This window comes from Rhodococcus sp. WS1 (assembly GCF_003797745.1).
GTDB classification, from domain to species: Bacteria; Actinomycetota; Actinomycetes; order Mycobacteriales; family Mycobacteriaceae; genus Rhodococcus_F; species Rhodococcus_F erythropolis.
Window position 1 is genome coordinate 1 of the sequence record NZ_RKLZ01000005.1, and the last position, 114,294, is coordinate 114,294.

The window sequence follows — 114,294 nt, forward strand, 5'->3', positions numbered from 1 at the left end:
GAAGCTAAGCCCTTCAGCGCCGATGGTACTGCACTCGACAGGGTGTGGGAGAGTAGGACACCGCCGAACACAAATTACGAGAAGCCCCCCAACCAGTGATGGTTGGGGGGCTTTCTCGTACCCAAAACACCCAACCAAAACACCCCCCGAAAGCACCCCCGCCGGCACCCCCGACTTCGAGCGAACGGTACTTTCGTCGCCTCAGACCGACCCAGCGTACCGTTCGCACGATCAAGGGGCGGGCACGCCGCCGACTGACCACCGCGTCCGGGATCGAGCGAACGACACTTTCGTCGCCTCAGATCGACCGAACGTACCGTTCGCACGATCAGGGCACGATCAGGGCAGGAATTGGGTGAGGAAGATGCCAGCGCCGACGCACGTAGCGACTGGTTAGCCAAGGTACAGATTGTGAACCCTCTCATAGGTGCGAAGTACTCTCCGATTTTGTGCCTTTGTCCCTAGTACTTTGGCCTAGGCTGAGTGTCATGGTGGGGTTGAGCAGCTCGCGGGTGTCGCATTTGCGACTCGTTCCGACGGAACCTGAAGAACTGCAAAGGTTTGTACAAGAAGCTGGCGGAGTGCGTGGGGGCATTCAGATTGCGCGATCGTTACGTTCGAAGAGGCGCGCGGTACCGGCGCAATACGCGATACGTATCAGCGTCGACAATGTTTCCACTCAGATCTGGCGACGAATCCTCGTCGCGTCGGATCTGAATCTGGATGACCTGCATTCGGTCGTTCAACGGGCAATGGGGTGGAGTGACCGTCATTCGCACGCGTGGTCCAAGTCAGGAACCCGATTTCCCGGCGAGGTCGAAGAGTATGTAGCTTCCGGAAGCAACGCCGAGCAGCGCCTCGCCGGACGAGTGGCGATCGTAGAGTCTGCGGTACGTCTGGACGAGGTCATGGCCTCGCCCGGCGATGAACTTAGATATCGCTATGGACGCTTCGGAAACTGGAGTCACACGCTGACACTGGAATCTTCGGAAGTACTGCCCGACGGATTCCAAATTGTGTGTGCCGCGGGTCGCGGTGCGTGTCCGCCGGAGGAATGCGTCGGGCCTGACGAGTACGAGCAGCTCCTCGGTGTCCTCGCTTCGGAGAAGTTGCGCTCCCACGAATGGACCCTCGAATGGCCGCAAACCGAATTCGAGCCGACACGATTCGAGATCGCTGAGGTCAACAATCGGCTTCATATACCTCGACCGGACGAGATCGTTGCGCCGTACGACACCGCAATGCTCGTCGAATGCCTGGAACCGTCGCGAGTCCCGGAACTGCGCGCGGTCCTCGCCCGAGCCGGCATTGACGATGAGTCGGCAATCGGAGAGTTGGTCCACGTCGAGGCGGGCCAACGCCTTCAATCGGTCCTGGCGCTGATCGGTGTCGAAGGGGTCGACGCTGATGACTTCTTCACGACGGTCGACGCAATGCTCGACGAACCCGAACTAGGACCTGTCAACCTTCCCAAGGGGCGATCACTCTTCGCAGTACTCAAGAGGTTTGGCCTGGTGCGAAAGCACAAAGGGCAGATTGTGCTGACGAAGCGGGGACAGTCAGCGCAGCGGGACGCATCAATCATGTGGTCGGTGATCGTCGACAGCGTTCCGGTTGCGCCGGGAGGCTCGCAGAGAGCAGTGGAACTTCTTGTCCTCCTCGCCGTAGCCGCTGGTTTGTCGCCGGCAGATCGTCATCGCTTCGTCGCGGGAGCACTGGAGTCGATTCGGTCGTCAAGCATCCTCATGTCCGGCGCTCAGACTTCCAAACGTGACACGTCCGGGAGCACCGTAGAGGTGCTCGGCCTGATCGGCGCTACGGGGTACGAGCTGGGGAAGTTCGGCACCAAAGAGGACTCTCCCTGGGCTGTTCACCTCGCGAGGGCGATCCTGCAGCGTTAACTCGCGCGTTCGATGCAGACAACCGAAACGGGGTTCGATCCGGCAATGCCGAATCGAACCCCGTTTCGTGTCCTGGTTAGAGATCAGATGTTGACGCCGTAGTCGCGGGCGATGCCGGCGAGTCCGGATGCGTAGCCCTGTCCGACTGCGCGGAACTTCCACTCGCCGTTGTGGCGGTAGAGCTCACCGAAAAGCATGGCGGTCTCGGTGGAAGCGTCTTCCGAGAGGTCGTATCGTGCCAGCTCGGATCCATTCGACAGATCTACGACGCGGATGTAGGCGTTGGTGACCTGCCCGAAGGACTGGAGTCGGGCATCGGCGTCGTGAATCGAGACGGGGAAGAAGATGTTGGTGACGTTGGGCGGTACAGCCGGGAGGTCGACGTTGATGACTTCGTCGTCGCCGTCACCTTCACCGGTGAGGTTGTCGCCGGTGTGCTCGATGGATCCGTCGGGCGAGCGAAGGTTGTTGTAGAAGACGAAGTGCAGGTCGGAAAGAACCTTGCGTTCCGGGCCGGTGACCAACGCGCTGGCGTCGAGGTCGAAGTCGGCACCACTGGTGCTGCGTGCATCCCAGCCGAGACCGACTGCGACCTTGGTGAGGTTGGGTGCGGCTTTCGACAGAGATACGTTGCCGCCCTTGGCAAGTGTGACGCCCATTCAGGTTCCTCTCGTTCGAACGAAGTGGATTTCTTCGTTCGGGAGTTCTGTGTTGTCCGTTCTCGACTCACATTACCGTGAGCGGGTAGGTGCGGTTCGACCGAATAGCTACCTCACTCGAACAGCGCGCGAAGATCCTCGGCGTCGAGTCCGGTGCCGAGTGTCCCTTCGGCGTCCATGACATTCGAGAACAATGCCGACTTCTTGGCTTTGAGCGCCATGACCTTCTCTTCGATCGTGTCTTTGGCAATGAGACGGTAGACCATGACGTTTCGTGTCTGCCCGATGCGGTGAGTGCGATCGACCGCTTGTGCCTCGGCGGCCGGGTTCCACCAAGGGTCGAGAATGAAGCAGTAGTCGGCCTCGGTGAGATTGAGGCCGAAGCCACCAGCCTTGAGGCTGATCATGAATACGGGGGCTACGCCAGACTTGAACTCCTCCAACACTTCACCGCGATTGCGCGTCGAACCGTCGAGATAGCTGTACGGAATTTTTTCCGCTTCGAGTCGTTTGCGGACAGAACCGAGGAACCCGGTGAATTGGCTGAAGATCAACGCACGGTGTCCGCCCGCAATGACGTCGTCCAATTGCTCGACGAGAGCGTCGACCTTGGCTGAGGGGACAGGTCCGCTTTCCTCGTCGACCAGCGAGACGTCGAGACTGAGTTGGCGTAGCACCGTCAGCGATTGCAGGATCGTGAATCGGTTCTTGTCGACGTCGTCGAGCAGTCCGAGAATCTTCTGCCGTTCGCGTTGCAGATGGGTGTCGTAGATCGCGCGATGGCTCGGATGCAACTCGATCTCGAGTATCTGTTCCTGCTTCGGCGGCAAGTCTGCAGCCACCTGTTCCTTGGTGCGCCGAACCATCAGCGGTTTGACGCGCCGCCGAAGTTGCGCCAATCGCTCTGTGTCGCCTTCCTTTTCGATCGGGTTGCGGTAGACGTCGGTGAAGGTGGTGGGACTGGGGAACAGTCCTGGTGCAGTGATCGCGAGGAGCGACCACAACTCCATGAGATTGTTTTCCATGGGAGTGCCGGTGATCGCGAGTTTGAACGGTGCGTTCACTGCCGTCGCACACTTGTGGACCTTGGACTTGTGGTTCTTGGCGAATTGGGCTTCGTCGAGTACCAGTCCGGACCAGACGCCCGCCGAATACGCATCGGTGTCGAGGCGAAAGAGAGCGTACGACGTCACGACGATGTCCGCCCCGTCGACGAGTGTTGCCAGGTCGGTTCTTCTGCGCCGCAGAGTATCCGTGATGACAGCGGTGTGGAGGGTTGGTGCAAACTTGGCCACCTCGGATTTCCAATTGGAGACCACGCTGGTGGGAGCAACGATCAGAAAGGGCGGCGCCGCTGGATTCGATTGCCGTGCAGTGCAGATCATTGCGAGAGTTTGCAGGGTCTTGCCCAGGCCCATGTCGTCGGCGAGTATGCCGCCCAGGCTGTGCTGCCGGAGGAAGTTGAGCCAGCGGAATCCGTCGACCTGATAGGGGCGCAGTGTTGCCGTCAACGTGGCGGGGACGTCGACGGGATCGATCCCGGAACCGCCGAGCAATCCTGCGATCTGCTTCTTCCAAGCTGCTGCCTGATGTTCGACTCTTCCCAGTGTCGTCAATTCTTCCCACAGCCCGGCTTGAAACTTGCTGATCGCGAGTTTGCCGGTTGGTCGATCGAGCAGCGACCGCGCTTCGGTGATGAGTCGGTGTAGACCGAGAAGGTCAGGTGCGTCGAGTCGGAAGAAGGCGCCGTCCGGAAGCAGTATGTGAGTCTCACCCTTGCTCAGGGCGGAGAACAGCGTGGTGAACGGAACGCTTTGTCCCGCAACGTCGACGGTGACGTCGAGGTCGAACCAGTCGGATCCGCTGCTCCCGTCGGGGGCTGACGTGCTGAGGCCGATCACGACAGCGTCGTCTGCGGGCCGATAGTCGGCGGGAGTGCCCGCGACGGTGAGGTCTACTTCGTCGTGCGATGCGAGTTGGGGGAGGAGGTCGAGTGTGAACTGCATGGAATCGAGGCCGGCCAACGTTCCCGCGAGAGTGGCCTTCGCCGCGGCCGCACCGAGGCTCTTGGCAATGGCATCTTCGGCAACGTGGTTGCGGATCTCGGACTCGTCGGTGGTTGTGTCTGCGGTAGAAATGATCAGTTCGTCGGCATCGACTGTGTACTTCCATGCCGATTCGATGTCGATGCGGTGGTTGTCCGCGTACGTGGCGACCAGTTGTAGCCGAGGACCGGACACAGTCGGTGGGTTGTAGGCGCCGTCGGAAGATATGACGGGAGCGAGGTTTCCGAGTTTGAACACGAACCGCGAAGTGAATGCATCCCGATGCTCGGCGGGTATGTCGACCGATTTTCCGGAGTCGATCAACTGCCTCAGTTGGTGGGTTATCGGCGTGTGCAGTGGTGCGAGAGTGATCGCGTTGGCGGCGTCGAGCGCGAAGACGCCATGTGCCGGCGTGCCGACGAGTCCCCAGTCGGTATGGGTGACGATGTGCCCACCGGCCTGAATTCGGGGCGTCAGGCGGAGGTTGTTGTCTTCTGCACCGTGGACGTCGAGGCAGATGCTGGCATCGTCGAGTAGGGAGATGTTGCCGAGGCCGGCCTTCGAGTGAACGAGTGAAACGCCCACGGTGATCGCCTCACGAAGAAGAGACCAGAGTTGCGGGCTCGCGAACCCGGCAAGATCGATTTCCGCGGCATTTTGATTTCGGTAGTAGTTGCCGGCGCTGTGGAGGAGATGTATGTCGCGTAGAACCCGGAGGTGATCTGCGGGGAACTGAAAAGTGCTTCCGAGTTTGTTCCAGGCGAGCCCGCCGGAGATCCACCCTCTCGCTCCTGGTTGCACGGGTTTGATGATGAGCCTTGTCGATGCGCCCTTGGTTCGGGTGGTGAATTGAATGCCAAGTCCACGTGTAGTGCGGCCGGCCGGGTCTGGTCGGAGCAACTCCTCGAGCGCGCTGTCCCATCCGAGGTGTTGTGGAGTCTTGTTCGCCTCGGCCACCGCTGCGAGCACCAACGCGACTACGTGCTTGCAGTTCATCCGCACGGGACACGTGCAGAGGCCACGCGTGAACGTTGCTGTACCGGCCGCGCTGCGACTTACCGAAATCGTGCAGGTGTACGGCTCTCGCGCAGTTCCCGATACAGCGCCGGTCAAGGTGTCAGCGGTGTCGTTCCATGCGATGGATTCGACTGCATTCTGCCGCAGGTAGGTAAGTCCGCGTTCGTAGGTGGTTGTGCCCACGATAGCGCGAATTCGGTCGAGGTCGAGGGCCCTGACTGAATCCGGTTGCACGGGGCCAGCCTAGTAGCGGTGACCGACAGATCTTGTCGTGGTCGTTTGTCCAAGAAAGTCCGAACTGCACGGTATGTTCACGGAAACATCTTTGACTGGTTTGGGAGTTTCATGAGGACTGAGCGGCGAGCGTGGATCCGATCTGCGCGCACAGGTGCGGTGTGTTTGGCCGTTTGTGCACTTTCTTTGCAGTTGGGCGGACTGTCGACGGCAGCGCCGAGTTCCGGGAGCTCGGGAAGCTCGGGAAGTCTGGGCAGCGTCGAGGGCAGCGTGAGTTCGGGGTCGACGATCCCAGGACCGCTTCAGGAGGATCCGGGCCCCAAGCCGGAGCTGCGCGACGACATCGTCGTCCCGGCCATCGTCGGCGAGAAGGTGACCGCACCGCAGGCAATCAGGCTGACGGTGGCGTCGCCTGCACTTCGACGCGAGGTCGGCGTCGAGATCTTGCTACCCGCGGACAATTCGGTTCCGCGCCCGGCGCTGTACATGCTCGAGGGTGTCGACGCCGGTGAGAAGAGCAGCGGATGGATGACGATCGGCGGCGCTCCGGCGTTCTTCGCCGACAAGAACGTCAACGTCGTGATGCTCAACGGTGGTATCGCGAGCCTGTACTCGGACTGGGAGAATCCGGATCCGCGGCTGGGACTGCACAAGTGGGAAACCTTCATCACCGAAGAGTTGCCACCGCTGATCGACGCACGGTTGAAGACCAACGGCATCAACGCGATTGCCGGCAATTCCATGGGCGCGATGGGCGCAATGATGCTCGCCCAACGCTTTCCGGACATGTATCGTGGCGTCGCGGTTTTCAGTGGCTGCTACTCCACGATGGATCCGCTCGGCCGAACTGCCGTCCAGGCCACGATTTCTTCGCGAAGCGGAGATCCGGCCAACATCTGGGGTGTGCCAGGAGGCCCCGAGTGGGAGGCACACGATTCGTTGATCAACGCAGAGAAGCTGCGTGGCAAGGAAATCTACGTGTCGACGGCAAATGGTCGTCCCGGATCCGACGAGACGCTGCAGACTCCGGAACTACTCGAGCGTCTGGTGATCGGCGGCGGCATCGAGGTTGCTGCGCATGCCTGCACCAAGATGTTCGACGCGCGGTTGCAGGAGCTGAAGATTCCGGCGCAGGTAGATTACGAGCCGAACGGCACACACGCGTGGGCATATTGGCGTGAACGACTACCCAAGGCGTGGCCGACTTTGTCCCGGGCGTTGGGCGTCTGACGGTTCGACAACAGTGCTCGGGTTGTGGGTGCACCACAACCCGAGCGTTGGATCACTCGCAGGCGATGCCGTCGTTGTCCCGGTCGAGATGCGGGGCATATCCGTTCTGGCCCCGGTACAACGGAGCTGCGCCGGCGTTACGCACGGCAGTGCAGTTCTGGTAATACCGCGCCGGTGCGGGAGTGTTCTGCGGCGCCGGCTGGTTCTGGGGCGCTTGCGGAGCGGGCGGTGCAGGCGGTGCGAAGACCGGGGGAAGGAACGGCTGGACTGCGTCGGCAGAGCCAGTCGGAATCATGCGTGCGATCTCGATCGGTAGGAAATCGAAAACCGTGGATGCCTGAGCGCCGGGTGCGGCAACCAGAGTGATTGCGGCGCAACCTGCGATGCTGAATGCCAGACGGCGGAGCTTCATGTGACCTCGTGTTCAACTGGGCAGCCCTTCCACTTCGGAGGGCTGTGCCGGCTGAGCATACTGGCCATAACGACCAAATGGTCTATTTCGGTAAGGGTGAAACCTGGGGTGAAAAGCAGCGTCCCCGCACCGTATTGCTCGGGTGCGGGGACGCTGCTGCTGTCAGCGAGGGTTACGCGTCGACAAGTTCCTCGGCGAAGGGATCACCGTTGCGGGGAGCGTCGAAGCGTTCCTTGTCGAGAATGCCCTCACGCTTTGCGACGATGACCGGAACCAGAGCCTGGCCGGTGACGTTGACTGCGGTACGGCCCATGTCGACGATCGGTTCGACTGCGAGGAGCAGTCCGACGCCGGCCAGGGGAAGACCCAGGGTGGAGAGTGTGAGTGTGAGCATGACTGTCGCACCCGTAGTTCCGGCCGTTGCTGCCGAGCCGATGACCGAAACGACGACGATCAGCAGGTAATCGGTGAAGGTCAGCGGAACGTCGTAGAAGCCGGCGACGAAGATTGCCGCGATCGCGGGATAGATTGCGGCGCAACCGTCCATCTTCGTGGTGGCACCGAGCGGAACTGCGAACGAGGCGTACTCACGAGGAACGCCGAGGTTGCGTTCGGTGACGCGTTCGGTCAGCGGCAGGGTGCCGATCGACGAGCGCGAGACGAATCCGAGCTGAGTCGCGGGCCAGACACCGGAGAAGAAGCTTCGAACCGAGAGACCTTGTGCGGCAATCAGGATCGGGTAGACCACGAAGAAGACAATGGCCAGACCGATGTAGATGGCGGCGGTGAAGACGCCCAGCGAGCCGATCGCATCCCAGCCGTAGGTGGCGACAGCGTTGGCGATCAGCGCGGCGGTGCCGATCGGGGCGAGGCGGATGATCCACCACAGGACCTTCTGGACGATCGCGAGCAGCGAAGCGTTGAACTCGAGGAACGGCGCAGCCTTGGGACCGATCTTGAGTGCAGCAATGCCGATTGCGCCGGCGATGACGAGCAGCTGCAGGACGTTGAAGCTCAGCGATGTAGTCGCCACGCCTTCGGCGACGGAAGTCTTTGCACCCAACCCCAGGAAGTTGTTCGGAACCAGTCCGGTGATGAACGCCCACCACGAGCCGGAGCTCTTGGGTTCCTTCGCTGCTTCGGCGGCGACGTCGGTCCGTGAACCGGGATCGGTGATCAGGCCGACGATGATGCCGATGATCACAGCAATGAAAGCGGTGATCGCGAACCAGAGCAAGGTCTGCACGGCCAGGCGAGCTGCATTGGCGACCTGGCGCAGGTTGGCGATGGAGCTGACAATGGCGGTGAACACCAGCGGGATCACCGCCACGGTGAGCAGCTTGACGTAACTCGAACCGATGGTCTGCACGGTGCCGACCAACCAGTTGACGTTGCCGTCGGCTGCATCAGGCATTGCCCGGGCGACGAGACCGATGATGACGCCGAGTACGAGACCGGCGACGATCTGCGGTCCGAATGCCGTCGCCCAGGACGGAAAACGGGACGTGGACTTTTCCGGCACGCCGGTGGAGGTGGAGCTGGGCATGACTATGCCTTTCGAAAATCAAGGGAGCGAAACGCAGCGCGGCACCAGAGGCCGGGCAGATTCGAAGAAATGTTTCCTGGTACGCGTCAGGTCAGAGCGAGCGCGTACACATTGCGCTCGCCTGCAGGCGAAGGTCGACGTAACGCCGACTGGTCAGGAACAACACTGTCCACACACTACTCGCAGCTTCAACTACTCGATCCCGAGGGTCGCCGCGGGAGTTCGCTTCGTGTTCGTCGGGCGTGCCCCGATCAGTCACTGTTGGTCGGTTGACTAGTCTCGACGATCAGTAGGTGCCGCACCGGCGCCTAAGCGTCGGCAAGCGGAAGCGAGAGACCGATGAGCGTTCGGAATGCCGAGTACCCGCGTCCGAAGCATTTCCTGGTGCACCTCAGTGACACGCATCTGGTGGCTCAGGGGGAGTTGTACGACGCCGTGGATGCGTCGACGAGATTGCGGGAAGTGCTCAGCGGGATCGTGGCCTCGGGCGCACGCCCGGATGCACTGATATTCACCGGCGACCTGACCGACCAGGGACACCCCGACGCATACGCGGAATTGAAAGCCATCGTGGAACCCGTGGCGGCCGAGATCGATGCGCAGGTCATCTGGGCGATGGGCAACCACGACGACCGCTCTACTTTCAGGTCTCTGCTGTTGGGCGAGGACGCCACCGATCATCCCGTCGACAACGTCTACGACCTTGACGGACTGCGGGTGATCACCCTGGATTCGTCGGTTCCCGGTCACCACTACGGTGAGATCTCGGATCGTCAATTGGATTGGCTACGCTCAGAATTGGCGGTGCCCGCGCCCGACGGAACAATTCTGGCGCTGCATCATCCGCCGGTTCCGTGCATTCAGGATCTCGCGGTTCTGGTGGAGTTGCGCGATCAGTCCCGGTTGGCAGACGTCTTGCGTGGCAGCGACGTCCGGGCGATTCTTGCCGGGCATCTGCACTATTCGACGACGGCGACGTTCGCCGGCATTCCGGTGTCCGTGGCGTCGTCGACGTGTTACACCCAGGACTTGAACGTGGAAGTCGGTGGTCAGCGTGGTCGTGACGGGGCTCAGGGGTGCAACCTGGTGCACGTCTACGACGAGACAATTGTTCATTCGGTCGTTCCACTCGGCGCGCACGTGACGGTCGGTGAGCCTGTCGACGCGGCCGAGGGAACCCGGAGGCTCAGCGCTGCCGGTATTCGAATCCTCGAGAGCGAAAAGGCTGCACGCTCGATCATCTGAGGTGGCAGGCGGTTTCCGGCACTCCGGCGCAGTTCTGGGCGATTGCCGGGCTGTCGCGTACTCACTACCGTCGAGGTAGGTGCAGAGCTCCAGCAACAAGGACCGGCTAGCTGGACGGCAACCCTTCATGCCGATGGGGTGCCCCGGAATCACACCTGGCGATACGCGTGGTGCGTGTCGCAAGCGGCAGTCGCCACGAGAACCGTCAGTCGGGTGCTGACGGTTTCTGCGGTCGGCACTGTGCGCTCCCGAGTAGTTCTCGAACAGGAGTATGCGCCGATGACCTCCACCCCCTCCTCTCATCTTGCTCCGTTGCATCTCGCCGTAGCGCTGGACGGTGCCGGTTGGCACCCTGCAGCCTGGCGAGAGCCACACTCGCGCCCGAGTGAGCTGTTCAGCGCGTCGTATTGGACTGACGTGGTGACGACCGCCGAGCGTGGTCTGCTCGATTTCGTCACCATCGAGGACAGTCTCTCGGTGCCGGCCAACCCACTCGAGCCCGTCGACGACGCGGTTGATCGGGTGCGCGCTCGGCTCGACGCACATCTCGTGGCCGCCCGACTGGCACCGATCACGAGCAACATCGGCTTGATCCCGACCATCACCACCATTCACACCGAGCCGTCTCACGTGTCCAAAGCCGTTGCCACGCTGGATTACACCTCGCGCGGTCGCGCCGGATGGCAGGTGAAGGTTTCGGCGTCGGAATCCGAGGCAGCACAGTTCGGGCGTCGCGACATCCCAGCGCTCACCGATGCCGACCGTCAGTCGATCGTTTCAGGCGTCCTCCCGGACTTCGTGCGCGACCTGTTCGACGAAGCTGCGGAGGCGGCTGACGTAATCCGGCGACTCTGGGACAGCTGGGAGGACGGCGCCGAGATCCGCGATGTGGAGCAGCGCCGGTTCATCGACCGAGACAAGTTGCACTACATCGACTTCGAGGGAAAGTACCTCTCGGTCCGTGGACCGTCGGTGACTCCGCGCCCGCCGCAGGGGCATCCCGTCGTTACCGCGTTGGCACATCAGCGGGTCGCGTACGAGCTGGCGGCGCGGACGGCCGATCTGGTGTTCGTGACGCCGTTCGACGACGAGCAGGTCACGGCAATCCTGGGTGAAGTGCGAGCCGCCGAAGAACACGTGCAGCGCACCGGCGAACCTCTTCGGGTCTTCACCGACATCGTCGTCTTCTTCGATGCGCCGGAAGAAACCGGAAAGGAACGGCTCGCTCGCCTCGACGCGCAGGCCGGCGCCGAATACCGTTCGGACGCGCTGACCTTCACCGGCTCTGCTGCGGAGTTGGCGGATCTCCTGCTCCGGTGGCAGCAGTTGGGAATCGAAGGCTTCCGGTTGCGGCCGGGCGTCCTCGTGGACGACCTCGACGCCATCGCAGGTGAGCTGGTGCCTGAACTGCAGCGACGCAGCGTATTCCGCACCGAATATCCGCAGACGAATCTTCGCGGACTCCTTGGTCTACCCATCGACGTTCCCAACCGCTACGCCGCCGGCACTCCGGCCGCCTGACAGACGAGGAATAGATTTTCATGAGTTCTCAGAAGCGTAAGCAGGTCATCCTGGGTGCCTACCTCGGCGGCGTCAACCATCACACTGCATGGTGGGATCCGCAGGCGGGCAGCCAGATAGAGTTCGATTCTTTCGAGCACACCGCTCGAACCGCCGAGCGTGGGAAGTTCGACTTCTTCTTCCTCGCCGAAGGCCTCGCCCTTCGTGAGCGTGCGGGACAGATTTTCGACCAAGACATCATCGGTAGGCCGGACACCTTCACCGTGCTCGCATCGTTGGCAGCAGTGACCGAACACCTCGGTTTGGCAGGCACCATCAACGCCACGTTCAACGAGCCTTACGAGCTGGCAAGACAATTCGCGACGCTCGATCAGTTGTCCGGAGGACGTGCCGCCTGGAACGTCGTCACCTCGTTCGACGCATTCACCGGCCAGAACTTTCGTCGCGGCGGATACCTGGATCGTGCGCAACGATACGAGCGTGCGGAGGAGACCGTAGCGCTGGTGCGTCAACTCTGGGATTCGTGGCGCAATGACGACATCGTGGCCGACAAGGCATCAGGGCGCTTTCTCGCGCGACCGGATGCCGGTGAATTCGCTTTTCATGGATCACATTTCGACGTGAACGGCCGATTCACGGTGCCGCGCAGTCCGCAAGGGCGCCCGGTTATTCTGCAGGCCGGGGTGTCGCCGCAGGGGCGCGATTTTGCTGCTGGTAATGCCGACGCGATCTTCTCACCGTATGGTCAATTGCCCGAGGCAGCCGACTTCTATCGTGACATCAAGGCTCGTGCCGTTGCGGCCGGACGCGACCCGGGTGACATCAAGATCTTGCCGTCGGCGAGTTTTGTTCTCGGCACGTCCGAGGCGGACGCAATCGAGAAGTATCGAGAGATTCGCGACCAGCAGGTCACCGGCCAGACCGCTTTGGTTCTGCTCGAACAGATCTGGAATCTCGATCTGTCGAAGTACGACCCCGAAGGACCACTACCCGATATCGCACCAGACCCCGAGGCTCCGCCGATCATCCAGGGGCGCGCCTTCATTCACCAGGATCGTTTCGCGACCGTGGCAAAATTGCGCGCGGTCGCCGAGAGCAAGAAGTTGAATCTGCGCGAAGTGGTGATCGATCAGTTCGAGCGTGGACCGATCGTGGGTACACCGCAGCAGGTTGCCGAGAAAATAGATTCGTTTGTCCGCAACGACGGTTCGGACGGATTCATCCTCGGATCGCACCTCGTGCCGACCGGCCTCGACGAGTTCGTCGACGACGTGGTGCCGCTGTTGCAAGATCGAGGTGTCCTCCGCAGTGACTACGAAGGAACGACGTTGCGTGACAATCTCGGACTGCCCATTCCGGTGCAACGGGAGCATGTGACAGCACGCTGATCGACCGAAGTAGCAAGGGCCCAGCCGAAATCGGCTGGGCCCTTGTTTCGTCTAGGCTTCCCAGGGCGCCGGGATGGGGTAGTAGCTCTCCAGGAACTCCGTGATCTTGCGTGTGCGAAGTTCCAGATCGATCTCCGGAGCGCTGCCGTCGTTGAGGCAGAAGAAGTCCATGGAGCGCTTGGCGAGCAGTGAGTCCATGTCGCGCAAACCGGCCTTGACCGTCGTATCGACGTATTTGACGGCCGCGGACTTCTGCACCACCGACCGTCCACTCATGAGCGTGTAGTAGTGGTACAGCGAATTGGTCACCGAGATATTGGAACTCGCGCGGAAGGTGCTTGCTGCAGTGGCCGCGAAGTCTTCGGCGAACTCGCGTTCCATCTCGGCCATCACGCTCTTGCGTAGTGGCGTCGCTGCGTGCTCCAGATGTCTGGTGGTCATCAGACCGAAGCGGTCCTGTAGCAGACGGCGGTTGACGCGAGCCGCATTCTCGAACCCGCTGCGGTCGTTGTCGTTGTGTCCCAAACCGATTCTGGTGTCGGCCTCGATGAACATGCTGATCCCGCCGGGGGAGAAGAACATATCGGGGCCGACGGGGCGACCGAAGAACATGTCGTCGTTGGAGTAGAGGAAATGCTCCGCCAGACCCGGAATATGGTGCAGCTGGCACTCGACAGCTTGAGAATTATGGGTGGGCAACACACTTGGATCGGCGAAGAACTTTTCGCTGGGCATGAACGTGACTCGCGGATCGTCCGCAAGCCAGTCCGGACGATCGGAATCGGTTGCGACGAAGATCCGTCGGATCCACGGCGCGTACATGTGGATGGACCGTAGCGCGTACTTGAGCTCGTCGATCTGACGGAAACGCGCCTCTGATTCGTCCCCCTCGCCGACGATGTAGTTCTGCATCCGCTTGGCGCGCTGAGCCTGAAACTCTTTGGAAGAGCCGTCGACCCAGGAAAAGACCAGATCGATATCGAAGCTGATATCGGAGGCATGATCGGCGAACATGTTCTCGATGGTCGGCCAGATCCGGCCGAATCGCTCGACGGTTCCTCGGACCGCTTCTTCAGGGAGGACGGTTCGTCGTGTCAGTGAGTTCTCGACGGGTAGGACGATTTCTTCGTCGGAAATCGACCACAATTCGATTTGAACGCCGATGTTCGCGCCGTAGTTCATGCCGCTTGCGACGTGAACCCGCGGACGGAACAAGCGGAAGATCCGTGACTTGTTGGTTTTCGACAGGGCACCGTCCGCGACAAGGAGCGCTGGGCTCTTCTTCGCGTCGACGGTTTTGGAATAGAAGGGTGCGTTTGCGCATCCCTCGACAAGTGCCTGCCGCAGGTTCTTGCGCTCGGTCCAGCTCACCGCGATCACGGGGCGCTCGTCGTTTCCGCGGACGAGTAGATACTCGATTCCTGCGGCGTCGAGGATGTCGCGGATGAAGAGGAGATCTTCGACCATCGCTTCGAGCGGCGTGGTGGTCGTGATCGCGAGGGCAAAACGATTCTTGAATCGGACGGTCTCGGGTAGCTCGCCCATCCGTGCGCGTGACGCGGCCGACGCCGGTTCCACAGGATTGGGGCTGTCCTGCTCCGGGGGTACGAAGTAGATGTCGTGCGGAGCGGGAGATTCTGTAATGGGATGCCTTCCGATTCTGATCCAGCTGTGTATCTGTCGCCCCGACGCTGCGAGAGCGTGGTGGCGACGAGCTCAGTCTATGCCGTCGGCGCCGAAAGTCGGACATGAGTGACGGCGATGGGTAGGGCGGGGCGAGTCGGGTACCCCGAGGACCGAAGCGAGAGTGAAGGAGGAGAACCGATGCGTGTGAAAGCGATGGTCGGAACAGGCGCGATGGCTGTTGCGCTGGCCGCCGGCCCAGTAGCCACAGCTTCTGCTGAAGGCGCCGAGACGGCGGGGTCGGAGGGTTCACCGGAGATGCTGACCTGCGAGGTGGTCTTCGATGCACTCGAAGACATGAGCCCGGAATGGACGGAAGAGGGGATCGATCAGGTCGAAGACTGGTGTGAGTTGATCACCGGCGAAGAAGACTGACCGTCAGCCGCGCGAGATCACTCGTCGCGACAGTCGCCACCGCCCGTCTTCGAGTTCGAACTCATCGGCGTAGCTCCCGACGCCGCTGAGCTTGGGCGAGGTGGTCGTGTCGACGTAGAACATCCACACCGCATCCGCGCGGGCTGTAGTTTCCGAGGTCACGTCCACGGCGATCGCCGTGGTGACGTGGCGTGTGAATGTGCCCGGACCTTGAATGCCGGCGGCCCGGCGCTCGACTACTCCAGCGGCAATTTCTTCACGGCCACGTCGTACCTGTGCGGGGATACCGCGATCGGGATTGGCCGGCATGTTCCATTCGGCCTCGCGGGTGAACTGCTCCACGTAATCCTCGACCGAGCCGGTATCGGCAAGATGCGCGATGCGAGCGAGCGTTGAACGAATCTGTTCGGCAGGGCCCTCGGGTTGCATGCTGTCCTCCGTAGACGTGGGTGCGGCAGATCGCACGCTACAGCTCATGACGACAACGACGACGACCTCGTCCCAGTGAGCGGCAAGATTCTCCGGCGAGGGAGCGGCGAACTTTGAGATCACCTCGAGTTCAACCGTATTCGGGCGCGCAGCGTAAATGATTGAGTGTTCACAGTAGGCAGCGCCATGACGACTGCCGCGCCCGTAGGCTTGACCGACTCACAGGAGATCGCCATGTCCGTCACCGAACTCGAACGTGTCACCCAGACCCCGGAGCAGATCTACGCTGCCGGCGGAATCACCGTCCACAAAGTAGGCGAGCTGATCGGCGCCCGCATCGACGGCGTCCATCTCTCCGGAGACTTGTCCGAAGAGACCGCCTACGCGATCAACTATGCGCTGGCAGCGCACAAGGTTGTGTTCTTCCGTGGGCAGCAGCATCTCGACGACACGTCGCAGTACGAATTCGCCGGAACCCTCGGCACCCAGACCACCCCGCACCCGACGGTGAAGTCCAGGGGCGACAAGCTGTTGGTGCTCGACCGCGCCGCCAACAGTTGGCACACGGACGTGACGTTCGTCGACCGCATCCCGAAAGCCTCGATTCTGCGAGCGACGACCATTCCCGAGTACGGCGGAGCGACCACGTGGGCGTCGACCACCGCCGCGTACGACCAACTGCCGTCTTCACTCAAGGTCTTGGTCGAGAATTTGCGGGCCGTTCACACCAATGCCTACGACTATGCCGAGGTTGTCGATCAGGCGAACCCGGTAGACGCGCAGCGCCAGGCCTACTACGCCGAATTCACCCGTGAGATCTACGAGACCGAACACCCGGTGGTGCGTATCCATCCGGCGACGGGGGAGAAGACCCTCCTGCTCGGTCACTTCTTCAAGGAGTTCGTCGGGCTCAAGCCGTCGGAGTCGGTCGCTCTTTACCAGATCCTGCAGGCACGAATCATCAAGTTGGAAAACACTGTTCGATGGAACTGGTCGGCCGGCGACCTGGCGATCTGGGACAACCAGGCGACTCAGCATTACGGTATCGCCGACTACGGGACTCAGGCGCGCAGTGTGCACCGAGTGACATTGGCCGGCGACGTCCCCGTCGACGTCCACGGCGAGCAGAGTCGAATCCTCCAGGGTGACGCCGCGGAGTATTCGATCATCGCGGACATCGATCGGCTTCCCGGCTTCGCCGCGAACTGATCAGTCGTGCTGCGGGTGATCCGGCGGGAACATCTGTCCCCATGAGTGACTGCACGCTCGGCACGTCCATTCCGGGGTGTCCGGTCCCACGACGCAGCCAGTTACGGCGAGCCACGGTAGGTGATCGAACGGATGGACCGGCATCCCCGGGGCACACTGAGCGGTTCTGTGTGCACCGCAGTGTGGGCACGGTGGATTTTTCGCCAGCATGTAGTCGATGAAGTTGGTGTGCCCAGACGTGGCCATCCTTCCGGTGCACTTGCGGCACAGGACGGCTGGGTAGTCGTCACCAGGTTCAGCCTGCCTGAAGATCCGTGATGCGGAATGAAAGTGAAGGCGATCGCTGCTGTTGAACTTTCGCAACGGCATCGGTGAGCCGCAACCTGTGCAGTTGCCCCGCTCGTTCATCAACGTTCGGGCGTGGGCAGCTGTGGACGTCGGATCCAGCGTGTCGATGTCGCCGAAGTAGTGCGCATAGTGTGACTGGCCGGCCGTGAGAATCCGGTCGGCCAGTGCGTCGTCGACCGGCCCAGGATCCGTGGGAAACGTGATGGACCATCGTTGTTCGAGTTCTGGAACGGTGGGCAAACCGTGGAGTTCGTACGGGCGTTCATCGACTTCCATCGGCGACGTGCCGTCGAAGGGCGCAGCCACGGTCTCGATGCAGAGCAGCGTGCGAGGAGTGGTGTCGAGAACCGTGACCAGCAGGTCACCGATGGCCATCTTTCCGTGCATGATCCAGGGATCGACACGGGCCCGGGGTTCGAGAAACGCGACCACGGCATCGATCCATGGCGTGCCGAGTGCGATGAATACGTGCTGACCGGAGCTCCGCGTGATCATCGGACGATTCTCGCAAGGGCTGCCGACAGCGTCAGGCTTTGACCACCTTGCGCCCGAGCAGCGATGCAACCAGTCCGTCGACGAAGGTCGCTTGCCGTCCGAGGGGATCGGAATCCGCTGCCGCGACGCTGCCGATCGAAATCGATCTCGTCAGGCCGGTCTCGCTGATGAATTCGGCGGCGAGGTGCGCTTCTCGGAATGTGAGGCCGCCCAGATGTGTCGTGTCGTCGACTCCGAGAACACGTCCGTCGATGATGTCCATGTCGAAATGGACGTGGACGCCGTTCACACCCTGGCCCGCCGCGGCGAGGACGCGAGGCATCAAGGCCGCCATGCCATGGCGATCGATCTCGTCGATCGTCACCAGCAATACCCCGTACTCGTCGAGTGCGCGCTTGTGATCGACCGTGGCGTTCTTGACGCCCACCAAGACGGTGTTCTCCAAACTGGGGCCGTGCAGATCCGCCGCCGACGACAGCAATTGTTCGATGTCACCGTGTGAAGCGAAAATGATTGCACCCAAATCGGTTCCAGGTTCGGTGGCGATCGGAATTCTGGTGTTCTGCCAGGCTTCGGCAGTGAGCCACAGCGGCAGCGTTGTGAGATCCGCAGCGGCATTCTCTGCTTGAATGCAGTCGAAACCGATTCCGGACATGTCCTCACGTAGACCGTGATCGAGGAGATGGCTTGCCAGGCCGGTAGTTTCGAGGTCGATCAATTCGACGGTCGCATTGGCATCGATCGGTTCGGTGCCCAGAACGTATCGCTTTTCGACGTAGGGCGATGTCATCGCCATCAAGAGCGCGCCGTAATCGATCGTGAAGTCGACGGTGCCACCCAGTCGGTATTCGTCACCTGTTTCTCCGGCGTCGACGAGGAGGTGATCGCTACTGGCGCTGATCACCTTCAGGCGCGGATCGATCGGGGTCAAGCCTTCCGGCGAGATGTCTTCGCGGCCGATGGACAAGATCAGGCGTCGGCTCGGCTTGTCCTCGTTGTCGAAGACGGGGCGTCGGCCGAATGCGTCTTCGCCTGAGACTCCATACGGCCGCGACGGCTTGACCTTGGCCTCGATGATGTCCGCGGTGAGAGTGAAGGCATCGTTGTTCAGCAGTTCGTACAGTCCTGGGGGAGTAGGTGATTCGGCCAGTACGATGCTGGCGCCCAAACGCAGATGGTTGATCCCCTCGGGCATCGTGCCCGTCTCGAGTAGTGGCAGCGAGAACGTATTGCCGCCGGAAACGATCGGCAGTTCGATCGAGAACCGCTTCGTGATTTCGTCGGCTAGGTAGACCAGATTCGACAGGTTGTCGACGGTCGGTTGGATGCCGCCGACGCAGGCGAGGTTCGCGCCGATTCCGATCAGTCTGATGCCCTCGATGGGAAGGATTTCAGCGACTACGTCCAACGCCTCCGCCGGCAGGATCCCTTCGCGGAGATCTCCGAGGTCGATCATCAGCACGATGTCGTGGACGACTCCTCGCGTTTGTGCTGCTCTGCCCAGAGCAGCAATCGTCGTCAACTCGGAGTTGAGGCTGATGTCCGCGTAGCGGATCGTGTCGTCGATCTCGTTCAGCGACGGTGCGCGGATCAGCATCAGGGGAACGGTGATGCCGTCGCGGCGAATGCGGGCCAGGTTGTCCAGGCGGGAGTCGGCGATCTGCGTGACGCCGCCGCGGACCATTGCTCGCGCCACCTTGGGGGAGCCACATGTAGATTTGCTGACGCCCGCCACCGCAATACCCTTGGCATTGGACGCTTCGACGAGGACGCGCGCATTCTGTTCGATACGACGCAGGTCGACGGTGATGGTCGGTCCGGTCATGATCTCCCCGTTTTCTCCGAAGGCGGTTCACGATCCGGGCATTCCAGACCGGACGGTTGGCGTGAGCTGGGCAACTTTGCTCCAACTGTTGTGTCGCAGGACACTTACGTGCAGTATGAGGATACAACAGTTTCCTACCAGGCACTCTAGAGGAGCGTCGATGGCTACTCTCGTCAAACACGTACTTCGGCGCAAGCCGGCTTTGCAGATAGACCAGGAGACCGGCGCAGATACCAACGGCGGCGAGCTGACCCGCAGTATCGGTTTGGCGCAGTTGTCCATGTTCGGCATCGGCGCCACGATCGGCACCGGCATCTTCTTCGTCCTCTCGCAGGCAGTCCCGGTTGCGGGTCCGGCAGTGATCATCTCCTTCGTTGTTGCCGGTGTCGTCGCGGGACTCACAGCGATTTGTTACGCGGAGTTGGCCGGAGCTGTCCCGGCGTCGGGCTCGTCGTATTCCTACGCTTACGCGACGCTCGGAGAGCTTCCGGCCATGGCCGTCGGCGCGTGTCTGCTTCTCGAGTACGGAGTCTCGGCCGCGGCGGTGTCCGTCGGATGGTCGCAGTACTTGAACCAGCTACTTGGCAACCTCTTCGGGTTCCAGATCCCCAACGCGCTGTCACAAGCGCCGGAGCAGGGCGGCATCATCAATCTGCCCGCAGTGATCCTGGTGTGCCTGTGCGGTGTTCTGCTCATTCGCGGCGCCAGTGAATCGGCCAAGGCCAACGCCATCATGGTCTCGATCAAACTCGCAATTCTGCTGCTCTTCATCGTGGTCGGCATCGCCGGATGGAACAGCAATCACTTCGCCGACTTCGCACCGTTCGGATTCAGTGGCGTCATGTCCGCCGCCGGAATCATCTTCTTCTCGTACATCGGCCTCGACGCCGTGTCCACCGCCGGCGAAGAAGTGAAGAACCCTCGTCGCAATCTCCCTCTCGCGATCCTCATTGCGCTCGTGTCTGTCACCGCGATCTACATCGCCGTTGTCGCCGTGGCGATCGGTGCACAGGATTCCGCATCGTTCGAAGGTCAGGAAGCCGGGCTGTCCGCCATCCTCGAACAGGTGACCGGATCTACCTGGCCGGGAACACTTCTGGCCGCCGGTGCGGTGATCTCGATCTGCAGCGTCACGCTCGTGGTCATCTACGGTCAGACCCGCATTCTGTTCGCGATGTCACGCGACGGCATGATTCCGTCGATCTTCCACAAGGTGAACCCGCGGACTCTGACGCCGGTGCCCAACACCATTATCGTCTGCGTCGTCATCAGCATTCTGGCCGGTTTCATTCCCATCAACTTCCTCGCCGAAATGACCAGTATCGGAACCCTGGTGGCCTTCCTCGTTGTCTCGATCGGGGTCATCATCCTGCGGCGCAGTGACCCGGACCTGCCGCGCAGCTTCAAAGTTCCCGGCTATCCGGTGACGCCGATCCTCTCGATCCTGGGTTGCCTGTGGATCATCAAGGACCTCCGAACCGTCACGATCTACGTGTTCCTCGTCTGGGTGACCGTCGCGATCATCTGGTACTTCGCCTACGGTATGAAGCACTCGCGGCTCGGTGCGAAGAACCGCGCCGAATTGGGATCGGAGTCCGACTCATGACGCTGCTCGCGGGATACGCACCCGACGGTGACAGTTCCGGAACCGTCCATCTGGCAACGCTGTTGGCGCGCTCGTCCGGTGAACCGTTGGTGATCTGCGCGGTGATTCCCTCGCCGCCACCGCCCGGAATGGCGCGGGTCGACGCCGAATACCACCAGCAGTTGCGAGCCGAAGCCGAAGCGGCACTGGCGAAAGCGCGGGCAGACATGCCCTCCGACGTCGACGTGACCTATGTCGTGCATGAGGCTCAGTCGACGTCGAGTGGCCTGCTCGATCTCGTTCACGAGCACGAAGCCAAGATGATCGTCCTGGATTCGTCTACGGCCGGGGTGTTCGGTCACGTGGCTCTCGGCAGTGTCACCTCACGCTTGCTGCACAGCTCCGACGTTCCGGTCGCCCTGGCGCCGAGGGGATTTCGAACCAAGCCCGGTGAGGTGGTTCGCCGCGTCACCGCCGCATACTCGGGCACACCCGATCAAGACGATCTGGTGCTCGCCGCCGCGACCGTGGCTGCGCGTGTCGATGCTGGACTCAGACTGGCGGCGTTTGCAGTTCGTGCGAACGCGCAGTACACGACCACGCTCGGGACCGAGGGGGATTCACCGATCATCTCTGAGTGGGCCGAGGTGGTCGAGCGCGAGACCAACGCTGCCTTCGAGCGCGTGCGTGCACTGCCCGAAATACCCGACGTCATGGAATCGGTTATCAGCCATGGTCGTAACTGGGCCGAGGCGCTCGAGGGCGTCGAGTGGGACCGAGGTGACGTTCTGACTGTCGGCTCGAGCAAGGCAGGTCCACTGGCGCGGGTGTTCCTCGGCAGTCGGGCAGCGAAGATCGTGCGGTACTCACCGGTTCCGGTAGTGGTGGTCCCGCGATCGGCGTCGACCCGAATAGTCGATCAGGCCGAAGCGGAATAGAGATCAGGGCCGACGAGCGGAGTGCTTGTCGGCCCTGATCTTTCAGACGGAGCGAGCGAAGAGCGCGGGCTCGGAGCCGGGAACCTGAGAGACCTGCTCTCGGGCAACCAGATGGCGAAGGTGAGCTGCACCTTCGGACAACGCCATCGTCTTTCCCATCGGGGAGATCTCGGCCCACGGCTTGTACCACTTCATCTTTGCCGCGACGTCCCACACGGTGAGCTTGTCGTCGGCGAACTCCTGGAGCAGGTGATCGAGTCGCTCCTGGTGATGCTCGATCAGCTCACCGGCGCGACCTCCGACGTCGTCGATCGGAATGCCGTGAGCGCCGAGACCGCGGGTGATGTTCATGTTCTGCACCCGTGCGAGCGAGTCGAGGAAATCGGCGAGGGCGTCACGCTCGTCGAGTGGGTACACGAAGTTGCCGACGTGTGGTGTCGTCTTCTGCAGGACGTGGTCGCCAGTGAACATGACGTCGGCGTCGTCGAGGTAGAAGCAGACGTGACCAGGCGTGTGGCCGGGGGTGTAGACAACGCGGAGGCCGCGGCCGGTGAGCGCGATGATCTCGTCGTCCGCGAGAAGGCGGTCGGGAGCCGACTCGGGGCCCACCGGAGACTCACCCGCGGCAGCCAGTCGGAAGGCATCACGGTCAGCTGCGGGCGCTCCGGCACGTTCCATGTTGTCGAGCTGGTACGCCATCCACTCCTCGTTACGCGCAGTGGCCATCTGATCGAACAGGTAGTGGTCGTCCTCGTGCATGGCGATCCAGGCGCCGGACGCCTCGCGGACCCGTCCGCACAGTCCGGTGTGGTCCGGATGGAAGTGCGTGACCACAACGCCCTCGATGTCGGTCACCGAATGTCCGATCTCGGCGAGCCCCGCGTTGAGGCCCTGCCAGCCATTGTCGTCACCCCAGCCAGCGTCGACCAAGATCAGTCCGCCGGGGGATTCCATGGCGTAGACGAGCGTGTGCCCGAGCGGGTTGTCCGTGATCGGGACAGGAATCTGAAATATGCCATCACCGATGGCTGCCGCACCGTTCATATCAAGTACCTCTTAACGATAAGGGAACGCACTCTTAGTACTTCATGTTTACCGTGCGCTCGTTTGGTTGGTGACACAGGTCCTGCCTGGCGGGAGTTCGGCATGTTTTCGGGCGACTTCGGATCGGGGAGAGTTTTATCGACCGAGTGGTCTCTTTGGGTCGAAAGATGTTGCTGATTAAAAGATTTCACACGTTGGTTGCGTTGGGAGCGTCGTCGGTTGGCTGATCCGTCGAGCAGTCACGCACTAGCCTCCGAGGGACAGGCGCGCTGTGCGGTTATCGAGAAAGACGGGTCATGCGTTTTCAGGTTCTGGACATCATTTTCAACCCACCCCATCCAGTGACCGGCGAGGAAGTTGCCCCGCCCGACCGGCTCAACCGCGTCGTCGAACTGGCGGTTCTCGCCGAAGAACTGGGTATCGATTCGTTCTCGGTGGGTGAGCGCCACGCCGGGCCGGTTCTTTCGTCGGCGCCAACCGTCGTTTTGGGCGCGATTGCGCAGGCCACGGACAGAATCCTGCTGTCGACAGGTGTCACCGTCCTGTCGCTACTCGACCCGATCCGAGTCGCCGAAGATTTCGGAACCATCGATCAACTCAGCCGGGGACGCCTCGAGATCGTGATCGGCAAGGGCAACGAGGTTCTTCAATACCCGCTCCTCGGTCTGGACATCGCCAAGCAGTACGAGTACCTCACCGAGAACTACGAACTCCTCAAACTGCTGATCAGCGAGGAAAACGTCAAGTGGGTGGGAACGCACCGGCCTTCGCTCGAGGACGCGACGACGCTACCGCGTCCTTTCGACGGCCCGTTCCGTATCTGGCACGGATCGGCTACCTCGTTCGAGGCCGTCGAACTCGCGGCGAAGTGGGGCGACCCCATCGTCACCGCCAACGCCTTCCAGCCTCGTGAGAACTACAAAGTGCTGATCGACCACTACCGCGAGCAGTACCTGGCGTACGGACATGACCCGGCCAAGGCGTATGTCGGTTCGGGTTCGGGCGGATTGTTCCTCGCCGACACGACCGAGCAGGCCATCGAAGAGTTCCGTCCGATCTACGAGGGCGCCGTTGCACAAGCTGACAAACGCACGCACGACCCCAAAGCGGTCGGAAAGTCGACGAGCTTCCGGACGATCGAGGAAGCCGTCGACCGCGGGCCGGCGTTGGTCGGGTCTTCGGAGCGAGTCGCCGAGAAGATCCTCGATTACCACCAGAGCTACGGCCACGATTTCCAATCGGTGTCGGTCAATCACGTGCTCGACTTCGAGCAGCAGAAGGACACTCTGCGCCGCTTTGCCGAGGAGGTCATCCCGCTGGTGAAGGCCGAACTGTCGACGACGCTGTGGACGTCGGTCGACAAAGATCGGGCGAAGGGTTTCACCGCCGTCGACTGAGCGGAGAAAGTCTGACTGTCGGGTAAGCAGGTCCGGCGCTGCGACCGCTCACAAGCTGCAGTAACTTGTTACCGACATCGCGGTCGGTTTTGACTGCAATGAAGGTATCCGTGAGTGGGAGTAGTGCGTTGACGTTGGGTGTGAACTCGCTTCCCGCGAACGAGCTGAGTCAGACGCTGTGGGTCGATCTGTTTCCTTGGCTGGACGACTACGTATCCGATCGTGCTGCGCTGCTCGAGCCGCTGGCCCCGTCGCCTGATTGGTGGTTCAGCGAAGCGCCGTCGTTCACTGTTCTCGAGGTCGATCTCGAGAAGGTTCTCTCCGAGCTGGCGTCCCTCTACATCGCTCACCACGCGGCAGCGGTATTACAAGAGAGCTTTCCGCTCCTTGGTGAAGATCTCCCGCTGGAGGTGTTGAGTCTCGATACTCGCGCAGTGACGGCGTTGTCACGGCTCACCACCGACAAAGCAATCGGCGGTCTACTGACGCATACGACCGCTGAGATCTTCGGCGTGCGCGGAACGAGCGAACAGACGGTGCACGACATAGTGCTCAACCTGTTGGTCTGTGCGGTCATGACGACTCCGCTCGCCCGCGTCGAGACCGCTGAGGAATCAGTTGCCCCACCCGCGATCACAGCGCTGCTCGACGATCTCGCTCAGCTGGCAATGTGGCGACGGGTCCGAGGCCAGGACAGCAGACCACTCGTCACCGTCGAGATCGACGATGAATCTCCGGCCTCGATTCAGGAAGTTGCCGCCCGGATCTCGGCTCTGACGCCGAACGACTTGCCCGACACGGACCGTACTGACGCGATGGACGAGATCGACAATCTCTTCTCGCAGCTGGATGAGCGGGAGTCGTTGGTGTTGCGTGAGCGGATCGTGGCGCGAGTTCCGCAGCGCAGGGGAGCGATCGGAGCCAAGCTCGGTGTGGGCTCGGGGCGAGTCGGGCAGATCGAGGCCGACGTGAAAGCCAAGCTCAACGCGGCGTGCGGATTCGGGACGGCGGTGGGGAACCTGCTTGCCAGCCTGCGGGTCGAGATTCAGCCGGTAGCTTCGCTTGATCGCCTCCTCGACGTGCATCCGAGCATCGCGGCGGAGGTGCCTGGTTACGGAGTTCCGCTGTGGTTGGTTCTGGACCGTCTCGACGACTACTTCGAGGTGACTGACGGTTGGGCTGCCGCTCCGGGCGTCGCGGAGGCCAAGAAACGGACTCAGACCTTGCTCGAGGACTTTGAGTCCCCGAACGGTGTGGTTGCACTCGACGACGTCGCCGAAGTGGTGTCGATGTCACGCGGCGAACTGGAGAAGTGGCTTGCGTGGTGCGGCGTTGTCGTTGTGGCGGAGTCTGCGCTGACGCGTGCGCGTCGGATCTCCGATCTGGCAGTCGGCGCGCTCGAAGCCGTCGGATCGCCGAAGTCCGTCGTCGAGCTAGTGGACTTGCTGAAGTCCGATCGCAGTGAGCGGTCGATCGAGCGCGCGCTCGAGGCCGACGATCGCGTGGCGCTCGACGGCGCAGTGTGGCGGCTGCACGCCTGGGGAAGCGCGGATTCCGTTGGGGAGGAACCGGTTTCTTCGGGAGAGGCTGAAGAAGCCAGTGAGTTCAACATTGGTGGTGACGGGATAGTCCGGCGCAAGCGGACACGCAACACTGCGAAGACGCCAGAGTTGACTCGCCGCCTGTACCGGTCAGGTAGTACGTGGCGGTATCGACTGACTGTGACCGCAGATCATCTGCGGGGCTCCGGATTTGCTGTACCCGCCGGTGTTGCAGTCGCTGCCGGCTGTGTGCGCGGTGAGACCATCGAGTTGGAGAGCCACCTCGGCGTTCAAGCAGTTCGGTGGACCGGAGCGCAGCCGACGTTCGGCACTATCCGCCGATTCCTGCGTGAACTCTCCGCTGTGGAGGGCGAAGACGTGTTGCTCGAGCTGTGGCAAGACGGAACCTTCCGCGTGGTCCGACCGGCGATCGTTCACTCTGACATCGACCCACTACGTCAGGCACTTGCAGAGGTTGGCAATCGCGAGCCATTGCGAACTGCCGAGAGACATGTGGTGCGGATTCTCGCCGAAGCCGTGTGTCTGGACGGCGAAGACCGTCCACGAAAGATACTGCGCGCGTACGAAGATCGTGGTGAAGACGTGGTTTTGGACTTCCTGGAGGCGGCATGGAGGCGCGGCGAAGCATCCGAAATCGACGAGGTAGAGGGTAAGGATGCATCCCATGACTGACGTCGCGGACACCCGCATAGTGGGCACCAAGATCCTTGCTGCGGACGAGTCCCTCGCCGGCGCCATCGGCTTGCACCACACCATCGCGACAGCGCTCGCCGATCTGATCGACAACAGCCTCGACGCCGAGGCCTCCCACGTGCTGATCAGGTTCGTTCAGGACGGCACACGGATCGTGTCGATGATGGTGATCGACAACGGCTCCGGCATGGACAGTGACACCATTGATTCCGCGATGACCTACGGCCGCCGACGCGACTATGCCGCCGGGGACCTGGGTCATTTCGGTGTAGGGATGAAGGCGGCGTCGTTGAGTCAGGCTCGGTTGCTCCGAGTGTGGTCTCGAAAGTCCGGGCACCCGACGCAGGGCCGCGAGATCGACTCGGCCTCAGTGCAGGGGCGTCAGTCAGTTTCGGTGATCGAGGACCGGCAAGCCGAAGAATTCTTCGACGCAGTCACGCCCCGCTTTCCCTTCGACACCGGAACTGTTGTCGAATGGCGCGGCATCACAACATTTCTCATGTCCGCGCACGCGGACGAGCAGACCAGCTGGCTCGAACAGACCATCAACGACGTGCGCAGTCACCTCGGCGTCGTATTTCACCGTCTCATCGAATCCGGCCGGATCGCTCTGACTGTGGATGTCTTCGACGTCGAAGCGGGACGCGCCGGCGCGCTGCGCACAGTCAGTGCCATCGACCCGTTCCGGTATCCGCGCACCGGCGACCCCAACTACCCTCGGACACTTACCGTGTCGATCGCCGGTGCCACAGTAACCGCCGAAGCTCACATGTGGCCCGCCCGGAGCAATGCACCGGAATTTCGCATCCACGGCGCCCCCGGCCGCGACCAGCAGGGGCTCTACTTCTATCGGCACGATCGACTCCTGCAGATCGGCGGCTGGAACGCGATAGTGCGGGGCCGACCGGACTACGGATTGGCACGAATTGCTGTCGATCTGAACGATTCTCTGCTGCAGCACATCACCATCAATCCCGAGAAATCGGGGGTGACGCTCGACGCCACTGCGTCGGCTGCCGTCGACGGGGCCGTCTTCACGGATTGCAACGGTGGATTCCGTTCGTATCTGACCGATGCCGAGCGCGTCGTGCGGGCAGCCCGAAGTTCTGCACCTCGGCCGATCAGCGTCATCGAGCCGGCATCCGGCTTTCCGGAAGACGTGCTCGATTCCTTCAGCGACGCCTTCGAATTCAGCGTCGGTGATGATCCTGTTGCTGTGGGTTGGCGAGCCTTGGCGCGTGATCAGTTCTTCGAAGTTGACCTCAAGACTCGGACTTTGTGGATCAATGCGCGTTTTCGGCGTGATCTGCTCGGACGTCGCAGTCTCGACCCGGCTGATGCTCCGGTGCTCAAGACGCTTGTCTTCCTGTTGGTGAGTGAGATGTTCGAAGGAACGAGAATCGGCGCTCGTCAGAGGGAAAAGATGCAGGCGTGGCAGGAAGTGTTGATTTCCGCAGTGGCAGCGCACCGGGAGCAGGTAGTGCAGTGAGTGATGAAGTATTCCGTGCGGTTGCGCGTGAACTCGGTGACGGGTTTCCGCCCGAGAACGTGCTCTACCCGGTCAACGCGCGCCTGCGAGCGAGCTATCCGGATGGCCTGACCATCGCGGACATCATCGATGTGTTCCTCGATGAGAGTGCTGTCGGTGTACGAACGGCGCTCACCTCGCGTCTACGGCAGTGGGATGCGGAAAGTGTCGAGACGTGGGTAGGCTCGACTGTTCCGCAAAGTCCGGAACGGCGGGCTCGGATCTACGACTTGTTGGGATTGCCGGTCGACGCCCACGCCGAGATGGATGCGCACTTCCCTCGCGAAGGTGGGCCCGTTGTCATTGCGGCTCAGCAGCCGTGGGACCCCTGGTACACCTCCGAACGCCGCCGCGAGCACGACTTCTATTGGCGCGCTTACAAGCGAGGTCTAGCCGACAAGAACTGGGACGAGGCGACAATCGGAAAGCTGGACATTGCAACCACTGAGGTTGTGCACCGGCTTGCGGATCCGACGCGGCCCGAGCCGTATCAGTCCAAAGGTTTGGTGGTCGGCTACGTCCAGAGCGGGAAGACGGCGAATTTCAGCGGCGTGGTGGCCAAGGCGATCGACGCTGGGTACCGCTTGGTCATCGTGTTGACCGGCACGATCGAGATTCTCCGGAGCCAGACTCAGCGACGCCTCGACATGGAATTGGTCGGTCGTCAAAACATCAGTGCCGGTGTGGACGACGACTACGCCAACGACGAGGACTGGCGGGACGGGAACTTTCTCGAACACGAAATCGATCCGAACAAGACCAATGAAATCCCGGCTATCCGTCGACTCACCACCTCGACCTTTGACTACAAGAGCCTGCTCGCGGGCCTGAGCGCACTGCACTTCGAAACCGTGGATCACTCCCTTCCGCTGAATGATCCGAAGAATCTGTACCCCAGCAATATTCGCATCGCGGTCGTGAAGAAGAACGTCTCCAGCCTCAAGAAGCTGGTGGCCGATCTGAAGAAAGTGCCGACCGAACTCGATCAGATTCCTGCCCTGATCATCGACGACGAAGCCGATCAGGCATCGGTGAACACGATCGATCCGAAGAAGATGAAAACCGAGCAGGTCGAGCGGACGGCGATCAACGGTCAGATTGCCGAGATCCTCGGTCTACTCGAGCGTGCCCAGTACATCGGTTACACCGCAACACCTTTTGCCAATGTGTTTGTCGATCCGGAAGACAGCGTCAACGTCTTTCCTTCGGACTTCATCGTCAGTCTCGAGCGGCCCGGCCCGTACATGGGTGGTGCGGACTTCCACGATCTAGACGATCTCGAAGACGACGACAAGACTCCGGCCAATTCGAACCAGAAAGCGTACGTACGGGATCTCCGGGCCGAGTGCGACGAGGATCGCTCAGCCGAGCAGTTGCGAGCGCTCGACTCGTTTGTCCTGACCGGGGCGATCAAGCTATTCCGGGAATCGAAGGGCGCCAAGCCGTATCGGCACCACACGATGCTGGTGCACGAATCGGTGAAGCAGGCCGAGCATGACGCCGTAGCCGACGACTTCAAGGCCTTGTGGAAATCGGCCGGATACAGCCAGGCCAAGAGTCTTTCCCGGCTGGACAAGCTCTGGGCCGAAGACTTTGCGGTGGTGAGTGCGGCTCGGGGCAGTGAACTGGAGAATCCTGGTTCGTTTGCCGAGTTGGAGGAATTCATCGGCGCTGCCTACGACAAGATTTCCGAGGGAACCAGCCCCGTTATCGTGGTCAACGGTGCGGCCGAGAAGGACTACAAACAGGATTCCCTCGATTTCCAGGAACGCGGCGTGTGGAAGATTCTGGTCGGCGGCACGAAGCTGAGTCGCGGCTTCACGGTCGAGGGCCTGACCATCACTTATTATACGCGTCGAACGGGCCAAGCTGACACATTGATGCAGATGGGACGATGGTTCGGATTCCGCCCCGGGTACCGAGACTTGGTGCGCCTGTTCATCGGCCGCACGGTTGGCGGACCCGCCGGCGCGGACTACGACATGTACAAGGCGTTCGAGGCGATCGTTCGGGACGAGCAGGAGTTCCGGAACGAGCTCACTCGGTTCAGCGGCGTGAACGAGAAGGGCGAACCGTGGGTCACTCCACGCGATGTGCCGCCGATGGTGTTTCAGCAGCTGCCGTGGCTGAGGCCAACGGCTCGAAACAAGATGTTCAACGCCGATCTGGTTTATCGAGGCATGGGCGGTGAAAGTTTCAGCTTCACGATGCAGCCCCCGCGAGGCGACGGTTCGATCAACGCTCGGCACTTCGACGCGGTTGCACCATTATTGAAGTCGTTGGGCGAAACAGGGTCCTTCAATTTCGTTGACAAGGATGATGTTTCGCGATCGTTCACTGCGCGATACGGCATTGTCCCTGCCCATGTGGTGTTGGAGGCCGTCGACCAGTTCGAGTGGGCGAACGGGTGGGATTTCGGTCCCCACCGCGAAGCGCTTTCGACCGCAATCGCATCCGGATTGCTCGAGGATTTTGCAGTTCTGCTGCCGTACCCCAAGACCCGGGAGCCGATCGAGATCAAGGGTTGGCACGAGAAACTTCCGATCGTCAATCGCAAGCGTCAGGAACGCGAGTACCGAACAGGTTTCACCGGTACGGCCGTCCGTGAGCGCGATGCGATCGAGCACATTGCGGGCAGCCCGAAGAAGAACGGTGGACCGCTTGCGGGTGCTCTTCATCGGAAGACTCGCGGTGCATTGATTCTGGTATTGGCGAACGATCCGGCTCCTCGTCAGTTGAAACGGGCACAGGCTGGTCCCGTGGACTCGCGCGATTTTGCGACGTTGTTCTCGTACGCGCTTCCGCACGCGGCGGAGCCGTTGGGGCGAATCGGTTTTCGGGTGAAGCAGTCAGGGACAGGGGCGATCGTCGATGCGAACTAGGTGTGTTGTGGTGGGAGACAGGAATGGGTTCTGATGGCTAAGACGATTGCGACGATCAACCTCAAGGGCGGCGTCGGTAAGACGACGATCACCGCGGGGTTGGCCGAGTTCATGTCGCTCGAATTCGGTCAGCGCGTGCTGCTGATCGACCTCGATGCGCAGATCAATCTCACGACGATGATGATCAGCGAGGATCACTGGCTCGAACTCAACAAGCAAGGGCTGACCAGCGCAACCATTTTCCGTGACGCTGTCGATGGCACGTCGAACTTCGATCTCGAAGCTTCGATTCAGCGCGGAGTCTCGCCGGTCAAGCGAGTGACGGGTGTGGATCTGCTTCCCTCATCTCTCGATTTGATCGAGCTGCAGGAGGAGATCAGTGCCCTTCGGGTTGCTGATCGGAACTCCACCAAGCCGGTTGAATTGTTGAGGGATGCCGTCGCCCCGGTGATGCCGTACTACGACTATGTTCTGATCGATTGCCCGCCGAATCTCGGGCCGATCACACTCAACGGATTGGCCATGGCTGACGGCTACGTGATCCCCACGATCCCGGATGTACTCTCCACGTACGGCATTCCGCAGATCCAGACGCACATCGCGAAGTTCGGCAAAGAACTCGCCCGTGAACTCTTCGAACTCGGGTTGGTGATCACCAAGTACAAGTCCAACTCGGCGGTGCACCGCACGACTGTGCGAAATCTTCGGCGCGATCCCAACGTCCCACACGTATTGCCGGAATATCTCGCGGAGTCGAATCAGATTGCCGCGTCGGCGGAGTTTCACCCGTACAGCACTTTGAAGGTGAAGTACGGCAATGCAGGTCAGTTCGATCAGATGCGTGCGATCACGCAGAACATTCTCACGGAAGCGCAGGCGAAGCTATGAGTGCGGGTATCGATGAGGCGCGTCGTCGCGTGCAGGTGCAGGAAACCGGTGCAGCGCTCCTGAAACTGGGAGCAACCAACGCCTCAGCATCGGTGTTACTGGCCAAGCTCGTTCAGGTCGTGGCGGAGGAAGCCGCCCGCACTCCGCGTTTTGCGAAGGCAATCGAAGAGGCTTTTGCGGTTCCATCGGATGGAGCGACGGTTGCGTTGCCTGCTGCTGCGCCGGCGCCGCGTCGTCGTGCTGCTGCCCCGAAGGTGAAACGGGAGCCGGGGGCTTTCGACCCGTTCGAGGTCTTCAAGCTCGATGGGGAAGAGGCTCTCTTGGAGCGTCTTTCGTCCCTCGATGCCGACGGGATCAAGGACATCATCGCGGAACAGGAAATGGATACCCACAAGGAGACGGGCCGCAAGCGCAAAGTGGATGTGCTTGCAGTCTGGACCGTCGAGCGGGTGAAGGCACTGACCTCGAAGGGCAGTGCGTTCCGGTAGGGGCTCCTCCTCTCAGCGCGCCGTTGTGGTCCTTGGGGCCGCCAGATTGGCGCACTGGTTCGCCGGACTCCTTCATCAGTGGATGGCGATACCACACGAGTGGCTTCGAATGATTCCGCGCGGCGCCGGCTAGTGTGTGAACTTGCGGGTTGGACGCTTACCAGGAAGGCGCATAGTGGCACCTTCGGTGATCTCCGAGTTTCTTGACCCGCCGCCCGCCGCGCTGGAGGCGCAGTGGAAATCGGTACTCGCACGTCAGGAGGTACCGAAGGGAAGCCGACAGGTGCCGTTCGTTCCGAGCGAGGTCGTGTTGTCGCTCTGCGCATCGCTGTTGGTTGACCATCGCCGGTTCGGTAGCTCTTCTGCACATCGAGCGGGAATGCCGGTCCAGCATCTTGCGAGTTTGTTCAAGCGTCCGCCCACGAGCTTTATCGCAAAGATGGCGAACCTGGATGGAACACGTAGTCATGGCGGGCGATATGAGGTCGAAGTCGCGTCGTTGATGCTTTCGGACAGCGTGTTGATGCAGGACGTATACCTTCGAATTCTGCGGTCGGCGCGTTCCCACGGAATTGACGAACATGCGTTGCCAGACTTCCTCGAATTGGAAAACGGCGAAACGCTGTGGTTGGCGGGACAAGAAGAGTTAGTCCAAAGTGAGATCGAGAGATCCTTGGAGCAGTCGCTCGAAAAGTGGTCTAGCGAGCGTAAAGATATCCCCATCGCGACCACCCAGCGATTGCTGACCTCGAGGGTTCGGATCGGCCAGCATCGGTTCGCCGCTGGCGTACTCAGCAATCACGAGCACCGCTGCGTGTTCTGTGGCCTTAGCGCGAACATCGGTGGCCGACGCCGGCCGCGCCTCCTTACTGCAAGCCATATCAAGCCCTGGCGAGACAGCACTGACAAAGAGCGACTTGACCGTCGCAACGGCTTCACCGCGTGTCCGACACATGACATTGCCTTCGATACGGGGCTCATCACCGTCGATGAGGACTTGAACCTCCATTACGCGCCCGGCGTCGAGAGCGATATGGAGATCGAAGGTCCGCTTCGCGCCGCACTCGGGAAGCCACCTCTGAGAGACCGATTGATCTTGCCGGACAAGGCGGAGCGTCCGGATGTTGTCTATCTGGACTGGCACCGCACGCAGATCTATGTCGCTTCGTGACTTCGCCAGCGAGCGCTCTGCGGAGCAGATCGAAGATGAGCCAGACTACTTAACTTGTGTAATACCAAGATCACCGTCGACGCCGTCTGCATCATCGCCGCACGCACAGTCACAGTCTCCGCCGCAACCGCCGGGATTGCAGTCTCCGGCGTAGCTGTCGTCATCGGCGTCGCAGTCGAGGTCTCCGCCGAAGGATTCAGCAAAATCGTCGTCGAGTTCGTGAGTGAAGTCGTGAACCTCGTCGATCAGGTTCAGCAGATGCTGCGGAGCGAAGGGATCGGCGTCGAGCATCGTGGAGACCAGTAGGTGGTCGCCGCTGAAGGCGAAGCGCAGGCGTGGCCATTCCTGCGCGAGTTCGATCAGTCGAGTCGCAGCGTGCGAGGGATTGCCGAGGCCCGTCAGGACCGAGGACCAGACGTTGATCTGAGGGCCGTCATCCGCAACAGTTACGTAGACGACAAACCCGTGAACCGGCACGACAATGTCGCCGTCGTCATCGGTGGCAGGCTCACTGCCCAGTAGTTCGGCGAGGGTCTGGACGCACAGGCGAACCAACTCGTCGCGCTCATCCGTCACCAAGGCAATTGCGCCGTTGATGTGGAGGGGCTGGTCGGCGGTCGTGTCTTGGTCGCTCATGGATCCTCATGTTCTGTGCCAGTCCGAGCAGGCGCTGGGCACTGTTTTCGTACGGTAGCTGTCAGGTCTACGGTAATCGGCGCACACTGTTGTCCGCGCAGTGGATGATCAAAGATGCCTGGGTAGGTCCGTGTTGATCTGGACTTGACAGCCGACCAGCGACGTGATGCGAGCTCCGACAAATCGGGCAGCCTTGTGGCAGTGAGTATCTCGGCTGTCGGTAGGTAGATCTAGCCTCCATACATGACGGGTCAGCGAGTTCGGCGAGCTTCACATCTTCGTTTGGTAGCTGCATATCGAGCGGCGCAAAGCCAGATGAAGGTCCTTACGCCGAGGCAGATGCGGAATCAGCGTCGACGGCCGGAGGTGGCGAACTTTGTCATGCGGATCGAACTCGATTGCATCACGCCGCCTATTTGGAGACGGTTTTCGGTCCCGTCGAATATCGAAACTGGACCAACTTCATTCGATTGTGCAGGCGGTGATGGGGTGGGGAGATCAACACGCTCATCAGTGGGTGAGTGTCCATCATTCAACGGACAACGGCCCAGATCGGTATATCGCGCCAGAGGTGATCGAGCGCGACGGATACCAGGAAGACGAGTTTGGTGAGGACGAAGTCCGGATCGACGAGGCAGTTACCGCGGTCGGGGAGTACGTCCGTTATGAGTACAACGCCCGCGCAAGGTGGAGTCACACGTTGGTTCTCGAGCAGATTGTCGAAGACCAGCCGATTTCTGAGCCATCCTGTCTCGACGGCGAGAGAGCGTGCCCGCCGGAGGATTCTGGCGGTCCGATCGGGTATCGCGAGTTCCTGAACGTGCAGGCGAGTACCGGACTGTTCGATCCCGAACGTTTTGTTCCTGCAGAGTCCAATGCAGCAGTCACCATTGCAGTGGCACTGCATAAGTCACCACCTGTGGGAAGCTCGGTGTTCGAGAAGTTCTTGCGCCGCCTGTCGGTTCATTCCGCGCCGAAATTGTTTGCCGCAGTTGCCAAATCGGAGCTTCGTGGCGGATATGACAACTATTTCGAGGTGATGCGTGAGGGAGCAACCCGCCAACTGCTGTGGCTGCTGAACTCCGCGCGAGGTGGTGGGATTGTTTTGACGGCGTCCGGGGCACTTCCTTCGGGCCATGTTGCGGCCGCCCGAGACGAACTCGATTGGGGCAGCGACTGGATCGGTGTCACGGCAGGGAGTGACTCGCAATTAGCAGTACTCGTTGAAGTCGCAAAGACACTGAGATTTGTCCGGAAACTCCGAGGCACATTGCTTCTGACTCGACTCGGCGCGTCAGTGCTTGCATATGAAGGCGAGCTGTGGCGTCACATCGTGTCGGCCATGCCGTTGGGAAAGGGTGAGTTGGCGCAGGAAGCCGGCCGAATTCTGTTCCTTACGTTGGCTGCCGGCTTGTCGGAGTCCGAACGTAGTGAACTGATGATCGAAGGCCTCACGGCATTGGGTTGGTCGACAACAGACGGAACACGACTCGGGGACGACGATTGGACGTGGATGGTGCGAGACACTCTCGTGTACTTGCGAATGATCGGGGCGATTGTCTCCAATCCGCTGGACCAGCATGTTTCCGCCGATCCCGAGTGGGGCCGACGGTTTGCCAGGATGGTCCTGTCGATGTAGGTATGCGATCGAATCGAGCATCGATTTCAATCGATGCGGAGTTGTTATATGCGCTGGAAGCGCACGATTTTACTGCGGCGGAAACATGAATATTTTCGGGTGGGAAAATATCGGAGTTTTTGTTCGAAATTGCCATCATGCTATGGTCGATTCTCAGTTGTTGAATTGCGTGGTCGAGCCAAAAGCTTGCGCAGAAGATTTATTTTGTGGAGGTTGGGTTTCCGAAAAGACGAAGTGCGTGTTGCTAGTCAATTGAATATGTGACCGGTGTTGGTATTGCGGTCGCTCCTAGGGCGTGCAGAAACGAAGCGCAAAGATCCTGAACAGGGGTTTTGTGCTTTGCTCTGCCGATTATGTGCGAAGGATGTGGCATGTGACGGGGTCCGACATGGTCCAGTTCAGTACCTTGGTAATTGTTTCACTGCTTGTTGCTTTTTATGGTGGAACATTTCTGATTTCTCTTCGTATTGGTAAGAAACAGGAAAATGCCGACGGTTTTATGACCGCCGGAAACAAATTAGGATTTGGTGTTTCGGCCGCGAGTATGACGGCCACCTGGATTTGGGCGTCGTCGATGTACGCATCTGCCACTTCTGGCTACACCTACGGAATCTCCGGCCCCATTCACTACGGTTTGTGGGGCGCGTTGATGATTCTCTTCATTTATCCGTTCGGCCAGCGAATTCGTAAAGTGGCACCGAAAGCCCACACGCTGGCTGAGGTCATGTACGCGCGGCACGGACGCTCGAGTCAGCTGATGCTCGCGGGTTCCAATATCGTCGGCAGTCTCATCAGTTTGATGTCGAACTTCCTCGCTGGTGGTCTGCTGATCGCGTTACTTTCGCCGTTCAACTTCATCCAGGGTGTGTTCATCGTTGCGCTGGGCGTTTTGCTGTACACACTGTGGTCGGGCTTCCGCGCTTCGGTGTTGACCGACTTCGTTCAGCTGATCGGAATGCTCGGTGCGGTAGCGGTTTTGGTGCCGTTCATCTTCTTTGCGGCAGGGTTCCCGGCAGCCTTCGAATCCGGGGCAGGCAACCTCACTGCTGAGCAGGGCAACTTCTTCTCGAGCGTTGCCTTCTTCGAGCAGGGCGCGCCGTACATCGCAGCAGTTCTTGCCTACGCAATCGGCAACCAGACCATTGCCCAACGTCTGTTCGCGGTCCGCGAAGACCTGATCAAGCCCACCTTCATCACCGCAACCGTCGGATACGGCGCAACGGTCATTGGTGTCGGAATGCTGGGTGTTCTCGCTCTATACCTCGGAATCGAGCCGATGGATGGTGACGTCAACAATCTGATTCCGCAGATGGCCGCGTCGTACCTGCCCGGAATTTTGCTGGCTGTCTTCTTTGTCATGATCATCGGCGCGCTGTCATCGACGGCGGACTCGGACCTTGCTGCGCTCTCGTCCATCGTGATGACCGACGTTTACGGCCAAGCCGTCGCAGGCAAGGCCAATGCGAACCCTCGACGGATGCTGCTCATCGGCCGAGTAACGATGATAGTTGCCACGGCGGCGGCTATCTCCTTGGCAAGTCTGCAACTGAGCATTCTTGATCTGTTGGTGTTCGTCGGCGCGCTGTGGGGCGCGCTGGTGTTCCCGGTTATCGCGAGCTTCTATTGGGGAAAGGTCACCAACAAGGCCTTCACTGTGTCGGTTCTGGTGGCGCTTGCCGCCTTCTTGCCCGTCCGATTCAGTTGGGTGCCGATGGATGGGATGTTCGGGATCTTCTCCGACATCGTTGCCGTTGTCGGTATCGGAGTGGTGCTGGGGCTCATGGCATTTGGATTCTTCGGCCTGAAGGTTGCGCAGATCGTCGGTGGCCTGGCGATCGTGCTGTCCGCGCCGTTCGCAATCGGCTTCCTGCACGACTACCCAACGCTCAGCGGTTCTTTGGTGGCCTATGCCGTCAGTACCGTCGTGTGCTTTGCGATGTCCGTCAATCAGCGTGAGACGTTCGATTTCGAACTGATCAAGCAGCGGACGGGAGACTTCGACGATGACGAGCTTCCTGCCGTGGGAGCGTCCGGAAAGTAACCGTCGAGACAAGTGGAAGGGCTACGAATGAGTACAGCTCTACTGACCATTTATGTTCTGATCTGGCCGGCGTTGGTCTTGGTCGTGCTGGGAGTCATCAGCAAGGGATTCTTCAAGGATTGGGCAACTGCTCGCCGCAACGGTGAGGATCTGGTCTAACTTTTCACGCCGCCACCGACGGACTTCTTGTCGGTGGCGGCGGTCATATTGCAATCGGGACTGGGGGCAGCGTTATAGTTGCCCAGTGCAACACGACGGAGCAATGGCGCTCACCGGTCCACCAGCCGTTCATGACGAGCTGGTGCACCTGACGCGGCAGTTGATGACGGGGGATCGGCATTCCGATGACCACCCGTCGATCGCCCAGCATTCGTTCCTCTCCTTCATCGGCCGCAATGACGGATGCAAGGCCACGGAGATCTCCGAAGTCTTCGGCGTCAACCGCTCGACCATCTCGCGCCAAGTGCGCGGGTGCATCGAGGCTGGCTGGGTGTATGCCGATCCGGGATCCGTTCGTCAGGGCAATCCGCTGCACCTCACGGAGGCTGGCCGCAAATACCTCGACGCCGCCGACGCGCGTCGGCTCGACCAAGTCGCCGGCAGGCTGCACGATTGGACCGAGTCCGAGGTCGCAGACTTCGCCCGCGCACTCCACCGCTTCAGAATCAGCATCGAATCGCAGACCAACGGAGATGACACCCTGTGAGTGAGTACAGCGCCAAAGCCCAGTTCACCATCTCCGACAATGAGTCCGTGGTGCACACCGTCTTCACTCACGCCGAGCGCACGCCCGAACTGACGGTGTTCTCCCGCCCCAAGGGAGAGGGTTGGGTAGATGTAACGGCTAAAGAGTTCGCCGAGCAGGTCACCGGCGTCGCAAACGGTCTCATCGCCGCTGGCGTGCAGGCAGGCGACCGCGTCGCACTCCTCTCCGCGACCCGATACGAGTGGACGCTCTTCGACTTCGCCATCTGGGCTGCCGGCGCCGCTACCGTTCCGATCTACGACTCGTCGTCTCAGGGGCAGGTCAGCTGGATCCTCGAAGACTCCGAGGCCGTCATCGCGATCGTCGAAACCGGCGCGCACGAGCAGCTGTTCCAGGACGCGCCAAGCTCTCTCAAGGCCGTCATGCAGATCGACGACGGAGCAGTCGAAAAGCTGACCGCACAGGGCGCCGACGTTGACGGCACCGAGTTGAAGAAGCGACTCGCGGGCATCAAGGTCGACGATCTGGCGTCACTCGTCTACACCTCCGGCACCACAGGCCGCCCCAAAGGATGCATCCTCACGCATCGCAACTTCCTGTCCGAGGTGCGCGGGATTCTCACGGCATCGATCGGCAAGGTGGCGGTTCCGGGAAACCGAGTCCTGACCTTCCTGCCGCTCGCTCACGTGCTGGCTCGCGCGGTGTCCCTCGCGACGTTCGAAGCTGGCGCGTCGCAGGCGCACTGGTCCGACTTTGCCACCATTACAACTCAATTCGAGCGGTACAAGCCCAACACCATCCTCGGTGTTCCGCGTGTCTTCGAAAAAGTCCGTGACGGCGCAGCACGGAAGGCGGAGTCCGGTGGAAAGATTCCGGGCGCGATCTTCGCTTTCGCAGAAACCACTGCAAAGGAATACAGCGAAGCGCTCGACAAAGGTGGTCCCTCGCTGATCTTGAAGGCGAAGCACGCAGTGGCAGACAAGCTCGTGTACTCGAAGCTTCGTGAAGCTCTCGGCGGCGAATGCTGGTTCGCGATCTCCGGCGGCGGCGCCCTCACTCCTGAGTTGGGGCACTTCTTCCGCGGGCTGGGAGTTCCGATCTACGAGGGCTACGGTCTCACCGAAACTACTGCGGCGCACTGTGTCAACGTCCCAGGTGCTCAGAAGATCGGAACCGTCGGACAGCCCATGGGCGGCAACGGGGTTCGCATCGCCGAGGACGGCGAGATCGAACTCAACGGCGGGGTTGTCTTCAAGGGCTACTGGAAGAACGACAAGGCCACCGAAGAGACATTCGTCAACGGCTGGATGCGGACCGGTGATCTCGGTGAACTCGACAGCGAAGGTTACCTTTCCATCACCGGACGCAAGAAGGACCTTCTGGTGACAGCGGGTGGCAAGAACGTCTCGCCCGGCCCGATGGAAGACCGTATCCGTTCGCATTCCATCGTCTCGCAAGCAGTCGTCGTCGGCGACGGGAAGACCTACATCACGGCGTTGCTGACCGTCGACCCCGAGGTGTTCGAGAAGTGGAAGGCGGAGAACGGCAAGCCTTCTGGTGCCACCGTCGCCGAACTACGTGACGACAAGGGCCTTCGAGCGGAGCTGCAGAAGGCTGTCGACGACGCCAATGCTGCTGTCTCGCATGCAGAGTCGATCAAGAAGTTCGTCATTCTCGATCGCGATCTGACCGAGGAAGACGGTGAGATGACAGCGACGCTCAAGATCAAGCGCAATGTCGTCGTCGATCGGTTCTCGAAGGAGATCGAAGGAATGTACGCGAAGAGCTAGGCGCGTTTGGGGAACTGCTCGCGGTAAGCCATCACGTCATCGAGGCGGAACCTGCGGTGGGTGCCGCGTAGTTCGATCGGGAGTTTCCCGGCGTCGGCGAGTTTGCGCACATACGTGTCCGAAACGCCGAGGATCTCTGCTGCCTGCGAGGTGGTGAGGAGTTCTGCGACGGGCCCGAGGGCGACGCTGTCGCCGGCAGCGAGGTAGGTCAGGAGCTGCACGACGGCGTCGCCGACCGATGGCGGAATCTCGATGCTCACGCCGTCGAACACCAGCGTGGTCGTGTCCGTCGAGGTTGCGGCTCTCTCGGCCAGGGCCGTTTTGATTCGCTCGGCAGCATCGCCGTCGACTGCGGAAACGATGTGGTCGATGCTCACGCGGTATATCTCCGATCGAAGGCAGTGTTTCGCAAGCATAGACATCGACAGTGTCCGTCGGCACGCTGGCTAGCGCCGTGTGCGTTGCATTACATGAGTGCCGTGAGTGGAAAACTATTTACCCACGTAGATCGGAATTCGAAGGTTTTGGCGCCCAAAGATATTCGACTCGACGCATATGTAACTCACCAAATTTGGTGTACCCGCAAGTAACATCCTGAGCGTGGCTAGACGATCGGTAACGGTGAGATTCGACGTAGAGGAACTGAGGGCCCTAGAGGCCCTCCAAGAGCTCACGGGCGCGGACATTTCCAGCGTCATTCGTGAAGCTGTGATCGAGCATGCTCGTCGATGTGTTGCACAGGGAAAGCCCCGCGACATCGCCGAGCGACGCAAATCGCTGACCTTGCAGGAAGCCTTCGCCAAGTACTCCGCGTTGTGCACCGACGAGGAGCGGGAAGCGTCATAGCACATCTGTCGATGCGATGGTGACCGGTTGAGTTCACAGTGATTCTGACTGTGGCGCTGCGTAGTTCGTTCGAGGAATATTGCGGCAACAGAAGTGTTGCGTAGACCTCTGACAGGAGCTGGCCAGTGACGGACGTCCTCGAACTCTCCACCGATGTATTGGTGATCGGTGGTGGCCCCGCCGGCGCATGGGCAGCGTTGCGCGCGGCCAAGGCCGGTGCAGACGTCGTCCTGGTCGACAAGGGCTACTGCGGAACGAGCGGCGCAACGGCCCCCTCCGGAACGGGTGTTTGGTACGTCGAACCGGATACGACTGCCCGTGAGCGGGCGAAGGCCGGTCGTGAGGCGCTCGGCGGATATCTTGCCGACCACCATTGGATGGACCGCGTCCTCGAGCAGACCTACTCCAACATGGATCTCCTCGCGGTGGAGGGCAGATATCCGTTCCCCGTCGACTCCAGCACGGGCAAGCAGATCCGTACCGGCTTGCAGGGACCTGAGTACATGCGACGGATGCGCACCTGGATTCGTCGAGCCGGGGTGCGGATCCTCGACCATTCGCCGGCACTGGAGTTGTTGGTGGACGGTGAGGGCCGAGTTCGCGGAGCTGCGGGCTACCAGCGTCACGAACATCAGGACTACCGCGTCTCGGCAGGCGCGGTAGTGGTCGCCAGCGGAGGTTGTGCGTTTCTGTCCGGTGCGCTGGGTACCAACGTCGATACCGGTGACGGTGCATTGATGGCAGCGGAAGTCGGAGCCGAGTTCTCCGGGATGGAGTTCTCGAACGCGTACGGGATCGCGGCGGCCGGATCGACGATCACCAAGACGGCTTACTACGCGTACGCGACGTTCTTTCACGCAGACGGAAGCGTGCTCGAAGGGGCCGGTTCGGCGAAGAGGAGGTCCGTCATCGCCAGCACGTTGCAGAACGAGCCGGTCTTCGCGCAGATCGATCGGGCCGACGCTGATGTACAGCGTCGAATGAGGCTGGGGCAACCCAACTTCTTCCTGCAATTCGATCGCCGCGGAATCGATCCCTTCACCGACAAATTCGAGGTCGGCATGCTCGCTGAAGGCACGGTGCGCGGCACTGGGGGAATCAACGTCGTCGATGACGATTGCGCGTCATCCGTTCCAGGACTGTTTGCCGCCGGGGACGCCGCGACCCGAGAGCGAATCTGCGGAGGGTTTACCGGCGGGGGAAGTCACAACGCCGCGTGGGCGATGTCTTCTGGTTCGTGGGCGGGAACCGGTGCTGCGCGCTATGCGCTGTCGGTCGGACGTGGGTCTACCAGTGGTCTTCGCGGAGCCGGAACCGTCGGATTGCGTAATCCGGTACGAACCGGGTTTGCTGCCGACGATGTGGTGAAAGCTGCTCAGGCGCAGCTGATTCCCTTCGACAAGAACTACCTCCGCAGCGGTGATCGAGTATCCGCAGCGCTCGGTGAGCTCGAATCGCTGTGGGGTGCAGTGAGTGCGGATCTGGGCGCGGATCCAGCAGGTCGGATGGCGGCGCGGCAGGCTGCCGCGATCACGGCCGTCGGTCGCTGGATGTACCACTCGACGTTGGCGCGGACCGAGACTCGGGGAATGAGCAAGCGGGACGATTATCCCGAACTCGATGTGACGCAGCACCATCACGTCCTCACCGGCGGTTTGGATTCGGTGTGGACCCGGACTTCTGAATCTGTCGGGTTTGCACTGGTGGCGTCATGATCGAGCTGGTTTCTGCGCCTGACTGCATCGGCTGCGACAAGTGCGTAGACGTTTGTCCTACAGATGTTTTCGATCGGACGCCGTCGGGCGTCCCGGTGATTGCGCGCCAATCGGATTGCCAGACCTGCTTCATGTGTGAGGCATATTGCCCGACGGATGCGCTGTATGTGCATCCGCAATCCACGCCGTTGGAAACGGCCGATGTGATCGAGGGCGATCACATCGGCCGCTACCGAGAGAAGATCGGATGGGGCAAAGGGCGGGCACCTGGGTCCCTGACTGCGGTGGGCCCGGAGGTGCCCCGTCCGGTTACGACCTGACGAGAATCTTGACTGCAGTGTCGTTGTGCTCGATCAGAGTGGTGAATCCTTCGGAGATCAATTCTTCGAGCTGAATACGACCGGTGATGAATGGCGCCAGATCGACGACACCGTCCTGGACCATCTTGATGACCGCTTCATGGTCGCGTACGTACGCGATGGTTCCGCGTAGGTCGATTTCCTTGAGGACCAGCTTCTGCATGTCAATGGTCGCGGGCTTGCCCCAAATCGACACGTTGACAACAACTCCAGCAGGCCTGACCGTGTCGAGCATGGTGTCGAGTACTGCGTTGACGCCTGCGCACTCGAAACCGATGTCTGCGCCGATGCCTCCGCTGAGTTCGAGGACGCGCGCTTTGACGTCTTCGGTGGTGGGATCGATGACGTAGTCGGCGACTCCACTGGAGAGGGCCTTGGCTTTGCGGGCCTCGCTGAGTTCGGTGACGATCGTCGTGACACCCAGACCCTTGAGGACTGCCGCAACGAGGAGTCCGATCGGTCCGGCTCCGCCCACGATGGCGACGTTGCCGCTTTCGGCTCCACTGCGTACGACGGCGTGATGGGCGACGCTCAACGGTTCGATGAGAGCTGCCTCGTCGAGCGGGATGTTGCCGATCTTGTGGATCCAGCGACGGTCGACGACGACCTTCTCGCTGAGTCCGCCACCGCCGCCGGCCAAGCCGATGAACCCCATCTTCGTACACAGGTGGTAGTTGCCCGCCTTGCACGGGGCGCACTCGTTGCAGACGAAGTACGGCTCGACGACAACATTTTCACCGACCTCGACGTCCGTGACACCTTCGCCGACCTCTTCGACGGTGCCGGAGAACTCGTGGCCCATCGTGACCGGCGCATTCTCGTGTGAGAGTGGATGCGGGTGGCCCGGTGCGGAGATGAAGATCGGTCCCTCGAGGTACTCGTGGAGATCGGTGCCGCAGATTCCGCACCATGCGACCTTCAGCTTGACTGTTCCTGGCCGCAATTCGGGCTCAGGGATCTCTTCGATCCGGATGTCTTTCTGCCCGTGGAACCGTGCTGCCTTCATTGATCCGCACCTCACTTCGTTGTGAATCCCCTGGTAGATCGACGCTAGGCCGATTATCGGCGTGGGTGAAGGGTTGCAACGGAATGCAATGGGGTGGAACCGATCGGTGCTGGCGAGCGTCCAATACTGTGAGCGGGCCGCGAATGAGGGGGAGTGCTGTGGGAGTGAGGGGTGCAGCGGTCTTGGTCGCGGCCGCGTTGTTGGTTGGGGGGTGTTCGTCGACGGTCGAGGGCGAGGCTTTCCCTGTCGATGTGATTGGGATGTTTGATCCGTGTGAGGTTCTCGGCAATCAGGAATTGGAGAAACTCGGAGTCGACCCGGCAACAAAAGAGGTTGACATCGTTGACACGCATATCGATGGTTTCAACATTTGCTCGTGGAACGGTGAGTGGTACTTCTTGTCTCTGACATCGACCGATCATTCGCTCGTAGAGGTCGAACAGAATCTAGTCATGCGCGACCTTCATCGAGCCCAAATCGCCGGGCGCGAAGTCCTGATATACCAGGAACGCAATGACAAAACAGATTCTGCTTGCAACGTCGCGTTCGCGACCTCTCAATCCACTGCGATGATCCGCGTCGGCGCCAAGGTCGGTGCGGCGCGCGCCGAGACGCCGTGCACGCTGGTGGAACGAATTGCCGAGACAGTGATTCCATTGCTCCCGTGACAGCGGTCCTGATTGCAGCTACACCCTCGAACACAGGAGTCACATGTCGAATTTGTATCTCGATGCCAAAGTCGCCGGCGAGCTGATCGCGGCTTGCGCTGAACTCCGCGCGCAGTTCGAGGCAGCACTGAACTCCGCCGCACTACTCGGTCAATTGACAGGGTTTGGAACCCTAGGATCCGCACAGGCGCTACAGGCTAAGTTCGAGGAAAAGGCGGTTGGCGGCCCGGATGCGCTCGTCGATGTGTTGGCGAGTCATATCGCGGTCGTGGAGGCAATGCAGGCTCAGTTTCAAGCCTGCATCGACAACGCATTGGATCAGGAGTCGTCGAACGTCTCGACTTTGAGGTCGATCGACCAACCGAACTGAGTCAGTGGATGTGTTGCTGCCAATCGGCTGGGACACGACCCTTAGGTCCCGGCGTCGGCTGATCTACGGGATGTGAAGTGGGCGCCGCCAATTCAGGTCCGTCGTACGCCTCGTTGGTTTCGAAGCTCCAGAACCAATCCTCACCGGGTTCGTAGCTCTGCATGAACGGATGCTTTGTCGAGGCCGCATGCTTGCTCGCGTGCTGTGACGGTGAGGAGTCGCAACACCCCACGTGACCGCATTGCGCGCATCGACGCAGGTGCACCCACCAACCGCCGCTCGCATCGCATTCAACGCATCCCGCGCCACTGGGCGGCACACTCGGATCGATCCCCGCTGGAAGTCCGTCGGTCATGGTCCACCCTCTCGCTGACTGAAGTCGGTCATTTCATCGTGCGCTTTGCCTACCGGCCGTGCAAGGTGGCTAGTCGTCGCGCGTATCCCGCGGTGGGCCCGCGATGGGCAGCAAAACTCTGAACCGGGTGTTACCGGGCTCCGACGTGACCCGAAGCTCACCACGATGCTTGCCGACCACAATTCGCCACGAAATATCAAGGCCGAGACCGGTTCCCTCACCAACAGGCTTAGTCGTGAAGAAGGGTTCGAAGATCCTGTCGATGACGTCATCGGGAATCCCGGCGCCGGTGTCGCAGATCTCGATGCACACGCGGTCGCCATCGCGGCTTGTCCGAACGGTGAGTGTTCCCGATCCGTCCATGGCAGACACCGCATTGTCGATCAGGTTGGTCCACACCTGATTGAGTTCGGCGGCGTAGGCGTCGATCGGAGGCAACGCAAGGTCGTACTCCTTGACGACTTCGATTCCGCTTCCGATCTTTTGCCCCAACATGATCAACGTGCTGTCGAGCAATTCGTGGACATCGATGGTCTGGAAGGGAGCGCGATCCATCTGTGAATACTGTTTGGCCGCACCGACGAGCGTCGAGATCCTCGTTGTGGAGTCGGCGATCTCGTTCATCAGGAGTTCGGATTCGATGGTGTAATTCAGCCAGCGAATTGCGCCTTCGAGTACGGACTCGTCAACGGCTGCAGCAACGTTCTCGAGCCAAGCGGTGTCGAGTCCAGCCTGCACGAAGGTCGGAGCCAGGTCCCAACCTTCTCGAATCGAATGATCCTCGAACCATTCACCCAACGAATCCTCCCGATCGGAGGCTTCGAGGGGAGTGAGCGTCGGCGCCTTGGCGACAACCTCTGCAACTTCCTCTTGAAGTCGCATGAGAGTGACGAGGGCATCGCGGTCGTAGGTGCCCGATGCGACCATTCCCAGTTTGTGACGCATGCCTGCGACACGCTCGCGCAAAGAGGCTGTCGCTCGAACCGCCGCGGCTGCAGGGTTATTGAGCTCGTGAGTCAACCCGGCCGACAGTGATCCGAGTGCCAGCAGTCGTTCTCGTTGGTCGATGATCTGTTGGGTGTTCTTCTTGCCGAAGAAGACACCTTCGAGTAGATGGACGGCCATCGGGAACCACTCGCGCATCGCGTTGCCGAACTTGTCGGCGTCCAGGACGAAAAACGTCGAAGGAGTCGTCACTCGCATCGACCCCGCGTAGACCTGCGGTACACGATCGCCGAGATACGCCGTCCAGCCTCCCGAGTAGACGCCGCGCTGGGTGGTCCTGTTGATCTCGATGTCTTCGCCGCCCGACAGCTTGGACAGCACCACCTCGCCCTCGATAAGGACGTAGAAGCAGGTGGCAGGCTCACCTTCGAGGTAGACCTGACCTCGATCGATCTCGGTGATATGGCCTGCCTGGCAGAGTGATTCGAGCTGATCGTCGGTGAGCTTCTCGAACAGGAACAGGGTGCGGAGCAAGTCTGGGCTGCATTCAGGAATGGACATCGAATCTCCCTATTGTTGAGCGAGATAGCGGTGGACGAACATCACGGCCATCGCGCCCTCTCCGACGGCCGACGCGACGCGCTTGGCCGATTCGGCGTGTACGTCCCCGGCGACAAACACTCCGGGGACACTGGTTTCGAGATGATGTGGTGCGCGGTCGAGCGGCCACCCGTCCGGTGTGACGCCTTCGGACGGAAGGTCCGGGCCGGCAAGAACGAAGCCATTTCCGTCGCGGACCACCACGTCTCCGAGCCAGTCGGTCAGGGGAGCGGCACCGATGAAGATGAACAACCACTGAGCATCGACAGTGTCTTCTTCTCCGGTGGCTCTGTTACGCAGTGTAATTCGTTCGAGGTGATCGTCACCCTCAGCGCCGACTACCTCCGTGCACGTGCGCACGGTGATCTTCGGATTCTTTTCGATCTGCTGAATCAGGTAGTAGGACATCGAGGCTTCGAGCGAGTTGCCGCGAATGAGAATGGTGACGGACCTAGCTCCGCGGGAGAGATAGACCGCAGCTTGCCCTGCCGAATTGGCGCCGCCGACTATGTACACATCCTGCTCGCTGCACCGAGCGGCTTCGGTGACGGCCGATCCGTAGTAGACCCCTCGGCCGGTGTATGTATCGAGTCCCGGCGCCGAAAGCTGGCGATAGGAAACACCGGTCGCCAAGATGACCGAATGGGCGTCGACCGACGAACCGTCGTCGAAACGCACTGTGCGGGCCGAGCCGTTGATTTCCAAACCGGTGACGTCTCGCGCGGTGATGACCTCGGCGCCGAACTTGGTTGCCTGGCGCCTCGCCCGATCGGCCAACTGTGCGCCGGACACTCCGTCGGGGAAGCCGAGGTAGTTCTCGATTCGTGAACTCTGGCCGGCCTGACCGCCGGTCGCCCGCCGTTCGATGAGAACCGTCCGAAGTCCCTCCGAAGCGCCGTACAGAGCAGCGCCCAGACCCGCAGGGCCGCCGCCGATGACAACGAGATCGTAAAAGTCTTCGGAGAGGGTGGTATTCAACCCGAGTTTGTCGGCGAGTTCGGCGTCAGTGGGCTCGACGAGGACATCCCCATTGGATGCGATGACGACGGGAAGCCGCAGTTCGTCGGTACCGGCAGCCGAGAGCAGTCGTTGGCCTTCCGGCTCGTCCGACATGTACCAGCGATAGGCAAGTTGGTTGCGTGCCAAGAACTCTCGAACGTCGGAGGATCGCTCGGACCAACGATGGCCGATCACCTTTGTTTCCTCGGCGGGGTGATGACTCGAGCTTGCCCAGGCATCGAGCAGCGCATCGATGACGGGGTACAGTTTCTCCTCCGGCGGATCCCAAGGCTTGAGGAGGTAGTGGTCGAGATCGACGACGTTGATGGCGTCGATCGCAGCATCAGTATCGGCGTAGGCGGTCAGTAGAACGCGCCGAGCTACGGGATACAGGTCCATTGCCTGTTCGAGGAACTCGATTCCACTCAAACCAGGCATGCGGTAATCGGCGACGATGACAGCGACTGCATCGCCGCGAAGTTTCATTTCACGCAAGGTCTCGAGAGCCTGGTCGCCGGACTCCGCACGAATGATTCGGTACTTCTCTCCGTACCGTTTGCGGAGGTCTCGAACGACGGCACGCGAAACACCAGGATCGTCGTCGACGCTGAGGATCGCTGGTTTGGCCGGGGCTTTCGGTGCGCTCACTCGGTGCCTTCCCGAAGTCGTAGTCAACCTCTCCAGTATGCGACTGCTGAGCTGAGCGTCAATCGCTGGAGATGCGCTCTGAGTGAACCAGGAATCGTGACCTGGGAATTTCAGGATTGCGGGAACCGATCGAGCCTCCGGTGCATCCAATACAGTGGGTCCACATCAACAGGGGGTGCCATGCGGGGGTCGGTGGGGGTTGGGCGACTGCTCATGGCTGGGGTGGTGGTGTGGGCTGCGGCAGGATGCAGCTCAGTCGTGGAGGGGGCGGCTGAGCCTGCATCCGGCCAAAAGGGTTTGTTCGATCCGTGCAAGGACATTCCGGACTCGGTTCTGGAGGAAGTGGGGCTTGATCCGGCTACCGAGGAAGCTGGTGCGGCGGGCGTGGAGCAGCCAGGATGGAAGATCTGTGGGTGGAGCGGGTCCTGGTATTTCTTGACCGTGTATTCATCGTCGTACACCGTCGACGATGTTCGACGGAATCCTGATTTCCGAGGGTTCGAGGAACTCACTGTCGGTGGGCGGCGTGGTATCGAGTATCAGCGCGTCGACGACGAGGACAACAATGGTTGCTACCTTGCTTTCTCGGTCGAACACGGCTCAATCTGGTTCAACGTAGAACGAAAGCTGTCTGAGGCTCGGCAAGAGTCCAGTTGTGTTGTTGTGCAGCGTCTGTCGGTCAATCTTGAACCGACGCTACCGAAATGAGGTCTCGGTGAGTGGGTCTGATCGAAGCAATGGGTCTGACGACTCGCGACTGGAAGTTGAGCCAGACATCGCACGTGATGTGGTTGCGGCATGCGAAGGGTTTCTTGGCGAACTCGATCAGATGCGCAGAAATCTGTTCGTGATTGCGAATGTTTCTGGAATGGGAACGCTCCAATCTGGAATCAACCTGGCCGAGAAGTTCTCCAAGAAAGCTAAGGATGGTGAAGATTCGTTGGAGAAGTCATTGACCAGCCACATCCAAGTGGTCACCGAGATGCGGGACTTCTTCCAGCAATGCGTCGACCGCTACGGCGAAGTCGACGACTCGAATGCCTCCGCACTGGCAAGCGTCGAGACCCCTCGATAGACACAAAAAATCTCGCTGAGCCGATGGCATTCGACTCAGCGAGACTTGGGTAACGACTAGTTGGTGGGCAGGGCCTTCAACGACTTGACGGTGGCGTCGACCGCGCGCGCAGCCTCGGCGCCCTTCTTCACGAAATGCGTGCTGAAGTAGTCGACGTGCTCGGCGTGCTCGTGGAAGTGATGCGGCGTCAAGACCACCGAGAAAACCGGAACGTCGGTGTCGAGCTGCACGCGCATCAGACCGTCGATGACAGCCGTCGCCACGAAGTCATGCCGATAGATTCCGCCGTCGACGACCAGACCTGCGGCGACGATCGCCTGGTAGCGGCCGGTCTTGGCCAAGCGTCGAGCATGCAGCGGGATTTCGAAAGCTCCCGGTACCTCGAAGAAATCAACCGTGTCCTTGGGGTAGCCGAGCTCGACGATCGCGTCGGTGAATCCGTCGCGTGCACGGTCGACGATGTTGCGATGCCACGTCGCCTGAATGAACGCGATGCGCTGTCCCTGGATCTCACTCATAACCATGAAACTAGCGCACTTGGAAGCATCGACGCGACCACCCGTCCTAGTCCTGCTGACGGGGGAAGGCGGTCGAGCGACCCCATCCGGCGTCATTGGTGAGGTGCTCGAGGAGAGGCTGAATTCGATACGGAAGGGGATTGGTCAGAGCGATGGTCGTGGTCGAATGCGTGACGCCTGGAAGTGACACGATCTGCTCGGCCAACTTCTGCAGCGCCGCGTGCGTCGAGGTGGCGACGCGAACGAGCAAATCCTCGCGACCGGTTGTGGCGTGAATTTCGATCACCTCGGGCAACTCGGTCAGACTCCGAGCGACTGCGCTGATCTTGCCCTGCTCGAGTTCCAGACCGACAAATGCCTGAATCGGGATACCGACCTCGGGGAGATTGAGATTCGGCCGAAACCCGGTGAGAAGTCCGTTGGATTCCATGCGCTTCATTCGCGACTGGACGGTGTTGCGGGCGACGCCCAACGAGTTGGCCAACTCGGCCACACTCATCCTCGAGTCCTTGCTGAGCAGTCCGAGCAACTGGACGTCGAGCTTGTCGATGCTGAGCACTTTGTGAACCTCTCCTCAGTGATATGGGTCACTGGATGATCGAATTGACTAGTTCAAGAGATTTGCATTGACCAAATCGTAGCTCAGGCAGAGCATTGGTTCCACGAATTGCTCAGCGGGATTCTCTTTGGGTTATTTGTCCCCAATAGTACCCAACGGCCATTTCGTCCCAGTATTTCGACTGCACCCCGTTTATCCTTCGGAAAGGTCTATCCCACAATGACTCTCACCGCCGAGCCCGTGAACTCTGTTGTTTCCCATGACGACACTGCGGGCGTGTTCGATCGCGCCGACTACCTGCGCGATTACCCCCACGAGCAGGTGAGCTTCTTCCAGGATCCCGCGAGCGGCCTCAAGGCCATCGTCGCCATCCACTCCACGACGCTCGGCCCCGCGCTCGGCGGAACGCGCTTCTACCCGTACTCCGACGAATCCGCCGCAGTCACAGACGTTTTGCGTCTCTCGCGCGGAATGACCTACAAGGCTGCGGTTGCCGGCGTGGACCTCGGCGGCGGCAAGGCCGTCATCATCGGCGACCCCGCAACGGCCAAGACCGATGAATTGCTCGGCGCCTACGCAAAATTCGTCCAGACCCTCGGCGGCCGCTACATCACCGCTGGTGACGTCGGAACCAACTCCAACGATCTTGACATCATCGGTCGTAACACCGACTTCGTCGTCGGCCGCAACGCTACGGTCGGCGGTTCCGGCGACAGCGCTCCGATGACGGCCCTCGGCGTATTCCAGTCGATGCGCGCCGCGGCACAGTCGCATTGGGGCACTCCGTCGCTCGCAGGCAAGACTGTTGGTGTCGAAGGCACAGGCAAGGTCGGCTACGAGCTGATCAAACTCCTCCTCGCAGACGGCGCAACCGTGTTGGCGACCGACGTCAACGCCGCAGCGCTCGACCGCGTCAAGGCTGACTTCCCGCAGGTGAGCATCGTCGACAGCATCATCGACGCCGATCTGGACGTCTACGCACCGTGCGCGATGGGCGCAACCCTCACCGACACGACCGCACGCTCGATCAAGGCCGAGGTTGTCTGCGGCGCTGCCAATAACCAGCTCACCGTGCCCGAGGTCGAGAACATCCTCCGCGACCGCGGCATCACCTGGACCCCCGACTACGTCGCCAACGGCGGCGGCCTCATCCAGGTTGCCGGCGAGCTGAAGGGCAACTCGGCCGAAGAGGTCAAGCTCAAGGTCGAGAAGATCTTCGACACGGTCACCGAGATCTTCGCGAAGTCGAAGAACGACGGAATCCTCGCCGGCGAGGCTGCTGACGCGGTCGCCGAGGCTCGGATCGCCGAGGCAGCTCGCGTCGCCAAGGGCTGACATCCCTCTCGCAGTCATGTAGCGCGGCCGGTCCCGACTAGTGTGGACACCAGACGAGCAGATTTTGCAGATCTGGACCACATCAGCCGGTAGACCGGCCGCTATGCGTCGGACGCCGGAAGGGCTTACATGACTGAACAATTCGCAGTGTGGACCGAGAACGACGCCGAGCAATCGGCCCGTTGGGGTTCGACGAGCAACGCCCCGGTGCCCAAGCGCATTGTCGTCGCCGACGACACGATGAAGGCCGACGACGCCTATCGCTTGGCTTGCGAAGGCACGGCGTTGTTGTGGCGCGGAGATTTTCAGAACGCTCGCCAACTGACCAAGGCCGTCGCGTCGCGCATCGACCGCAAGCCGCGCCGAGCGTCCGACGACCCAGCCAAAGCCTTCCATCTCCACCGGCAGACCCAAGGACGCCGCGCGCAGATCCTCGGCATGCTGCTCATTCCCTTGGATGCGGATCTGTCGATTCCACTCCGGCGAGCCCCGGACGCGCAAGTAGCGTTGACCGAAGCCTTCGGGATTACCGGTGAGCCTTCGGTCCGCTCGTTGCGTGACATCCTCGGCGCGATCGGCGCTCACGAGTGGCACCGCAAAGGTGTTTTCATCGAGGCTCTCGACGCACGAGTGCATCCCGCCTTCGGAGTGTTCTCACCCGTCCGCGGGGAGTATGTCGATCTTGTCGCGTCTGCTCCGCTACCGTCGACGGAATCTGCTTTCGATATCGGAACAGGTACCGGCGTTCTTGCTGCCGTCCTGGCGCGGCGTGGAGTTCAGACAGTGACGGCCACCGACCAGGACCCCCGGGCATTGCAATGCGCGCGCACCAACCTGTCGCGGCTTGGCTACGGCGATCAGGTGAATGTGGTGGAAGCAGACCTCTTTCCCGAAGGCACCGCTCCGTTGGTGGTCTGCAATCCTCCCTGGATTCCGGCCAAGGCCACCTCGCCCATCGAATACGCCGTCTACGACCCTGCTGGAGCGATGCTGAAGGGCTTCCTGACTGGTGTCGCAGCGCATCTGGACGACGGGGGAGAAGCGTGGCTGATCCTCTCGGACATTGCCGAACACCTCGGTCTCCGAACGCGATCCGAACTACACGACCTGATTGCGGCCGGTGGGCTCACTGTTGTCGATCGCATGGACGTCAAGCCGACGCACGCAAAGGTCAGTGACCGAACCGATGCGCTTCACGCTGCCCGGGCACGAGAGACGACCTCGCTCTGGCGGCTTCGCCGTCGCTGAATTCATTCTCAGTCAACGGTATTTCCCTGCCATGAAATGGTAATGAACGAGTAACAAATCGGGTCTAGCTTTCTTCGCAGTCGCACATCGTCACGCACTCCGGAGGAATCTCGATGGAAAACACTCTTGCCCGCAACGCAGCCGAAGATCTGGCGAAAGGTCTTGGCCGACGCGGATTCATGAGGGCAGTCGCGGCTCTCGGTGCGGGAGTAGGCGTTGCGGGTGTGGCTTCGGGATGCGCGCACTCGAACGCATCGCCGGCTGGATCATCCTCCTCTGCGCTGCCGTTCGCCGATGGTGTGCCGATTCTGCAACCGGGCAGCGGAAACGTCAGTGGCGATCACTATCTGAGTTCGGATCCGTCGGACGTCATGTGGGGTTGTGTGCCCAACATCCACACCCGCGAGGTGATGCGGATGAAGTCGGGTCAGACCGTCACGATCGACGCCCTCTCGCACGAGGGAATTCTCGAGGATCAAGGGCGCAATCCTCTCGAATACTTCGGTAGCAAAGGCGTTTCCGAGAAGGACGTGCTCGAAGATGCGATTGCCGTTGCGGCCGAATACAACCGAACCGAACGAAACTTCGACAAGGACGGACCGCACGTCGTCACCGGCCCGGTCTTCATCGAAGGCGCCCAGCCTGGAGACGTACTCAAGATCGAGACTCTCGAAGCCATTCCCCGCGTGCCGTACGGCGTTGTGTCGAGCAGACACGGCAAGGGCGCTCTCGCCGTCACAGCAGACGGAACCGCTCCAGCGGGAATCACTCTGGACGAAGTCATGCCGCCGGTCGCCACAGACGGGCGCGCAACAAAGGACCCGCTGAAGTACGGCGGTGTTTCCACTTTCACGGCGATCGAAGACGGCAAGGGCGTGATGCCTTTCGGACAGTCGAAGGTGCGGTTTCCCCTGCGGCCCTTCATGGGAATGATGGGAGTTGCCTATTCCTCGGATGCCGACCCGACGTCCCCGTCGTCGAACTCCATTCCTCCGACCCTGGGCGGCGGAAACATCGACATCAGGCATCTCGGTGTCGGATCAACCTTCTATTTGCCGGTATTCGCTGAAGGCGCCCTCTTCTACGTCGGTGACCCACACATGGCCATGGGCGACGGTGAGGCGGCGCTGACGGCGATGGAAGGATCGCTGCGCGGCACGTTCCGACTGAGCGTGTGCAAGAAGAACTCCGGTGACGCCCCATTGGTGGCATTCGGATACCCGTTCGCCGAGACCGAGGAGGCCTGGATTCCGATCGGCCTGTCCGACCCCAACGGTTCGGTCGATGGGCAGAACAGTGACCTCAACGGCGCCATGCGGCGCGCGGTGGTCAACGCGCTCGACTTCCTCGAGCATGATCGCGGAATGGATCGAGCGACGGCCTACGCCTATCTTTCTGCCGCAGCGGATTTCACGGTCTCGCAGGTAGTCGATCGAACCGTGGGCGTCCACGGACAGATCTTCAAATCCCACTTCGAATAGAGGGAAGGCGATCCGTCGTGTCAGGACGGATCGTCGAAGAGACTCTGTTGCAAGGGATCGGCAAACAGGCCCATCTGCTCAGGTTGCGGCTTTGCCGGCGTCTCGGTTCGAGAATTGGGCAGGACCACCAGTCGCAAAGCCCCGCGCAGACGGTCGACCATGAGTTCCCACCCGCCGACCTGATCCTCGTATCCTGCAGCCTCTTCGGCGTCCCCGCGACTGTGGGCGTCCACCGCCTGACTGCGGAGCTGAATCTGCCATTCGTTACTGATGTGGAGGAGCTGAAGAATCAGATCGCGATCGCGCCCGCAGACATCGGCTACCGCGTCGAGATCCTCGGCCACGTCCAGATCGAGATGCAGCAGGGTCTCGAGTTCGGGAGGCAGGTCCTCGGCCGTCAGATCGGGCTGCAGCGAGGAGGAGTCACCGCTCTTGTTCGCGAAGAAGAGGTCTCCGCCGACGCGTGCGGCGAACTCGTCGTCCACGGTACGCAGGAACGACGTCAAGGCTGCGCATGTATCGGTGAGTTGTTTGGGAACGAATGGTGAGCCCGCCACCTCGAGGAACACCGACAGACGGTCGTCGATCAAGACGAACTTGATGCGCGACCACTTGCGGTTGAGATCGGCGATGACCTCGGCTGCACGAGTGCGGTTGCTGATGTCCTGAACGAGCGGGGAGAACAACTGCACGTCCATGGACTCGGAAAGCGGACCGACGAACATGACCGTCGAACCGACCCGAATTGGTATGTCGCCGTCGCTGTCCCGCTCGGGAAGCGTGCCGAGCATGGGAAGCAAAGCGAGAGTGACCAACTCCTTGAGGTGGTCGACGTCGTTGGGCATGTAGGCCGCGGTGGGGTCGAGTGTCGGAAGTTCTGTCGACTCGACAACCGACGGATCGAAATCCGGAGTCTGCTCGTTGCCGGTGAGATCGCTGGATAGAAAAGCCGGGTGCTGCACACCGAACACATCACGGAACGCAGCGACAGTCATCGCTGCGAGCTGATCGGCCCAGTTCTGCGCCTTGTCGACGCAGAAGGCGGGGGAGTTGTTCGGATCGTCGAGATTCTCGGAAGGCGGATTCCAGCCGAGTGCGATCAACTTTTGTTCGTCGGCATCTTCGAGTCGATAGCGCGGATGAAGGAAGTCGTTGGAAGGAACCTCGCAGCGGACTGTGTTCTCGTCCCACACGAGGAACTGAACGCATGGCGCTGCGCCGTCAGCTGGATCGAAGTCGCCGGTGGACGATTCCACGGCAAGCACGTCGCCGTCGACCATGATGGAAATGTGATCGCCGAGGCGACGTTGAAATTCTGCCCATGCCCGGTCGACACTGACATCGAGATCGAAGCCCATTGCGCTCATCAGCCACCTCCTTCCGCAAAAGCTCAGACCTATACGGTATCGCGAGCTCCCGACAATGCTGCTGTCCTTTTCCGGTCGACCGGATTGCAGCGGGCCACGAACCGTGACGACTAGGAAGGTTGTCGCAGGTAGATCGGGTATTTGAGAGCGGCGACTGAAGTGTGCCTGTAACCGCCGTCACGCCAGGCGGTATGCAGGCGAAAGAGCGAGGACTATCCGGCGAGAACGGGCGAGACCTCGATGACGGGCGGCGTGGACCCGGTCGTGACAACTGGGGTGGTGCTGGTCTTGGTGGTCGTGGCTGTCGCGGTCGGTGACGAGGTCGCGGTAGCCGACGCGGTGGTCGTGGACGAGACCGGTGTTGTCGTACTCGTTGCAGTCGTAGTGGACGTAGCGGAGCTCGTGCTTGTCGCGGTCACCACCAGCGGCTGATTACGAGGAGCAGTCGTCTCGTCGGCGATTCGCCAGGTCGGCGTCGGCGGGATGACAACCGTGGGAACTGCAACCGAGCTGTAGAACGCGGCCGGTTCGATCCCGGCGACGGACTCCACGGAAACCGACGAGACCAGAGCGGGAGGCTTCACCACAGGGCCGCCGGAACCGAATGCGCCGGCTGCTCCGCCGAAAACGAGGCCTGATGTCAGAGAGAGAGCGGCCACTGCGACAGCGCCGATCATGACTGTTCTGTCTTTCATGCACACCTGTCCTTCGGGAGCAGTACGGAAGTACTGTAGGCGAAAAGATGCCGCAATGGAGTATCAGGGCCTGCTGGGCGGGACGCGAATCTGTGTGGCGTAGAACACAAAAGGCCCCGGGCGTCGACGCGGACGTCGGCACCCAGGGCCAGGTCAAGCAGTGAATCAGGCGGGGATCGTCAGTACCTGACCGGCGTTGATGAGATCCGGGTTCGGGATGCCGTTTGCATCCGCGATGCGCTGGTACTGGTTGCCGTCACCGTAGAAACGCTCGGCGATTGCCCACAGGGTGTCGCCGCTTTCGACGGTGTAGCTCTGCGCTGCCGGAGCGGCGGGTGCAGGCTCGGGCTCCGGTGCCGGAGCGGGCTCCGGGGCAGCCTCGGCGGCCGGAGCCTCGATTGCAGTGTCCGAAGACCACAGAGCATTTCCACCGGCGGACAGAACGACGTTGCGATCGTCCTGAACCGAGAGGGAGGCACCGTCGTTGCCTGCGGTCTGCGATGCCCACACGGCGTCGGAGTCCTTGTAGATGACGAAGTTTCCGTCAGCCTGCACCTCGGCGCGGTTGGCGCCGGATCCGTTGGTGCCTGCGGCCCAAACAGCCTGTCCGCCCTCGGACAGAACCAGGTTGCCGTCGTCCTGCAAGGTGAGGGTGTATGCGCCGTTGTCGGACTTGAGTTCCTGGCCGACTCCGAGGCTCTGACCTGACTGCAGTGTGCTCACGCTGTCCCTTTCCAAATCTGTTGCGATGACTGTGCCTCCACGATTCCGCTTTACCGTCCAGTTACCTTCTGGCCGTTGGTCTCGTAGGCGACCGAGTGTACGTTACCGAAGAGTACGGAGAATTGTGCAGCGTTGACGGACTGCGTGTCGAGCGTTCGGATCTTGCTGATATTAAGGCGTTTTGGGTGAAAGTGCCGGATCATGGTACGTGACCTCGTCAGGTTTCGGTGCGCATTCTCCTGAACTCCAGGTGAACTCGAAACTCTCTCAGCGCATTATCAGTAACTACTGCATTTTCAGTAACCGCTAGGGGCGTAGCGACTTGCGCGTCTCGTCGTGGAGAACGGCAAGCAGTTCACGCTCGACGTCGGCGAACTCGGGCGTGGTGATCATGTCCAGCTCGCGTGGTCTCGGCAAGGGAACGTCGACTACGCACCTGACCGTTGCCGGACGCGCAGACAGAACGACCACGCGGTCGGACAGATAGATCGCTTCACGAATATCGTGGGTGATCATCAGCACGGTCCACCGGTACTGCTGCCACACGTCTTGCAGCCAAGCCTGCATCTCGGTGCGGGTCAACGAGTCCAGTGCGCCGAACGGCTCGTCGAGCAGCAGGACAGGTTTGCCCTGAACAACGGTGCGCAGCATCGCCGCTCGCTGGCGCATACCGCCCGACAGCTGTGACGGCCGGGCGTCCTCGAATCCGGACAGGCCGAACGCGGGGAACAACTCACGAGCGCGCTCGCGTGCTTCCTTCTTGCCGACTCCCTGCACTTCCAAACCGAGGGCCGTGTTGTCCAGTACCGAGCGCCAAGGGAACAGAAGATCCTTCTGCGGCATGTATGCGGTGTGCACCTCGGCGGCTGCTTCGGATTCAGTTGCGCGCGTGCCCACACGGACCGAACCCGAGGTCGGGGATTCGAGCCCGGCCAGGACGTTGAAGATCGTGCTCTTGCCGCAGCCGCTCGGCCCGATCACCGACACGAATTCGCCCGCGTCGGCGCGGAAGGACACCGAATCGAGCACGAGACGCGAATCTCCGGCCGTGTCGAACCTCTTGGTCAGGTCCTGAATTTCGACCATTGCATCCTCGACCATCGGGTCAGTCATGTCCGCGACCTTTCGTTCATCGCCCATGGTGCAACGATGCGCTCGATGGCGAACGTCAGCAAGTACAGAGTGACGCTGATCAACGCGGTCACCAGTACGGCCGCCAACACCAGGTCGGTGCGGAAGGAGTTCTTCTGGGTGCTCATGTAAATGCCCAAACCGGAAGTAGCGCCGACGTATTCGGAGAACACCGCGCCCACGACCGCGTAGGTGATACCGATACGCAGGGCGGTGAAGAATCGCGGAATCGCCGAAGGAAGGCGGACGTATCGGAACTCCTGCCAGCGAGTGCTGCCCATACTGCGCAGCAGAGCGCCCGCTTCACGGTCGGCCGCGGCAAATCCCTCGATGAGTCCGATGGTCATGGGGAAGAACGTCGCAAGCGCGATCACCAACACCTTCGGCAACAACCCGAAGCCGAACCAGATGATCATCAGCGGCGCGATGGCGATGATCGGCAGCGTCTGCGAGACGACAAAAAGTGGTACCAGCGCGCGTGACAACCACGGCGAAAAGTCCACGACCACAGCAAGAATCCAGGCCAACACCAGTGAAACAGTGAAGCCGACCAACGTGACCTGCAATGTCGACCAGGCGTGGCCGGAGATGATCTCGCGGTTGTCCCACCCCTGGGACAGAACGCGCCCCGGAGACGGAAGTACTTGCGGCCGAATCCCACTGATCTCGACGTAGATCTGCCACGCCGCCACGAGGAGCACCACCACGGCGAGCGCGGGAAGCGCCCGTCGCATGGCCGAGACCAGCCGTCCGCTCACGTCAGGACGCGTCGAGATACTCATTGGTGAAGTACTCCGACCAGTCCGGCTTCTGGGTCAACGGCTTCCCGTCCGGTCCGGCGAGCAATCCGTTCTCGAAGAGGAATCCCGAATAACCCGACCAGGTTTCGAGATTCTGCGTACCGACGACGCCGTTGGCGTCTTTCATGTAGTCGGCGGCAAGCATCCGCTGACTGTCACGGACGAGGTCTTCGTCGGTGAAAGCTCCGGGGTTCGCGTCGATGAGATCCTGCGCGGCCTGGTCCGGGTTGTCGGCAGCAGTCTGATATCCGCGTTGAACGGCCTTGACGAACTTGCGTGCCTCGTCGGGATGGTCCTTCAACCACTGCTGGTTGCCGTTGATCACGATCGAATACGCATCGGGGAAGCCGTAATCGGTGTACTGGAAGTACCGCATCGGAGTTCCGTTTCGCTCCGCTTCGAGGCCTTCCCACGCAAAGTAGGAGACCGTGAAATCGGCCTGGCCCGAGTACACGGCTTCGTACGCGGACGTACCGAGCGTGACCGTCGTGAAGTTCCCGGTCCCGCCGTCGTTGCGGATGATCTGCTGCAGTGTCTCGACTTCGCCGGGATCGCCGAACCCGGCGTACGTCTTCCCGTCGAGATCACGTGGGCGCGTGATGTCCGCACGATCCGCCTTCACGCCGATGCCGGTGGCGCGGTGCTGAAGTGGCGCGATGACGGACGTCGTGGCGGCGCCGGCCGCTCGGGCGAACGTGGCCTGACTCTGTGTGCTGATGCCGAACTCCGCGTTGCCGGCGTCGACCAGGGTGTCGGGCGAGGTGTTGTTGTACGGCAGGATCGAGACGTCCAGACCGGCGTCCTCGAAGTAGCCCTCTTGGAGTGCAACGTACAAACCGGTGTGGTTCGTGTTCGGGGTCCAGTCGAGTGCGAACCGAATGGTCCCGTCGGAAGAGCCGGTGTCAGCGGCGCATCCGGTCAGAACTGTGAATGCGGCTGCGATCGCGGCAGACGTGGCAAGTGTGCGGCGCAGCGCCGCAAACGACATCACGACGCCGGCCAAGGCTGCTGGTGGAGTGCGGAATCCCAGAACATCAACTCATAGCGACTGGCGATGCGGAATGCTTCACTCATCGCCTCACGCTCTGTCTCGGTGGCTGCTTCGGCCGCAGCATCGACCAGTACGCGGGCCTGCGCCACCGACTCGTGGAATTCGGGTGCGTCGTACGTCGTGACCCACTGCGCGTACGGATGCGACGGATCGGCGTCGAGTACCTCGCGCGCTGAAGCGGCAAGATCGCGGCCGACCTCGGCGTAGATCCAGAAGCAGGGGAGTGCTGCCGCTGCGGAGACCGGGTAAGGCGCAGTTGCCGCAGTCGCCGTCAGATACGAGACGTATCCCAGGCAGGCCTGCGAATGCTCGAGCCTTCCCGATCCCGCTGGAAGAATTCCACCGGTGAGAAGTCCGTCGTGAAGCGCAGATTCCACTGTCGCTGCCGTGGACGCGGAATTCGACCAGAAGCCCGCCGACTGCGGATCCGGGGCGTGGGCCGCGACCAGGGACAACGCTTTCGAATACCCCTCGAGATAAAGCTTGTCCTGCTCGATGTACGTGCGGAACGCGTCGAGAGGCAAGGTTCCGTCGCCGAGGCGTTTGAGGAACTCCAGTGAGTCGATCGACTCGCGGAGGACCTTCGTCTCGGCCCAGAGCCGATCGGTGAACCGATCCGTCGACGGCGCTGTGGCCACCGAGTTTTCGGCAGAATTGTATGCAGGCTGCGTAGTAGCCATGACATCCCTTCGTCAGCATTACCTGATCAGGTTCCCGGGTGTGTTCTCAGCCCCGCCCATGCGGAGCACCCCGTGTCAGAACTAGGCGACCTTAACACCGAGCCTCTGCTTCGTCGGCGCCTACCTGGCAGTTGAGTAGTCGGCGCACATCGGCCTTATGTTGGTACGTTTGGTCTTGTTTGCCACACGCGCGGGTCGGGAGGGGATTCAGACATGGAGACCGACGTTGGACCGAATCTCGGCGAGGACGGAACTCTGGTGATCCGTGCCCGCGGCGGAGAAGCCCGCGGGTATCCGGATGGCGGAGTGTTCGCGTGGAAGGGCATGCCTTACGCAGCAGCGCCGGTGGGTGAACGGAGATTCCGCGCGCCGCAACCCGCTGAGCCGTGGGACGGGGTGCGCGACTGTCGTGAGTTCGGGCCGATCGCGCCGCAGGGCCAGAGCCCGGCGGTTCCGATCGACCGGGCCTTCAAAATCGACGAAGACTGCTTGTCGATCAACGTGTGGGCCCCGCGCCCCGATGGCACGCCGCGACCGGTGATGGTGTGGATTCACGGCGGCGCCTACTGCCTCGGGTCCGCCGCCCAAACGATCTACGACGGCCGTCATCTGGCTGAAACCGGTGACGTCGTTCTCGTCTCCTTCAACTATCGCGTCGGTGCCCTCGGATTCCTGGACCTGTCTGGATTCTCCACCGCGGATCCCGTTTTCGAATCGAACTGTGGTCTGCGAGACCAGATTGCGGCACTCGAATGGGTTCGAGACAACATCGACGCCTTCGGGGGTGACCCGAGTGCGGTGACCGTGTTCGGTGAGTCCTCCGGCGCAGGATCCATCACGACGCTCATGACCTGTCCGAGCGCCGAAGGTCTGTTCCATCGTGCGATTGCCCAGAGTCCTCCCGCGACCTCCGTCTACGGGGCCGAGCGCGCCAAGACCGTGGCGGAGCGGTTTCTCGAACTGCTTTCGATCGACCCTGAAGACGCAGGCGATCTGCTGACCACGGATCTGGAACTGCTCGTCAAGGCAAGCGATGACCTGGTCAACGAAATTCCGACCCGGATTCCGGGAACTTTGGCGATGGCACCCGTTGTCGATCGTGATCTGGTGCCGCACTACCCGGTTGCGGCTTTCCAGAAGGGTTACGCGCACCGAATCCCACTGATCATCGGTTCCAACAAGGACGAGGCGTCGATCTTCAAGTTCATGAAGTCTCCGCTGATGCCGGTGAGCGCGCAGTCGGTCGAGGCCATGCTGCAACTGCTGGCGGATGATCACCCCGACATCTCCGCGACCAAACTTGCCGAGATCATGTCGGCTTACCCTGATCACGCGAAACCGAGTGGCGCGCTGGCACTGTCGCGGGACGCGGCGTTTCGCATGCCGACTCTGTGGATCGCCGACGCTCACTGCAGGCATTCCCCTACATGGGTCTACCGCTTCGATCACGCGACGCCGATGCTCAAGGCGGCGCGGATCGGTGCGGGCCACGCGACCGAATTACCTTATGTATTCGGCAATTTCGGAACCCTGAACGTCGACCCCACGTTCTGGCTGGGTGGACGGAAGGCTGCGATGGAGGTAGCCGGCCGTATTCAACGGCGATGGTTGGCCTTCGCGCGGCATGCCGTGCCGGCAGCTCTCGACGGTTCGAAGCACTGGGCGCCGTACGAGGAAGAGAGGCGGTCGACGCTGTTGATCGACTCGGCTGACACCCTCGTCAGCGACCCCGATCACGGACTGCGCGTCGCCTGGGGAAACGACGTGATGGGGTTCAACTGACGTCGGTCGAGTGTCGCGGACGATCCAGTTCGCGAAGCACCGGCAGGGAGGCACAGACTGCGGCGATCAGGATGATCGGAATCGACAGGGCCACAAAGGTCGACGCGATTCCGAGTTGATCGAGCAGAGGGCCGACCGCGAGGTAACCCAGCGGGCCGGCGGCGTAGGCAGTCGACGTCATGACACCGACGACGCGTCCGCGCATGTGCTCCGGGCTGTGCGTCTGCATGGCGTAGTTGGCGATCGGGCCGACTGGTCCGTAGACGAGCCCCTGCAGTCCGGCGAGCACGAGGATCACCCACAGCGGAGGTAGAAGCGCCATGGCAAGCATCGCTATGCCGAGAACGGCAACGGCAAAAATCATGATCAGTCGCCGGGACATGATCGGTGCCAGCGGAGCGTAGGCGAGAGAGCCGATGATGCCGCCGATCGCCAATGCCATCAGCACCGATCCGAGTTGCGCCGGTTGATCCAACTCTGTGAAGTACACCGGGAACACGACACTCTCCACCGGCATGTAGAGCGCGACGACGGCCATGTCGATCAGCGCCAGAGTGCGCAGCAGTTTGTTGTTCCAGACGAACCGAAGACCGTCGAGTGTGCCGTGCCAGATCGATTTCGGACGATGTTCGTGTTCGGGGACTCCGGCGCCAGGAAGGCGGATGAAGGCAACCACGACGATCGAGAACACAAAACCAGCCGCCGTCACCCAGAGCGTGTTCACCGCCCCGATCGTTGCGATCAGGACACCGCCGATGCCAGGGCCGATCAGATATGCGACGTTGAAATTGGCCTCGTACACGCTGTTGGTGCGATCGAGCTTCCACTTGGCTGTCCGAGTTGCTGCAGGCAGCATGGACTCCCTCGCCGCCATTCCGGCGGGGTCGAACACCGCACCGAGCGCGGCCAACGCCGCGATCACCGGGATCGTCAAGCCCGCGGTGGCCGCGATGATCGGGATCGCCGCTACGGACATCGCCGAAAGAGCGTCGGAAATCATCGACGTTCGACGGCGTCCGAATTTGTCGACGAATGTCCCCGAGAACAGGCTCGACACGAGTAACGGAATGGCTGCTGCGCCAGCAACTATCGCCGCGTCGGTAGCCCTGCCGGTTCGTTCGAGAACAAGCCAGGGGAGTACGACGATGGCGATACCGTTGCCGATCGCCGAGAACAGCGTCGCGAGATTGACGAGGACGAGAGGGAGATAGCTGGGGGTAACTACGTCCTCGGATGCAGGTGGGCGCCGATCTGCTGAGGCGACCACGTTCTTTCCTTCCCCGAGATGGTGCCGACCAGGATTTCGAGAGTTTCGACGACGGCACCATCGACGCTAGCAGCGGGGGTTGCAGGTCCGCGAGTGATTTTTCGTGGACCGTCCGCGTTCGGTTATGCCTGGTAAACGGGGTTCTCTGCAACAAACTTCTCGACGTACGAGCACGTCGGAAGGATCTTCAATCCCTCGTTCCGGGTCTGATCGAGCGCTTCCCTCACCACGATGGCGGCAAGCCCGCGCCCGCGAAACTGTGGGTACGTCACCGTGTGGTGGAAATCACGGACACCGGAATGGTCCGAGTACTCGGCAAAACCGGCCAGTTCGCCGTCGACACGGATCTCGAAGCGCGTTTCCGCGGAGTTGTGCGCCACTGTCTCGGTCATCTTCGGGCTCCGTTTCGAAAGGGCGGCCGGTTGCGGCGCGCCGCGTCTGCGTTCTGTGGAGCCACGCTACCTGGCAGGCGGTCCGCAATATCGCTTGCCGGCGTGAGTTCCGTTACTTAGCGCAACTACAACTGGACGACCGTTCAAGGGACCTTCGTCGCCATGGAGAACGAACAAAACTGGTCTGTACGTGCCGATTTGCCCGTACTTTTGTGCCCACAACGGGTGATACATATGCATCACGATCGTAAACATCCCAATATGTGGGACCGGTCACAAAGTTTTTTGTCGTCTGTTCGGATGGATTAAGTGGAGGGCCTGAAACGGGCAAATTGCAGGTCAGCGGCGCGCTGGTTGCGTGTCGATGATGGGTGCGAGCGGGCGGAAACCCCAGGGGTATTGCGTTGGTCATCAGATCGTTTCTCGGACGTGATCCCAAAGACCCTCTCGGGGGGTTAGCGTTTGAATCGTCGGGGATAGAAGAAGCGTTACAACTTCGCCAAAAAAACTTTGGCGTCGCTGCTCAACGGTTCGATTTCGAGTCTTCGTCGGACAACTTCGAGGAAGGAACGCACATGATTTTCGGGCAGCGTGAGTCGAACAGTTACTTTGCCGCAATTTTTTCGTACGACTTCCTTGACGAAGGTCTGGGATACGAGACCATCGCACGGATTCACCGAGGCGAGATCTGCGAATGGATTCGTGATCTCGAGGCTTCCGGGTTGTTCTCGGCTGCGGAAGTTCATGCCGCTGAACTGGCATGGCGCGAAAATCCACGCCTGCTCCTCGACGCCCTTCTCGAGGACGCTGACGAGGTCTCTGTCAAGCGCTGGGAGATCGCGTGGACGAGGCTCGAGCGTCAGTCGCCGGCAGCCGGAACCGCGGTGGCAGAGCACGGCTGATCCGGTCGGGCCGAGTCGACTGCTCAGTCTGCGTCAAGATCAACCGTCTGCGTTACATCAACGGTCGACGAGTATCACCTCGTAATCGGTGAGCACGGTGAATTGCACGCCCGCCGTGGTCAGGGTCGCAACCGTCCGCGCAGTCACCTGTGGATCTTCGAGTAGCGAATCGCCGCCGTGCGGCACTATCGCGAAGTCGATCAGCGCGAGCCCGGACCAGATCGGGTCGATACCGCACGTTGGCATGACTTCAGCGGGGTCGTCCGACGCGTCCAGCCCGATCAGAGTCGGAGTCGCCAGGCACGCTCCGGCGCTGTATCCCGCATAGGCCACGACGCCTGAACGAACCAGCATCTCGATGACCCGGTCAGCGCCACTTCGAGCTAGCTGAGCTCGCAGGACGAACGTGTTTCCGCCGCGAACCCACAGGCAGTCGAAATCGCGGAGCCGGAGTTCCAGTGCTTCCGGTGCACCCAGGAAGTCTCGGACATCCACTTCCTCTGCGGTGAAGCCGGCTGCCCGTAGTGGAGTCAGTTCGCTGGTGACTGCTGAACTGCGGGCATTGACGGGCCACGAATCTGCAGCCGCGGCGATGACTGCGATGCGAGCGCCGCGGCCTACGAGATCGACAAAGGCCTCGCGGTGGTCGCCGAATCGGTAGGACGAGAGAAACAGTTTCACTTCTCAGTACCTTCGCGACGTACCCACCCAGCCCTCAAATCGTGAACGCCAGATTGTCGACGACGCGTGTGCCCACCGTGGTGTCACCGCGAAGCGAGATGTCGGTTCGGTGATCCGAAGCGTGGACGCGGCCACCGGCAATTCGGGTGAAGAGCGGTGAGCTCATCGAGATGGTCGTGGTCGCCGGACCGTCCAACTCCGGGACGAGTGTTGCTCGCGCGTCGACCGAGACGTGAAGTGAACGGGCAAGTGGCCCTTCGAGTTCGAAAGTGATCCGTGCTCCCTCTGGCGCCTTTCCTCGTTTTCCGACGACAAATCCGAGCGCGCTGGTGATTTCGCCGAATGCAGTCTCCGCGCGCAATCCGCCTTCCTCACCCGGAATGCCAACTGCATCTCTGATGTCGAGTTCGTGCATCCAACAGTCGAAGGTCCGAATACGCATGAACCGGCCATAGGGCGCAAGACCGACCGGTGTTTGTGTCTCGGCGTCCCAGTCCGCGCTGGTCATCGAGCGCAGCGCTTCGGTTCGTTCGGCGGTGATCTCGCGATATCGGGTCAGCAGGTCCGAGTGCGGTGTCCGCCGCAGGCCTTCGACCCAGCGCTCGTTGAACGCCGCAATCTCGTTGTGGACGTGGGGCAATGCGTGCACGTCCAGATTGATCGACGGCGGATTGATGCCCGAGAGCAGTGATTCCGTACCGATCAGATGGGACACGATGTCGTGAACCGTCCACCCCGGAAGGTTCGACGGTGCCAACCACTGATCGCCGTCGAGTTCGGCCAGCAGTGCGTCGATGACTCTCCATTCCTCGGTCAATGCGTCGACTACTGAGTCCTGGGGCCAACCACTCATGTGGACATCTCCTGTTTCGGACGGTGCGGTTCTCCTCACTGTATGTCCCGGCGGATAAGTGAGCGGGCATTCCCATGCTTCGAGTCGGTGTCGTCAAACCTCCGAGGGAGGCAGAGTTCCTGTGGTAGACCAGGATTGTCGACGCCGAAGCAGGCTCACGCGGCGTTGTCGTCACCGACAGAGGAGTCTTCGTGTTTCCAGGAAATTTTGTCCAGTCCACGCCGGACAAGCCCGCCGTCATTCGCCCTGCGACGGGTGAGTCCATCACCTATCGGGAACTCGACGAACGGTCGACGCAGTTGGCGCGATACTTCCGAAGTGTCGGTGCCAAGCCTGGGGACCACGTCGCTCTCATCTCGAACAACGATCTCCGGGCGTTCGAGGTGTACTGGGCAGCGTTGAGATCCGGCCTCTACATCACCGCGGTGAACTGGCATCTCACGGCTTCGGAGGCTGCCTACATCGTCGACGACTGCGAGGCGACAATTCTGGTGGCGTCGGGGCAGGCGTCCGCAGCAGTTCCGTTGGACGAGAAGCTGATTCCACGCGTGCGGCACCGATTGGTGTACGGCGGCGCCCTCGAGGGCTTCGACGACTACGAAGAAGCGGTCGATGCGCAGTCCACTGCTCCACTCGACTCGCAGCCGCGTGGGGCTGACATGCTGTATTCGTCGGGAACCACCGGCAGGCCGAAGGGGATCAAAGGAGATCTCCCGGAGGGTGAGGTGAACACCACCATGGATCCGTACACCGCGGTGTTCGCACCGATGTACGGGTTCGATTCCGACACAGTCTATTTGTGCCCGGCTCCGGTCTATCACGCGGCGCCCCTGCGTTTTTGCGGCGTGATCAATTCGGTCGGCGGAACCGTGATCTTGATGGATGCATTCGAAGCCGAAACCGCGCTGGAGTTGATCGGTAAATACGCTGTGACGCACAGTCAGTGGGTACCGACGATGTTCGTTCGAATGTTGAAACTTCCGAAGGAGACCCGTGATCGTTACGACGTCTCGACGGTGAAGGTCGCCATTCACGCTGCTGCTCCCTGCCCGCCCGAAGTGAAGACGGCAATGATCGACTGGTGGGGGCCGGTGATCTACGAGTACTACGCCTCGACCGAGGGTTCGGGCGCTACCTTCATCAACAGTGAGCAGGCCTTGTCGCATCCGGGTTCCGTCGGGCGTGACGGAGTGATGGGGATCGTGCACATCTGTGACGACGCCGGGCGTGATCTTCCTGTCGGCGAGATCGGTACCGTGTTCTGGGAGCGGGAGACTTTGCCGTTCCGGTACCACAATGATCCCGAGAAAACGGCTGCCGCGCAGCATCCGGATCATCCGACGTGGACGACGAGTGGAGATATCGGCTATATCGACTCCGAGCGTTTCCTTTATCTGACCGATCGTGCGGCATTCACGATTATCTCTGGTGGCGTCAATATCTATCCGCAGGAGTCCGAGAACATCCTTACCTTGCATCCGAAAGTGTTCGACGTGGCGGTCATCGGTGTTCCCGATGAAGAAATGGGCGAACAGGTCAAGGCGGTTGTCCAACTGGCGGAGGGAGTCGAGCCGAGTGCCCATGTCGCCGAGGAATTGCTGGAATACGTTCGCAGCCAGGTTGCACATTTCAAAGCTCCGAGAAGCATCGACTTTGCCGACGAATTGCCTAGGACCGCGACAGGAAAGCTCGTAAAGCACAAGTTGCGGTCTCAATATGTGAGCAGTTGATCCTCCGGTGAAATACTAGGACATCAGAGTAATTCTGCGAGATAGTCGGCAAGGACCTGCGCGTGGCTGTATCGCAGGTCCTTGCTTGCTGTCAGTAGAGCAACGGGTCGAGAATCCGATGCCGGTGCGATGCGTACTGCAGGTTTTCGCGTTTGACGCCGCGCGGCCAGAGTCGGTCGACGAGGAGACGGACGGCGTTACATTCGGAAGCTGGTTCGTAAACTCGCTCGACGGTGATTATTCGGCGCGTCATTCTCATGCCTTTTCGTCTATCGGCCGTTTCAAATAGTGGAATAGCCCGCCATTCGAGTGTGATCGGCGCCACAGTAGGCTTCTCAAGGTATGTCCAAACATACTGTTCGGACTCGATTCAGATGGAGAAAGTGCGTCGTCGGTTTCCCTACGCCGCGGTAACTCTGGCTACTATCAGTCACCATTCACCCAAAAGCGGGTCATCTTCCGCTCATCACATGCTGGTTGCCGCTCGTCGCAGCAGGCGAACCACCAACCGCAGAAGGTAATGGAAAATGGAAACATCGAAGAGCGCACAAGTGCGTCCGACGGTCGGCGTCCCTCGAGAATCGAGTGATGGTGAGCGTCGGGTCGCATTGGTGCCGAAAATTGTGTCCGCTTTGATCGGCAAGGGCGTCGACGTGGTCGTCGAGTCCGGGGCCGGTCTCGGGGCGTTGATTCCCGACGAGTTGTACACCGCTGCCGGCGCGAAGATCGGCGATCCGTGGACTGCTGACGTCGTGGTCAAGGTTGCGCCCCCGTCGAAAGAAGAGATCGCCCGGATCAGTACCGGCGCGAAGCTCATCGGTTTCCTGAATCCGCGTAATGCGGACAACCGCATCGCCGAGTTGAAGGCCGCCGGCATCGAGGGATACGCCGTGGAGGCGATCCCTCGTATCTCCCGCGCGCAGGTGATGGACGCGTTGTCTTCGCAGGCGAACGTGTCGGGGTACAAGGCTGTTCTGTTGGCAGCATCGGAGTCGACGCGGTTCTTCCCGATGCTCACCACCGCTGCAGGCACGGTGAAGCCTGCGACCGTTCTGGTGCTCGGAGTGGGTGTGGCAGGTCTGCAGGCGCTGGCGACAGCCAAGCGCCTCGGTGGCCGCGCTACCGGGTACGACGTGCGTCCTGAGGTCGCCGACCAGGTGCGTTCGGTGGGTGCACAGTGGCTCGACCTCGGAATCGATGCGGCGGGCGAGGGTGGATACGCCCGCGAGTTGACCGACGACGAGCGAGCGAAGCAGCAGCAGGCACTCGAAGATGCGATCAAGGGCTTCGACGTTGTGATCACCACTGCTCTGGTTCCGGGTCGTCCGGCGCCGCGCCTGGTCACCGCTGCCGCGGTCGAAGGCATGAAGCCGGGCAGTGTCGTGGTCGACCTCGCGGGTGAAACCGGCGGTAACTGCGAGCTGACCGAGCCGGGTCAAACCGTCGTCAAGCACGGCGTGACCATTTGCTCTCCGCTGAATTTGCCGGCGTCCATGCCTGAGCATGCGTCCGAGTTGTACTCGAAGAACATTTCCGCGCTGATCGAACTGATGCTCGTCGACGGTGCATTGGCGCCTGATTTCTCCGACGAGGTTCTGGCCGGTGCGTGCGTCACCCGTGAAGAGAAGGGCGCCTGATGTACACATCACTTCTGGCGAACATCGCGATCCTGGTGTTGTCCGGGTTCGTCGGTTTCGCTGTGATCTCCAAAGTTCCGAACACCCTGCACACCCCGTTGATGTCCGGCACGAACGCCATCCACGGCATCGTCGTCCTGGGTGCGTTGGTCGTCCTGGGCAAGGTGCACGATCCCTCGATCGGGTTGCAGATCATCTTGTTCGTCGCGCTCGTCTTCGGAACCGTGAACGTTGTCGGTGGTTTTGTGGTCACAGACCGCATGTTGGCGATGTTCAAGGCCAAGCCGGCCGCCAAGTCTGTGTCGAAGGATGGTGACCAGTAATGGAATACCTGGTCAATGCGCTCTACATTGTCGCGTTCTCGATGTTCATCTACGGCCTCATGGGCCTTACCGGCCCGAAGACCGCAGTCCGCGGCAACCAGATAGCCGCGGTCGGCATGCTCATCGCCGTCGTTGCAACTCTGATCTCCATTCGTGATGCGGAAATGGGGAACTGGATCCTCATCGCTGCCGGCCTTGTCATCGGTGTCGTGCTCGGCGTCCCGCCGGCGCTCCGCACGAAGATGACGGCCATGCCGCAGTTGGTGGCACTGTTCAACGGTGTCGGCGGCGGCACGGTCGCGTTGATCGCGTACGCGGAATTCCTGGACTCGGACGGGTTCACCGCTTTCCAGCACGGCGAGTCGCCGACGGTGCACATCGTCATCGCTTCGCTTTTTGCCGCGGTGATCGGATCGATCTCCTTCTGGGGCAGCGTGATCGCGTTCCTGAAGCTGCAGGAAACTCTGCCTGGTCGTCCGATCGGAATCGGTAAGCTCCAGCAGCCGCTCAATGCTCTGCTGCTCATTGCCGCCGTCGCGTTCTCGGTAATCATCGGTATCAAGGCGATCTCACCGGAAGGCCCGACCAGCTCACTGTGGATCGTCGGTGTGCTCGTACTCTCGGGCATCCTCGGACTGATGGTCGTGCTGCCCATCGGCGGCGCGGACATGCCCGTCGTCATCTCGCTGCTCAACGCTCTGACCGGTTTGTCGGCTGCTGCTGCAGGTTTGGCGCTCAACAACCAGGCGATGATCGTCGCCGGCATGATCGTGGGTGCTTCGGGCACCATCTTGACCAACCTCATGGCCAAGGCCATGAACCGGTCCATCCCGGCCATCGTGGCCGGCGGCTTCGGTGGCGGCGGCGAAGCGCCGTCCTCCGACGGCGTCGTGCGCACGGCAAAGGCGACCTCGGCCGCCGACGCGGCTATCCAGATGGCCTACGCCAACCAGGTCATCGTCGTACCCGGATACGGACTTGCCGTCGCGCAGGCTCAGCACGCGGTCAAGGACATGGCGAAATTGCTCGAGTCGAAGGGCGTCGAGGTCAAGTACGCCATTCACCCGGTCGCCGGCCGTATGCCAGGTCACATGAACGTTCTTCTCGCAGAGGCGGATGTCTCGTACGACGCGATGAAGGAAATGGACGACATCAACGACGAGTTCTCTCGTACCGATGTCACCTTGGTGATCGGCGCGAACGACGTCACCAACCCGGCGGCGCGCAACGATCCGAGCTCACCGATTCACGGAATGCCGATCCTCAACGTCGACCAGTCGAAGTCGGTCATCGTGCTCAAGCGTTCGATGAACTCCGGTTTCGCCGGTATCGAGAACCCGCTCTTCTTCGCCGAGGGCACCTCGATGCTCTTCGGTGATGCCAAGAAGTCGGTCTCCGAAGTAACCGAGGAACTCAAGGCGCTGTAGCGCTCGAGTTCGGAAGGGCGTCCACTCGTAACCACGAGTGGGCGCCTTTTTCGTGTCCCTGTGTTGCAACGATTCTTGTGCTGAAACGGCTTCTTGTACTGAAACGGCTTCTTGTGCTGAAACGACAAAGGCGCCTGGTCCGAGACGAAACTCGGAACAGGCGCCTCTGGCGACGTTTTACGGGACCTCGGGGGTTTCGGGGTCGGAAGAGAAGCCGGAAAGTAGTTCGATCAACTTCTGGATCAGTTCGAGCGGGTTCAGATCTTCGAGGCTCACGGTAAAGACTCCTTCGCTGTGGAACTACTTGATTCGGACATTTCAGAACATACGTCATGCCCCGCCGTCGCGGGAGGGCTTAACGGCGAGAATCTCTGAATCACAAAGATTTAGGACTAAAGTCGGATGCTCCGGTGCCTTGAGAACGCGATTGCAGCCGTATCCGGGCGTAGCGCTTCACGTTTCGCGGCGATGGGCGATCGCGCCATCAAAATGGCTGCAGCACAGGCCCATACCAGAGCGATCAGAACGCCAGCTATCACTCCGAAAAGGCCGCTCATCTCGGCGGCCAGTGCGCTGGCACCGATCGCAGCAACCCCCACGAATCCGAGACCGGCGACTACCGGACGCCACTGCGGGGCAGAGATCAAGATCGCCGAGCAGTACAGCGCGGTCGCCGCTGCCACATGACCGCTGGGCAACAGGTCCTGGGGCACATCGGGGAGCCAGGAACCGAATGCCGCATTGGTGAGATTGGCGCCCATTCCGAGGAGCAGGATCGCGCCGATGCCGTATGGCAGTCCGCGGACCATCGAGACGACGGCCAGAGCAGTAGTGGCTGCGAGTACAGCGGTGACGTCGAATCGGCCTACCGTCCACTCGGCAAGTGCGCGCACCTGTTCGGGGACGCTCACCCCAGGCGAGGTGGGTCGCACGAAATACAAGACGCCCAGCGCTACGACGGCGATCGCAGCAAGGACGAGGAAGCGAGTGGTTGTGGAGGGAGCGGGGTGCTGGGTGGAGGTCGAGACGGTCACGAGTACCAGCATCCCTGTTGAGTCTGTGCCGATCGTGAGGATCAGCTGTGAGGTCTGTAGGCGGTCGGAGAATCGCGCCGAACGACACCCGCACAAGCCGCTGCGACCAGGACGCATGCAAACGGGATCAACATTGCTGTGGTGAGAGGCACAAGCGTGGTGACCCAGCCGATGGTTGCCGGACCGGCGAGGAATCCGATGTATCCCATGCCGACGACGCGAGACATGTTGGTGCCGGCCGAACCTGAGCCCAGATTTCCCGCCGTTGTGAAGATCTGCGGAATGCATCCCGACAGGCCGGCGCCGAACAGGGCCCAACCGAGCAACGTCAGTGGTAGCCAGCCCGACACCACGACGGTCAGCATTCCGATGGACGAGAGCAACGCACCGTAGCGAACCACTGCCACCGGGCCGACTGCCGCGCTGATCCGATCCGCGGTGAATCGGCCGACGGTCATCATGGCGGAGAATGCACCGAACGACAGTGCAGCAACGGCATTCGAGACACCCAGATCTTCCTTGACCTGCAGTGCGCTCCAGTCGTTTGCCACTCCCTCGGCCAGCATCAGAACAAAGGCGAGGGTTCCGAGGGCAAGTACGCGAGCCGAGAATCTGCCGTGTGTCTTTCCGGTAGTCGACGCGGTTTCGGCATGCACGTCGACGAGAGGGAGCAGGGGTCGCGAGCACAACCAGACCGCGAGCAAGCCGATTGCCGACGCGATGCTGAGCGTGACGTACGGCGGAAGATCCAGTGCGAGAGTGCCGAATCCGATGACGGACCCTAATACGCCGCCGACCGAGAACATGCCGTGAAAGGCCGCCATGATCGGGCGCCGGTACAACTGTTCGGCCTCGACAGCCTGCGAGTTCATCGACACGTCCAACGCGCCGTTCGCGAAGCCGAATACAACAAGTGCAGCGCCCAGTTGCCAGGTGTTCGTGGCAAATCCCGGGCCGAGAGTGGCGAATGCCAGCCCGCTACCCGCCAGGATGACCATGCGCCTGCTGCCGTATCGATCGGCGAGCGGACCGCTCAATTGCATACCGGCAATGGCTCCGACAGCAAGAAGGAGAAGCAGTGAGCCGAGCGTCGAGTGACTGATTCCCACACGGTGTTCGATGGACGGAATGTGGACGACCCACATCGCGAGCAGAAATCCGTTGATGCCGAAGATGCCGAAGATGCCGGCCCGGGCGCGTACCAGGGCGGAGGTGGGGACTACTCGGTCGGTGGGGTTGACGCTCACTCGTTCCTTTTTACAGGTGAGACAGCAACAGGTCCGGGTCCGCGAGCATCTGTGCGACAAATGAGAGGAATCTCGCGGCCTGCTCACCATCGAGTATCCGGTGGTCGAACGTCAACGTCAGTGTCGCGACGCTCCGCGCTTCGATCTTGCGCTCGATTACCCAGGGACGCTCGCTCACTGTGCCCAGGCAAAGGATGACGGCTTCTCCCGGATTGAGGAGCGGAATGCCCCCGTCGACGCCGAAGACTCCGACATTGGTGATCGTGACGGTTCCGCCGGTCAGGTGATGGACGTCGGTCACTCCCGCGCGGGCAGCGACGGTCAGTTCGGTCACCGCGCGTGCAAGTTGGACCAGGCTCAGCGTCTCGGCGCTTTTGATGTTGGGCACGGACAGTCCACGTTCGGAGGCGACGGCGATGCCGAGATTCACGTGATCGTCGATGACGGCGTCGCCGCGGGCCTCGTCCCAATGCGCGTTCACCATCGGGTGCGACGAGATCGCCGTAACCAAGGCCTTGGCCGCGAGAGTCAGCGGAGTGAGAGAAAGCCCGGTGAATGCGTCCGAGGGACGGAGCCTGCCGAGTAGTTCCATCGAAGGCGTGACATCGGCGGTGAGGAAGACGCTGGCCTGAGGGGCACGGGTACTGGCGACCATCGCCGACGCCATCTGTTTCCGCATGCCGGACGAGACCGGCTGTTTCTGCATACCGGATTCGGCCGGCCGCGGAGCTCCATTCGACGCGGCCTTCAAACGAAGCGCGTCTGCGACGTCCGCTGCCGTGACGGCACCGTCGAATCCACTTCCGGTGATTTCGCTCAGATCGATGCCGGCTTCGCGGGCCGCGCGCCGCGCCGAGGGTGTTGCGGGCCGACGCTCGGTACTCGCCGCGGTTTGCGAGTGTGGCGTAATCCTGTTCCGTCGTCGGCTCGGTCTCTCGGCCGCGGGTCCGTATCCGACAAGCACGCTCGGAGACTGTGAATCACTTGGAGTCGGTGAATCTGCAGGCTCCTCGATACGGATGATCGGAGTGCCGACCGGGACGGTAGAGCCAGGTTCGACGAGGAGTTCTCTGACAACGCCGACGTAGGGCGACGGCAGTTCGACGAGAGCTTTGGCTGTCTCTACCTGGGCGAGAACTTGATTGAGTTTCACCTTGTCGCCGATGCCGACCGTCCACTCGACCAGATCGGCGGACGTCAGGCCCTCGCCGAGATCCGGCAACCGGAATTCGTGCCCGGTACTCATGCTGCCAGCGTCCGGTCGAGTGCTGCGAGGATCCGGTCGGCGTCCGGAAGGTGAAATCGCTCAAGCTTGGCGGGCGGGTAGGGGATGTCGAATCCGGTGACCCGCAGGATCGGTGACTCGAGCTGATAGAAGCAGTGTTCCGCGACGTGTGCTGCGATTTCGGCGCCGACGCCGAGAAACTTCGGCGCCTCGTGGACGACGACCAGCCGGCCTGTCTTTTTCACCGACGCCTCGATCGTGTCGAAGTCGATGGGGGAGAGTGAACGCAGATCCACGACCTCCAGATCGTGACCTTCTTCTTCGGCAATCCGCGCGGCGTCGAGCGCGGTGGCGACCATGGATCCGTACGCAACCACTGTCGCGTCGTTCCCCGAGCGGGCGACGCGGGCACGGTGGAGCGGAAGCTCGGGCGCGGCATCGGTATTCACGTCGGCGGTATCCCAGTAGCGCCGTTTGGGTTCGAGGAATATCACCGGGTCGTCGGCCGCAATGGATTGGCGGATCATGTGAAAACCGTCGATCGGATTGCTCGGGTACGCCACCCGCAGTCCCGCCGTGTGAGCGAAGTACGCTTCCGGCGACTCCGAATGATGTTCCACCGCACCGATTCCGCCGCCACTGGGAATCCGAATCGTCAGTGGCGCAGAGGCAGCGCCTCGGGTGCGGTAGTGGATCTTGGCCACCTGCGAGACGATCTGATCGAAGGCCGGGTAGACAAACCCGTCGAACTGAATTTCGCAGACAGGCCGATATCCGCGCAAGGCAAGACCGAAAGCTGTTCCCACGATCCCTGATTCGGCGAGGGGCATGTCGATCACCCGAGTATCGCCGAAGTCCTTCTGCAAGGCGTCGGTAACCCGGAATACACCGCCGAGACGGCCCACGTCCTCTCCCATGATGACAACGCGACGATCGTCTTCGAGTGCGCGTCGCAGGCCGGTGTTGAGCGCTGTCACCAGATTCATGACGGTCACGACGAAGCCCCTTCCATGCTGCGGAGATACGCGCGATGCTCTTCGCGTTCAACGTCGATCAGTGGGTGTGCCTCGGCGTAGACGTGATCGAAGAGCGCTGACGGGGGTGGATCGGCGAGCGCGATGGTTGCGCGTCGCAGTCCAGCTGCGACGCCGTCGGCCGCCGCCGCGATGGTGCTGAGTTCGTTTTCTCCGAGAAGATCGCGACGGCCGAGGAACAGGCGCATTCGCTCGAGCGGATCGCGGCTTCTCCACTCCGACATGTCGGTATCGGCGCGGTACCTGCTCGGATCGTCGGACGTCGTGTGCGGGCCCATTCGGCAGGTGATCGCTTCGATGAACGTCGGGCCGCTGCCTTCGCGTGCGCGATTGAGCGCCGAGCGCGTGACTGCGAGAACGGCGAGGACGTCGTTGCCGTCGACGCGGATCGCGGGGATGCCGTAACCGATCGCCCGATGTGAGATGGGCGTGCGTGACTGGAGGGATACCGGTTCACTGATGGCCCACTGGTTGTTCTGGCAGAAGAAGACAACGCCGACACGGAAACTGGCGGCAAATCCCATCGCCTCGGCGATGTCGCCCTGACTTGTGGCGCCGTCGCCGAAGTACGCGATCGTTGCGATCTCGGCGCCGTCCAGGTGTGCGCCGAGTGCGTATCCGGTGGCGTGCAGCCCTTGGGAGCCGACGACGATCGCCGGATTGGTGACGTTGAATTGTTCTGGATCCCAACCGGAATGGGAGATTCCTCGCCACATGGTGGTCAGCAATTCGGGGGGAACTCCCCGGCAGTACGCGACGGCATGTTCGCGGTAGCTGGTGAACGCGAAGTCGTCTGGGGCGAGTGCTCTCGCGGAACCGACCTGGGCGGCTTCTTGGCCGAGCATCGGAGCCCACAAACCTATTTCGCCTTGACGCTGCAGGGCAACAGCTTCGGTGTCGATTCGGCGACTCACGACGAGATCGCGATACAACGACAGCAGTTCGTCAGGCCCGATGTCTGTTATCAGGCGGTCGAATTCGGGACGGCACACTCGTGCGCCGTTCGGTTGGATGAGTTGGACCGGATAATCGAGGTTGTCGATCATCTTCGCTCACCTCGGTTTCTGCTCATGCCCGGCGCGCCTCGTGAGTACGCCGCACAATCCCGATGTGTTGTATGCAGTTGTCGCTCTACCATCAGGATCCCCCTGATTGGGAAATCCGCAAGTATTTCCACTGCCGTATCAGGACCGGAACTGCGAACTGGCGAGTAACAAACGTGTCGGTACGGCCAACCGATCGGAATTCAACCGCTAGCATCGGTGCGGTGACTGCAGTCGGTTTGAACGAAGAAGCTGTTTCCGCGTGGATCGCCGAACTGGGGGTCGGCGCCACGACACCACTGACTTTCGAGAGGATCGGTAACGGGCAATCGAACCTGACCTACTCCGTGACGGATGCGGGCGGAGGACGGTGGGTACTGCGCAGACCTCCACTCGGCACGTTGTTGGCGTCCGCGCACGACGTCGTTCGCGAGCACCGCATCCTGTCCTCGCTCCAGGGAACCAAAGTGCCGGTTCCGAAGATCCTCGGCATCACGGAAGATCCGGAGATCACGGACGCTCCGCTGGTCCTCATGAGCTACATCGACGGCGTTGTGATCGACGGCGTTCCAGTGGCTCAGAAGTTGACCGAGGACGAGCGTCGCGCGGTCGGATTGGCGATGCCGAAAACCCTCGCAAGCATTCACGGGGTTGACCTGGAAGAGACCGGCCTCGACGATCTGGCCAGCCGCAAGCCCTTTGCCGAGCGTCAGCTCAAACGGTGGTCGGCGCAGTGGGAGAAGTCGAAGACCCGCGATGTTCCGGACGTCGACAGGTTGGCCGAGATTCTGCACCGAAACATTCCGGAACAGAACGAAGTGACCTTGGTTCACGGCGACTTCCACCTCAACAACGTCATCACCGACCCGGTCGAGGGGCGCATCGTTGCCGTCGTCGACTGGGAGCTGTGCACGTTGGGGGAGCCGCTCGCGGATCTCGGTGCGCTACTCGCGTACTGGCCGGAAGCCGGTGACAAAGTTGCCGGTCCGTTCATGGCGTCCACGCTGGAAGGCTTCCCGAACCGCGACGAGCTGGTCGCTGCCTACGTCGAGGCGACCGGCCGCGACGTGTCAGCGGTCGGATATTGGCACGTACTCGCTCTGTGGAAGCTCTCGATCATCGCCGAGGGCGTGCTGCGACGCATTCTCGACGATCCGCGGAACAAAGCCGAGCACGGCGGCCCGACGGTCGCGCTGATCGACGGAATCGTCGCACGCGCCGTCTTGACGGCAGATCAGCTCGGCCTGAGCTAGTTTTCGGTCAAGGTCCCGGCTGCTGATCTGATCGCAGCCGGGATCTCCACCGGCTTACGGGTGTCGGCATCGACGTAGACGTGCACGAAGCGACCAGTCGCGGCAGGTTCCCAATGGCCGTTTTCGACCTCGTGGAATATCGCCAGGGCGTAGACGATGCTCTTGGTGCCCAGCTTCTCGACGGAGATACCCACCTGCAACTGCTCGGGGAACGACAGTTCGCTCAGGTACCGGCACGACGTCTCGGCGACGACGCCGATGGCAGGCAGGGTGCGGATGTCGGTTCCAGTGGAAGACATCAGCCAGGCGTTGACCGCGGTGTCGAAGTACGAGTAGTAGGTCACGTTGTTGACGTGGCCGTAGTGATCGTTGTCGTCCCACCGCGTCGGGACGGGCCAGAGAACGGGAAACTCGCTGATCGACGGGGGCGTCTGCGCTGTGCTCACGGCTTCGACTGTAGTGAGGACTTTCGCGAGAGTGAGGGTAGGGTGGTGCCCTGTAGGACTGCACGCACGATCAGCCCCACCAACAGTGCCCAGAATGCCGAACCGATTCCCAGGATACTGACCCCGGATGCGGCGATCAGAAACGTGACCACGGCGCCTTCACGTTCACTCGCCTCGCTCAGCGCCGACGTGAGGGCGCCGGCAAGCGTTGCCAGGAGCGCCAGTCCGGCAACAGTTTCCACGACTCCGGCCGGTGCGGCGGCTACCAGAGCGGCCACCGCGGCCGCGCCGGCAGCGAGAACGAGATACGCCCAGCCTGCGGTGAAGGCAGCGATCCATCGACGTTTGGGATCCGGATGTGCGGTGGGGGCGGCGGCCAGGGCCGCGCTGATCGCCGCGAGGTTGATCGCATGGCCACCGGCCGGTGCGCCGACGATGGTGCCGATACCCGTCACGATCATCGACGGCCTCCAGGGAACGGTGTAGCCGAACGAATTCATCACGGCCACACCGGGAATGTTCTGCGAAGCCATCGTGACGATGTAGAGGGGAATCGCAATGCCGATCATTGCCTGCCAGGTCCACGACGGCGCGGTGAGATCGATGCGGGGAATCATGGCGCCGGCGTCGAGCACTCGATCCGACGTGACGAGGCTGATCCCGATCACGACCGCTGCTGTGAGAAACGCGAGCGGAACCGCCCATCGCTTGGAGAAGCGCTGCGCGGCAAGCCAAACCAGGATGACGGGCGCGACCGCTGCCGGTGCGTCCCGGACGGCGATGATCGGCGCCAGGCACAACGGCATCAGAACCCCGGCGAGCATCGCTTGCGCGAGGGGCGTCGGGATTGCCGAGATGATCCTTCCGAGCGTCGGCCACAGTCCGGTCAGCACGATCGCGATTCCGACGACGATGAATGCTCCGACCGCGGCCGGCCACCCACCCTCGACCGCTCCGGCGCCGGCGAGCAGAGCGGCACCGGGCGTCGACCAGGCCAGGGTGATCGGCATCCGATACCGGCGTGAGAGCCAGAGCATTCCCAACGCTTGGGTCACACACAGAACCAGCAGTCCGGACGCCGCCTCGGTCGCATCCGCACCGACAGCGGCGAGGCCGGTGAGCACCACCGCGAACGAACTGGTGAAGCCGACGAGGGCCGTGACGATGCCTGCGCTCATCGGTTGCGAGTTGCTGCGAACGGCTTCCGGTTCGGTGGTATCTGTGGAGTCCGACATGGTCAGTGATTCTGCCCGACCCGCCCCAGACCCGATTTACCTGTCCGGTCGGATGGGTGAGGTGACCGCTTTGCCGTAGATGAGGTGCGTTTGGGCGTGCCAGACCTCGGGATGTGCGGCGAGGTGGTCGATCAATACCCGTTGTAGATGAGCGCTGTCACGGACCGCGACGTGGAGGAAGAAGTCCTCGGGCCCCGAGACGTTGAAGAGCGCAAGCGTTTCCGGCAGCGCTAGCGCGTCGGCGGTGAACCGGTCGACGAGGTCGCGGCGGTGTGGTCGCAATTGAACGGCGATGATCGCCTGCATCGACCGGCCAACGGCTGCCGGATCGACAACCGCATGGATACCGCTGATTGTTCCGTTGGCACGTAGGCGTCGTACGCGCTCGTGGCACGAGGACGTCGCCAAGCCGACTCGATCGGCCAACACCTTGTTGGTGATCGACGCGTCGTTCTGCAATTCGGCCAAAATCTTCCAGTCCACCGGATCCAGAGGCTCATTCTTCGTCATCTGCCGAACTATATCCGGAGTCGTTTTGAACTTCCCGGATCCAGTTGCACACTCCTGGCATGAACATGTGTCTCGAATCAGCTCGGGTGTGAGGTATTTCGGATGAGTGTCGGTCAATGGCTCGCTTTCGGCTCCCTGCTATCCATCGTCCTGTTCACGCCGGGACCGGATTTTGTCCTGATCCTGCGTCATTCTCTGGCAGATCGTCGGACCGGCGCGGTGGTGGCCGCCGGTGTGATTTCCGGGCTCTTCGTTCACACCGCTGCCGCGTCACTTGGTCTCTCCGCACTTGTGGCGACACGGCCACAGTTGCTCTCTGCGCTCACATACGCCGGGGCGGCATATCTGACCTGGCTCGGTATCTCCGCGATTCGAAGTGCTTTCAAAGCCCGAGCCTCGGACGAGGGAATTCCGGCAGCGAAAGAACCGATCGCGGTCACCACGGCATTTCGCTACGGCTTCCTCTCGAACCTGCTGAACCCGAAGGCGCTGTTGTTCTTTCTCGGGCTACTCCCGCAATTCATCGAGCCGGGTGAAGGCGCAGGGCTGCGCACGTTGATGTTGGCGGGCGCGACGGTGGTCGCCGCGGCACTGTGGTGGGCGATCGTGGTGGTGTTGGCGGCCGGAGCCGGCAAGAAGCTGCGTCGTCCTGGCGTCGGCAAGCGAATCGACGTGGTGACGGGAGTGTTGTTGGTGGGTCTCGGTGCCTTCTTCGGGGTTGCATGAGTGGTCGTGTCAGGATGGGTTCATGACACTTCCCGTGCTGATCGACGTCGAAGAACTGTCCGCTCTCATCGAGGCCGGCGCTGCGCCGCGATTGCTCGATGTCCGATGGGCGCTGGGTGATTCGAACGGCGAGCAGCATTTTCGCGACGGCCATATTCCCGGCGCGGTCTTCGTGAACCTCGACGAGGAACTTGCCTCGCCGCCGTCGCCGGACAAGGGAAGGCATCCGCTGCCGAGTCTCGAAGACCTGCAGGACGCTGCGCGTCGTTGGGGAATCGACGACGGTGATTCGGTGGTGCTTTACGACGCCACCGGCAACACGGCCGCTGCCCGTGGTTGGTGGCTGCTGCGGTGGGCCGGGCTCTCGGATGTCCGACTGCTCGACGGCGGACTACAGGCCTGGGAGTCCGCGGGACTGCCGTTGGCGGCCGGTATCGGTGAGTCGGCCACTCCGGGCAATGCGACTTTCACCGGCGGCAACATGCCGACGGTCGACATCGACGGCGTCGGCGACTGGACGCGTGCGGGCGGTGTGCTTCTCGACGCCCGAGCAGGGGAGCGGTACCGCGGCGAGGTCGAGCCGATGGATCCCGTCGCGGGGCACATCCCCGGTGCGGTGAGCGCGCCGACCGCGGAGAACATCACCGGCGACGGTCGGTTCCTGGATGCGACCCGCCTGCGTGAGCGGTTCGCCGGACTGGTCGCCGGAGACAGTGTCGCGGTGTACTGCGGATCCGGAGTAACTGCAGCGCATGAGATTGCGGCACTCGCGATCGCCGGTTACGACGCGACGCTGTTCCCGGGCTCGTGGTCACAGTGGTCGAACGACAGCACTCGCGCCGTCGACACCGGAGCCTGAGTCAGCTCTTGGTGCGATCGATGAATGACGGCACGAGAAACCACAGTGCCGTGAACATGATCGCGGCGCACGCTGCCAAAACCTTTGCGGCAACTCCGCCGACGGCGACCTCGGCGATCAACAGGACCGTGCCGGTCATGGAGGCGGCGAGAAAGGCTATGCCGCACAGGGCGAATCGGTTGGCCACGGGCAATATGTTCTCGCGGTGCCCACGGCGGAAGAGCATGCGATGCCAGACGGCGGGTGCCATCAGGAACCCGAACGAGATGGCAACAAGTATCACCGTCACCAAGTGGATGCCGCGGATGTACGCCGACGCTTCCTCGTAGCGTTCGGTGAATGCCACGGCCAGCAAGAAGGCGAACAGGATCTGAACACCAGAGAGCGCGACGCGCAGTTCTTGCAACAACTCGTTGAAGTTCCGCGCGAGTTGTTGAGGTGGAGTCTCCCCGGTCTCGTTCACGGCGACGTGGTTCCTACGCCCGTGAGTATTCCGACGCTCGCTGGATCTGCTCCGCGCTCGGACGCACGCCGGTGTAGAGCACGAACTGCTCGGCGGCCTGAAGGGCAATGACCGACGCTCCCGTGATCGCCGTCTTGCCGAGTTCGGTCGCCAACGCGATCAGTGGCGTGTTCGCAGGCATCGCGACGACGTCGAAGACGACATCGGCGGCGCGCACTGCTTGTTCGGGGAACGACAATGCATCTGCTTCTGCACCGCCGGACATACCGATCGGAGTGGCGTTGATCAGCACACCGGGACGAAGCTCACCGAGTTCGGCCTGCCAGCCGAAGCCGTACTGCTTCGCGAGCGACGACCCCACTTGCTGGTTGCGGGCGATCACGGTGACGTCGGTGAATCCGGTGTCGCGCACCGCAGCGACGACTGCTTTTGCCATGCCACCGCTGCCGGCGACAGCGACGGACAGGCTCGTGTCGACCTCGTTGTCACGCAGCAGATCGGCCACCGCCTGATAGTCGGTGTTGTAGGCGTGCAGCACTCCGGACTCGTTGACGATCGTGTTCACGGAGTCGATGGCGCTGGCCGAATCGTGCATGACGTCGATGTGCTCGATGACCTGTTCCTTGAACGGCATCGACACCCCGCAGCCTCGAATCCCGAGTGCTCGGATGCCGCCGATCGCGGCTGGCACGTCTTCGGTGGTGAAGGCTTTGTAGACGAAGTTCAGGCCCAATTCCTCGTAGAGGTAATTGTGAAACCTCGTGCCGATGTTGCTCGGTCGCCCGGAGAGCGACATGCACAGGAGCGTGTCCTTGTTGAGGTCGACGGTCATTGTCCCCACTCTAATCGCGAGTTCGGAGTAGTTCTTGATAGAGGAGTGCACCCATCCGGATGTCCCGCAGCGCCGAATGTCGGGTATCCGATCGAAGCACCACTCGCACCGACAGAGCCGAGACGACATGGTCACACAGAACATCGACGAGCACCCGAGCACCGAATCTCGTCCACCGCGTCGTAGATGGGCTGCTCACGCGATCTCCGGGGTCTTGGCCGCGGCTGTCGTCCTGGGCGTCGGTGAACTGGTTGCGCTGCCGATCAACCCGGACGCGTCGCCCTTCTACGCAGTCGGTGCAACCACCGTCGACCGAACCCCGGCGTGGGCTCGCGAGTTCGCGATCGACACCTTCGGCACCAATGACAAGCCGGCGCTGTTCATCGGAATGTCGATATTGATCGTTCTGCTCGGTGCGGTGGCCGGGCTGTTGGAACGGCGACGCCGCCCGATCGGCAGTGTCATCCTCGTTCTTCTGGGCGCGGTTGGTGTGTATGCGGCGATGCAGCGCCCGACTGCCGATGCGATGTACGTGTTCCCGACGCTGGTCGGTGTGGTGGCGGGCGTCGCAACCTTGCGGTTGCTGATCACGCAACTCGAGGTGCCGCTCTCGCCTGGCGTCGCCGACTCGTGGTTGCCTCGTCGTCAGTTTCTTCTGCTGGCAGGTGCGGCGTTGGCAGTGGCTGCGGCAGCGGGTGCCGCCGGGAAGTTCGTGGGGCAGAGGATCGCCGGAGCAGTAGCGAATCGTGAAGACTTTGTCGTACCCACCGCCGCTGACCCGGCGCCGCCGATTCCGGCGGGTGCGGACATCGCGATTGCGGGTGCGTCGACGTACATCACGCCCAACGACGACTTCTATCGAATCGACACTGCACTCCTCGTTCCGCAATTGACGACGGATTCGTGGGAACTGCGGATTCACGGAATGGTGGACCGCGAGATGACGTTGTCGTTCGACGATCTGGTGGCGAGAACGCCCATCGAGCGAGTCATCACGCTGACGTGTGTTTCCAACGAGGTGGGCGGCGTTCTGGCCGGGAACGCGAAGTGGATCGGTTATCCCATGAAGGACCTGCTCGACGAAGTCGGTGTCCATCCCGACGCCGACATGCTCCTGTCGACCAGCGTCGACGGCTTCACAGTCGGCACCCCGGTCGAGATAGTCACCGACGGCCGTGACGCGATTCTCGCCGTGGCGATGAACGGTGAGCCGTTGCCGTTCGAGCACGGTTATCCCGTTCGGCAGGTAGTTCCCGGCCTGTACGGTTTCGTCTCCGCCACCAAGTGGGTGACGGAGTGGGAACTCACGCGTTTCGACAAGGTCGAGGCCTATTGGACCCAGCGCGGTTGGGGTGCGCAGGCACCGATCAAGACGTCCTCGCGTATCGAGGTGCCGGCAGCTTTGGCGCCGATCGAGCCGGGCCAGGTGCTGGTTGCGGGAACGGCCTGGGCGCAGCATCGCGGGATCGAGAAGGTCGAGGTTCGCGTCGACAACGGCGAATGGCAACCGGCGACACTGGCGCAGGAGTACTCGATCGACACCTGGCGTCAATGGTCGTGGATGTGGGATGCAGGCTCAGGTTTGCACACCGTGCAGGTCAGAGCGACGGATTTGGACGGGAACGTCCAGGTGGAAGAGCGCACTCCGCCGATTCCCGGTGGAGCCACTGGATGGCATACGAGGTCGTTCACCGTGAAGTGACAGGTAGATCCGAATGGGATTCGGTATACAGGCGGACGACGCACTGGGCCATCCATCCAGCGATCAGCGTTCGCAGGCCGAAGTCGAAGGTGTCGTCGGTTCGCAGTGGGTTCGCGGCCTCACGCGTGACCTCGCTCGGATTGGAGGATTGAGTCCACGCGACATCCGGCGTCGAGAGTTTCACGACGGATCCGAGAACCAGACTGTCCAGCGTGGAAATTGCGTGACGCGTATCGGTCGAATTGAAACCCCCGTCCGAAAATGCTTGAACCAGTGCAGTATCGATATCAAAAGTCACCTTGGTGCGGACGCTACGTGTCATGAGTAGCGGGATGAGGCGCCAATGTTCGACGGCAGCTCGGCGATATGCCCACCCCCACGCGCTGATCCGTTCGCTCCACCCTGCGGGTGGGTGGGGGACAGAGATCGACGACATCACGCGGATGCGCATGAGTTCGACGATCTCGGATCGACCCGAAATATGTGTGTAGAGCGAAGACGGAGTCACGTTCAGTTGCTTGGCGATCCCGGGCATGGTGAAGTCGCCGGTTGCGGCGACAGCATCCAGAGCCGCGTCGGTGATGTTTCGCGTGGACAGTATCGGCTGAGTGGGACGCGGCATCGATTCTCCTGGTGAGGGATTCGTCGGCAATCTCGGACTTGATCGATTGATGACAACTCCTTGATTTCGGGAGCCGGTATGCATCATACTAACCGAACCCTATTCGGTATGTCGGCGGAATCTTCCGGCGATCGGTACACGTCGGAGGAACATTCAATATGTCTGTCGTATGGCTGACCGGTGCAACGATCATCGACGGCACGGGCGCCGACCCTATCGAGAACTGCGCTGTTGCCGTGGAAGATGGCCGCATCAGTGCACTCGGTGGCACGCCGCCCGCGGGGGCGGAGGTGCTGGACTGCACCGGGCTGACAATCACTCCCGGCCTCATAGACGCACACGTTCATCTCGGTGGATCGAGCGATCTCGCACCGAGCCTGCGGCGTCAGATCTCGGTAGCCGAGCTCGCTGCAGACATGTTCGCGACCTGCGCATCGACCCTCGACGGGGGATTCACCACTGTTCGTGACTGCGGCGGAATCGACGGTGGACTCGCCGGAGTTGTCGCCTCGGGCAAGATTCCGGGTCCGCGGATCATTCAGTGCGGCCCGATCCAGTGCCAGACCGGTGGACACGGACACCTGGCGGCCGAGTGGGAGCCGACTTCGGACTGGTCCGATCATGACATCCCCGGATTGCGTTGTATGTCTCTGCTTTCCGACGGTCCGCACGAAATGCGAAAGAATGTTCGCGAGACGTTCCGCAGGGGTGCGGACTTCCTCAAACTGTGTGTTACCGGGGGAGTGGTATCGACTCATGACAAGCTCACCGATACCCAGTTCACGGTCGACGAGATCGAAGTTGCCGTCGAGGAAGCCAATGCGCGCGGTACCTATGTCACGGTGCATGCCCACAACAACGAGGGAATCCGAAACGCTGTCACTGCCGGCGCGAAATGCGTCGAGCACGGCTCAGGTATCGACGACGAGACTGCCAAGTTGATGGCCGAGTACGACGTCGCGTTGGTGCCGACGTTGGCTGTGGTGCAGGCGCTCTCGGACAGTGCGGCGTCAGCAGGTCTACCCGAATCGATTTCGGCGCGGATCGGCCAGATGATGCAGGGTCAGATCGACGGGCTTCTTGCTGCTCGAAATGCCGGCGTCAGAGTGGGACTGGGATCGGACCTCATCGGTACCGATCAAACGGGCCGGGGAATGGAGCTAGTCCTGCGCGCCAAGGTCGAAACCCCGATGGACGCATTGGTTTCCGCTACCCGGATCAACGCCGACATTCTCGGTATCGCCGACGAGGTCGGCACCATCGAAGTCGGCAAGTTCGCCGACCTCGTTGCGTTCCGCGGCAATCCGTTGACGGATCCGTCCATCTTCGCCGATCGTGAGCGCATCGCACTCGTCATTCAGAGCGGTCGAGTGGTGAAGGACGGCCGGTAGCTCAACAGCGAGTGGCGAGTTCTGTCAACGCCGAGTGATCCGCCCGGCTGACCGGTAGGCCGTAGGAAATCGCGACGGTCAAGTACTTGCCGGCGTAAAAGCATCGGTATGCAGGATTGGGCGGCAACCACTTGCTGGGCGTGCTGTCGCCTTTCGACTGGTTGTCGGGGCCGTTGACGGCCAACAGGTTCAGTGACGTGTCGTTCGCGAACCTCATCCGAAGCGCGGGCGTCCAGGAGTTCGCGCCGAAGTCCCAAGCCGCGGCGAGTGGGAAGACGTGGTCGATCTGAACGGACTTGGCCTGGCTGCGTTCGAATTCGATGCGATCACCGGAGTACGGGTCGGTCATCGCGCCCGACAGTACGACGCAGTCACGTGTTCCCGGTTTGAACACCACGTCCGAGAGATCTTGGGCCAGAACGTTGTTGCGGGTATCGCACCCGTCGTGGCCACCAGGTGCGTCCTGGTCGTCGGACCAAGCGGCGCCGAAGACGCAAGCCTCGCCGTTACCGCAGCCGCGCTCGTATCCACCCGGATGTGGTCGGTTGTCGACAATCGCGGTCCGGGACAGCAGCTCTTCCAGTTCCGATCGTGTCGGGCTGCCCGGGGCCGAATCGAGACGCTCGTCCCCGAACCATCCGCAGGACGCGACGAGACATACGAGCGCGAGCGTCGACAGGATCGCAGATAACCGTGCAACCACCTGTGCCCCCGCCCGTCGTAGACCGTGATTGAACCATCGCGGGCCGACAGGAATCAGCCGAATTCGGCCACCCATGGGATCTACCTCGGATGCATCGGCGCTTGAAGTAGTGCCACGACCATTTCCACGATCTGAGCGGGCGTTGGTCCGAGCGACGCCAGGACCCCTTCGCCGTCTTTGGAGCGCTCGTAATCGGCAAGAAGTGCAAAAAGCGTCGTGGCCATCGACGAAATCCTGCTCGAACGTTCGTATGCCGTTCCTTCGCTTAGCTGTTCGGACAGATTCTGCGTGATGGTGGACCAGGAGGATCCTTCGTCGGCTGGCCAGATCTTGACTTGGTGGCGCATGACCTCGAGGAACCGGAAGTAGTGAGTTGCCCCCTGCTGCTCGGTTGCCTCCAGGAGTGCACCCACCAGAATGCCGGTCAAGTGCCTGTTGTCTTTCGTCTCGGCAGCCTCGAGTAGACGAGTTGCCGAGTCCTCCACGGCCGCCAAGCGACGACGTACGACCGCGTCGATCAAACCCTGTCGGTCGCCGAAGTAGTAGTTCACAGCGGAATTGTTGCGTTGGCCCGCGGCGATCGCGATGTCTCTGAGCGAAACGTCAGCGCCTCGCTCGGCAAACACACGTTCGGCGGCGGAGAGAAGTGAGTCAACAGCCATGCGACGGAATCTACCCTTGACACAGTTAAGCGATTTCGCTTAACTGTGGTCATGGAGCACATCGAGAACAACGGATACCGTGAAATCGACTCTGTTGCACCGCGTGATCGATACGCCCGGGGGTGGCATTGTCTGGGCTTGTCCGCCCCGTACAAGGACGGCAAGCCGCATTCGGTCCGTGCCTTCGGAACGAAGCTCGTCGTTTTTGCAGGCGAGGACGGCGAGCTTTCCGTCTTGGATGCATACTGCCGTCACATGGGCGGCGATTTGAGTCAGGGTGAGGTCAAAGGTAATTCGATCGCCTGTCCGTTTCACGATTGGCGCTGGGGTGGGAACGGACGGTGTACTGAAATCCCTTATGCCCGTCGAGTGCCCCCGATTGCGAAAACCCGTTCCTGGAACATTCTCGACCAGGACGGAATGTTGTTCGTTTACAACGATCCGGAGGGCAACAGGCCTCCGGCCGAGATCGCGCCTCCTCGAATTCCCGGAGTTGCATCCGACGATTGGACCGATTGGAAGGGGTTCAGGCAGATAGTCGTACAGACAAATTGTCGTGAACTCATCGACAACAACGTGGATATGGCCCACTTCTTCTACGTTCACGGATCGTTCCCGACACACTTCCGGAACGTCTTCGAGGGGCATGTTGCTGCGCAGTACATGAACGGTCTTGCACGAGAGGATATTCGACCGGTTGCCGCTGGAGGCGCGCCGCAATTGATCGGCAACACGTCGAAGGCCGCCTACTACGGCCCCGCTTTCATGATCGACGAATTGACCTATCACTACGACCAATTCGACATGGAGTCGGTCCTGATCAACTGCCACTATCCGATCGACCTGGACAGCTTTGTTCTCATCTACGGGGTGCTCGTCAAGCACTCCCCGCTGTTGGATCGGCGCGCCAGCGAGCACATGGCCGAGAGTATGGGGAGATACATCACCAAAGGCTTCGAACAGGACATCGAGATTTGGAAGAACAAAACCCGAATCGAGAATCCGCTACTGTGCGATGGGGACGGTCCCGTCTATCAACTGCGCCGGTGGTACGAACAGTTCTGCGTCGATGTCGCCGACATCAGTGCAGACATGGTCGAACGCTTCGAATTCGAACTCGACATGACCACGCCGGTCGAAACCTGGCGCGAAGTTGTGTCGGAAGGTCTTGCGCTCCGATCGGCAGAGGCGTCACGTTGACACACGTCGAGTGTCGTCGGTGCCGAGCATCGGTGGCGGTGGAGAAATCGAGTTGGCACCAGACTTCAGTCCAGTGGAGCGGTAGGACTGCCCTGTCGTGCCCGTCCTTGACAGCTTCCATGGACTCGCATCCGGCCTTGAGTCGTTGTCCCGATGTGCACGCGAGTATCAAGGCCGCGACGATGGAAGGTTTGATGGGGGAGTTCGATTGATCGCGGAGTTCGTGGAAGCGCTTCGTCAGCCGAACTCGATCACCACTTTGCCGGCGGCATGGCCGTCTTCGACTGCAGCGAGCGCTTCCCCAGCGCGGGAGAATGGGTAACGGCCGGACACGGACGGGTCGAGGGTCCCGTCGGCCACGAGCGCCGCGACCTCCGTGAATACTGCTGTAGTTCTTCGGCGTTCGACACCGCCGCCGCCGAGTCGGCTCGCCGCCAGAGGATCGGCGATGCTCAGGATCGGCGCGTCCGGTCGGGCGAGCGCAGCGCCGCGAGTGAGAGTGTCCCCGCCGACCAGGTCGAAAACCGCGTCCACTCCGTCTGGGTACAACGCGGACGCTTCGCCTGCGAAGGCGTCTCCCGACGCAACCCACCGTGCTCCCGCGCCCTCGATCGAGGTTCGCTTGGACTCACTCGCGACGCCGATGACGTCGATGCCTCGAGACACCGCAATCGCGGTCGTGCTTCGACCAACGCCGCCGCCGGCGCCGAGGAGCAGGAGTGTTGCCCCGGGTTTCAGACCCAGACCGTGGAGAGCGTCGTAAGCCGTTCCCGCCGCAACTGTCAGCACCGCGGCATCGGCCCAGGACACGGTCGGCGGCTTGTGTGCTGTCGAGGAGACGTTGAGCAATGTCGACGCGGCGTAGCCGCCGAAGCCGGTAGCGGTAGCGCCGAACACTTCGTCGCCGACCTCGAACTCGGTGACCCGCGGACCTACTCCGATGACAACACCGGACACTTCGCGGCCCAGAACCGCAGGCAGCGTCACCGGGACAGTATCTTTTCGAGTACCCGCGCGAACTTTCCAGTCAGCTGGGTTGACGCCCGCCGCTCGGACCGACACCAGCAGTTGGCCGGCACCCGGTGGGGGCAGGGTGACGTCGAAGTAGGACTGTGTGTCGGGTCCGCCGTACTCGGTGAAGCCGTATGCCGTCGTCATGACTGCCAGCCTATTGCCCAGCCAGATCGGAAGGACGGTCCGGAAGGGTGGTGACGAAGAGCGGTGTCGGTGGCACCTGATTGGATGGTCGGATGCTGCATGGACTCTGGTCACCGGGATCGGGGCTCAAACTGTGGGTCGACGGGCACGACGGTGCCGGAACCGACGATCCGCGAGATCCGGTCAGTGCTGTCCTGCATCGTAAGTTCCGTCATCGTGTGAATGTCGCTATGCCGCCCGTGCCTGGCGGGCCTTTGCAGAGTGAGTACGCAGCTGTTGCGTTGGCGCCGCCGGACGCAGTCGATCTCCTGCTGCGGTTCAAGGCCGACGACCAGCGAATCGCGGGAGACCTGCACTTTCTCGTGCACGTGGCGCGAGGAATCGACCGTTGGGTGCGCGCCGGCCGGGTGGTGCCGGCGCTGACGCGAGCCGAGGGTAGTTGGTGGCCGCGGTGGCAGTTGTCGGTGGGGGAACGCCAGCGCGCCTGGATCGGCGAATTGGTAGTGGCCATGCCGCCGGTGCAGCGGTCAGTCGGCTCGCCGAGGGCGACGATCGAAGACATCACGAACGAACTCACGGACCCGATCGTCCGTCGTGTTCTCGGTGACTCGCATCCGGTGGTGCAGACCCCGCTGTGGCAGGCCGTGTTGTCCGGGGACGCTTTCGACGACGTGTCGGTACGAGCGGCCGAGGGACTCGCCGAATGGGGGTCGACGTTCACCGCCGGAGAGCCGGACCTGGTTCTGCGGCTGATCGAGCCTGAACTCGACGACAATTCCGATCCCGACGACGATGCGCTGTGGCGTCTGCACGTGTGTTTGCGTCCCGAAGGTGAAGCGCCCGAACGTGTTCGACTGCACCGGGCAGATCCCAAACGTATCCAGCTCGGCAGCCGCAAACTCGAAGAGGCGATCAAGGCTTACCCACGTTTTCGCGACGTGCCGCGCGACGAGGACAGTCTCGACCTGTTGCTGCCCACTCCTGTCGTGATGGACCTGGTCGGACACGGCGCGACAGTCCTGCGAGAGCGAGGGATCACGCTGCTGCTTCCGCGTGCCTGGAACGTGGTGTCTCCATCCCTGCGTGTGCGGGTGACCTCGGCGGCGTCTCCGATCGTTGCGGAGAATCGTACGGTCGGTATGGACCAATTGCTGGAATACGATTGGGAATTGGCGCTCGGAGACAAGGTGCTCACCGCCGAGGAAATGACCCGACTGGTCGATGCGAAGTCCGATCTGGTCCAGTTGCGCGGCGAGTGGGTTCAGGCGGACAAAGACGTCCTGGCCCGCGCGGCTCGTTTTGTCAGTCAGCGGCATTCGAGCGGGGACCGGGCGATTGTCGATCTGATCAAGGACTTGATCGCAGACGACCTCAAAGACCTGCCGGTCGAAGAAGTGAAGGCAACCGGATGGGCTTCGGCACTGCTCGACCAGTCGGTAGCTCCGCGGCAGGTCGCGGTACCGTCGACGGTCAACGCGACTTTGCGTCCGTATCAACGACGCGGTCTCGACTGGTTGGCGTACATGAGTGCCCTCGGGCTCGGCGCGATTCTGGCCGACGACATGGGTCTGGGTAAGACGCTGCAACTGTTGGCGTTACTTGCGCACGAGAAGTCCAAGACAGCAACACTTTTGGTGTGCCCGATGTCGGTCGTGGGAAACTGGCAGCGTGAAGCGGCGCGATTTGTGCCGAGCTTGCGCGTCTACGTTCATCACGGTTCGGATCGCGCTACCGGGGCGGCGTTGGAACAGGCAGTTCGTGAGAGTGATCTGGTGATCACCACCTACGCGCTCATGACCCGCGACGTCGCGGCGCTCAAGGATCTCGACTGGCGGCGCGTGGTGCTTGACGAAGCTCAACACATCAAGAACGCCAAGACATCTCAGGCCCGCGCTGCTCGCAGCATTCCTGCGGACCATCGCGTTGCTCTGACCGGAACGCCGGTGGAGAACCGGCTGGACGAGTTGCGGTCCATCCTCGATTTTGCCAATCGCGGGGTACTCGGCTCTGAGCAGATGTTCCGCAAACGGTTTGTCGTGCCGATCGAGCGGGAAAAAGATCAACTTGCCGTCTCGAGACTGCGAGCCGTCACGTCCCCCTTTGTGCTGCGACGGGTCAAGACCGATCCCTCCGTGATCGCGGATCTCCCGGAGAAGTTGGAGATGACGGTTCGAGCGAATCTCAGTGAGGAACAGGCGGCGTTGTACCGCGCCGTGGTGGACGAGATGATGGCGCAGATCAAGGGAACGGAAGGGATGAAGCGCAAAGGCGCCGTCCTGTCTGCGCTGACCAAACTCAAACAGGTGTGCAATCATCCGGCGCACTTCCTGCGCGACGGTTCGCCGGTGATGCGCCGCGGGCAACACCGTTCGGGAAAACTTGGCCTGGTCGAAGATATCGTCGAGTCGGTCACGGCCGATGACGAGAAGGTTCTGTTGTTCACACAGTTTCGTGAGTTCGGGGAATTAGTGGTGCCGTACCTGGCCGACCGGTTCACCACCGAGGTTCCGTTTCTCCACGGCGGCGTGTCCAAGGCTGGACGCGACGCGATGGTCGAGGCATTCCAAGGCGCAGACGGTCCGCCCATCATGGTGCTCTCGCTCAAGGCCGGCGGCACGGGTCTGAATCTCACAGCGGCCAACCATGTGGTTCACCTCGACAGATGGTGGAACCCGGCGGTTGAGAACCAGGCGACGGACCGTGTCTTCCGCATCGGTCAGAGAAAGAACGTGCAGGTCCGCAAGATGGTGTGTGTCGGAACTTTGGAAGAGCGAATCGACACGATGATCGCGAGTAAAAGTGAACTCGCCGAACTTGCAGTCGGGACCGGTGAGAACTGGGTGACGGAGATGAGTGTCGAACAATTGGACGAGTTGTTGCGACTCGGCGACGACGCGGTGGGCGAATGAGTCCGCGCGGTAAAGGCCCCGATTTCAGCGAGTACACTGGGCCCCGGCGGCGAGCACCTGCGCCGGTCAAGCCTCGTCCAGCGTTCGGGAGAACGTTCTGGGGCAAGGCTTTTGTCCGCGTCGTCGAAGAGATCGGCGACAAACCTCGTGTCACGCGTGGGCGAACGTATGCGCGTTCGGGTCAGGTTTTGGCGCTCGACATCGAACCGGGAGTGGTGACGGCCGAGGTTCAGGGCAGCCAACTTCAACCTTTCGTTTCCACGCTCTCGATCGACACTCTTGATCAATCGGATATCGACGACATCATCACCAAGATCCGCCGAGTGCCGGGAAGCCTTGCCGCGCTGGTGTCCGGCACTGTCCCGGACATGCTTGCTGCCCAACTGATACCGGACGGCCCGTCGGCTTTCCGTTTCGACTGCACCTGCCCCGATGTCGGCTGGCCGTGCAAACACGCTGCGGCCGTGGCGTTCTTGACTGCCGAGCGGATCGACACCGATCCGCTGAGGTTGCTGAGACTTCGCGGGGTCGACCTGGAGCAGTTGATCGGGGGAGTGGAGGACGAGTCGACTGTTCCGGTAGACGTCGAGAATTGGTTCGGAATCGCGGCTGCCCTCCCCGCGCTACCGAAGGTGCAATTTCGACCGGCGATAGACGATCTGGATATCCGCCGTCTGCGTGAGGCGGTGGCGGCACTGGGATTGGACATGGCTCAGCAGAACGTCGCCTTGGACGAAATACGGTCCATCTACCGACGGTTGGACGGTTGAAATCGGACAACTCCGGACTGATGCTAGTTTCCTACCGTGAATTCCAGTATCGTTAATTGGACCGGTCCGGTCGGGACCTGCCCGCGATTTCAGATCGTTATCGTCGGCGAATAGACGACTATTCATTTCTCGGAGGGACAGTCGCTGTGATGCCCGTTCATTTGCGCGACAGCGCAATACCCAAACATGAGCAGTTGCGCACCATTCTCCTGCGCAAGTGCACCCAAGAACTCCAGCCTGGCGACTTGATGACCAGCGAGCGAAACCTGATGCAGGACTACGGCGTCAGTCGGATCACTGTTCGCGAGGCCATCGGCCAGTTGGTCAATGACGGACACCTCGTGCGTGTGCGTGGCAAGGGCACCTTTGTCGCGCACCGCGCTGTCCAGTCCAAGCTGCACCTTGCGTCGTTCACCGAGGAGATGAGGGCCCAGGGGCATCACCCCACCACAGTGGTCCTGGTCAGTGAGCAGGGGCCGGTCCCCGAAAGCACTGCTGCCGCACTGAATATGAGACCGGGTTCCGAGGGTTATCACGTCAAGCGCTTGCGCCTCGCCGACGGCGAGCCGGTGAGTGTGGACGACGGCTGGTTCAATCCGGAACTGTTGCCTGGTCTACTCGACATGGACTTGACGGGTTCGATCTACCGGGCGACCGCTGACAAGTACGACAAGCCGATCGACCGGGCAGAGCAGACTGTCAGTGCAGATGGTGCCAGTACGGAGATCGCGACTCTCCTCGGCACTCGTAAAGGCGCTCCGGTCCTGTACTTCGATCGAGTGTCGTTCAGTGAGATCGCGCCGGTCGAACACACCCGCAGTTGGTACCGATCCGACCGCTACCAGTTGCAGATGGAAGTGCAGGGCCAGGCGCGGCCCAAAACGCGCGGAGACCAATAGCCATCGTTCGAAACGAAAGGGCGAGCACACCTTCCGGTGTGCTCGCCCTTTGCGTTACGCCGACCAGTCGAACAGAGTGTCGCCTGTGGCGACGTCCCCACCGACGGAAGGGGATTCGACGGTGTCCGGTTTGGAATCCATTACGACAACCGGGCAGATCGCCGAGTAGCCGGTCGTGTCGATGTGCGCTGGAGCGAAGCTGACAATGGGATCACCCGCATCGACGGTGTCACCCTCGGCGGCGATGAGCGTGAATCCGTCGCCTTCCAGCTTGACCGTGTCGATGCCGATATGGACCAGCACGCCGGTGGCCTTCTCGCCAAGGATCACAAACGCGTGGGGGTGAAGTTTCAGGATCTTTCCGCTGATCGGCGCCACGACCGTGAGCGGGCCTTGACCGCGGGCGGGTTCGATCGCGACGCCCGAGCCGACCATCTGCTGTGCGAAAACCGGGTCCGGGACGTCCGCGAGTGCGACGACCCGGCCGGGCAGCGGGGCGAGGACGACCGTCACAGGATGTCCTCGATGTCCTCGGCAAGGGTGTCGGCCTCGGGCCCGACGATGACCTGGACAACCGTTCCGGCTTTGAGCACGCCGTGTGCGCCGGCAGCCTTGAGAGCGGACTCGTTCACCTTCGCTCCGTCCTTGACCTCGGTACGCAGGCGGGTGATGCAAGCCTCGATCTCGACGATGTTCTCTGCGCCGCCGAGGCCCTTGATGATTGCTTCCGCTTTCGACATTTGCTGCTCCTGATTGTCGGGTTGGTCGTGATCGTTGAACGGTCGTACAGGTGGGCTGACTAGTTGCTGGTCAAGGCTATCCCGGTTACGTATGTCACATTTGGGTGTTGACAACTCGCCTCCACCAGGTAAAACTACAACTGGTTATGACCGGACAGTACCCGTTGGAAGTCCGGCTCCACAACAGTTTCGACAAAACGGTTTTGCCCTCACTTCCGAGCATGAACCGTGACCTGCATTTTCACGAAACCTGCACGTGCACGACACCCGAATTTCCAGAACCAGCGGCCGATCGCGACGCGGCCCGGCGAACGAAGAAGGTCCTTGATGACTCTCGAAGACACCCCGAAGAAGGAATCGAAAGTGTTCGCCGGGGTTCAACGCCTCGGCCGAAGCTTGATGCTTCCGATCGCCGTTCTGCCGGCTGCGGGAATCTTGCTCCGCCTCGGCCAGGACGACCTGCTCGGGCGATTCAGTTCGATGCACAGTGCCGCGGCAGTGATCTCTGCGGCAGGGCAAGCAGTCTTCACGTGGCTGCCGCTGATCTTCGCCGTCGGTATCGCGATCGGCTGGGCCAAGAAGGCCGACGGCTCGACTGCCTTGGCAGCCGTCGTCGGCTACATGGTGATCGACGGAGTGTTCAAGGCGATGTCGCCCATCGTCCTCGAAGGGAAGACCGACCCGAACGGGGATCAATCACTGATCAACTACGGTGTGCTCGCCGGTATCGTGATGGGCTTGCTGTCGGCGATCTTGTGGCAGCGGTTCTATCGAACGAAGCTTCCCGATTATCTCGGATTCTTCAACGGGCGCAGGCTCGTTCCCATTCTGACAGCGATCACCGGTCTTGTCGTCGGTGTCCTGATGGCATTCGTCTACCCGTTGTTCAACTCCGGATTGAACTGGGTCGGTGAAGCAGTTGCTTCCAATACCGTTGTGGGCGGCGGCATTTACGGCGCAGCGAACCGCCTCCTGATCCCCACCGGCTTGCATCACATCTTGAACTCCGCCGTGTGGTTCCTGATCGGCGACTACCAGGACGCGAGCGGACAGATCGTTCGCGGTGACCTCAACCGGTTCTTCGCCGGCGACCCATCTGCCGGCACGTTCATGACCGGCTTCTTCCCGATCATGATGTTCGCCCTCCCCGCTGCAGCCTTCGCAATCTGGCGCAACGCCAAGCCTTCTCAGAAGAAGCTCGTCGGCGGCATCATGCTCTCCACCGGCCTGACTGCTTTCCTCACCGGTATCACCGAGCCGCTCGAATTCTCCTTCATGTTCGTCGCGTGGCCGCTGTACGTCATCCACTCGCTCCTGACCGGAACGTCGATGGCCTTGGTCAATGCGCTGGGGATTCACGACGGATTCACGTTCTCCGCAGGCTTCTTCGACTACGTGTTGAACTTCGGCAAGGCAACCAACGCATGGATGTTGATCCCGATCGGACTCGGCTACGCCGTGATCTACTACTTCCTTTTCAGCTTCGTCATCAAGAAGTGGAATCTGCGCACGCCGGGACGAGAAGAAGAGGTCGAGGTGGCCGCAGGTGAGCCCGACGCCGCGCTGCTCGAGGCCGAACTGGCACTGGCTGCCGAAGGTGACAGCCGCACCGACGCCCCGCTCGTCGCCGAACTGGAAAACAAGCTCGACAAGGAACTGGGAGGACGCTGATCATGGCGATCGCAACCACGACAATCGGATCCCGAGTCGGGCTCCACGCACGACCCGCAGCGCTCTTCGCGCGCGCCGCGGCCGACCTGCCGGTCGACGTCACCATCTCGCTGGGCGACGGCGAACCCGTCGACGCCTCCAGCATGTTGTCTGTCATGACTCTCGGAGCCGCATTTGGGGATTCGGTGACGTTGCGTGCTGACGGTGACGGCGCCGATGCTGCGGTCGGTTCGCTCGCAGAGCTTCTCGCCTCCGAACTGGACGAAGCCTGATGACGGCGAGTGTGGACAACCGCATCGCGGGTATCGGAGTGAGCGCGGGTTCGGTCTGTGCGCCGTGGTTGCGATTCTCCACGCCTGAGCCGACTTCGGCGTCGGACCCGATCACCGGCAGTCCCGAGGCGGAGCTGATCAGGATCCGTGAGGCACTGGACGCCGTCGCGGAGGAACTGCTTTCGCGTGCAAAGACAGTCGAGGGCGTATCGGCGGAGATCCTGACGACGTCGGCTGCGATGGCGCGCGATGCGGGCATCGTGAAGGCGGCCAAGGCGAACCTGGAATCGGGGCTGCCGACCGCACACGCCGTCGCAGTTGCCTTCGACGCATTCTGTGAAAAGCTCACGGCGCTCGGTGGGTACATGGCCGAGCGGGCAACGGATTTGCGCGATCTCGGGCAGCGAGCCGTGGCCGTTCTTCGCGGGGAACCGATGCCCGGAATCCCCGCTCCCGGTCATCCGTACATCCTGGTGGCGCGCGACCTCGCTCCGGCAGATACAGCGACGTTGGGCAACAGTGACGTGGTCGGATTGTTGACTGCCGAAGGAGGTCCGACCAGCCACACCGCAATCTTGGCGAAGTCGCTCGGAATCCCGGCCGTGGTCAACTGCTCGGGAACCGATCTGCTGGCGGAGGGAAAACTCCTCATCCTCGACGGCACCACCGGGACGGTCACCATCGATCCCTCGGCAGAAATGCGCGAGCGCGCTGTCCTCGAAGCATCGTTCGTGGCAGAGCAGTCAGCTTCGGCACATGGTCCAGGACGCACGCGTGACGGGTTCGCGGTGAGGTTGTCGGCCAACATCGGAACCCTCGAGGACGCCGCGCGGGCCGGGGCGGCGGATTGTGAGGGCGTCGGACTGTTCCGTACCGAATTCTCGTATCTCGGGCGCCACGACGCACCTTCGGTGGAGGAGCAAGCGCAGACGTATGCGTCGGTGCTCGGGCACTTCGCCGGACAGAAGGTGGTGGTCCGCACTCTCGATTCGGGTTCGGACAAGCCGTTGCCGTTTCTCGATCTCGGGGTCGAGGAGAATCCGGCCCTTGGTATCCGCGGACTTCGTGTCGGCACGGTCTATCCCGACACCCTCATCAGTCAGCTCGACGCCCTCGCGGCGGCAGGCACCGCGACGGGCGCCGATCTGTGGGTGATGGCGCCGATGGTAGCCACTGCCGACGAGGCGAAAGACTTTGCAGAACTTGCGCGTTCGCGGGGGATCGGCAAGGTCGGAGCAATGATCGAGATTCCAGCTGCCGCGTTGCGAGCGAAGGATATCCTCGAGCACCTCGATTTTGTCAGTATCGGCACCAACGATCTGAGCCAGTACACCTGCGCCGTGGATCGTATGGCCGGAGGCCTGGCGCAACTGCTCGATCCGTGGCAGCCGGCGGTCCTCGATCTGATCGCGATGGTCGGTCAGGCGGGCGCCGACGCCGGGAAACCTGTTGGTGTGTGCGGAGAATCCGCGTCGGACCCGCTGTTGGCTCCGGTTCTGGTCGGTTTGGGCGTGACGAGTCTGTCGATGTCGGTCCCGGCATTGGGCGCAGTTCGCGCGCAACTGGCCTCTCTCGATCTGGCGGTGTGCAAGGACATGGCCGCTGCGGCGCGGGGCGCGCGAAACCCGCTCGAGGGTAGAGCAGCTGTCGCGCGGATTCGCGAGTCAGCATGAGTACATCAGGCTCGGCTGCTGTCGGCGATCCGCTCGTACTGCGGGGAACGGTGATCGGGTCTCCGATCGGCAAGATTCACGACGGAGTTGTGGTCGCGGACGGTGAGAAGATCAGCTGGGTCGGCTCGGCTGCGGACTACATGGCGTCCGCACCGGTCGTCGTCATTCCGGAACGCACCGACACGGTGATCATGCCCGGCCTGATCGATGTCCACAGCCACGGCGCAGCTGGTGCTGGTTTCCCGAACACCGACGCCGATGGTGCGAGCCGCGCTGCGGCGCACCATGGTGAGCACGGCACGACCGGAATGCTGGCCAGCCTGGTCTCTGCACCGCGCGCAGATCTGGTCCGACAAGCAACGATGCTCGCCGATCTGGTCGAACGCGGAGAACTTCTGGGTATCCACCTCGAGGGGCCGTTCATCAACGGCGTTCGCTGCGGTGCCCAGGATCCGGCGGCGATCGTGCCCGGCGATCCGGACCTTCTCGAAGCCGTCTGTGACGCTGCGCGGGGGACCGTGCGGTCCATGACCTTGGCGCCCGAGACCGAGAACTTCGAAGAGTTGCTCGCGATCATGCGTCATCGCAATATCGTGCCGAGTTTCGGTCACACCGATGCGGACGCGGCAACGACATCGGCGCGCATCGATGCTGCGGTGCAAGGGGATTGGGCCGGTCAGATCAGCGCAACCCACCTCTTCAACGGGATGCCGCCCCTGCACCATCGATCTCCGGGTCCCGTCGCGGCGTGCCTGGCGGCTGCCGCGAGAGGCGAGATGGTGGTGGAACTGATCGCAGACGGTGTGCATCTTGCGCCCGAGACCGTGTCGATGGTCTTCGACTCTGTCGGACCGGACCAGATCGCCTTGGTCAGCGATTCGATGGCCGCGGCCGGAATGGACGACGGCGACTACCAACTCGGTGCGCTCGACGTCACGGTTGCCGAGGGAGTGGCAAGACTCGCGACCACTGACGGCAGTTCCGGTGCCATCGCCGGAGGGACTGCAAGATTGCTCGACGTGCTTCGCAGCACTGTCTTCGACGGCGGGGTCGCGCTGGAAGACGCTGTCGCAGCGGCAACTCGGAGCCCTGCGCGTCTGCTGGGGCTTGGCGACCTGATCGGATCGCTGGCCGTGGGCTGCCGAGCCGACATCCTTGTCACCGATCGTCACTTGCGCCTGGGGCGTGTACTACTCGGCGGAAAAGCCGCCGGAAAGGAACAATCATGGAAATCGTAATTCAGCCGACACCCGCGGAGGTCGACTCGACCGTCGCGGACATCGTCGAAGGCTACGTCAGAGCCGGGGCGACGACGCTTGGGCTTGCAACGGGGTCGTCGCCGATCGGAACCTATCGTGAACTGGCAGCGAGGCATCGCGATGCCGAACTCGACTTCTCGCTGGCTCGGGCGTTTCTGCTCGACGAGTACCTGGGATTGCCGAAACGCCATCCGCAGTCGTACTACTCGGTGATTCGGTCGGAGTTCGTCGATCACGTCAATCTGGATCCGGCGATGGTGTCGAGTCCCAACGGTGAAGCGCCGTGCCCGGAGAAAGAGATCGCACGATACGACCAGAGCATCGCGGCGGCCGGGGGAGTGGACGTGCAGTTGCTCGGCATCGGCACCGACGGTCACATCGGCTTCAACGAGCCAGGATCGTCGTTAACCTCGAGAACTCGCGTGAAGACGCTGACCGAGCAGACCCGGATCGACAACGCACGGTTCTTCGACGGGGTGGACGACGTCCCACACCATGTGCTCACCCAGGGTCTCGGAACCATCAGCGATGCAAGGCATCTGGTGATGATCGCGACCGGAGAAGGTAAGGCCGATGCGATCGCCGCAGCCGTCGAAGGTCCGTTGTCTGCGTTCTGCCCAGCTTCGGTGATGCAATTGCATCGCCATGTCACCGTCGTGATCGACGAAGCTGCGGCCAGTTCGCTCAAACTTGCCGACTACTACCGGTATGCGCTCGAGCACAAGCCGTCGTGGCAGTCCTTCTGACATGACGGTTCTGGAGCTGGCGGTGCAGGACGTGCGGGGGGCGAGGATCGCACGTTCGGTAGGAGCGACTCGAGTCGAGTTGTGTGCGGCGCTCGGTCCGACGGGGGGATTGACGCCAAGCATTGGAGTGATCGAGGCAGCGTCGGAAGTGGGGATCGCGGTTCACCCGCTGATCCGTCCGCGCGCCGGAGGTTTTGTGTTCTCACCCGACGAAGTGTGGGTGATGGAGCACGACGTACGTGCGGCCGTGGCCGGTGGAGCTTCCGGCATCGTGGTCGGCGCGCTGACAGAAGACAATACGATCGACACCGTCGTGCTGCGTCGCATCATCGGATGCGTGGACCGTGCGAGGGTCGAGGTGACGGTACATCGTGCGATGGACGTGGTGGCCGACCGACTGACCGCGCTGGACGAACTGATCGACCTGGGCGTGACCCGCGTGCTGACGTCCGGGGGTGCGGATACCTGCAGCGAGGGTCTCGACGAGATCGGTCGAATGGTCGAACACGCCGCGGGCCGGATCCAGATCATGGCCGGTGGCGGAATAACCGTCGACGACATCCCGGCAATCGCCGCCGTCGGCGTCGATGCGGTGCATCTCTCGGCACGCAAGGTTGTCGCGGTGTCCGGTGGCCCGGGCGGGGGATCGGACGGATACGACGTCACCGATGCAGTAGTCGCGCAGGAAGCGGCAGCCGCGCTCCGCGCTGTGCGCCTTTATTAACCCCCCGCGGTTAATAAAGGCGCACGGCCCTTGGGCTCTAGACATACATGGACATCCAACTATAGGATGGTAGACATATTCACTGCTGCCTCCTGGGCGGTCCATACGAGCAAGGAACGGGTTAGCACAATGGTTGAAAATGCGACGGTTCACGAGTTGACGCACTTCGTCGGTGGCAAGCGTGTTCCCGGGACATCTGATCGATTTGCGGACGTGTTCGATCCCAACACCGGCAAGGTGCAGGCCCGCGTCCCCCTCGCGAGCAAGGCCGAGACCGAAGCCATCATCGCCAATGCCGAAGAGGCGCAGCAGGTGTGGGCAGCATTCAACCCGCAGAAGCGCGCCCGCGTGCTGATGAAGTTCCTGCAGCTCGCTCAGGCCGAGATGGATTCTCTGGCCCGCCTCCTCTCGTCCGAGCACGGCAAGACCGTCGCCGACGCCAAGGGTGACATCCAGCGTGGCCTCGAGGTCATCGAGTTCGCCGTCGGCGCTCCGCACCTGCTCAAGGGTGAATTCACCGAGAGTGCCGGCACCGGCATCGACGTGTACTCCATGCGTCAGCCGCTCGGCGTCGTCGCAGGTATCACGCCCTTCAACTTCCCCGCGATGATCCCGCTGTGGAAGGCCGGCCCCGCCCTCGCCGCCGGTAACGCCTTCATCCTCAAGCCCTCCGAGCGTGACCCCTCTGTCCCGCTGCGACTGGCTGAGCTGTTCCTCGAAGCCGGACTGCCTGCGGGTGTGTTCAACGTGGTCAACGGTGACAAGGAAGTTGTCGACGTCCTGCTCACCGACGATCGCATCAAGGCTGTTGGCTTCGTCGGCTCCACGCCGATCGCTCAGTACATCTACGAGACGGCCGCAGCTCACGGCAAGCGCGCACAGTGCTTCGGTGGCGCCAAGAACCACGCCATCGTCATGCCGGACGCCGACCTCGACGAGGTTGCCGACGCCCTGATCGGTGCAGGCTACGGCAGTGCCGGTGAGCGTTGCATGGCCATCTCGGTTGCCGTTCCCGTCGGTGAGGAGACCGCGGACGCTCTTGTCGCGAAGCTGAAGGAGCGCGTCGCGAAGCTCAAGATCGGTCGCAGTGACGACGAAGGCGTCGATTTCGGACCGCTCGTTTGCCAGGATGCCCTCGACCGCGTCAACAACTACGTGCAGATCGGCATCGACGAAGGCGCAACGGCAGTCGTCGACGGCCGCGGCTTCACCCTCGAAGGCCACGAAGGTGGATTCTTCGCCGGCGCAACCCTGTTCGACAACGTCACCTCGGACATGCGCATCTACAAGGAAGAGATCTTCGGACCTGTCCTTCAGGTGGTCCGCGCTGCCGATTACGAAGAGGCACTGCGTCTTCCGACCGAACATGAGTACGGCAACGGCGTCTCCATCTTCACCCGCGACGGCGACACCGCGCGTGACTTCACCGCTCGCGTCAACGTCGGCATGGTCGGCGTCAACGTGCCGATCCCGGTCCCGATCGCGTACCACACCTTCGGTGGCTGGAAGCGCTCCGGCTTCGGTGACCTGAACCAGCACGGTCCCGACTCCTTCCGCTTCTACACCAAGACCAAGACGGTGACGCAGCGTTGGCCTTCCGGCAAGAAGGAAGAGACCAATCACTTCGTCATCCCCACGATGAACTGATCGGACTACCTTCCATGTTTACTCTGACCGATGACGAGCGGGCGATTCGTGACACTGCCCGCGACTTCGCGGCCGAGCATCTGGCGCCCAACGCAGTGGAGTGGGATCAAACCAAGCATTTCCCGGTGGACGTCCTCCGTAAGGCGGCGTCCCTGGGAATGGGCGGGATCTACATTCGTGAAGACGTGGGCGGCAGTGAGCTGAGCCGCGTCGACGCTGCCCGGATCTTCGAAGAGCTGGCCAAGGGCGATCCGTCGATCGCCGCGTACATCTCCATCCACAACATGGTCACGTGGATGATCGACCAGTTCGGCAACGACGAACAGCGCCACAAGTGGGTCCCCGGACTCTGCTCGATGGATCAGTTGGGCAGTTACTGCCTCACCGAACCCGGCGCTGGCTCCGATGCTGCGGGCTTGAGCACCAAGGCCGTTCGTGACGGCGACGACTACATCCTCAACGGCGTCAAGCAGTTCATCTCCGGCGCAGGCACTTCCGACGTGTACGTCGTGATGGCACGCACCGGATCTGCCGGTGCCAAGGGGATCTCGGCGTTCATCGTGCCCAAGGATTCGCCCGGACTGTCGTTCGGTGCCAACGAGGTCAAGATGGGCTGGAACGCGCAGCCCACCCGTCAGGTGATCTTCGAAGACGTGCGAGTTCCTGCCGCCAACATGCTCGGTGAAGAGGGCAGCGGCTTCCGCATCGCTATGAAGGGTCTCAACGGCGGCCGGCTGAACATCGCCGCCTGCTCGGTCGGTGGGGCCCAGACAGCGCTGGAGAAGGCAGTCGCATATCTGGTGGACCGCAAAGCTTTCGGTTCGGCACTGATCGAGTCGCAGGCCCTGCAGTTCCAGCTCGCCGACATGCGTACCGAACTCGAAGCGGCCAGGACGTTGCTGTGGCGCGCCGCTGCCGCACTCGAAGACGGAGCGTCCGACGTCGTGGAGTTGTGTGCGATGGCCAAGCGCTTCGCCACCGACACCGGATTCGACGTAGCCAACAAGGCTCTCCAGCTTCACGGCGGGTACGGCTATCTTGCTGAGTACGGGATCGAGAAGATCGTCCGCGATCTTCGGGTTCATCAGATCCTCGAAGGCAGCAACGAGATCATGAGGGTGGTCATCGCGCGAAGCGTGGTCGCATCAGGTCAGGGAAAGCAAGGAGCAGCATGAGCGACGAGCTCGAGGTATTGATCGAAAAGCGTGACGGACTGGGGCTCATCACCCTCAACCGGCCCAAGGCGATCAACGCCCTCAACCACTCGATGGTCAAGGCGATGGCCAAGGCACTCGCGGAATGGAAGTCCGACGACGACGTCAAGGCGGTCGTACTCACGGGCGCCGGCGATCGTGGTCTGTGCGCCGGCGGCGACATCGTCTCGATCTACCACGACGCCAAGGACGGCAAGACCGGTTCGCTCGATTTCTGGCGTGAGGAGTACATCCTCAATTCCGAGATCGCGAACTACCCGAAGCCGTACGTCGCAATCATGGACGGGATCGTCATGGGCGGCGGCGTCGGAGTGTCCGCACACGGCGACATTCGCATCGTGACCGAGCGCTCGATGATCGGAATGCCCGAGACCGGAATCGGTTTCATCCCTGACGTGGGCGGAACTTACCTGCTCTCGCGTGCTCCCGGTGAACTCGGAACGCACATCGCGCTCACCACGGCGCGACTGAGCGCCGGCGATGCCATCGCAGCAGGCTTCGCGGATCACTTCATCCCGTCGGAGAACATCGAGACGTTCATCGCCGCACTCGCGTCGTCTTCGGTTGCCGACGCCGTGGCGCAGTACGCGGAGCCGGCTCCGGTGTCGGAACTGTTGGCCCAGCAGAGCTGGATCGACGCCGCGTACTCTGCCGACGACGTCTCCACCATCGTCGAGCGTCTTCGAGCGAGTGGAATCCCCGAGGCGGAGAAGGCAGCGGAGCAGATTCTCGGCAAGTCCCCGATTGCACTGTCGGTGACCCTGCGATCCCTGCGACATGCCAAGGAAGCAGCAAGCTTGGAAGAAGTCCTCAACGAGGAGTTCCGGGTCTCGACGGCAGCGCTCGCCTCACACGACCTGGTCGAGGGTATTCGCGCCCAGGTAGTCGAGAAGGACCGAAACCCGAAGTGGTTGCCGGCAACCCTCGAAGATGTCACGGCTGAATCCGTCGATGCCTACTTCGCCCCGCTGGGCGACAACGAGCTCGGACTCACCCCTCAACCGCAAGGCAACTGATCACCGCCGAAGGAGCATCACTAATGAGCACCATTGGATTTATCGGACTCGGTCACATGGGTGGCCCGATGGCGGCCAATCTCGTCAAGGCCGGACACAAGGTCGTCGGTTTCGATCTGGCACCCGCGGCGCTGGAGCAGGCAGTCAAAGACGGTGCATCGGTAGCGGATTCGGCGGTCGATGCCGTTCGCGGTGCCGACGTCGTGATCACGATGCTGCCGAGCGGTAAGCATGTTCTGGGTCTGTACGAAGAGCTGCTGCCGGTGGCAACACCGGGCACGCTGTTCATCGACTGTTCCACCATCGACGTCGCCGACGCCCGCGAGGCACACGACAAGGCCGAAGCGGCCGGTCACCGCAGCGTCGACGCACCGGTCTCCGGTGGAGTCGTCGGGGCTACCGCAGGCACGCTGGCATTCATGGTCGGCGGTTCCGAGGCTGACTTCCAGGCCGCGTCACCGTTGCTGGACGTGATGGGCCGCAAGGTCGTTCACTGCGGCGACGCCGGTGTCGGCCAGGCTGCCAAGATCTGCAACAACATGATCCTCGGCATTTCGATGATCGCGATCAGCGAGGCATTCGTGCTGGGCGAGAAGCTCGGCCTGAGCAACCAGGCGCTCTTCGACGTGGCGTCCAACGCCTCGGGGCAGTGCTGGGCACTGACCACCAACTGCCCGGTACCGGGACCGGTGCCCACCAGCCCGGCCAACAACGACTACCAGCCCGGCTTTGCTGTCGCGCTGATGGACAAGGACCTCGGTCTGGCTGCAAATGCGCTGCGCAACAACGGCGTCGATGCGGAGATCGGGCTCAAGGCCGCGGAACTCTACAGTCGCTTCCACGCCGCGGGCGGTGGCGGTCAGGACTTCTCTGCCATCATCAACGACATCCGTGACCGTTCGACCGAAGGACAGTAGTGACCGACTTCAACACCATCATCCTCGAGCGTAAGGGTCGCGTCGGCGTCATCACGCTCAACCGCCCGAAGGCTCTCAACGCCCTGAACTCCGAGCTGATGAACGAGGTCGTCGCCGCGGTTGCCGACCTCGAAGCGGACAACGGCATCGGAGCCATCCTGATCACCGGTTCCGAGCGCGCCTTCGCCGCCGGCGCCGACATCAAGGAAATGCAGTCCAAGACGTACATGGACGCATACGTCGAAGATTTCTTCACCCCGTGGGACCGCGTCGCAGCCGCTCGTAAGCCGCTGATCGCCGCCGTCTCCGGGTACGCGCTCGGTGGTGGCTGCGAACTGGCGATGCTCTGCGATTTCATCATCGCTTCGGATACCGCGAAGTTCGGCCAGCCCGAGATCAAGCTCGGTGTCATTCCGGGTATCGGTGGCTCACAGCGCCTTACGCGCGCCGTGGGTAAGGCCAAGGCCATGGAGCTGTGCCTGACCGGCCGCAACATGGACGCAGAAGAGGCCGAGCGCGCAGGCCTGGTTGCCCGGATCGTTCCGGCCGCCGATCTGCTCGACGACGCATTGAAGACCGCAACCACCATCGCCGAGATGTCGCTGCCGATTGCGATGATGGCCAAGGAAGCGGTCAACCGTTCCTTCGAGACCACACTCGCCGAGGGCGTCCGCTTCGAGCGTCGGGTGTTCCACTCGACCTTCGCGACGGAGGATCAGAAGGAAGGCATGACCGCGTTCGTGGAGAAGCGGTCCGCCGAGTTCAAGCACCGCTGAAATTCGTTAGCGCTGAACTTTCGAACAGCTGAAACTGCCCTCACACTCGTCGAGAGTGTGAGGGCAGTTTCTTTGTGTGTACGGGTCGTCGGTTCACCACTTGGTGGGCGCGCCGCCGGTGTCGAAGTCACCCGCAGTCTTGCGAAGTTCAGTGAGGATCGTCACCAATTGCTCGAGCTTGTCCTGCTGGAGTCCGGGGTGTGCGAACACTTTGCTGTTGAGCATTTCAGTGGCTTCGAGGGCCAGCGCGCGACCCGCGTCGGAGATCTCGATGAGCGTCGCACGTCGATCGCTGGGATGCGGGACCCGTCTGACCAGCTCCGCTTTCTCCAAGCGGTCGACGGCATTGGTGACGCTGGTGGGGTGAACCTGGAGTCGGGCGCTTGCCTTGGCCATCGGGAGCGCGCCCGACCTGGTGAAGGTGAGAAGCGTCAGCAGTTCGTAGCGGGCGAAGGTCAGCCCGAGAGGCTTGAGTACCTCTTCGACCCGCGCCATCATGATCTGCTGCGCACGCATCACCGACGTGACCGCAGCCATACCGTCGGCGACATCGCTCCAACCGTGCTTCGTCCACTGACGATGCGCCTCTTCGATGGGGTCGAGGGGGAGCGGCGCGGGGGGAGACATAAGTTCGATCATCCCATGCTGGCAAGCGGTCGGGTGCCTTGTCTGATTGTGTGTCGCAGCCGCTTACGTCTGTAGAGTCCCACGGGTGATTTCAATCCTCGTAGCGGGTGGCGTCTCGTTGTTCGTCGCGCTCTTCCTGACTCCGTTTCTCATTCGTGTGCTTTCGCGGCAGGGGCTCGGGCACGAGATTCGGATCGAGGGTCCGCAGAGTCATCAGGGCAAGCGTGGCACCCCGTCGATGGGCGGCATCGCGATCATCGCCGGCATGTGGGCGGGCTACCTGGCGGCACACATCATCGGTTTCGGCTCGCGGCTACCGCGGTTGTCTGCATCCGGTTGGCTGGTTCTCGCGCTCGCCACGTCACTGGGAATCGTCGGCTTTCTCGACGACTTCATCAAGATCCGTAAGAAGCGCAATCTCGGGCTCAACAAGACAGCGAAGACCGTCGGTCAGCTCGCGAGCGCCATCATCTTCGGCATTCTCTTCCTGCAGTTCTCCAACAACAACGGAGTCACCCCCGGAAGCCAGTACCTGTCCCATGTGCGAGATATCTCGGTGTTCTCCATGGGTGCCATCGGCTTTGTGGTCTTCTTCTGCATTCTGGTGTTCGCCTGGTCCAACGCCGTCAATTTCACCGACGGTCTCGATGGTCTCGCGGCCGGTTCGATGGGCATGATCCTGGGGACCTACGTTGTCATCGCCGGTTGGCAGTACCGGAACTCGTGTGTCCTCGAGCCTGCCGCCGGCTGCTACGACGTTCGTGACCCCCTGGATCTCGCTATCGTCGCTGCCGCGGCAGGCGGGGCGTGCCTCGGCTTCCTCTGGTGGAATGCCGCCCCGGCTCAGATCTTCATGGGTGACACCGGCTCCTTGGCGCTGGGCGGCCTGGTGGTCGGCCTGTCCGTCACGACGCACACCGAGCTGCTGATGGTCATCATCGGCGCCCTGTTCGTGGCTGAGATCCTGTCGGTGATCATCCAGGTTCTGGTCTTCCGATCGTCCGGCCGACGCGTATTCAAGATGGCCCCGATCCATCATCACTTCGAGTTACTCGGTTGGCCGGAAACCGTCGTGATCGCAAGATTCTGGATCTTCGTCGCGATCTCGTGCGTCCTGGGACTTGCCACCTTCTACAGCGAGTGGTTCTCCGCTGCCGGTTAGACCGATTCACTCTTTCGGGTCGTATCACTCTTTCGGGTCGTAGCCAGAAGAGCGACCAGACCGAGCGACACACACGCCGTCATCGTGACGGCCAGGGCTGTGCTCGTGTTTCCCAGCAGGCCGACGGCCGGCGCGATGGCCGCACCGACGCCGAACTGGAATGCACCGAGCATTGCCGCGGCAGTACCGGCCGCTTCGCCGTGACGAGCGAGCGCCAGTGCCGGGGCGTTGGGAAGAACGAACCCGATGGCACCGGCCATGACCCACAGTGCGATCACGAATCCGGCGAGCCCGCCCAGTTCCAGGACCGCGACGGCAATGACGACGGCCCCGGAGACAACGGCAGCCACGAGGGCCCACTTGGTGATCTGCTGAGGAGTCCAGCGATCGAGCAGTCGGACGTTGACCTGCGAAGCACCGATCAACGCAATCGCGCCCGCACTGAAGAGCAGTGCGAACTCCTGCTGATTGAGGCCGTACTGATCTTGATAGACAAACGACGCGCCTGAGACATACGCGAACAACGACGCCATACCGACGCTGGAGACGAGCGTCAGGACCATGAACGTGCGGTCGCCGAGCAGCGAACCGTAGGTGCGGAGAACCGACTTCAATCCGCTCGGGCGACGCTTTTCCTTCGGCAGTGTTTCGGACAGTCCGAAAGCACCGATCATCGCTGTGCCGACGCCGATCAGTGCCAGGACGACGAAGATCCCGCGCCAGTCGAGGGCGACGAGGAGGGCGCCACCGATGCTGGGCGCCAGGATCGGCGCAACGCCGAGCACGAGCATCAGCCGGCTCATCACGACGGCAACGGTGTTACCGCTGTAGAGGTCGCGGACGATCGCCATGGTGACCACTGCCGCGGCCGCCGCGCCCATGCCCTGGAAAACCCGCAGGATGCCGAGGACCGCGATGCTCGGTGCGAAGACCGCCAGCAGCGAAGCCAGGATGTGCACACCGATCCCGGCGAGCAGCGGCTTCTTGCGGCCGAGAGTGTCCGAGAGCGGCCCGACCAACAGCTGTCCGAGTGCGAGGCCGATGAGAGTTCCGGTGATCGTCAGCTGAACCGTTGACGACGAGACCCCGAGATCGGCGCCGATATCCGGCAGCGCGGGCAGGTACATGTCGATGGTGAAGGGCCCGAGCGCAGTCATGGAACCGAGGGCAAGAATCTTCCCGACGCTGGGCTTACGGTCGACACTGCTCATTTCCAGCGGGGCTGCCTCCAAGGGCGGAGCTGCCTTCACGGGCGGGGCAACGGCGGTGTTCTCGGCACTCATGAAACCTTCTGGGTTGTCTGGGTCTGGCGAACTGCTCGGTCGTTCGGGCGAAATTCGTATGATCTGCGCCCGCCGAGGGAGTCAGCATCGAGACTGACCGATTTGTTCCCGAAGAGCTCGCAGTTTTCCCAGAGACTGGAACGGCGGGTGGGATCGCACTCGAATCATGCTGAGCGGAACTGTGGTTCGACGCCGTGACTCAGGGCAGAGTTACTCACTGACGCGGGTGTGGCTGAGTGGCTAGGCACCGGCCTGCAAAGCCGTTCACACGGGTTCGAGTCCCGTCATCCGCTCGTGTCGAAGACCGGCAGGCATACCGCCTGCCGGTCTTCCTTGTGAGGTCCCGGTTCACGGGGTCGGCTGCGATAGTCTGGGCTGCCGGAGCGAGCGGACCATATGAGTGAGGCACTGAATTGATTTCGGGACAGGACCTGCGATCACGGCGCTTGGACGTGGGGATCAGTCAGTTCCAGTTCGCCCGCCGAGCGGGAGTCTCGTCAGCCGTCGTCTCCGCGTGGGAACTCGACAAGGCGTATCCGAAGCCACCGGTGGCGCGAGCAGTTCTCACAGCCCTCTCCGCGTTGGAAGCGGCAAAGCGTGAGGGCACGTACGCGGCCCCGCGGAAGCGATCGAGTGGTAGTAGCCGTGCGCGTCGAGCGACACCGGTCAACGACCCCGCATCGGTGGCCAGGCGTGCGGTCGCGGCGGCAGGAAGAGGAGCCCCCACCGTACTGACGGCGTTCTCCGGTTGTGGGGGTATGGCCGAAGGCTTTCGGATGGCGGGGTTTTCGGTGGAGGGATACATCGAAGTCGTTCCTGAGGCGCGCGCGACCTTCGATCGGAACTTCCCCGGCGCGAGGTGCCTCGGCGAGGACATTCGGGCGATCGACGAAGCCCGGGTGAAAGATCTTCTGGCACAAGTGGACATCGATGTGTTGGCTGGGGGACCGCCGTGTCAGGGGTTCAGCCTTGCCGGTCGGCGAGACCGCGACGATCCGCGCAACCATCTCTTCCGGAACCTGCTGCAGCTCGCCGAATTGGTGAAGCCGAAGGTCTTGGTGATGGAAAACGTGCGACTGCTGCTCAGCATGAAGGACCCGGACGGTGGGATGGTCGTCGACCGGATTCTCGGCGAGATGGCTGCATGCGGTTACGACGCGTCGGTCAACACGGTCAATGCGCAGGATTACGGCGTCCCGCAGTTCCGGGAACGAGTGTTCATCGTGGCGACCCGCCGCGACAGTAGTATCGGGCCGCTGTGTTTTCCGCCGAAGACTCACGGCGTGAATGGTGTTGCGCCGCTGAGGACTTTCCGCGATGCCACCGTCGACCTGGCTCCGCTGGAATCCGGACAGGCCTGCGAAACGGACCCGCTGCACTGGGCCGTCGAGCATCCCGAGCACGTCCTGCGGTGGCTGCGTGATGTGCCGGAAGGAATGTCGGCTCACGACAACGAAGATCCGGCCATGCGACCGTCGTCCGGATACAACACGACGTACAAGCGACTGCGGTGGGACGAGCCGGCGTCGACGGTCGGAACCACCTTCGGGATGATCTCGGCTTCCCGCAACGTGCACCCGAAACACACGCGATCCTTGACCGTTCGAGAAGCTGCTCGCCTCCAGACCTTTCCCGACGACTACGTATTCGAAGGCAAGTGGGGAGCGGTGCGCACGATGATCGGCAATGCGGTGCCGCCGCAGCTGGCTGCGGTGCTTGCTTCCGAAATCAGCGAGGGTCTGGGCTTCCGTACGAGGCCGGATGCTCGCGCATCCAAGACAAATGAATCCCGGTAATTCGTCCGACTTCTTGGCGCGTCACCGTTGCCTTGCGACTTGAACTACTGCCTTGCGACTTGAACTACGTGGGCCCAACTGACCCCTGCAGGCGCTGCGCCGTCGAGCGCTTCGTTGAGAGCAGGAAGAG

General features: G+C 61.7%; 107 protein-coding genes, 1 tRNA gene and 2 riboswitches (1 of these 110 only partly in view). Of the genes, 60 read left to right on the forward strand and 48 right to left on the reverse strand.

What is annotated here, in order from left to right; all coding sequences use genetic code 11:
• The first annotated feature begins 488 nt into the window (after positions 1-488).
• Positions 489-1,901 carry a plasmid pRiA4b ORF-3 family protein gene (locus EEB12_RS29595; RefSeq protein ID WP_258537561.1) on the forward strand — a complete coding sequence of 471 codons (1,413 nt, stop codon included), beginning with the start codon at positions 489-491 and terminating at the stop codon, positions 1,899-1,901.
• Positions 1,902-1,984: 83 nt separating this feature from the next.
• Here the strand turns inward: EEB12_RS29595 and EEB12_RS29600 are convergent, their stop codons facing one another.
• Both EEB12_RS29600 and EEB12_RS29605 read right to left on the reverse strand, forming a co-directional pair.
• Positions 1,985-2,560 carry a TerD family protein gene (locus EEB12_RS29600; protein WP_003940660.1) on the reverse strand — a complete coding sequence of 192 codons (576 nt, stop codon included), beginning with the start codon at positions 2,558-2,560 and terminating at the stop codon, positions 1,985-1,987.
• Positions 2,561-2,673: 113 nt separating this feature from the next.
• Positions 2,674-5,856, reverse strand: coding sequence for a DEAD/DEAH box helicase (locus EEB12_RS29605; RefSeq protein ID WP_141489174.1), 3,183 nt, complete (start codon positions 5,854-5,856; stop codon positions 2,674-2,676).
• Between the two features lie 111 nt (positions 5,857-5,967).
• Here EEB12_RS29605 and EEB12_RS29610 point away from each other — a divergent pair, with 111 nt between their 5' ends.
• Positions 5,968-7,086 (forward strand): alpha/beta hydrolase, encoded by a 1,119-nt coding sequence (locus EEB12_RS29610; RefSeq protein ID WP_113684019.1) that lies wholly within the window; start codon positions 5,968-5,970, stop codon positions 7,084-7,086.
• A gap of 52 nt (positions 7,087-7,138) precedes the next feature.
• Here EEB12_RS29610 and EEB12_RS29615 read toward each other — a convergent pair whose 3' ends face one another.
• A complete protein-coding gene (locus EEB12_RS29615; RefSeq protein ID WP_141489175.1) occupies positions 7,139-7,498 on the reverse strand; it encodes an excalibur calcium-binding domain-containing protein in 360 nt (119 codons plus the stop codon).
• A 172-nt stretch (positions 7,499-7,670) separates the two neighbouring features.
• A complete protein-coding gene (locus tag EEB12_RS29620) occupies positions 7,671-9,044 on the reverse strand; it encodes a dicarboxylate/amino acid:cation symporter (RefSeq protein WP_134999880.1) in 1,374 nt (457 codons plus the stop codon).
• A gap of 339 nt (positions 9,045-9,383) precedes the next feature.
• On the opposite strand from EEB12_RS29620, the gene EEB12_RS29625 reads away from it, so the two are divergent.
• From EEB12_RS29625 to EEB12_RS29635, 3 genes are all read left to right on the forward strand, one after another.
• A complete protein-coding gene (locus tag EEB12_RS29625) occupies positions 9,384-10,289 on the forward strand; it encodes a phosphodiesterase (protein WP_134999879.1) in 906 nt (301 codons plus the stop codon).
• Between the two features lie 78 nt (positions 10,290-10,367).
• A riboswitch (SAM riboswitch) is annotated at positions 10,368-10,481 on the forward strand.
• On the forward strand, positions 10,464-11,810 hold the full coding sequence (locus tag EEB12_RS29630; RefSeq protein ID WP_148668943.1) for an LLM class flavin-dependent oxidoreductase: 1,347 nt from the start codon (positions 10,464-10,466) through the stop codon (positions 11,808-11,810). Its footprint overlaps the riboswitch before it by 18 nt.
• A 20-nt stretch (positions 11,811-11,830) precedes the next feature.
• Positions 11,831-13,198, forward strand: a complete 1,368-nt coding sequence (locus tag EEB12_RS29635; protein ID WP_134999877.1) for an NtaA/DmoA family FMN-dependent monooxygenase — start codon at positions 11,831-11,833, stop codon at positions 13,196-13,198.
• 51 nt (positions 13,199-13,249) lie between these two features.
• Here the strand turns inward: EEB12_RS29635 and EEB12_RS29640 are convergent, their stop codons facing one another.
• On the reverse strand, positions 13,250-14,743 hold the full coding sequence (locus tag EEB12_RS29640; RefSeq protein WP_020970156.1) for a stealth family protein: 1,494 nt from the start codon (positions 14,741-14,743) through the stop codon (positions 13,250-13,252).
• Between the two features lie 279 nt (positions 14,744-15,022).
• On the opposite strand from EEB12_RS29640, the gene EEB12_RS29645 reads away from it, so the two are divergent.
• Positions 15,023-15,256 carry a hypothetical protein gene (locus EEB12_RS29645; RefSeq protein WP_080910610.1) on the forward strand — a complete coding sequence of 78 codons (234 nt, stop codon included), beginning with the start codon at positions 15,023-15,025 and terminating at the stop codon, positions 15,254-15,256.
• A gap of 3 nt (positions 15,257-15,259) precedes the next feature.
• Here EEB12_RS29645 and EEB12_RS29650 read toward each other — a convergent pair whose 3' ends face one another.
• Positions 15,260-15,808 carry a nuclear transport factor 2 family protein gene (locus EEB12_RS29650; protein WP_258537560.1) on the reverse strand — a complete coding sequence of 183 codons (549 nt, stop codon included), beginning with the start codon at positions 15,806-15,808 and terminating at the stop codon, positions 15,260-15,262.
• 111 nt (positions 15,809-15,919) lie between these two features.
• Between EEB12_RS29650 and EEB12_RS29655 the strand changes: the two genes are divergently transcribed.
• Positions 15,920-16,894 (forward strand): TauD/TfdA dioxygenase family protein, encoded by a 975-nt coding sequence (locus EEB12_RS29655; protein ID WP_134999875.1) that lies wholly within the window; start codon positions 15,920-15,922, stop codon positions 16,892-16,894.
• Here the strand turns inward: EEB12_RS29655 and EEB12_RS29660 are convergent, their stop codons facing one another.
• Both EEB12_RS29660 and EEB12_RS29665 read right to left on the reverse strand, forming a co-directional pair.
• On the reverse strand, positions 16,895-17,737 hold the full coding sequence (locus EEB12_RS29660) for a hypothetical protein (RefSeq protein WP_134999874.1): 843 nt from the start codon (positions 17,735-17,737) through the stop codon (positions 16,895-16,897). It abuts the gene before it with no gap.
• 31 nt (positions 17,738-17,768) lie between these two features.
• Positions 17,769-19,562, reverse strand: a complete 1,794-nt coding sequence (locus EEB12_RS29665) for an alanine racemase (protein ID WP_134999873.1) — start codon at positions 19,560-19,562, stop codon at positions 17,769-17,771.
• 160 nt (positions 19,563-19,722) lie between these two features.
• On the opposite strand from EEB12_RS29665, the gene EEB12_RS29670 reads away from it, so the two are divergent.
• Together EEB12_RS29670 and EEB12_RS29675 are read left to right on the forward strand one after the other, a co-directional pair.
• Entirely contained in the window at positions 19,723-21,168 is a 1,446-nt protein-coding gene (locus EEB12_RS29670) for an amino acid permease (RefSeq protein ID WP_134999872.1), read from the forward strand.
• Complete coding sequence (locus EEB12_RS29675; RefSeq protein ID WP_003940649.1) at positions 21,165-22,085, forward strand: universal stress protein; 921 nt, start codon at positions 21,165-21,167, stop codon at positions 22,083-22,085. Before EEB12_RS29670 ends, EEB12_RS29675 begins: the two co-directional genes overlap by 4 nt.
• Positions 22,086-22,127: 42 nt before the next feature.
• Here the strand turns inward: EEB12_RS29675 and EEB12_RS29680 are convergent, their stop codons facing one another.
• Entirely contained in the window at positions 22,128-23,129 is a 1,002-nt protein-coding gene (locus EEB12_RS29680) for an MBL fold metallo-hydrolase (RefSeq protein ID WP_058037188.1), read from the reverse strand.
• Positions 23,130-23,425: 296 nt separating this feature from the next.
• On the opposite strand from EEB12_RS29680, the gene EEB12_RS29685 reads away from it, so the two are divergent.
• From EEB12_RS29685 to EEB12_RS29715, 7 genes are all read left to right on the forward strand, one after another.
• Positions 23,426-24,526: an LLM class flavin-dependent oxidoreductase gene (locus EEB12_RS29685; RefSeq protein ID WP_134999871.1), complete on the forward strand. Its 1,101-nt coding sequence runs from the start codon at positions 23,426-23,428 to the stop codon at positions 24,524-24,526.
• Positions 24,527-24,636: 110 nt separating this feature from the next.
• Positions 24,637-26,760: a hypothetical protein gene (locus EEB12_RS29690; RefSeq protein ID WP_258537559.1), complete on the forward strand. Its 2,124-nt coding sequence runs from the start codon at positions 24,637-24,639 to the stop codon at positions 26,758-26,760.
• The gene (locus EEB12_RS29695) at positions 26,753-28,270 is read left to right on the forward strand and encodes an ATP-binding protein (protein WP_007729274.1); all 1,518 of its coding nucleotides are present in this window, start codon (positions 26,753-26,755) and stop codon (positions 28,268-28,270) included. Before EEB12_RS29690 ends, EEB12_RS29695 begins: the two co-directional genes overlap by 8 nt.
• Positions 28,267-31,191: a Z1 domain-containing protein gene (locus EEB12_RS29700; RefSeq protein ID WP_141489177.1), complete on the forward strand. Its 2,925-nt coding sequence runs from the start codon at positions 28,267-28,269 to the stop codon at positions 31,189-31,191. Before EEB12_RS29695 ends, EEB12_RS29700 begins: the two co-directional genes overlap by 4 nt.
• Positions 31,192-31,224: 33 nt before the next feature.
• Positions 31,225-32,079 carry a ParA family protein gene (locus EEB12_RS29705; protein ID WP_141489178.1) on the forward strand — a complete coding sequence of 285 codons (855 nt, stop codon included), beginning with the start codon at positions 31,225-31,227 and terminating at the stop codon, positions 32,077-32,079.
• Complete coding sequence (locus EEB12_RS29710) at positions 32,076-32,567, forward strand: hypothetical protein (RefSeq protein ID WP_045071457.1); 492 nt, start codon at positions 32,076-32,078, stop codon at positions 32,565-32,567. Before EEB12_RS29705 ends, EEB12_RS29710 begins: the two co-directional genes overlap by 4 nt.
• 175 nt (positions 32,568-32,742) lie before the next feature.
• A complete protein-coding gene (locus EEB12_RS29715) occupies positions 32,743-33,738 on the forward strand; it encodes an HNH endonuclease (RefSeq protein WP_141489179.1) in 996 nt (331 codons plus the stop codon).
• Between the two features lie 45 nt (positions 33,739-33,783).
• On the opposite strand, the gene EEB12_RS29720 is transcribed toward EEB12_RS29715, so the two are convergent.
• The gene (locus EEB12_RS29720; protein WP_054831766.1) at positions 33,784-34,374 is read right to left on the reverse strand and encodes a T3SS (YopN, CesT) and YbjN peptide-binding chaperone 1; all 591 of its coding nucleotides are present in this window, start codon (positions 34,372-34,374) and stop codon (positions 33,784-33,786) included.
• A gap of 484 nt (positions 34,375-34,858) precedes the next feature.
• On the opposite strand from EEB12_RS29720, the gene EEB12_RS29725 reads away from it, so the two are divergent.
• From EEB12_RS29725 to EEB12_RS29740, 5 genes are all read left to right on the forward strand, one after another.
• Entirely contained in the window at positions 34,859-36,013 is a 1,155-nt protein-coding gene (locus tag EEB12_RS29725) for a plasmid pRiA4b ORF-3 family protein (RefSeq protein WP_258537562.1), read from the forward strand.
• A 388-nt stretch (positions 36,014-36,401) separates the two neighbouring features.
• Positions 36,402-38,054: a sodium:solute symporter family protein gene (locus EEB12_RS29730; RefSeq protein WP_172436616.1), complete on the forward strand. Its 1,653-nt coding sequence runs from the start codon at positions 36,402-36,404 to the stop codon at positions 38,052-38,054.
• Between the two features lie 27 nt (positions 38,055-38,081).
• A complete protein-coding gene (locus EEB12_RS30715) occupies positions 38,082-38,213 on the forward strand; it encodes a putative transporter small subunit (RefSeq protein ID WP_003941363.1) in 132 nt (43 codons plus the stop codon).
• Between the two features lie 103 nt (positions 38,214-38,316).
• A complete protein-coding gene (locus EEB12_RS29735) occupies positions 38,317-38,760 on the forward strand; it encodes a MarR family winged helix-turn-helix transcriptional regulator (RefSeq protein WP_007726042.1) in 444 nt (147 codons plus the stop codon).
• Entirely contained in the window at positions 38,757-40,550 is a 1,794-nt protein-coding gene (locus EEB12_RS29740) for an AMP-dependent synthetase/ligase (protein WP_141489180.1), read from the forward strand. Before EEB12_RS29735 ends, EEB12_RS29740 begins: the two co-directional genes overlap by 4 nt.
• Here EEB12_RS29740 and EEB12_RS29745 read toward each other — a convergent pair.
• Positions 40,547-40,927 carry a helix-turn-helix domain-containing protein gene (locus EEB12_RS29745; protein ID WP_003941392.1) on the reverse strand — a complete coding sequence of 127 codons (381 nt, stop codon included), beginning with the start codon at positions 40,925-40,927 and terminating at the stop codon, positions 40,547-40,549. The two genes, EEB12_RS29740 and EEB12_RS29745, sit on opposite strands and share 4 nt — an antisense overlap.
• Before the next feature lie 223 nt (positions 40,928-41,150).
• On the opposite strand from EEB12_RS29745, the gene EEB12_RS29750 reads away from it, so the two are divergent.
• From EEB12_RS29750 to EEB12_RS29760, 3 genes are all read left to right on the forward strand, one after another.
• Entirely contained in the window at positions 41,151-41,396 is a 246-nt protein-coding gene (locus tag EEB12_RS29750) for a hypothetical protein (RefSeq protein ID WP_258537558.1), read from the forward strand.
• A gap of 125 nt (positions 41,397-41,521) precedes the next feature.
• Positions 41,522-43,111: an FAD-dependent oxidoreductase gene (locus EEB12_RS29755; RefSeq protein WP_141489181.1), complete on the forward strand. Its 1,590-nt coding sequence runs from the start codon at positions 41,522-41,524 to the stop codon at positions 43,109-43,111.
• Positions 43,108-43,431: a ferredoxin family protein gene (locus tag EEB12_RS29760; RefSeq protein ID WP_080712758.1), complete on the forward strand. Its 324-nt coding sequence runs from the start codon at positions 43,108-43,110 to the stop codon at positions 43,429-43,431. Before EEB12_RS29755 ends, EEB12_RS29760 begins: the two co-directional genes overlap by 4 nt.
• On the opposite strand, the gene EEB12_RS29765 is transcribed toward EEB12_RS29760, so the two are convergent.
• The gene (locus EEB12_RS29765; protein ID WP_003941279.1) at positions 43,421-44,476 is read right to left on the reverse strand and encodes a 2,3-butanediol dehydrogenase; all 1,056 of its coding nucleotides are present in this window, start codon (positions 44,474-44,476) and stop codon (positions 43,421-43,423) included. The two genes, EEB12_RS29760 and EEB12_RS29765, sit on opposite strands and share 11 nt — an antisense overlap.
• A 164-nt stretch (positions 44,477-44,640) precedes the next feature.
• Here EEB12_RS29765 and EEB12_RS29770 point away from each other — a divergent pair, with 164 nt between their 5' ends.
• Together EEB12_RS29770 and EEB12_RS29775 are read left to right on the forward strand one after the other, a co-directional pair.
• Positions 44,641-45,144: a DUF3558 domain-containing protein gene (locus EEB12_RS29770; protein WP_258537557.1), complete on the forward strand. Its 504-nt coding sequence runs from the start codon at positions 44,641-44,643 to the stop codon at positions 45,142-45,144.
• 43 nt (positions 45,145-45,187) lie between these two features.
• Positions 45,188-45,514, forward strand: a complete 327-nt coding sequence (locus tag EEB12_RS29775) for a hypothetical protein (protein ID WP_141489182.1) — start codon at positions 45,188-45,190, stop codon at positions 45,512-45,514.
• A gap of 1 nt (position 45,515) precedes the next feature.
• On the opposite strand, the gene EEB12_RS29780 is transcribed toward EEB12_RS29775, so the two are convergent.
• The 3 genes from EEB12_RS29780 to EEB12_RS29790 all read right to left on the reverse strand — a co-directional run bounded on the left by EEB12_RS29780 (position 45,516) and on the right by EEB12_RS29790 (position 49,061).
• Positions 45,516-45,869, reverse strand: coding sequence for a UBP-type zinc finger domain-containing protein (locus EEB12_RS29780; RefSeq protein ID WP_003941317.1), 354 nt, complete (start codon positions 45,867-45,869; stop codon positions 45,516-45,518).
• Positions 45,870-45,938: 69 nt separating this feature from the next.
• Positions 45,939-47,375, reverse strand: a complete 1,437-nt coding sequence (locus EEB12_RS29785; protein ID WP_003941311.1) for an ATP-binding protein — start codon at positions 47,373-47,375, stop codon at positions 45,939-45,941.
• 9 nt (positions 47,376-47,384) lie between these two features.
• A complete protein-coding gene (locus EEB12_RS29790) occupies positions 47,385-49,061 on the reverse strand; it encodes an FAD-dependent oxidoreductase (RefSeq protein WP_141489183.1) in 1,677 nt (558 codons plus the stop codon).
• Between the two features lie 213 nt (positions 49,062-49,274).
• Between EEB12_RS29790 and EEB12_RS29795 the strand changes: the two genes are divergently transcribed.
• Together EEB12_RS29795 and EEB12_RS29800 are read left to right on the forward strand one after the other, a co-directional pair.
• The gene (locus tag EEB12_RS29795; RefSeq protein ID WP_141489206.1) at positions 49,275-49,769 is read left to right on the forward strand and encodes a DUF3558 domain-containing protein; all 495 of its coding nucleotides are present in this window, start codon (positions 49,275-49,277) and stop codon (positions 49,767-49,769) included.
• Positions 49,770-49,929: 160 nt separating this feature from the next.
• Positions 49,930-50,136: a hypothetical protein gene (locus EEB12_RS29800; RefSeq protein ID WP_240952927.1), complete on the forward strand. Its 207-nt coding sequence runs from the start codon at positions 49,930-49,932 to the stop codon at positions 50,134-50,136.
• A gap of 56 nt (positions 50,137-50,192) precedes the next feature.
• On the opposite strand, the gene EEB12_RS29805 is transcribed toward EEB12_RS29800, so the two are convergent.
• Together EEB12_RS29805 and EEB12_RS29810 are read right to left on the reverse strand one after the other, a co-directional pair.
• Positions 50,193-50,654, reverse strand: coding sequence for a 6,7-dimethyl-8-ribityllumazine synthase (locus EEB12_RS29805; protein WP_007726074.1), 462 nt, complete (start codon positions 50,652-50,654; stop codon positions 50,193-50,195).
• A gap of 46 nt (positions 50,655-50,700) precedes the next feature.
• The gene (locus EEB12_RS29810; protein ID WP_003941343.1) at positions 50,701-51,213 is read right to left on the reverse strand and encodes an Lrp/AsnC family transcriptional regulator; all 513 of its coding nucleotides are present in this window, start codon (positions 51,211-51,213) and stop codon (positions 50,701-50,703) included.
• Positions 51,214-51,432: 219 nt separating this feature from the next.
• Here EEB12_RS29810 and EEB12_RS29815 point away from each other — a divergent pair, with 219 nt between their 5' ends.
• The 3 genes from EEB12_RS29815 to EEB12_RS29825 all read left to right on the forward strand — a co-directional run bounded on the left by EEB12_RS29815 (position 51,433) and on the right by EEB12_RS29825 (position 55,277).
• Positions 51,433-52,548 carry a Glu/Leu/Phe/Val family dehydrogenase gene (locus tag EEB12_RS29815; protein WP_007726076.1) on the forward strand — a complete coding sequence of 372 codons (1,116 nt, stop codon included), beginning with the start codon at positions 51,433-51,435 and terminating at the stop codon, positions 52,546-52,548.
• 129 nt (positions 52,549-52,677) lie between these two features.
• On the forward strand, positions 52,678-53,796 hold the full coding sequence (locus EEB12_RS29820) for a methyltransferase (RefSeq protein ID WP_141489184.1): 1,119 nt from the start codon (positions 52,678-52,680) through the stop codon (positions 53,794-53,796).
• Between the two features lie 113 nt (positions 53,797-53,909).
• On the forward strand, positions 53,910-55,277 hold the full coding sequence (locus tag EEB12_RS29825; RefSeq protein ID WP_141489185.1) for an acetamidase/formamidase family protein: 1,368 nt from the start codon (positions 53,910-53,912) through the stop codon (positions 55,275-55,277).
• 20 nt (positions 55,278-55,297) lie between these two features.
• On the opposite strand, the gene EEB12_RS29830 is transcribed toward EEB12_RS29825, so the two are convergent.
• From EEB12_RS29830 to EEB12_RS29860, 7 genes are all read right to left on the reverse strand, one after another.
• A complete protein-coding gene (locus tag EEB12_RS29830; RefSeq protein WP_070385708.1) occupies positions 55,298-56,644 on the reverse strand; it encodes a T3SS (YopN, CesT) and YbjN peptide-binding chaperone 1 in 1,347 nt (448 codons plus the stop codon).
• A 212-nt stretch (positions 56,645-56,856) separates the two neighbouring features.
• Entirely contained in the window at positions 56,857-57,339 is a 483-nt protein-coding gene (locus EEB12_RS29835; protein ID WP_141489186.1) for a hypothetical protein, read from the reverse strand.
• Positions 57,340-57,504: 165 nt separating this feature from the next.
• Positions 57,505-58,062 carry a LysM peptidoglycan-binding domain-containing protein gene (locus EEB12_RS29840; protein WP_020908363.1) on the reverse strand — a complete coding sequence of 186 codons (558 nt, stop codon included), beginning with the start codon at positions 58,060-58,062 and terminating at the stop codon, positions 57,505-57,507.
• Between the two features lie 306 nt (positions 58,063-58,368).
• Positions 58,369-59,163 (reverse strand): ABC transporter ATP-binding protein, encoded by a 795-nt coding sequence (locus tag EEB12_RS29845; protein ID WP_141489208.1) that lies wholly within the window; start codon positions 59,161-59,163, stop codon positions 58,369-58,371.
• Between the two features lie 8 nt (positions 59,164-59,171).
• Positions 59,172-59,975, reverse strand: coding sequence for an ABC transporter permease (locus EEB12_RS29850; protein WP_041815060.1), 804 nt, complete (start codon positions 59,973-59,975; stop codon positions 59,172-59,174).
• Entirely contained in the window at positions 59,953-60,981 is a 1,029-nt protein-coding gene (locus EEB12_RS29855; protein WP_141489187.1) for an ABC transporter substrate-binding protein, read from the reverse strand. Before EEB12_RS29855 ends, EEB12_RS29850 begins: the two co-directional genes overlap by 23 nt.
• The gene (locus tag EEB12_RS29860; RefSeq protein ID WP_141489188.1) at positions 60,981-61,724 is read right to left on the reverse strand and encodes a TenA family protein; all 744 of its coding nucleotides are present in this window, start codon (positions 61,722-61,724) and stop codon (positions 60,981-60,983) included. Before EEB12_RS29860 ends, EEB12_RS29855 begins: the two co-directional genes overlap by 1 nt.
• A riboswitch (TPP riboswitch) is annotated at positions 61,712-61,807 on the reverse strand. It overlaps the preceding gene by 13 nt.
• Before the next feature lie 130 nt (positions 61,808-61,937).
• Between EEB12_RS29860 and EEB12_RS29865 the strand changes: the two genes are divergently transcribed.
• Entirely contained in the window at positions 61,938-63,506 is a 1,569-nt protein-coding gene (locus EEB12_RS29865; protein ID WP_141489189.1) for a carboxylesterase/lipase family protein, read from the forward strand.
• Here EEB12_RS29865 and EEB12_RS29870 read toward each other — a convergent pair.
• Together EEB12_RS29870 and EEB12_RS29875 are read right to left on the reverse strand one after the other, a co-directional pair.
• Positions 63,499-64,773: an MFS transporter gene (locus EEB12_RS29870; RefSeq protein ID WP_020908357.1), complete on the reverse strand. Its 1,275-nt coding sequence runs from the start codon at positions 64,771-64,773 to the stop codon at positions 63,499-63,501. The genes EEB12_RS29865 and EEB12_RS29870 overlap by 8 nt on opposite strands.
• A 122-nt stretch (positions 64,774-64,895) precedes the next feature.
• A complete protein-coding gene (locus EEB12_RS29875; RefSeq protein WP_020908356.1) occupies positions 64,896-65,165 on the reverse strand; it encodes a GNAT family N-acetyltransferase in 270 nt (89 codons plus the stop codon).
• 575 nt (positions 65,166-65,740) lie between these two features.
• Here EEB12_RS29875 and EEB12_RS29880 point away from each other — a divergent pair.
• Positions 65,741-66,067 carry a hypothetical protein gene (locus EEB12_RS29880; RefSeq protein WP_003941297.1) on the forward strand — a complete coding sequence of 109 codons (327 nt, stop codon included), beginning with the start codon at positions 65,741-65,743 and terminating at the stop codon, positions 66,065-66,067.
• A 57-nt stretch (positions 66,068-66,124) separates the two neighbouring features.
• On the opposite strand, the gene EEB12_RS29885 is transcribed toward EEB12_RS29880, so the two are convergent.
• Together EEB12_RS29885 and EEB12_RS29890 are read right to left on the reverse strand one after the other, a co-directional pair.
• The gene (locus EEB12_RS29885; protein ID WP_083059504.1) at positions 66,125-66,748 is read right to left on the reverse strand and encodes a Type 1 glutamine amidotransferase-like domain-containing protein; all 624 of its coding nucleotides are present in this window, start codon (positions 66,746-66,748) and stop codon (positions 66,125-66,127) included.
• A gap of 34 nt (positions 66,749-66,782) precedes the next feature.
• Entirely contained in the window at positions 66,783-67,601 is an 819-nt protein-coding gene (locus EEB12_RS29890; protein WP_003941328.1) for a maleylpyruvate isomerase family mycothiol-dependent enzyme, read from the reverse strand.
• Positions 67,602-67,792: 191 nt separating this feature from the next.
• On the opposite strand from EEB12_RS29890, the gene EEB12_RS29895 reads away from it, so the two are divergent.
• Positions 67,793-69,331 carry an AMP-binding protein gene (locus tag EEB12_RS29895; protein ID WP_141489190.1) on the forward strand — a complete coding sequence of 513 codons (1,539 nt, stop codon included), beginning with the start codon at positions 67,793-67,795 and terminating at the stop codon, positions 69,329-69,331.
• Between the two features lie 91 nt (positions 69,332-69,422).
• Here EEB12_RS29895 and EEB12_RS29900 read toward each other — a convergent pair whose 3' ends face one another.
• The gene (locus EEB12_RS29900) at positions 69,423-69,584 is read right to left on the reverse strand and encodes a DUF488 family protein (protein WP_020970094.1); all 162 of its coding nucleotides are present in this window, start codon (positions 69,582-69,584) and stop codon (positions 69,423-69,425) included.
• Positions 69,585-69,858: 274 nt separating this feature from the next.
• Here EEB12_RS29900 and EEB12_RS29905 point away from each other — a divergent pair, with 274 nt between their 5' ends.
• The 3 genes from EEB12_RS29905 to EEB12_RS29915 are packed head-to-tail and all read left to right on the forward strand — an operon-like array spanning position 69,859 to position 72,718.
• The gene (locus EEB12_RS29905) at positions 69,859-70,968 is read left to right on the forward strand and encodes a Re/Si-specific NAD(P)(+) transhydrogenase subunit alpha (protein WP_141489191.1); all 1,110 of its coding nucleotides are present in this window, start codon (positions 69,859-69,861) and stop codon (positions 70,966-70,968) included.
• Positions 70,968-71,291, forward strand: coding sequence for an NAD(P) transhydrogenase subunit alpha (locus tag EEB12_RS29910; RefSeq protein ID WP_003941319.1), 324 nt, complete (start codon positions 70,968-70,970; stop codon positions 71,289-71,291). The genes EEB12_RS29905 and EEB12_RS29910 overlap by 1 nt, the downstream gene beginning before the upstream one ends.
• Positions 71,291-72,718 carry an NAD(P)(+) transhydrogenase (Re/Si-specific) subunit beta gene (locus tag EEB12_RS29915; protein WP_020970092.1) on the forward strand — a complete coding sequence of 476 codons (1,428 nt, stop codon included), beginning with the start codon at positions 71,291-71,293 and terminating at the stop codon, positions 72,716-72,718. Before EEB12_RS29910 ends, EEB12_RS29915 begins: the two co-directional genes overlap by 1 nt.
• A gap of 392 nt (positions 72,719-73,110) precedes the next feature.
• On the opposite strand, the gene EEB12_RS29920 is transcribed toward EEB12_RS29915, so the two are convergent.
• Genes EEB12_RS29920 through pdhA form a run of 5 tightly spaced genes read right to left on the reverse strand, consistent with a single transcriptional unit; the run spans position 73,111 to position 78,304 of the window.
• On the reverse strand, positions 73,111-73,764 hold the full coding sequence (locus EEB12_RS29920) for a hypothetical protein (protein ID WP_020970091.1): 654 nt from the start codon (positions 73,762-73,764) through the stop codon (positions 73,111-73,113).
• A gap of 29 nt (positions 73,765-73,793) precedes the next feature.
• The gene (locus EEB12_RS29925; RefSeq protein ID WP_020970090.1) at positions 73,794-74,999 is read right to left on the reverse strand and encodes an MFS transporter; all 1,206 of its coding nucleotides are present in this window, start codon (positions 74,997-74,999) and stop codon (positions 73,794-73,796) included.
• Between the two features lie 10 nt (positions 75,000-75,009).
• The gene (locus EEB12_RS29930; RefSeq protein ID WP_020970089.1) at positions 75,010-76,245 is read right to left on the reverse strand and encodes a dihydrolipoamide acetyltransferase family protein; all 1,236 of its coding nucleotides are present in this window, start codon (positions 76,243-76,245) and stop codon (positions 75,010-75,012) included.
• Entirely contained in the window at positions 76,242-77,210 is a 969-nt protein-coding gene (locus EEB12_RS29935; protein ID WP_141489209.1) for an alpha-ketoacid dehydrogenase subunit beta, read from the reverse strand. The genes EEB12_RS29930 and EEB12_RS29935 overlap by 4 nt, the downstream gene beginning before the upstream one ends.
• Before the next feature lie 5 nt (positions 77,211-77,215).
• Complete coding sequence (gene pdhA, locus EEB12_RS29940; protein ID WP_020970087.1) at positions 77,216-78,304, reverse strand: pyruvate dehydrogenase (acetyl-transferring) E1 component subunit alpha; 1,089 nt, start codon at positions 78,302-78,304, stop codon at positions 77,216-77,218.
• A 221-nt stretch (positions 78,305-78,525) separates the two neighbouring features.
• On the opposite strand from pdhA, the gene EEB12_RS29945 reads away from it, so the two are divergent.
• A complete protein-coding gene (locus EEB12_RS29945) occupies positions 78,526-79,554 on the forward strand; it encodes a phosphotransferase family protein (protein ID WP_020908344.1) in 1,029 nt (342 codons plus the stop codon).
• On the opposite strand, the gene EEB12_RS29950 is transcribed toward EEB12_RS29945, so the two are convergent.
• From EEB12_RS29950 to EEB12_RS29960, 3 genes are read right to left on the reverse strand one after another with little or no spacing between them, the layout of a single operon-like run.
• On the reverse strand, positions 79,551-80,000 hold the full coding sequence (locus EEB12_RS29950) for an acyl-CoA thioesterase (RefSeq protein ID WP_020970085.1): 450 nt from the start codon (positions 79,998-80,000) through the stop codon (positions 79,551-79,553). The genes EEB12_RS29945 and EEB12_RS29950 overlap by 4 nt on opposite strands.
• The gene (locus tag EEB12_RS29955) at positions 79,997-81,235 is read right to left on the reverse strand and encodes a benzoate/H(+) symporter BenE family transporter (protein ID WP_003941402.1); all 1,239 of its coding nucleotides are present in this window, start codon (positions 81,233-81,235) and stop codon (positions 79,997-79,999) included. Before EEB12_RS29955 ends, EEB12_RS29950 begins: the two co-directional genes overlap by 4 nt.
• Positions 81,236-81,271: 36 nt before the next feature.
• On the reverse strand, positions 81,272-81,745 hold the full coding sequence (locus tag EEB12_RS29960; protein WP_003941284.1) for an Lrp/AsnC family transcriptional regulator: 474 nt from the start codon (positions 81,743-81,745) through the stop codon (positions 81,272-81,274).
• 102 nt (positions 81,746-81,847) lie between these two features.
• On the opposite strand from EEB12_RS29960, the gene EEB12_RS29965 reads away from it, so the two are divergent.
• Both EEB12_RS29965 and EEB12_RS29970 read left to right on the forward strand, forming a co-directional pair.
• Entirely contained in the window at positions 81,848-82,471 is a 624-nt protein-coding gene (locus EEB12_RS29965) for a LysE family translocator (RefSeq protein WP_003941342.1), read from the forward strand.
• Positions 82,472-82,493: 22 nt separating this feature from the next.
• On the forward strand, positions 82,494-83,330 hold the full coding sequence (locus EEB12_RS29970) for a sulfurtransferase (RefSeq protein WP_020970084.1): 837 nt from the start codon (positions 82,494-82,496) through the stop codon (positions 83,328-83,330).
• 1 nt (position 83,331) lies between these two features.
• Here EEB12_RS29970 and EEB12_RS29975 read toward each other — a convergent pair whose 3' ends face one another.
• Together EEB12_RS29975 and EEB12_RS29980 are read right to left on the reverse strand one after the other, a co-directional pair.
• Positions 83,332-83,793: a DUF6328 family protein gene (locus EEB12_RS29975; RefSeq protein ID WP_003941357.1), complete on the reverse strand. Its 462-nt coding sequence runs from the start codon at positions 83,791-83,793 to the stop codon at positions 83,332-83,334.
• A gap of 13 nt (positions 83,794-83,806) precedes the next feature.
• Positions 83,807-84,625, reverse strand: coding sequence for a shikimate 5-dehydrogenase (locus EEB12_RS29980; RefSeq protein WP_024487604.1), 819 nt, complete (start codon positions 84,623-84,625; stop codon positions 83,807-83,809).
• A gap of 127 nt (positions 84,626-84,752) precedes the next feature.
• Between EEB12_RS29980 and EEB12_RS29985 the strand changes: the two genes are divergently transcribed.
• Entirely contained in the window at positions 84,753-86,327 is a 1,575-nt protein-coding gene (locus EEB12_RS29985) for a molybdopterin-dependent oxidoreductase (RefSeq protein ID WP_020908339.1), read from the forward strand.
• Here the strand turns inward: EEB12_RS29985 and EEB12_RS29990 are convergent.
• Entirely contained in the window at positions 86,314-86,949 is a 636-nt protein-coding gene (locus EEB12_RS29990; protein WP_020970082.1) for a TetR/AcrR family transcriptional regulator C-terminal domain-containing protein, read from the reverse strand. The two genes, EEB12_RS29985 and EEB12_RS29990, sit on opposite strands and share 14 nt — an antisense overlap.
• 158 nt (positions 86,950-87,107) lie before the next feature.
• Between EEB12_RS29990 and EEB12_RS29995 the strand changes: the two genes are divergently transcribed.
• Positions 87,108-88,340 carry a metal-dependent hydrolase family protein gene (locus EEB12_RS29995; RefSeq protein ID WP_020970081.1) on the forward strand — a complete coding sequence of 411 codons (1,233 nt, stop codon included), beginning with the start codon at positions 87,108-87,110 and terminating at the stop codon, positions 88,338-88,340.
• Position 88,341: 1 nt separating this feature from the next.
• On the opposite strand, the gene EEB12_RS30000 is transcribed toward EEB12_RS29995, so the two are convergent.
• Both EEB12_RS30000 and EEB12_RS30005 read right to left on the reverse strand, forming a co-directional pair.
• Positions 88,342-89,043, reverse strand: coding sequence for an HNH endonuclease family protein (locus EEB12_RS30000; protein WP_141489210.1), 702 nt, complete (start codon positions 89,041-89,043; stop codon positions 88,342-88,344).
• Between the two features lie 80 nt (positions 89,044-89,123).
• Entirely contained in the window at positions 89,124-89,705 is a 582-nt protein-coding gene (locus EEB12_RS30005) for a TetR family transcriptional regulator (RefSeq protein WP_020970076.1), read from the reverse strand.
• A 45-nt stretch (positions 89,706-89,750) separates the two neighbouring features.
• Here EEB12_RS30005 and EEB12_RS30010 point away from each other — a divergent pair, with 45 nt between their 5' ends.
• Positions 89,751-90,905, forward strand: coding sequence for a Rieske 2Fe-2S domain-containing protein (locus tag EEB12_RS30010; RefSeq protein ID WP_410055721.1), 1,155 nt, complete (start codon positions 89,751-89,753; stop codon positions 90,903-90,905).
• Positions 90,906-91,142: 237 nt separating this feature from the next.
• Here the strand turns inward: EEB12_RS30010 and EEB12_RS30020 are convergent, their stop codons facing one another.
• A complete protein-coding gene (locus tag EEB12_RS30020) occupies positions 91,143-92,063 on the reverse strand; it encodes an NADP-dependent oxidoreductase (protein WP_020970074.1) in 921 nt (306 codons plus the stop codon).
• Positions 92,064-92,155: 92 nt separating this feature from the next.
• Here EEB12_RS30020 and EEB12_RS30025 point away from each other — a divergent pair, with 92 nt between their 5' ends.
• The 3 genes from EEB12_RS30025 to EEB12_RS30035 all read left to right on the forward strand — a co-directional run bounded on the left by EEB12_RS30025 (position 92,156) and on the right by EEB12_RS30035 (position 96,641).
• Positions 92,156-94,972: a DEAD/DEAH box helicase gene (locus tag EEB12_RS30025; RefSeq protein ID WP_020970073.1), complete on the forward strand. Its 2,817-nt coding sequence runs from the start codon at positions 92,156-92,158 to the stop codon at positions 94,970-94,972.
• Positions 94,969-95,742 carry an SWIM zinc finger family protein gene (locus EEB12_RS30030; RefSeq protein ID WP_007726128.1) on the forward strand — a complete coding sequence of 258 codons (774 nt, stop codon included), beginning with the start codon at positions 94,969-94,971 and terminating at the stop codon, positions 95,740-95,742. Before EEB12_RS30025 ends, EEB12_RS30030 begins: the two co-directional genes overlap by 4 nt.
• A gap of 149 nt (positions 95,743-95,891) precedes the next feature.
• Positions 95,892-96,641, forward strand: a complete 750-nt coding sequence (locus tag EEB12_RS30035) for a GntR family transcriptional regulator (RefSeq protein ID WP_019749216.1) — start codon at positions 95,892-95,894, stop codon at positions 96,639-96,641.
• A gap of 54 nt (positions 96,642-96,695) precedes the next feature.
• Here the strand turns inward: EEB12_RS30035 and EEB12_RS30040 are convergent, their stop codons facing one another.
• Complete coding sequence (locus EEB12_RS30040; protein ID WP_141489193.1) at positions 96,696-97,154, reverse strand: PTS glucose transporter subunit IIA; 459 nt, start codon at positions 97,152-97,154, stop codon at positions 96,696-96,698.
• Positions 97,151-97,381: a glucose PTS transporter subunit EIIB gene (locus EEB12_RS30045; RefSeq protein ID WP_003941324.1), complete on the reverse strand. Its 231-nt coding sequence runs from the start codon at positions 97,379-97,381 to the stop codon at positions 97,151-97,153. Before EEB12_RS30045 ends, EEB12_RS30040 begins: the two co-directional genes overlap by 4 nt.
• Before the next feature lie 327 nt (positions 97,382-97,708).
• On the opposite strand from EEB12_RS30045, the gene EEB12_RS30050 reads away from it, so the two are divergent.
• The 11 genes from EEB12_RS30050 (at position 97,709) to EEB12_RS30100 (ending at position 109,296) form a co-directional block, all read left to right on the forward strand.
• Positions 97,709-99,052 (forward strand): PTS transporter subunit EIIC, encoded by a 1,344-nt coding sequence (locus EEB12_RS30050; RefSeq protein WP_019749213.1) that lies wholly within the window; start codon positions 97,709-97,711, stop codon positions 99,050-99,052.
• A gap of 2 nt (positions 99,053-99,054) precedes the next feature.
• A complete protein-coding gene (locus tag EEB12_RS30055) occupies positions 99,055-99,324 on the forward strand; it encodes an HPr family phosphocarrier protein (protein ID WP_019749212.1) in 270 nt (89 codons plus the stop codon).
• Entirely contained in the window at positions 99,324-100,997 is a 1,674-nt protein-coding gene (gene ptsP / locus EEB12_RS30060) for a phosphoenolpyruvate--protein phosphotransferase (protein ID WP_020970070.1), read from the forward strand. The genes EEB12_RS30055 and ptsP overlap by 1 nt, the downstream gene beginning before the upstream one ends.
• Positions 100,994-102,235, forward strand: a complete 1,242-nt coding sequence (locus EEB12_RS30065) for an N-acetylglucosamine-6-phosphate deacetylase (RefSeq protein ID WP_020970069.1) — start codon at positions 100,994-100,996, stop codon at positions 102,233-102,235. The genes ptsP and EEB12_RS30065 overlap by 4 nt, the downstream gene beginning before the upstream one ends.
• Positions 102,223-103,002: a glucosamine-6-phosphate deaminase gene (nagB, locus tag EEB12_RS30070; RefSeq protein WP_021334281.1), complete on the forward strand. Its 780-nt coding sequence runs from the start codon at positions 102,223-102,225 to the stop codon at positions 103,000-103,002. The genes EEB12_RS30065 and nagB overlap by 13 nt, the downstream gene beginning before the upstream one ends.
• Position 103,003: 1 nt before the next feature.
• The gene (locus EEB12_RS30075) at positions 103,004-103,726 is read left to right on the forward strand and encodes a copper homeostasis protein CutC (RefSeq protein WP_020970067.1); all 723 of its coding nucleotides are present in this window, start codon (positions 103,004-103,006) and stop codon (positions 103,724-103,726) included.
• A gap of 129 nt (positions 103,727-103,855) precedes the next feature.
• Positions 103,856-105,373, forward strand: coding sequence for a CoA-acylating methylmalonate-semialdehyde dehydrogenase (locus EEB12_RS30080; protein ID WP_003941275.1), 1,518 nt, complete (start codon positions 103,856-103,858; stop codon positions 105,371-105,373).
• Between the two features lie 14 nt (positions 105,374-105,387).
• Positions 105,388-106,548: an isobutyryl-CoA dehydrogenase gene (locus EEB12_RS30085; protein WP_020970066.1), complete on the forward strand. Its 1,161-nt coding sequence runs from the start codon at positions 105,388-105,390 to the stop codon at positions 106,546-106,548.
• Positions 106,545-107,603: an enoyl-CoA hydratase/isomerase family protein gene (locus EEB12_RS30090; protein WP_069147265.1), complete on the forward strand. Its 1,059-nt coding sequence runs from the start codon at positions 106,545-106,547 to the stop codon at positions 107,601-107,603. The genes EEB12_RS30085 and EEB12_RS30090 overlap by 4 nt, the downstream gene beginning before the upstream one ends.
• Before the next feature lie 23 nt (positions 107,604-107,626).
• Positions 107,627-108,520 carry a 3-hydroxyisobutyrate dehydrogenase gene (gene mmsB, locus EEB12_RS30095; protein WP_003941308.1) on the forward strand — a complete coding sequence of 298 codons (894 nt, stop codon included), beginning with the start codon at positions 107,627-107,629 and terminating at the stop codon, positions 108,518-108,520.
• Positions 108,520-109,296, forward strand: coding sequence for an enoyl-CoA hydratase (locus tag EEB12_RS30100; RefSeq protein WP_003941374.1), 777 nt, complete (start codon positions 108,520-108,522; stop codon positions 109,294-109,296). Before mmsB ends, EEB12_RS30100 begins: the two co-directional genes overlap by 1 nt.
• A 93-nt stretch (positions 109,297-109,389) precedes the next feature.
• Here EEB12_RS30100 and EEB12_RS30105 read toward each other — a convergent pair whose 3' ends face one another.
• A complete protein-coding gene (locus tag EEB12_RS30105) occupies positions 109,390-109,923 on the reverse strand; it encodes a MarR family winged helix-turn-helix transcriptional regulator (protein WP_020970065.1) in 534 nt (177 codons plus the stop codon).
• Between the two features lie 85 nt (positions 109,924-110,008).
• Here EEB12_RS30105 and mraY point away from each other — a divergent pair, with 85 nt between their 5' ends.
• A complete protein-coding gene (gene mraY / locus EEB12_RS30110; protein ID WP_003941316.1) occupies positions 110,009-111,085 on the forward strand; it encodes a phospho-N-acetylmuramoyl-pentapeptide-transferase in 1,077 nt (358 codons plus the stop codon).
• Here the strand turns inward: mraY and EEB12_RS30115 are convergent.
• Entirely contained in the window at positions 111,082-112,368 is a 1,287-nt protein-coding gene (locus tag EEB12_RS30115; RefSeq protein ID WP_021334280.1) for a multidrug effflux MFS transporter, read from the reverse strand. The two genes, mraY and EEB12_RS30115, sit on opposite strands and share 4 nt — an antisense overlap.
• Positions 112,369-112,590: 222 nt before the next feature.
• On the opposite strand from EEB12_RS30115, the gene EEB12_RS30120 reads away from it, so the two are divergent.
• Both EEB12_RS30120 and dcm read left to right on the forward strand, forming a co-directional pair.
• Positions 112,591-112,661, forward strand: a tRNA-Cys gene (locus EEB12_RS30120).
• 120 nt (positions 112,662-112,781) lie between these two features.
• Complete coding sequence (gene dcm, locus EEB12_RS30125) at positions 112,782-114,164, forward strand: DNA (cytosine-5-)-methyltransferase (protein WP_258537547.1); 1,383 nt, start codon at positions 112,782-112,784, stop codon at positions 114,162-114,164.
• Positions 114,165-114,208: 44 nt separating this feature from the next.
• On the opposite strand, the gene EEB12_RS30130 is transcribed toward dcm, so the two are convergent.
• Positions 114,209-114,294, reverse strand: the 3' portion of a protein-coding gene (locus EEB12_RS30130) for a TetR/AcrR family transcriptional regulator (RefSeq protein WP_141489194.1). Its footprint extends 517 nt past the window's final position; 86 of the gene's 603 nt are visible here — the last part of the coding sequence; its start codon lies beyond the right edge, outside the window — the gene reads right to left on this strand; its stop codon occupies positions 114,209-114,211.

Excerpts from the sequence above, each read along its gene's own strand:
- EEB12_RS29995 (WP_020970081.1), top strand. The coding sequence starts at position 87,108 with ATGTCTGTCGTATGGCTGACCGGTGCAACGATCATCGACGGCACGGGC.
- EEB12_RS30035 (WP_019749216.1), top strand. The coding sequence starts at position 95,892 with ATGCCCGTTCATTTGCGCGACAGCGCAATACCCAAACATGAGCAGTTG.
- EEB12_RS29675 (WP_003940649.1), top strand. The coding sequence starts at position 21,165 with ATGACGCTGCTCGCGGGATACGCACCCGACGGTGACAGTTCCGGAACC.
- EEB12_RS29910 (WP_003941319.1), top strand. The coding sequence starts at position 70,968 with ATGTACACATCACTTCTGGCGAACATCGCGATCCTGGTGTTGTCCGGG.
- EEB12_RS29835 (WP_141489186.1), bottom strand. The coding sequence starts at position 57,339 with ATGAAAGACAGAACAGTCATGATCGGCGCTGTCGCAGTGGCCGCTCTC.
- EEB12_RS29825 (WP_141489185.1), top strand. The coding sequence starts at position 53,910 with ATGGAAAACACTCTTGCCCGCAACGCAGCCGAAGATCTGGCGAAAGGT.
- EEB12_RS29660 (WP_134999874.1), bottom strand. The coding sequence starts at position 17,737 with ATGATCACGCGGAGCTCCGGTCAGCACGTATTCATCGCACTCGGCACG.
- EEB12_RS29855 (WP_141489187.1), bottom strand. The coding sequence starts at position 60,981 with ATGTCGTTTGCGGCGCTGCGCCGCACACTTGCCACGTCTGCCGCGATC.
- EEB12_RS29640 (WP_020970156.1), bottom strand. The coding sequence starts at position 14,743 with ATGGGCGAGCTACCCGAGACCGTCCGATTCAAGAATCGTTTTGCCCTC.
- EEB12_RS29955 (WP_003941402.1), bottom strand. The coding sequence starts at position 81,235 with ATGTCGGACTCCACAGATACCACCGAACCGGAAGCCGTTCGCAGCAAC.
- EEB12_RS30055 (WP_019749212.1), top strand. The coding sequence starts at position 99,055 with ATGGCGATCGCAACCACGACAATCGGATCCCGAGTCGGGCTCCACGCA.
- EEB12_RS29665 (WP_134999873.1), bottom strand. The coding sequence starts at position 19,562 with ATGACCGGACCGACCATCACCGTCGACCTGCGTCGTATCGAACAGAAT.
- EEB12_RS29635 (WP_134999877.1), top strand. The coding sequence starts at position 11,831 with ATGAGTTCTCAGAAGCGTAAGCAGGTCATCCTGGGTGCCTACCTCGGC.
- EEB12_RS30050 (WP_019749213.1), top strand. The coding sequence starts at position 97,709 with ATGACTCTCGAAGACACCCCGAAGAAGGAATCGAAAGTGTTCGCCGGG.
- EEB12_RS30105 (WP_020970065.1), bottom strand. The coding sequence starts at position 109,923 with ATGTCTCCCCCCGCGCCGCTCCCCCTCGACCCCATCGAAGAGGCGCAT.
- EEB12_RS29880 (WP_003941297.1), top strand. The coding sequence starts at position 65,741 with ATGATTTTCGGGCAGCGTGAGTCGAACAGTTACTTTGCCGCAATTTTT.
- EEB12_RS29990 (WP_020970082.1), bottom strand. The coding sequence starts at position 86,949 with ATGCCGCGTCCCACTCAGCCGATACTGTCCACGCGAAACATCACCGAC.
- EEB12_RS29805 (WP_007726074.1), bottom strand. The coding sequence starts at position 50,654 with ATGAGTGAGATCCAGGGACAGCGCATCGCGTTCATTCAGGCGACGTGG.
- EEB12_RS29625 (WP_134999879.1), top strand. The coding sequence starts at position 9,384 with ATGAGCGTTCGGAATGCCGAGTACCCGCGTCCGAAGCATTTCCTGGTG.
- EEB12_RS29850 (WP_041815060.1), bottom strand. The coding sequence starts at position 59,975 with ATGAGTATCTCGACGCGTCCTGACGTGAGCGGACGGCTGGTCTCGGCC.
- mmsB (WP_003941308.1), top strand. The coding sequence starts at position 107,627 with ATGAGCACCATTGGATTTATCGGACTCGGTCACATGGGTGGCCCGATG.
- EEB12_RS29800 (WP_240952927.1), top strand. The coding sequence starts at position 49,930 with ATGGGAACGCTCCAATCTGGAATCAACCTGGCCGAGAAGTTCTCCAAG.
- EEB12_RS29645 (WP_080910610.1), top strand. The coding sequence starts at position 15,023 with ATGCGTGTGAAAGCGATGGTCGGAACAGGCGCGATGGCTGTTGCGCTG.
- EEB12_RS29820 (WP_141489184.1), top strand. The coding sequence starts at position 52,678 with ATGACTGAACAATTCGCAGTGTGGACCGAGAACGACGCCGAGCAATCG.
- EEB12_RS29795 (WP_141489206.1), top strand. The coding sequence starts at position 49,275 with ATGGCTGGGGTGGTGGTGTGGGCTGCGGCAGGATGCAGCTCAGTCGTG.
- EEB12_RS30090 (WP_069147265.1), top strand. The coding sequence starts at position 106,545 with ATGAGCGACGAGCTCGAGGTATTGATCGAAAAGCGTGACGGACTGGGG.
- EEB12_RS29680 (WP_058037188.1), bottom strand. The coding sequence starts at position 23,129 with ATGAACGGTGCGGCAGCCATCGGTGATGGCATATTTCAGATTCCTGTC.
- EEB12_RS29860 (WP_141489188.1), bottom strand. The coding sequence starts at position 61,724 with ATGGCTACTACGCAGCCTGCATACAATTCTGCCGAAAACTCGGTGGCC.
- EEB12_RS29775 (WP_141489182.1), top strand. The coding sequence starts at position 45,188 with ATGTCGAATTTGTATCTCGATGCCAAAGTCGCCGGCGAGCTGATCGCG.
- EEB12_RS29830 (WP_070385708.1), bottom strand. The coding sequence starts at position 56,644 with ATGAGCGCAATGGGCTTCGATCTCGATGTCAGTGTCGACCGGGCATGG.
- EEB12_RS29865 (WP_141489189.1), top strand. The coding sequence starts at position 61,938 with ATGGAGACCGACGTTGGACCGAATCTCGGCGAGGACGGAACTCTGGTG.
- EEB12_RS29595 (WP_258537561.1), top strand. The coding sequence starts at position 489 with ATGGTGGGGTTGAGCAGCTCGCGGGTGTCGCATTTGCGACTCGTTCCG.
- EEB12_RS29720 (WP_054831766.1), bottom strand. The coding sequence starts at position 34,374 with ATGAGCGACCAAGACACGACCGCCGACCAGCCCCTCCACATCAACGGC.
- EEB12_RS29845 (WP_141489208.1), bottom strand. The coding sequence starts at position 59,163 with ATGGTCGAGGATGCAATGGTCGAAATTCAGGACCTGACCAAGAGGTTC.
- EEB12_RS29695 (WP_007729274.1), top strand. The coding sequence starts at position 26,753 with ATGACTGACGTCGCGGACACCCGCATAGTGGGCACCAAGATCCTTGCT.
- EEB12_RS29970 (WP_020970084.1), top strand. The coding sequence starts at position 82,494 with ATGACACTTCCCGTGCTGATCGACGTCGAAGAACTGTCCGCTCTCATC.
- EEB12_RS29655 (WP_134999875.1), top strand. The coding sequence starts at position 15,920 with ATGTCCGTCACCGAACTCGAACGTGTCACCCAGACCCCGGAGCAGATC.
- EEB12_RS29875 (WP_020908356.1), bottom strand. The coding sequence starts at position 65,165 with ATGACCGAGACAGTGGCGCACAACTCCGCGGAAACGCGCTTCGAGATC.
- EEB12_RS29905 (WP_141489191.1), top strand. The coding sequence starts at position 69,859 with ATGGAAACATCGAAGAGCGCACAAGTGCGTCCGACGGTCGGCGTCCCT.
- EEB12_RS29725 (WP_258537562.1), top strand. The coding sequence starts at position 34,859 with ATGGGGTGGGGAGATCAACACGCTCATCAGTGGGTGAGTGTCCATCAT.
- EEB12_RS29705 (WP_141489178.1), top strand. The coding sequence starts at position 31,225 with ATGGCTAAGACGATTGCGACGATCAACCTCAAGGGCGGCGTCGGTAAG.
- EEB12_RS30025 (WP_020970073.1), top strand. The coding sequence starts at position 92,156 with ATGCTGCATGGACTCTGGTCACCGGGATCGGGGCTCAAACTGTGGGTC.
- EEB12_RS29685 (WP_134999871.1), top strand. The coding sequence starts at position 23,426 with ATGCGTTTTCAGGTTCTGGACATCATTTTCAACCCACCCCATCCAGTG.
- EEB12_RS29960 (WP_003941284.1), bottom strand. The coding sequence starts at position 81,745 with ATGACGAAGAATGAGCCTCTGGATCCGGTGGACTGGAAGATTTTGGCC.
- EEB12_RS30085 (WP_020970066.1), top strand. The coding sequence starts at position 105,388 with ATGTTTACTCTGACCGATGACGAGCGGGCGATTCGTGACACTGCCCGC.
- EEB12_RS29765 (WP_003941279.1), bottom strand. The coding sequence starts at position 44,476 with ATGAAGGCAGCACGGTTCCACGGGCAGAAAGACATCCGGATCGAAGAG.
- EEB12_RS30075 (WP_020970067.1), top strand. The coding sequence starts at position 103,004 with ATGACGGTTCTGGAGCTGGCGGTGCAGGACGTGCGGGGGGCGAGGATC.
- EEB12_RS29615 (WP_141489175.1), bottom strand. The coding sequence starts at position 7,498 with ATGAAGCTCCGCCGTCTGGCATTCAGCATCGCAGGTTGCGCCGCAATC.
- EEB12_RS29610 (WP_113684019.1), top strand. The coding sequence starts at position 5,968 with ATGAGGACTGAGCGGCGAGCGTGGATCCGATCTGCGCGCACAGGTGCG.
- EEB12_RS30020 (WP_020970074.1), bottom strand. The coding sequence starts at position 92,063 with ATGACGACGGCATACGGCTTCACCGAGTACGGCGGACCCGACACACAG.
- pdhA (WP_020970087.1), bottom strand. The coding sequence starts at position 78,304 with ATGATCGACAACCTCGATTATCCGGTCCAACTCATCCAACCGAACGGC.
- EEB12_RS30045 (WP_003941324.1), bottom strand. The coding sequence starts at position 97,381 with ATGTCGAAAGCGGAAGCAATCATCAAGGGCCTCGGCGGCGCAGAGAAC.
- EEB12_RS29920 (WP_020970091.1), bottom strand. The coding sequence starts at position 73,764 with ATGCTGGTACTCGTGACCGTCTCGACCTCCACCCAGCACCCCGCTCCC.
- EEB12_RS30080 (WP_003941275.1), top strand. The coding sequence starts at position 103,856 with ATGGTTGAAAATGCGACGGTTCACGAGTTGACGCACTTCGTCGGTGGC.
- EEB12_RS29760 (WP_080712758.1), top strand. The coding sequence starts at position 43,108 with ATGATCGAGCTGGTTTCTGCGCCTGACTGCATCGGCTGCGACAAGTGC.
- EEB12_RS29600 (WP_003940660.1), bottom strand. The coding sequence starts at position 2,560 with ATGGGCGTCACACTTGCCAAGGGCGGCAACGTATCTCTGTCGAAAGCC.
- ptsP (WP_020970070.1), top strand. The coding sequence starts at position 99,324 with ATGACGGCGAGTGTGGACAACCGCATCGCGGGTATCGGAGTGAGCGCG.
- EEB12_RS29900 (WP_020970094.1), bottom strand. The coding sequence starts at position 69,584 with ATGACGCGCCGAATAATCACCGTCGAGCGAGTTTACGAACCAGCTTCC.
- EEB12_RS29735 (WP_007726042.1), top strand. The coding sequence starts at position 38,317 with ATGGCGCTCACCGGTCCACCAGCCGTTCATGACGAGCTGGTGCACCTG.
- EEB12_RS30065 (WP_020970069.1), top strand. The coding sequence starts at position 100,994 with ATGAGTACATCAGGCTCGGCTGCTGTCGGCGATCCGCTCGTACTGCGG.
- EEB12_RS29730 (WP_172436616.1), top strand. The coding sequence starts at position 36,402 with ATGGTCCAGTTCAGTACCTTGGTAATTGTTTCACTGCTTGTTGCTTTT.
- EEB12_RS29780 (WP_003941317.1), bottom strand. The coding sequence starts at position 45,869 with ATGACCGACGGACTTCCAGCGGGGATCGATCCGAGTGTGCCGCCCAGT.
- EEB12_RS29980 (WP_024487604.1), bottom strand. The coding sequence starts at position 84,625 with ATGACCGTCGACCTCAACAAGGACACGCTCCTGTGCATGTCGCTCTCC.
- EEB12_RS29965 (WP_003941342.1), top strand. The coding sequence starts at position 81,848 with ATGAGTGTCGGTCAATGGCTCGCTTTCGGCTCCCTGCTATCCATCGTC.
- EEB12_RS30715 (WP_003941363.1), top strand. The coding sequence starts at position 38,082 with ATGAGTACAGCTCTACTGACCATTTATGTTCTGATCTGGCCGGCGTTG.
- EEB12_RS30115 (WP_021334280.1), bottom strand. The coding sequence starts at position 112,368 with ATGAGTGCCGAGAACACCGCCGTTGCCCCGCCCGTGAAGGCAGCTCCG.
- EEB12_RS29710 (WP_045071457.1), top strand. The coding sequence starts at position 32,076 with ATGAGTGCGGGTATCGATGAGGCGCGTCGTCGCGTGCAGGTGCAGGAA.
- EEB12_RS30005 (WP_020970076.1), bottom strand. The coding sequence starts at position 89,705 with ATGGCTGTTGACTCACTTCTCTCCGCCGCCGAACGTGTGTTTGCCGAG.
- EEB12_RS29815 (WP_007726076.1), top strand. The coding sequence starts at position 51,433 with ATGACTCTCACCGCCGAGCCCGTGAACTCTGTTGTTTCCCATGACGAC.
- EEB12_RS29985 (WP_020908339.1), top strand. The coding sequence starts at position 84,753 with ATGGTCACACAGAACATCGACGAGCACCCGAGCACCGAATCTCGTCCA.
- EEB12_RS29620 (WP_134999880.1), bottom strand. The coding sequence starts at position 9,044 with ATGCCCAGCTCCACCTCCACCGGCGTGCCGGAAAAGTCCACGTCCCGT.
- EEB12_RS29935 (WP_141489209.1), bottom strand. The coding sequence starts at position 77,210 with ATGAATCTGGTGACAGCGCTCAACACCGGCCTGCGACGCGCACTCGAA.
- EEB12_RS29890 (WP_003941328.1), bottom strand. The coding sequence starts at position 67,601 with ATGAGTGGTTGGCCCCAGGACTCAGTAGTCGACGCATTGACCGAGGAA.
- EEB12_RS29670 (WP_134999872.1), top strand. The coding sequence starts at position 19,723 with ATGGCTACTCTCGTCAAACACGTACTTCGGCGCAAGCCGGCTTTGCAG.
- nagB (WP_021334281.1), top strand. The coding sequence starts at position 102,223 with ATGGAAATCGTAATTCAGCCGACACCCGCGGAGGTCGACTCGACCGTC.
- EEB12_RS30030 (WP_007726128.1), top strand. The coding sequence starts at position 94,969 with ATGAGTCCGCGCGGTAAAGGCCCCGATTTCAGCGAGTACACTGGGCCC.
- EEB12_RS29915 (WP_020970092.1), top strand. The coding sequence starts at position 71,291 with ATGGAATACCTGGTCAATGCGCTCTACATTGTCGCGTTCTCGATGTTC.
- EEB12_RS29785 (WP_003941311.1), bottom strand. The coding sequence starts at position 47,375 with ATGTCCATTCCTGAATGCAGCCCAGACTTGCTCCGCACCCTGTTCCTG.
- EEB12_RS29930 (WP_020970089.1), bottom strand. The coding sequence starts at position 76,245 with ATGAGTACCGGGCACGAATTCCGGTTGCCGGATCTCGGCGAGGGCCTG.